Origin of the sequence: Shewanella marina JCM 15074 (assembly GCF_000614975.1) — a bacterium.
In the GTDB taxonomy this organism is placed as follows: Bacteria; Pseudomonadota; Gammaproteobacteria; order Enterobacterales; family Shewanellaceae; genus Shewanella; species Shewanella marina.
In genome coordinates this window covers 57,672-173,014 of sequence record NZ_BALM01000004.1, presented here as the reverse complement: position 1 = coordinate 173,014, position 115,343 = coordinate 57,672, and the positions used below count along the sequence as shown (strand labels likewise).

Genomic DNA, 115,343 nt, shown 5'->3' with positions numbered 1-115,343 from the left:
TCCAGTAAAACTAAAAACAATATCTGTTGGTACATTGGCGCTCATCGCCAGTAATTCGCACATTTATCAATCCTAATGGCTAAATAACTTACCTAATGTAATTAAGTCATTGATCTTCAATCTTGTTAACATATCACAAGCATTTTTTTAAACAATTGTTTGAAAATAACTTGTATTAACGCACACAAGCAGTTAACGTTTTTGTTACAGAGGTCTGACCACAAACTATACTTAATAATAACCTATGACAGTTTATCAGTATTTGTTACTGAATAGCTGCTGAAATAACAGGAGAACACATCGTGACCACCTTTATTTGGCTGATTGCCTTAATTAGTGTACTAGGCGCTGCTGCATATTTACGCGTTTCATTGATGAGTGCGACCTTATCAGCAGCTTTAGTTATGATCGTCGGGACCAGTCTAGACATTACTGGTTTCTTTTCATGGTTACTTTTTTTAGTGATCGCGCTACCACTTAACATGTCGCAAATACGTCAAACATATTTAACTAAACCTATGTTAAAAATGTACCGCAGTATTATGCCAGAAATGTCTTCAACAGAAAAAGAAGCCATCGAAGCAGGTACAACATGGTGGGAGGCGGATCTGTTTGCAGGTAACCCTAATTGGAACAAATTACATAATTACCCACAACCTCGTTTAACCGCTGAAGAGCAAGCCTTTCTTAATGGCCCAGTTGAACAAGCTTGCCAAATGGCCAATACTCATCAAATCTCTCATGAGCTTGCCGATCTACCAGATGAACTGTGGCAATTCCTAAAAGATAATGGCTTTTTTGCCATGATTATCAAAAAGAAATATGGTGGCCTAGCGTTTTCAGCCTATGCGCAATCCCGTGTATTACAAAAACTGGCTGGTGTTAGTAGCGAGCTAGCGGTAAGTGTTGGCGTACCTAACTCGTTAGGCCCTGGTGAATTATTACAACACTATGGTACAGCGGAACAGCAAGATCATTATCTACCACGTTTAGCAAAAGGACTTGAAGTCCCATGTTTTGCCTTAACGAGCCCAGAAGCCGGTAGTGATGCTGGCGCAATTCCAGATTTCGGTGTGGTTTGTTATGGTCAATGGCAAGGTGAAGAAGTTCTCGGCATGAAGCTTACGTGGAATAAGCGTTATATCACCCTCGCCCCCATTGCTACCGTATTGGGACTGGCATTTAAACTGCAAGATCCAGATAAACTGTTAGGCGATAAAAAAGAATTAGGGATCACCTGTGCATTAATCCCAACCGATACTGATGGGGTTAAAATTGGTCGTCGTCACTTCCCACTTAATTGTATGTTCCAAAATGGCCCAACCCAAGGTGATGAAGTATTTGTGCCACTCGATTTCATTATTGGTGGAGCAAAAATGGCAGGCCAAGGCTGGCGTATGCTGGTTGAGTGTTTGTCAGTTGGTCGCGGTATTACACTCCCGTCAAACTCTGCAGGCGGCATCAAAACAGCAGCAATGGCTACAGGTGCTTACTCACGTATTCGACGCCAATTTAAATTACCAATTGGTAAGTTAGAAGGTATTGAAGAGCCAATGGCTCGTATTGGTGGTAATGCTTACTTGATGGATGCGGTAACAACCTTAACCACAACAGGTATCGATTTAGGTGAAAAACCCTCGGTTATTTCAGCCATTGTTAAATATCATCTAACTGACCGTATGCAAAAATCGATTATTGATGCGATGGATATTCATGGCGGCAAAGGCGTTTGTTTAGGTGAAAACAATTACTTAGGCCGTGGTTACCAAGCAGCACCTATTGCCATTACCGTTGAAGGTGCCAATATCTTAACCCGCTCAATGATCATTTATGGCCAAGGTGCAATTCGTTGCCATCCCTATATTTTAGCGGAAATGGACTCCGCTTTTGATGATGATAAACGCCGCGGTTTGGAAGATTTTGATAGTGCAATTTGGGGCCACATTGGTTTTACCACCAGCAACTTAATGCGTAGCTTATGGCTTGGTATTACAGGCGCTCATCTGTCTAAATCACCTTATCAAGATAAAACCAAGCGTTATTACCAACAGATGAATCGCTTCAGTGCTAACCTCGCGTTATTGTCTGATATTGCAATGGCAACCCTAGGAGGAGACTTAAAGCGTAAAGAGCGTATTTCAGCGCGTTTAGGCGACTTGCTTAGCCAGCTTTATTTGGCTTCTGCAACATTGAAGCGTTTCCAAGATGAAGGTCGTCAAGCAGCGGACTTACCATTATTACAATGGGCCGTTGAAGATTCGCTGCATAAGTTGCAAACATCACTAGATGAGTTACTTGATAACTTCCCAGCCAAGCTTGGATTACTATTACGTCCAGTCATATTCCCGTTAGGTCGTCCTGTGACTCGTCCAAGCGATGAACTTGATCATAAAGTAGCTAAGATAATGCAAACGCCTTGTGCAAGCCGTGATCGCTTAGGCCAAGGCCAGTTCTTAAGCCCATGTGAAAACAACCCTGTCGGCATTCAGGAGCAAACATTATTGGATATTCTGGCAGCAGAGCCTTTATATGAAAAAGTCTGTAAAGCTGCTGATAAGAAGTTACCATTTATGTGGCTTGATAAAATTGCCCAACAAGGCCAAGAGCTTGGCGTACTGACTGATGCCGAAGTTGACCTACTGAAACGGGCCGAGATTGGTCGCATGAAATCAATTAACGTTGATGATTTTGACCATCAACAATTGATGCTCAAGTTAAACCACAGCCGAGTTCAGAACGAGCAGCCTAACCGTGAAATATAATAAAAGCCGATCAAATGATCGGCTTTTTTTATTTAGTCGCTTCGAAAATTATTTCTCTATTACAGCTTCAGAAATTTTATTTTCAACCTCTTCTGGGATCAAACTGATCAATTCAATCCCCGCAGGTAAAGTATCAACACCTGCAGTAATAATTCGCACCTTACCCTCCTGAATATAAAGTAAAGGCATCACATTATTGCCATAACGCTGCTTGAAATCTTCAAAACTAAAGTTTTCAGTGATGTTAGTACTCTTAATCACGCCACCTTTAGCCATTAAGCTTGCAAGTTTGGCGTAAGACACATTCTCCCCAAACAGACATAAACGACGACGATAGCTTTCTGAAACTTGATGACGTGCACTCGTGGTTTCAACGTTATTTAACGCATACACCTTCTCTTCACCAAAAGTTGCTTGGTAATGGAACGTCACCATAGGATTAAACTTCCGATATGGCGAAATAACCAGTAAACGACCAATACCAGTAAAGTCGATATTATTCTCAGCGTGTTCTGATGCTGGGTTACCAAAATAGACAGGAATATTATCCATTCGCGCTAAACGAATGTTATCCCAGTTATTATCAGCCAAGAGCACTTTGATGTTCTTGCTTAGCAACACTTTTGCCAATTCACGCGAAAACTGCGCAGCACCAAATATCATCACCCCTTGTGCTGATGCACTGGTCACTTTTAAGTACTTAGCCCATGGGCTGGCGGTTAAACTCTGAATGACTACCGTACCGATAATAATTAAAAATACTAATGGCACAATTTTATCAGCGCCGGCAATATGCAATGCTTCAAGTTTAATCGCGAATAGTGAAGAAACCGCCGCAGCAACAATACCTCGAGGGGCAATCCAACTTAAAAACCACTTATCTTCACGTGTCATTGAAGTACCATAAGCACTTAACCAAACACTAATAGGTCTAGCAACTAACATAACGACAGCAAGTAAAGCCAAACCTTGCCAACCGATATCTATCATTGCACTAGAATCTAAACGTGCCGCCAAAATAATAAACAGTGCTGAAATCAACAATACTGTCAGCGTTTCTTTAAATTCAATAATATCGGCAATGTCCACATCTCGCATGTTTGCCAGCCAAATGCCGACAATTGTCACCGTTAATAAACCTGACTCTTCCTGCAGCATATTAGATGCAACATAAACACCAAGCATTACGGTAAGTACCGCTGTATTACGTAAATAATGAGGCAATAAATTACGGCGTAATACTTCACCTATAAGTTGGCCAAATAAAGCACCAAAGCCTAAGCCGACTGCTAACATATAACCTAATGCATGAATCACATGAGAGGTTGGGTCTGCTGCTGAAGTAATATATTCAAATACAAGTACTGCTAAAATAGCGCCAATTGGATCGATAACAATCCCTTCCCAACGTAAAATACTCGCTAATTGTGCTTTAGGACGAATACTACGGAGCATAGGCACAATTACCGTCGGTCCGGTCACTACAACTAAAGCACCAAATAATAACGCCATAGACCAATCAAAACCGATAATATAATGACAAGCGCAACTAATAATGCCCCATGTCACAATGCAGCCTAAGCTGACAAGATGTGTCACCATTCGGCCGTGATCTTTAATCTCTTTGAAGTTAAGCGTTAATGCGCCTTCAAACAAAATGATCGCTACACCTAACGAAATAATAGGAAACAGTAAGTCACCAAAGATTTCATCTGGTTTTAAAACGCCGAATCCAGGACCTAGTAATAAACCACAAACTAGTAATGGTAAAATTGCAGGTGTTCTCAAACGCCAGCCTATCCATTGGCATACAAGAGACAAGACTCCGATTAATGCCAATGTTGCGGTGATCCGCTCAACCATAAACCCTATCCTTTTTAAAATATCTAAACTGTGTTTTTAAATTAGCCGATTATAATAAAGCTATTATTGATAACGCTGCTAATTAAATACTGACAAGTGATTAAAAATAGTCCGTCGCCATCATTTTAATTTCAAATTAAAAACTTACCAGTAAATTTATTTACTTAATAAAAACATACGCAACAACTAATACCTAACGCTAGGAAATTACTGTTAAATAAACTGGAGTTATAAAACTAAAGGTTTAAACTAAAATAAAATACATTAATAGTTATCTAGCAATGAAATCAATTATTGTAGCTTCTCATACCCAAGCAAAAATCGATGCCGCGTATGATGCATTTATTCGGGTATTCCCAGATCAACAATTTATGGTTAATGGCGTTGCCGTTAATACTGGAATAAGCGTGCAACCCATGTCGAGTGATGAAACACTAACAGGTGCATGTAATCGAGTTAATCAAGCCAGATTGCTCTTTCCAGATGCTGATTATTTTATTGGTGAAGAAGCTGGCCAAGATGGTGAGTTTACGTTTGCTTGGATAGTCATTGAAGATAAGCTTGGGCGTCAAGGCCAAGCAAAATCAGCCGCATTCAAACTGCCAGCTGCAGCCTTAATCGAATTGATAGCGGTCATGAGCTTGGTGATATATTAGACGATTTATTTCATCGACCAGATGTCAAACAGCACGGCGGTGCAATTGGTCAATTAACCCATCAACTACTGAATAGGGCTAAGGTGTATCAACAAGCCGTTGAACTCGCATTAATCCCAATTATTAATACCGAATTGTATTAATAATGATAACAACCGCGAACAAGTCAATGCCGCATTAATATAAGATAATGCGGCACAATTAATAGGGGGAATAACCTTAATCTAATGTACAACTTGGCCGTAATAGGTCATACATGGCGCTAAAACCATCTAGTGATACTTGTAAATGTTCCAACTGCTTACCAGATATTGCACCGTCACCTTGTAGTGTAACTTGCAATTGTTTTCCTGATTTCACGGCATCAATCTGATTTTCAGGTAATGTGGCCCAATGACTGGCCCCCTTAACCCAAACATCCATATCAAAGTTTTCTGCACTATCAATGGATGCTTGCGCACTATAGCCCTCTTCATACTGTAGTAATGACTTTAAAAATAGTAAATTAACCCCTTCAGTGGTACATCTAAGCACCACGGTATTTACTGCACCATCACTTACAACGTCGCTTACGCCTAAAATGACATTTTCATGAGTAATAGCATTAACCGTCTGGTAATATTGCCAATCGCCAAAAGTTTGTTTTAATTCGAGCGAGGCGTAGACATAATTAGAAATAAGTAGCAGAGCCAATAAGATAATTTTCTTCATAACAACCGTAAATGATAACAACAATCATTTATAATACTTGCTCGGCTATTCATTCTAGAAATGAAAAGATAACCAATGTAACATTTTGTGACAACTGTCACGCGCTACGACAAATAGCCATCAAATATACATCGGCAAACCGACCGTTCTTAAAGGCATAGTTTTGGGCGGTGCTTCAATAACAAAACCGTGTTTTTGATAGAGATGAATAGCTGCTTTATTATCGGTATAAACTTCAAGTTCTATTCTAGCAATAGCCAACCAGTTAAATGCTAAATCAAACATCGCTTCAATTAATGCAGAGCCTATACCCTGCCCTTGTGCAGCTGCAGTCACAGCCATGCCAAAGTTAATAACATGCTGTCTCCTCGGACTCTCAAAACGTTCAAACCCGAGTTGTCCTAATAATGTTCCACTCACATCAACAGCCACTAAACTATAGAAGTTCGTCCTGTTCGTTAACCGTTGTTGCCACTGAGACAAACTCGAATAAGGTAACTGCAAGGTATTACTGTAACTATTAGGTTCACAGTATAAATGCCATATTGCTTCAATATCATGTATTTCGCTTGCGCGGATCGTTATTTCATCCATGTAATTTGCCTTCCTTTAATGAATCACTCCATTGATATTCACCAAAATAATGACTCTGACTATTATCAATCACTACTGCACTATTATCTGAAGCTAATAATATATTGCTATCGATTTGGGTTATCTGATCCCATAAGTCCACTGAAATATTCTTTAAATCAATATGTGGGACATATAATAATCGCGCGAGTCCTAAACCAGTATCATCGGTAAGGCCAATGCTATTAATGTCACCACATAATGGCGCAGTCATTATTGATGGCGACAGAATCATAGCCCCAGCACTCACTCCAACAATATGACCCCCTTGTATTGCATAAGCGCGAAGTGCTGGGAGTAAATGTCGTTGTTTTAACCAGTATAAAAACCGAAAGGTATCACCACCACTTAAATGGATAATATCGGCTTCAAGCAGCTGTTTTACCATACCCACATCAAAGTTATCTTCCAATTCAAGATAACAATTAAGCTGCATATCCATCGCCGCATAATAAGCTTGCGTTTGTTGATAAAACTGACGTTTGGGATCTGGCGATGACGCAATATAAGCAACTTGTGGAGTATGTTTATTTTGACTTAATGCGCTAATCTGATTTACTGCATACTCGTTATCAGGCTGACTTAATAATATAATGGCCATAGCACCTCCATATGAACTGTTACTTTTATTAATTATATATTGCTACTAAGTTACAGTATTAATCCTTCACCTCAAGAAAAAATGGATATAAAAAAAGCATCTATCGTCAAATAGATGCTTCAATAAATAAGGTTATACCTACAAGATTGGCTTATTTACCCCAAGGGTTTTTAGGATCTTGTGAAGGCTTAGCACGATTAGTTCGTGCTTGATTATCACGAGCAAAAGGCTGATGAGCACTAGAACGGTCTTTGTTAAAGCCACCACGTTTAGTATTTTGCTTCATTGCTTCATAATCAGCAGTCGCTTTAGCACGCATCTCAGCAATAATCTCAACCGTCAGTTCTTGTGGCTGACGTGGAGCAATGCCATCTACAAATGCACGTTCACGTGGTTTTAACTGAAACTGCACTGAATTTGCTTTTGGCATACGCTTAAAACGATACAGATAGAAATTCTCTACTCGCTCTCGTGCCCACTCAGTTTTCTTAAGGAAAGTCACACAAGATGTAACGGTTGGCTTGTTATTAAAACAATCCAAACGTAATGCTGCATATAAAATATTCCAGTTATAAAAACCCACAAGTTCTTCAATCATGGTCTCTAATTTTAAGCCATGTAATGGGTTATTTTGTTGCTTTTCAGTCATAAATCCAACTATCACATTAAATTAACGGTTTGAGCATGGCTCAATGATCGCATCATATCAATAATTTAAGAAAATCACCGCTTATTTACCACAAATAACATTAATTAATTATAGAGCAGTATGCGCTGCTCGACATTTTACCTACAAACTCTGTATAATCCGCGGCTGTTTTATTCTGGTTCAATAATTGCTTATTGATTCCGATAATTAATCTACTCTTAAGTTAACTGCTGGGACACTCCTTTGATTTCTACCGCAAATATCACAATGCAATTCGGCCCTGAGCCATTGTTTGAAAACATTTCTGCAAAATTTGGCAATGGTAACCGTTACGGTTTAATTGGTGCAAATGGTTGCGGTAAATCCACTTTTATGAAGATCCTTAGCGGTGAGCTAGCACCAACATCGGGTAACATTTCAATTACTCCCGGCCATAAAATAGGTACATTAAGCCAGAACCAATTTGCTTTTGAGCAATACAGTGTTATCGATACTGTGATTATGGGTGATACTCATTTATGGCAGGTCAAACAAGAGCGTGAACGTATCTATTCTTTGCCAGAGATGAGCGAAGAAGATGGCATGAAAGTCGCGGAGCTTGAAAGCGAATTTGCTGAAATGGATGGTTACAGTGCTGAAAGCCGCGCTGGTGAAATCCTACTAGAAGCTGGTATCGAAGAAGATATGCATTTTGGCCTAATGCAGCAAGTTGCACCCGGTAAAAAGTTACGCGTTCTATTAGCACAAGCACTTTTTTCAAACCCTGACATCTTATTGTTAGATGAGCCGACTAACAACTTGGACATCCACACCATTAACTGGTTGGCTGATGAATTAAATAAGCGTAAGTGTACTATGATCATTATCTCGCATGATCGCCACTTCCTAAATACAGTTTGTACCCATATGGCTGATATCGATTATGGCGAGCTACGTATCTATCCTGGTAACTATGAGTATTTCCTTGAAGCATCAGCCTTAATCCAAGAGCAGCTTTTATCGGGTAACGCTAAAAAAAGTGCTGAAATGGAAGAGCTACAAGACTTCGTTAATCGCTTTGGCGCTAACGCCTCAAAAGCAAAACAAGCAAGCTCACGCGCTAAAAAATTAGAAAAAATCCAACTTGATGACGTTAAATCATCGAGCCGTGTGAGCCCATCGTTACATTTTAAAGAATCAAAAAAAATGCACCGTCAAGCATTAGTACTTGAGAATATGGGTCATGGTTTTGAAGGTGAAATGTTGTTTGAAGGTGGGGAGTTAATCCTTGAAGCGGGTGCAAAACTTGCTGTTATTGGTGAGAATGGTGTAGGTAAGTCTACTTTCTTGCGCTGCCTAGTTAATGACTTACAAAATAACCAAGGCATCATCAAATGGTCTGAAAATGCGGCTATTGGTTATTGCCCACAAGACAGTAGCAGCGATTTTGATAACGATCTGAATTTATTTGACTGGATGTCACAGTGGCGCACACCTAAACATAACGACTTAATGGTTCGTGGCATGTTAGGCCGTCTACTATTCACTGAAGATGATATCAATAAAAAAGCAAAAAATTGCTCTGGTGGAGAGAAAAACCGCCTACTATTCGGCAAGCTTATGATGCTGGAAATTAACGTATTAGTGATGGATGAACCGACCAACCATATGGATATGGAAGCGATTCAAGCTTTAAATGATGCGCTTAAAGTGTTTGAAGGTACCTTAATTTTCGTTAGCCATGACCGTGAATTTGTTTCTTCATTAGCCACTCGAATTATTGATGTAAAAGATAAGAAATTGGTTAATTTCCAAGGCACATTTGACGAATATATGGCAAGCCAACAAGAACAAGCTGCTAGACAAGTTGCATAAGTACTAATAAAACAGCAGATACTTACGCAATCAATAAGGCTAATTTGATATATTCAAATTAGCCTTTTTTATCGCTTATATAGCCATAGCTTTAATTTGATAAGATTATTTAAGCGCGTTAATCATTTCAGTAATCGTGGTAAATGTTGTTTTAGCCACGCAACAAACCCCCTGACTTTGCCAATGTGTTTTAACCAAGCAAAGCATCTCATCAACGCTGATCAAACCAATAGCCTCTTCAATAAGTTTTCCATTAACTGAAGACGCTAACAAAAACTTTTGGCCTTGACTATCAATTAGCATATCACCCGGTTCATAGCCTAATGCATGTAAAGTACTATCTGATAGCCACTCGTCGCTATTGGCAACATAGAGCAACTCAGGATCACCACTATATTTGACTATTACAGGCCACATAATCATCGTCTTGTTCTCTATAGTTTTTGCCTCTTAATTATGAGACACAAAATTAAGAGACAAAAAAGCCAGTTAACAAGGTAACTGGCTTTATTAAAGGTGGTTAATATTATTTAATTTCTTGAGCAATATTCGCAGGCATATCAACACGTAGACGTTGCCACATAATACCAGAGCTAACGCCATAACTACGCATTAACTCAGGAACTGCCAGATAATTCTTCTCTTTCGCCAAAATATTAAGTTGGCTATAAAAATTAAGTGCTAATTCACGGGCTTCTTGACATGAGAAGTAATAACGTCCCACTCGGCTATATAAATCCTTAAAACCATTCAAAATTAACACGTATAAAGGATTACCTGACGAAAATGCCAATTGATGATGTAACTCATAATCATAAGCAGCAAAGCTAGCAGCATCATCAGATAAATGCTCAGCATCAACTAGCGCATTGACCACCACTTCAGGATTATAGCGTACAGCACCTCTAAAATAGATGGCACTGATATTGGTTCTTGCTGATAGTAGTTGATCGACTAGCTCTGGAAACCCTTCAGGGTTAAGTTCAGCTAACGTGCCTAAAATATTAAGACCCGAGGTCTCCCAAAAATCATTTACTTTAGTTGGTTTGCCGTGTTGAATCGTTAACCAACCATCACGAGCTAGACGTTGTAGCACTTCTCTTAAGGTGGTTCGAGTGACACCGATCAGTTCAGAAAGCTCTCGCTCAGCAGGCAAAATTGAGCCTGGTGGAAATTTCCCTTCCCAAATTGAACGAACAATATATTTTTCTGCGAAACTAGCAGGTCCCTTGGCATCGATTATCATCGGCCTAAACATCCAATTAATTAGCGTATTTATGGATGATGATGATACCAGAGCTATCAAAAATGGAAACTAAAACTGTTAGTTAGTATTGTATCTATTGTACTAAGCATGCATTGACTGGTCACTAATTATGCATTTAACCTTAATCTAATATACATTTTTGCAGACTGGATCAGTTTTTTGGAAACCTGTTATATCTTCTATCAAATAAAAAGGCTACTTTAGCGTGGACGGAATGTGATTCACGTTGTATAAAACTTTAATCACAAAATCTATAACCTTATATAGTGAGGAAGACATGCCTACGGCAATTAGTCAGGCGTTTATTGACAACTTCTTAGGGAACTCTCCTAAGTGGTACAAGATCGCGATTCTAGCTTTTTTAATCATTAACCCAATAGTGTTTCATTTCAGCCCTTTTGCAGCTGGCTGGTTATTGGTTCTTGAATTTATTTTTACACTTGCAATGGCACTTAAATGTTACCCGTTGCAACCTGGTGGTTTATTAGCCATCGAAGCAGTAATTATCGGTATGACGACACCAAGTATGGTGTTACACGAGATTGAAGCGAACCTTGAAGTATTACTACTACTAGTATTTATGGTAGCTGGTATTTACTTTATGAAACAACTTTTGCTATTCGTCTTTACTAAGATGATTACAAAAGTTCGTTCAAAGATCGCTGTATCGCTACTATTCTGTATCGCGTCAGCTTTCTTATCTGCTTTCCTTGATGCATTAACCGTAATTGCAGTAATCATTTCTGTTGCAGTGGGTTTCTACTCTATCTACCACAAGGTAGCATCAGGTACTAACTCTGGCGATAGCATGACCATACAACAGAAAACACTCAAATCAATGAGCAAGAGCTTGATGATTTCCGTGGTTTCTTACGTAACCTTTTAATGCATGCTGGTGTAGGTACTGCTTTAGGTGGTGTATGTACAATGGTAGGTGAACCTCAAAACCTTATCATTGCATCACAAGCTAACTGGCAGTTTGCTGAATTTGCTATCCGTATGTCACCTGTAACTGTACCGGTATTCTTTGCTGGTATCTTTACCTGTTTCTTAGTTGAGAAATTCAAAATCTTCTCATACGGCGCACAATTACCTGATTCAGTGCATAAGATTCTATCTGATTATGCAGATCAAGAAGATGCAAACCGTACTACTCGCGACAAAATGAAGCTGGTTATTCAACCTTCGTAGGCGTATGGTTAATTATCGGTTTAGCATTACACCTTGCATCAGTAGGCTTAATTGGTTTAACGGTTATCATTTTAACCACTGCGTTTAACGGTATTACTGATGAGCATTCATTAGGTAAAGCGTTTGAAGAAGCACTACCTTTCGCCTCTTTATTAGCAGTATTCTTTGCTATCGTTGGTGTAATTATTGACCAAAAGCTATTTGCACCAGTAATTCAATGGGCACTTGCTTTTGAAGGTAATACTCAGTTAGTTATTTTCTATATTGCTAACGGCTTATTATCGATGGTGAGCGATAACGTATTCGTTGGTACGGTTTATATTAACGAAGTTAAAGCGGCGCTATTAGATGGCCAAATTACACGTGACCAATTCGACTTACTTGCTGTTGCAATTAACACGGGTACCAACTTACCATCTGTTGCAACACCTAATGGTCAGGCCGCATTCTTGTTCTTGTTAACCTCTGCACTTGCTCCACTCATTAGACTGTCATATGGTCGAATGGTATGGATGGCACTGCCTTACACTATCGTATTATCGATTGTAGGTATCCTAGCGATTCAGCAAGGTCTATTAGAGCACATGACGCAAGTATTCTATAACAGTGGTATACTTGTACATCATACTGTTGCAGAAGCAATGACGGCAGTTTTGCCTGCACACTAGTTATTTATCGATTGACTGATTTCAATTAGTTAAGTAGATTTTAAAACGCCCTTTATAGGGCGTTTTTTTATGGGATTTCCCATCACTTTGTTATACAAAAGGCGCAACATGAATACATTGACTCAACTTGCACATTCAAGGAAGGCGTGGTTTATATTATTTGCCACGGCACTATTTCTTGAACTCACTGCCCTCTTCTTCCAACATGTAATGAAACTTAACCCATGTGTTATGTGTGTATATCAAAGAGTCGCGGTATTTGGGTTAATATTCGCAGGCTTACTGGGCATGTTACAGCCTAAAATTTGGCTGGTTCGTTTTATTGCTGTAATTGGCTGGGGGATCAGTGCTATTTGGGGCTTAAAACTCGCTATTGAGCTCTATAATATGCAAACCTACCCATCACCATTTGAAACTTGTGGTTTCTTACCTGAGTTCCCGCATTGGTTACCATTACATCAGTGGTTCCCCTCTATCTTTTTACCTACTGGACTTTGCAGTGAAATTCCCTGGTCTATGCTTGGCCTTACCATGGCACAATGGATGATCTTCGCTTTTAGCCTATATATCGTTGCACTCGTTATCTTTATCTGGCCAGTATTACGCCCAAACTCACATCCTAATAGCAAATAATCACCATAAAAAAACGCCCTATAAAGGGCGTTTTTTAGCAGTTTAAAAAGTTAATTAATCCATGTCTCGCAATGGCCAAATAACTATATGATCTTCTATATCAACAACTTTGGTTTCGCATACAATTTTATTTTGGACTGACATGCCATTTTCATGCATCGCTTGCTTTGAGCCAGTTAACAGCGGATGCCAACTCGGTAAATCACGTCCCATCGCTAAACGACGATAAGCACAAGAGTCAGGTAACCAAGTTAACTCAGCAACGTTATCAGCTGTAATTTGAGTACACTCAGGTACTATCGAGAAACGTTCATTATATTGAGTACAATGACACTCTTGACCATCAAGCAAACGGCATGCTGCATTACTGTAATATAGCTCTTCTGTTTCATCATCGATAAGCTTATTTAAGCAGCACTTACCACAACCATCACATAACAATTCCCACTCTTGGGTGCTCATTTCTGCAAGGCTCTTGCTATTCCAAAACGACATATCTTTTCTTCTATTTCAACTAAACCAAAATATCACTTTTACCAAAGTAACCACACTCTATAATCTGGCTTATACCAGAATGGTAATGTGAATTACTTAGACTCAAAACCAATTGATTGTTTATGGGCTTCCAATAAATTCTCAACCGGTGGTGGTAATTGCAAATAATAACCTTTATCAGTTAATTCGCTTTTTACCTTATCAATATCTGCGAACCCTAAGTGATCTCGTTTTTCAAGCGGCAACATCATCACTAATTGTCTTGACCCAAACATATTTAATAATGCTTCAGGTACATCAGCAAATGCTTCTCGCTTAGGCACAAATAAATAGGTTTCTGGACGACGCAGACTTTTATAAACAGCACAAATCATATGTTTCTCTTTATTCCAAGGACTCGACTTGCCAGTCAACGGCGCACACTATAACATGTCAGCACAATAATTAATGCATTAGCGTATACCCAAGTTACTTGAAAATGTAGAATTTAGTTCAGTTTATTGATGTTTGACAAGCACTAGACAATTATTCATCACGATTGCGCAGTTAACCTCAATCATTGATTGAGAAATACGTTAACATAAGGCCAATAGCACTGAGCATAAGCCAATATTTTAGCCGTATCAGTTCCAAGCAAAATATAACATTGCATATTATTAGATGGGGCTTGATTACTCTCGTTAACTTACTGAAAATACATGTTCAGGTATATTGGGTATAAACATAGTTAACTATTCTCGGGATCTAAACCAGAATGCAAAAACCTAGCATCGAATTAAAAGGGTCATCATTTACACTTTCCGTGCTTCATATTAATACCACGGACCTATCGACACTTACCTCAGACCTTGATAGGAAATTATCCCAAGCACCTCAATTCTTTATTGGTGCACCTTTAGTTTTAAATTTAGCTGCAATTGGCGAAGACTTTATTGACCTAGTTGAGTTAAAATCTTTATTATTAAGCAGAGAGTTAATCATTGTAGGGATTACAGGGGCTTGTAAAACCTTAGTTGAGCAAGCTAAACAACATGGATTTGCGGTATTAAAATCTGGTAAGCAATTAGAAGCTCTGCCACCTCCGCCAAGAGCAACAAGAATCGTGAAACAAAATATTCGCTCTGGCCAACAGATTTATGTTAAAGATGGTGATTTAATTGTAATTGGTGCTGTGGGCAATGGCGCAGAAGTGATTGCTGATGGAAGTATTCATATTTATGGTGCTTTACGCGGAAAGGCCATGGCTGGCGCCGCTGGTGATAAGCAAGCGTCATCCTCGCCCATTCAATGGATCCTGAACTTGTTTCCATTGCAGGACAATATTGGTTATCAGAAAACTTTCAACATGAACATACCGCAACGAGTGGTTGTATTCGACTTTTAGAAGAATCACTCATTTTTGAATCATTGCCAATATAGTAGGCAACTTAAAGGATACAGTAAACATGGCGCAAATTATTGTTGTCACGTCAGGTAAAGGCGGTGTCGGTAAAACTACTTCAAGTGCAGCGATTGCCACAGGCCTTGCACTAAAAGGAAAGAAAACGGTAGTCATCGATTTTGACATCGGCTTACGAAATTTAGATTTAATCATGGGCTGTGAACGCCGTGTAGTATATGACTTTGTCAATGTCATTAATGGCGAAGCGAACCTTAATCAGGCTCTGATTAAAGATAAGCGCTGTGATAATTTGTTTATTCTACCTGCATCGCAAACTCGAGATAAAGACGCTCTGACTAAAGAAGGCGTTGGCCAAGTACTCAGCGATTTAGCTAAAACATTCGAGTATATTGTTTGCGACTCACCTGCAGGTATTGAAGCCGGTGCAATGATGGCACTTTATTATGCTGATATGGCCATTGTAACCACCAACCCAGAAGTGAGCTCAGTTCGAGATTCTGATCGTATTTTAGGGATTTTACAAAGCAAATCTAAACGCGCTGAAGAAAATCTTGAGCCAATACAAGAATTGTTACTATTAACTCGTTATTCACCAAAACGAGTTAAAACTGGTGAAATGTTAAGTGTTGATGACGTTAATGAGATCCTTGCGATTCCATTAGTTGGTGTAATTCCTGAGTCTCAATCAGTTTTAAAAGCATCGAACTCTGGTGTACCAGTTATCTTAGATCAAGACAGCGACGCAGGACTAGCGTACAGTGATGCCGTTGATCGTATATTAGGTGAAAACGTACCACTCGCTTTACAGCTGAAGTGAAAAAAGGATTTTTACAAAGAATATTTGGAAGCTAATTATGTCTATATTGGATTACTTCAAAAGTAGCAAAAAGAGTAATACTGCAGCCACAGCCAAGGAAAGGTTACAGATTATTGTTGCCCACCAGCGTAGTGAACGTGGTGCGCCAGATTACTTACCGCAAATGAAGCAAGAAATTATCGAAGTTATTCGAAAATATGTACATATTTCTGCCGAACAAGTTTCAGTACAGTTCGATCAAAATGATGATGACTTCTCAGTATTAGAGCTCAATGTTACGTTACCTGAGAAATAAACAAAGCCCCTATGTAGGGGCTTTTTGTTATCTCGTTAAAATGTCAATGACAGCAAAGCTGGTGCAGCTAATTTGCCGCGCCAGCCATTTAGCAATAACGGGCTATCACCCTGTTTATTGTTCCAATGCCAATTCATATAATCATGAATATGGCGTTTGGCAGCCATTAACTCACTCGGTACTTGTTCCGCTTCACAAATCTCAAGTAAACGCGCTTTAATCTCTTTAAATCCAGCTTTATAACCAGGCTGTAGTGCTAAAACATCAATTAACTCTGGTAGATTATCCAAATCAGCCTTTTGCATCACAGCTAGCATATCACGGCCATTAATGCGTTTTTCTAACTCTGTCAAATCCGCAAGTTTGCCCAATTCCATCATATTCTTAGGCTGCTTCTTTGCAAGACCAATTAAACCATGATCTTTGACAACAAAACCTAATGCTAAATTACGATGAGTCGCCTTTTGTAAACGCCATGTGGACAACACTTTCAAGTAAGCAAGCTGTTGTTGATTTAATTGAAAGCCATTCTTTACTTTCAAATAGGCATTGTCAAAATCAATTTCAGCTAACCGACCTTCTGTCATTCGCTGACTTTCTTCTTCAGCCCAACTTAAGCGCTGCTGCTCAATCAATTTTTGTTTTAAAATTGGATATAACTGATATAAATAATATACATCATTAGCTGCATACTGAAGCTGAGCGTCAGACAGCGGTCGCTTTAACCAATCAGTACGCGACTCGCCCTTATCAAGGCTCACATCAAGACACATCTCAACTAATTTGGCATAACCTAACCCATGTCCAAGTCCGGCAACACTTGCAGCAAGCTGGCTATCAAATAATGGGGTTGGCTGACATTGTCCATAATGTGCAAACACTTCTAAATCTTCGCTGCACGAATGTACCAATTTAACAATGTTCGGATTTGATAAAAGCTGCCAAAAGCCACTTAAATCTGTGATTGAAACGGGATCAATTAATGCTAACCGTTTGCCATCATAAGCTTGAATTAATCCAAGGTTGGCGTAATAAGTACGGGTTCTTACAAATTCAGTGTCTAAAACTAAAATGTCACTCTGTTGATAATGAGCCACCAAATCAGCTAATGCGGCATCGTCACTAACATATTCAAACGCTATCAAGGTTCTCTCCGAAGTGCTTTGTGCTTATTCAACTGCACTTACTAGGTAATACCTATTGTATTAAAGATTTGACCGAGTCAAAGCGTATCAATTTCTTAATACAATGAGGATGAAACAAGCTGCTAGTATAACACGAGTTAAACTAAAGCTAATAAAAAGGCCGACTATGTCGGCCTCTTTAATCATTATGCTTTTTTCACTTCGTCGCGTAACTCTCGACGCAAAATCTTACCCACATTGCTCTTTGGTAATTCATCTCTAAACTCGACTAGCTTAGGAATTTTATAACCCGTTAAATGCATACGGCAGTGTTTAATGAGTTCTTTTTCATTTAATGATTTATCTTTAGCAACAACAAAGATTTTAACAATCTCACCACTGACATCGTGCGGAACCCCCACTGCAGCAGCTTCAAGTACTTTAGGATGCAATACCACAACATCTTCTACTTCATTAGGGAACACGTTAAAGCCAGACACTAAAATCATGTCTTTTTTGCGATCAACAATATAGAAGAAACCTTTTTCATCCATACGGCCAATATCGCCGGTCGATAACCAACCATCTTCGCCAATCACTTCCTTAGTGTCTTCAGGACGTTGCCAATAACCTTGCATCACTTGCGGGCCTTTAACATATAACTCACCCACTTCGCCCATAGGCAAGATTTGCCCCTCTTCGCTACGTACTTGAATTAACGTAGATGGTGCAGGAAAACCAATAGACCCGTTATAAGCCTCTAAGTCATATGGGCAACAAGTCACTAATGGTGAAGCTTCTGTTAATCCATAGCCTTCAAGCAACTTAGTTTTAGTAATCTGTTGCCATTCATCAGCAACAGCTCGCTGAACAGCCATACCACCACCCATAGCAAGCTTTAACTTTGAAAAATCAACATTTTTGAATTCTTCATTATGCACTAAGGCATTAAAAAGCGTATTAACACCGGTAATCGCAGTAAATGGATACTTCTTTAATTCAGCAATAAAACCAGGGATATCACGAGGGTTGGTAATTAATAAATTCTTACCGCCTTTATGAATAAATAACAAGCAGTTTACCGTCAATGCAAACACATGGTATAGCGGTAGTGCCGTCACCATAAACTCTTTGCCATTCGCTAATAATGGATTATAAGCACCATCGGCTTGAAGCACATTGGCAACCACGTTGGCATGTGACAACATGGCCCCTTTCGAAACACCTGTTGTACCACCCGTATATTGTAAAAACGCTAAGTCTTCAGGTTCAACTTCTGGCTTGATATACTGCATACGACGACCTTTTTGCAGCGCTAAGCGCATAGAAATCGCATGAGGTAAATCATATTTAGGAACCAACTTCTTGATGTACTTAACCACGAAGTTAACCAATGTCCGTTTAGGGGCACTTAATAAATCGCCTAAACCAGTAATAATCACACTTTCAACCGTTGTTTCATCAACAACTTTTTCTAAAGTACGAGCAAAATTAGATACAACTACAATCGCCTTTGCACCAGAGTCATTTAACTGATGCTTTAACTCTCTTGGGGTATAAAGAGGGTTAACATTAACAACCACCATGCCGGCACGTAAAATACCAAATAGCGCAATAGGATATTGCAACACATTTGGCATCATTAGTGCGACTCTATCGCCTTTTTCGAGCTTTAATTCATTTTGCAAATAAGCGGCAAATGCTCGGCTACGCTCTTCTAATTTACGATAGGTTAAGGTCGCGCCCATATTAATAAAAGCAGGCTTATCCGCATACTTGGCAACCGAAATCTCAAACATCTCAACCAATGAGGAATATTGCGCGGCATCTATATCTGCCAAAACACCATCTGGTAAATTATTAATCCAAGGCTGATCCACAAAACTCTCCTAACATTCCTCAACGATAAATGCAGTATCCTGCGAGCCCGAATTTTCAGGCGAATCCATTTATCTATTTATTCTTAACCGTAAATCATACAGTCGTTTGATTTTTAAACATCTTCACATAAAAAGATGATTTTGCATAGACATAAGCCATGTATCAATCACCATTTGCTATAAAACCACCCACTAATTTAGCGGTGTTGACTGCAGAGGTCATATGTAAGTGATGATCCCCCTCAATCACGTGATGAGCCAGAGAATTAAAACTTTGTCTCATTAATAAATCTTGTTGCTCTGATAACACTTTAGCGGTTATTACTAAAGTCGGCGTGTCAGTGACTTGCATAAGATTATCGACTTGCTCAGCCGTTAATCTTAATGGAGAATCCAACTTTAAACGTGGGTCGGTAGCCAAATAACTGCCAATATCATCATTTTTAATATTACGCGCTAATATTAATTCACAGAATGTCTCGTTGAGGCCAGTTAATTTATGACGAGCTTTAACCAGTGACTCTAAGCTTCTATAACGTCTTAATTGCTGCTGTTTTAATACATTTTTATAATGACCCAAAAAGCTTTTTTGCAGCCTAACTTTATTTAACTTAGCCTCTTCCTGTAATGGAAATAATCCATCAATCAATATCATTTTATTGAACTGTTTAGGATAGATAGCATTATAACTGCTCGCAATAATAGCGCCTAACGAATGCCCCATTATTGCAGTAGGTTGCTGCATACCAAACCATTGTAGTAAACAATGTAAATCAAATAAATAATCACTCCATTGCAATGGGTATTGCCCCGGACGATGTTGTGAATAACCATGACCAGGCCATTCCACAGCTAATATTTGATAATCTCGTTGTAACTGCTCTGCTAATGGCTTAAAGCTCATTGCGTTATCAAGCCAACCATGTAATGCAAGAATTAGCGGTTTATCTTCCATTCCCCAGCGAATAGCGGCTAATTCAATATGTGCCAAAATAATGGTTTCATTTTTCATAGGCGCGCAAGATTGCCACATATGTCTATCCTTGTCAGTTGACACATATCAAATTTTTATAAATTTCAATGTCATCGGAGCTGTTGTTGAATAAATAACACACAAGTTTATCTTATTTATTACGCTTAATATTATTCGGTCGAATTCTTAACCAACATAGATATAAAACAAATAAGCTGCTCACCCACCACAAGGCTACCCAAAAATAACTCGGGATCATGCTGTTAGCCGCTAAAATATCTGCATCACCTTGCCCAGTTATGCCTAATAATGCAGTGGGACTATTGATCGCATTAACCACCACAACCAAAGCAATCACACGTAATAAGCTCACTAATATAGTATTTTGATGAAACTTAAGCGGTAAACAAAAAAGGATGCATAACATGGATAAAATAATAATCGTTAACGGATCTCGAGCCCACAACAACATACTATAAAATACGAGACCAGCTATTAAGCCAAAATAGAGACGGATACCTTGCATCCAAGTAGCAAGATAAAACAATAAACCACCCCATAATGCCGCGCCAAGATAACCAGCTAAACCAATAAGGATGACATTTCCACCTTGACTAAAACAAAAACCAGCACCATTAAGAAACAATTGAATATTTGCTACTGAGCCACCACTTATTACCGTCGCTATCGCGTGTGATATTTCATGAAAATAGCTCTCAAGCCATTTAAATGGCACCCCAAACCAAGGTAACCTCGCAATTATCCACGCCAATAAAAGCTCTACCATAAAACGACTTTTACTGGGTAAGTTCGGAGAGATTATCGGTTTTTTGGGGTTATCAGACATAGACATCAACGCCTAGCATTTGCTTAATATAGGCTCTTTTATCAGCATACATAATGTCATTGTATGTCGTTAGTCCATGATGAGCGGCTTTAGTAAACTGATCATATTCCAGCTTTGCTTTTGCAGCTTGTTCAACGCTAGCTTGGCTTATCACCACAGGAGGAGATACAACAACTAATTGTGTTGTTGTATCTGATTTTTTACTCGATTGGGATTTTTGCGATTTAATCGTTTGATGGCTTAGTGCGCGAATGTGCATTTAACTAACTCCTACAACGGAACGCTGTTATTTACTCCCTACCAGGTAACTTCTTCCATGTAACGGTATCACGTAAATAAACCGGACTTAACTCATCAACCGATGTAGCCTCTCCATTCGCTATGGCTTTTTTCGCAATCGTAATCATTGCCGCCGCGGTAGGAAATTTTGCTGATGGTACCATCTCAATATTGGCTGTTAATGTGAGTAGTTCTGGGTAAGCATCAAAACCTGTACCACAACCACTGACCGTTTGTTGTTCACTTAACTGTAACACAACATCTTGCGGAACACTAACTTGCTCAGCTGCAACTAAAGTCGCAACACCTTGTTTTGAAACATATTGTCCACTATATACTTCACCCATTCTAGCATCGATGGCCGCTATAACCTGGCTTGAACCTGCATCAATCGCAATTTGTGCCATTGCCGCTAATGTCGAAATACCAACCACAGGAATATCCTGTCCCAGTGCTAAACCTTGAGTCATGCTGGTACAAATTCTGATGCCAGTAAAACTACCCGGTCCACGACCATATGCAATAACATCAACGTCTGCTAATGTGATATTTGCCTGCTGCAGTACAGTTTGTACCATAGGTAATAAACGCTGGCTGTGCTCACGAGGAGCATCAGCTTGCTGTGCATAAACTTGGCCATTAACTAATAATGCAGCCGAGCAAGATTCTGTACAGGTATCAAGCGCTAATATTATTGGGTTATTTTTTAACATTAGGTCCGAACTCATGAAAAGCCTATTGATTGAACGGTATATATTGGCGCACATCATACCATTAACGGCGATAAAAGTGATGCTAGAGTCATTTATTCCAGCATTTTTATGTCATGACAACTCAGTATAAAATATCTATAAAATTCAATTGCTGCTTTTTTGCGCTAGCGTTACTTTGTTTTATAAGTGAAACGAGTATGATTGCTGCAAAGTTTCCAATCTGTTAGTTCATGACTGAAGCCATCTCACCACTAAAACGCATTCAAAACGCATTTATTGCAAGTTTATGGGCAACTATACTCAGTATTGCTATTGGTTATAGTTTTAAAATTTGGTTAGCACAAATAGTTGATAAAGATTCGTTAGCCATTTACAACACCGTCATTGATGTTATTTCATTATCATTAATTCTTATGACGGGGTTTCGCTCCTCAATGGTTGTAAGCTACTCCCAAACTAAAAATGATAAAGATATCATCAATATTTTTAGGTACGCCCTCATCACGATGGTGCTGTTTACTTGGGGAGTGGTACTGCCCTATATCAAACATAAATTAGCCATTGATGTCGCCTATATTCAATTGGTTGGCATTATCGTCAGTATGGGATTAAAGGTATATTTTACTAATCTTATCGCCATGTATCGGCTTTATGACATTTCTAATCGTGTTATTTGGATAGAGCCATTATCACAAGTGATATTTTTTGTTATCTGCTTTTATCTATTTAAGTTTTCAGCTTTAGATGCGCTATTTTATAGCATGATTTTGTCATCATTATTGATTGCACATTTTATGTATATTCTGCGCCGTAAGGATATCGATACCAAGCCTCTGGCCAAAGTTGAATTAGATCAACACATAAAAGGTTACATCAAAAAAAGTATTACTTCATCACTTGAAGCCGGTGCCAGTATCTTAATGATTTATATGATGGTATTGCTCACCATCCGCTATTTTAGTCTGTCAGAGCTGGGCGACTTCCAAGTTGTAGTAAGACCAATGATCACCTATATGACACTGCTTTTTGTATTTCCTATTTATCGCTTTGTCTTACCTGAACTTGCTGTTTGTGTCCGAAACAAGGATATCCAACAGATAAAAGCCATTAAACATTGGCTCTACAAAATAGCCATTATTATCAGTATTATCTTCCTCTGCGTGAACTGGTTTGGGGGACATTTTATTGTAAGTACGCTTTACCCTGCAGATTACCTTGGTGCAGTGCCAGTACTTAGCCATTTTGCGCTGTTTTTTATCTTAATGATGCTGAATGCCTATCAACTTTCATTACTTAAAGCTTATGGGAAATTTACCACCAGCTTGGTTATCCGCTGTTTAGGTATTATCACATTACTCATTAGTTTTCATATCTACCGAGATTTTACTCATAATATTATCGCAGTCATTATGGCATTAGGCAGTGGCTACGTTGCCATGTTTATTGCAGCGGCTATTGCTGAACGTAAAATTGATAAGAATAATGCATTAGCATTAATGGATGACCATTAATGATGACGACCAATAAAAAAGCATGCGATAAACGCATGCTTTTTACTTCAAATAAACAATCTTAAATTATTTACGACGTTTCACTTTAATTGTTTTAGTTAAGCTTGTTTGAGCATCATGATTATCAGTTACGGTAAGAGTAACCGTGTAAGTACCAGGTTTTCTGTACTTATGCTTAATCTTTTTACCCCAACCTTGCTTACCATCACCAAAGTCCCAATGTTGTGATTTTATTGAACCATCAGGATCTGTACTTTGGCTCTTAAAGGTCACTTTGAGCTTTTTCTTCTTGGCAGTAAACTTAACAACTGGCAACTCGTTATCAGTTACTGTTAAGGTCACAGGGATCTTAACATTACCATATGGCGTGTTGTTAATTGCGAGTAAGGTCGCATCGTACTGACCTTGAGTTAGGCTAGAACCATCAACTGAAAGACGAAGAATATCATTACTTCCAGCGGCAATATATCCCATATCTTCATTAAGACTTAACCATGGAATATTATTCCAATTACATACACCAGTCTCTTCTGAAGTAAAGCTAATCACCATTTGTTGAGCCTGATCGACTGCCCATAAATTACCATTACAATCGATGTCTAAGCCCGCAGTAGATTCTAACTCTAAATCGAGTGTACCATCACCGTCACTATCTAAGCGAACATGATAACCTGCCACAATATCAAGCAATTCAGTATTAGTATCTAATACAAAGATATCGTACGCACCACCACTATCAGCAACAAATAGATGACCAGTTTCTGGATTAATAGCTAAACCAGAAATACCTAAGTCAACATTAATAGAACGGATAATTTCACCATCAGGCTTAAACTGATGAATAATACTGTCGTTCCAAGAACCTGCATAATAGGTATCAGATACAGGATCAAATGCTAGACCTCGTTGTGATGTACTGAAACTTGGACAAATCTTATCACCTGTAACACTCATCGTTGTGGCTGATATTTCATGCACACAGTTATCACCACCAACATTAATCTGCCAGTAAGACTCAGTAAATGGGTTATAAGTTAGATCAGCGCCAAAACCTCCAGTTTCAACATATGGCGTAGCAATAGTATTACCCGTTAAGGCACCAGCACTAGTATATTCTACGAGCTGATCAACTGCCGCACCGCCAGCTTTAGCATCAGAAACCCAAACAGCTTCTTTATCTTTATCAAATACAATTCCCCAACCAAAACCTTGGTTAAGTGGGAATGAACTAACAAATGAGCCTGCTAACATTTCAGGAGCATACACTTCAGGGAAGTAACGGATCTTATTGGTATTCAGATCATTTAAGTTCTTAGGACCAAAGTGACGGCCACTGGCATGGAATGGACCATATGGTAATGAGTCTGCTGCTCTAGGCAATGTTAATAAACGATAAGTTAAATCTGCTGAACCTGTATTGAATAGATCAAGATAAGCAATCGTGCTTTGCCCTGTAATAATATCGATGTCAACAGCATCAGCTTCTAAATAACCTGAACCAATCTCAACTGGTGTCGCTAATGTAAAGTCACCAACATTCACATCAACAGTTGGGTACTTATTCGCCATTACCGTTAAGTCAGCTGCAGCAGGAATGAAGCCGTATACAAAGCCATCGGCTAACATGTCATCAGCCTCAGTAACAACACTTGTCATTAAGACTTGTTCACCTGATTTAACATTAGCCCCTATGATTGCATTCATAGTATTTGCGTCACTAATGTAACCCGCAACCATTTGACCATCTTGCATCACACAGTCAGGTGTACCAATCACAACATCATCAACTGCAGCATACCACTCATAATTAGCATCATAGTAATGCCAGCGTAATGCAAACGCTGTCGCACCATCTAAGAACTCGGCTAAATCAACACTGTATTTCTTAGGTGTGTTGTTATTATCCAATGTCAATACACTTTGCCACTCACCACCATCAACCATGATTTCTAAATCAAGAGAATCTGCACCTGTATAGGTACGATGATTTGCAACAAATTCAACAACGGTATTTTCAAGCTCAGCCACATTTAATGTAGGTGTCATCAATACGGTGTCAACATCAACAAAACCAGCATCATCAGAATCAGCTAAAGCACTATACCCCTCTGTATTGGTTATGTTACCTCGCCCAGTTTCATCAGAGCGAACCCAAGTTGTTGTGGTGTCATTTAATGCTGTGGTAGACCAACCTGTTGGAGGGAAAGTACCTTCAAATTTCTCTTGGAAACTTGGAGTATTAAATGCGTAACCAGGTGCAGTACAGTTAGCATTTAAATCCAGCATCATGTCCGCATTAACTTCACCAGCAGGAATAAGCTCTAACTCTTGTGGTAGATAACCATCAGTCATTAATGCTTCAGCGGTAATCTTAACACTCGTCCCAGTCGCTAAATCTAAACTAAATGCCCCAGTTTCTGGTTGGTATATGTCACTAACACATCCCCAGGAACCTGAACTTTAACTCTACTGTACAATGGCCAGCCTGCACTACCACCATCGGTTACAGTGCCAGATACCATTACTCTTTCAGCACTAACAAGTGCTTGGTTAATCACCTCGTCTTCTTCATCTTCAATCACCACATCTGCAGATGTCACCGACTGCCAACCATAACGGCTGAATGTCACATCATAACTACCTACAGGTACTGTTATATTATATTGACCATTGATGTCAGAAACAGTTGCGGCATTACCTGCACTAACGGTTACATCGGCTAATGGTTCACCAGAACTGGCATCAGTTACTACACCAGAAATCGAACCAGAAGGTCCTGCGACACAAGTAGGGATTTTGAAACTAGAAATATTAGTTGACCAAGCCAAGGTATTGTTATCTTCGGCTTTATAATATTCAGTGGTATACCAGAAAGTACAGTCATCTACAGGGTCAACACTCATACTTGAGTAATCGCCCCAGCGACCACGGTTTATCTGCTGTTGTGAACCACCACCCGCTTTTAGTTCAATCTCACTGGTCATAGTCCCCAATGGATCACCCACTAAACGCGTAGCAGCAAAAGATGATGGATGCTTATCATCACTGGTTAACGAGTAACCTAACGCAATATTGCCTTGAACATCCATCGCACCACTGACCATCCAACGTGCTTGTTCATCAGGTGCAAATGTACCCTGTTGACGAACAGAAACATCGCCATTTGACTCATTTAAATCAAGTTCATACCAACGAACAGCAGGAGTACTGCCATCAGCGCCGGCAACGTTATGAGTAAATACAATTGCGCTACGGTTTTCTAATTTACGGTAAGCTGCACGGAACATCGAGCGGATACCTAAACTATCCAGTGACACACCATTTGGCTGCACAGCATTATCAGGTGCATTAAACTCTGCCACTTCTAACGCAACGACTGGTGAAAAAGTCGCGGCCGAAGCATTGTTCCAATCGACATCAAATTCCCATACATGTAATACACTATCACCTTCACCATCAGCCCAAACAAATAACTGATTTTGGTCTGGGTTTGGTAAAGCAATACCATCAATATCTAATGGCATAGGTGTAAACACTTCTGGAGAATTACCTTGCATACTAAAGATGACTTGTTGTGCTTCTGCACCTATAAGCATTTTATCACGCTCATAAGCGACTACACCGCCACCAGACCATGCAAAGTTATTATTCGGATCAAACTGGTTAACCCCCATATAATAACCATCAGTCCACACACCTAGATGTGGATAATCATTCATTAACTCACCATATGGGAAGTCATATAGGAAGTAAGCACCGGTAGGATCTGATGTTTGCGAAATAGCAATACACTCATGATTGTCAGTGCCATCTAAAGCAAATTGACTAATCATCCAACGATCAGCCATACCATCGTATAAAACTATCGGATCACCACTATTTCTTTCTTCACACTTACCACCAAAGCCATCCCATAATTCATTAATGGCAAAGGGTTCAACTAAGGTATTACCCAATTTATCAAATACCGCCATACTGACATTAACGGTTTGTACATAATGGTTAGGTCCTACGTCACCGTTAGTATCTGGTGGTGCAACACCTAAAACATTACCAACACCATCAAATGACACACCAACATCAGGTGTCATGGTAAATGATCTCGTTAATGGCATTGAAGACTGTAATGCTTTATCTACCACTTTTTTGGCATTTTTCCATCTATTTTCAAATGGAAAGTGATTCGGAACCATCGTATTTTGATTAATACCAGGAACTAAATCACCACTACTTGCTAGCTTAAATTTACGTTGAGGACTTAATTCTGGAATATTATTTTTTATATCGCGTATTGGCTTTGAAACACCAACTTTTGCAGAGGTTAAGACTCTAGTTTCAAACTTCTGAGGAGGTTGTAAATTTTTATCAATTCCTGCGATTGCAGAACCTGATACCCCCACTAATCCTAGAGACAAAACCATATAAGGTAAGCTTACTGACTTTCTCATAAATTAAATTTCCTATAAAATTCAGAATGTCAGCACTAAACTAATTAAATAATCAAAACAGCGACTTACAGAATAAGTAAATTGAAATAACCAAAATAAATAAACCAAAAGTTCAATTGATAACTACTACGTATAGTGTAAAAGTGCTACTTAAAATGATAATTCAGAAGTCAAAAAATGAAAGTAAAAATGTTAATTTTTGTAAACATTTAGTAAACATTTAGTAAACACCAAATTAAAACAAGCAGTTATAAAAATAAAAGATGATTATTTAAACTTTAGTCATTAACACTATTTATCATGTTAATTTTAGTTTTGTTTTACTTTCATCAAGTTAAATAAATTTGATGAAGTCAATCAATTTTAAGATTGTTCATTTTTAAGCATATATATGCTGTAAATACCTAAAGTTAAAAGAATTAATCCGCCACCAATAATATCATTAAAAGATGCTTGCTCATGTAAAATAATATATACATACAGTGGTCCAAATAGAATTTCAGCTAACAAAATTAAACTGGTTTGTGCGGCAGGAATATAAATTGGTGATTTTGATATAAACATATAAGCGGCAGGAATAACAATAAAACCTAACAAGAATAAATACGATATTTGCGTAAAACTGATTGAAAGCGGCTGTGCTCCTCTAAAATAAGAGAATGATGCGACAATAAGCCCTGCTAGAATCAAATAATTGGCAATTTGTTCACCTTTAGTTTTACGCATCACGATTAAGTATATTGCAGTCGATAATGCAGTCACAATTGCAAATAAATTACCTACCCATTGACCTGAACTAGGTGCAAAAAAGAAGATAATCCAGATACCCGCGGTAGCAATACAGATCGCAAAAATTGTGGCCTTATGTAATTTTTCTTTAAGTAAAATAGATCCCAATATTGCCGTAAACAATGGTGCTGTATTAACAATGACTATCGTACTTGCAACTTGGGTATAATGGAGTGATTCCACAAAACAGATAGTAGACGCTGCAAAAATAATACTCACACAAATTAACATGGCTGATGGTTTTATAAATGCCATTAACAGCTGTTTACGGTTAAATATCAACTGAAACATAATCAATGAAAGCGCTTGAAATAGCCCTCGCCAAAACAAAACATTCCAAGGATCTGTGGCTGCTAATCTCACGAGCAAACTATCAAAACTCAAAATCATAATACCAATGAACGCAAACAATAAACCTTTGTTTTTATCTGTCATAATATTTTACTGATTAAACGGTAATTAAGTTAATTATCGTTTAATCAAATGAATATTCAAATGCCAGATTAAACTCTCTACCAGGCATCATTGAAGCCAAGTCATCTGCAGTAGGATAATATTGTTGATCGGTCAAATTATTTATTGACAGTGACATGACCAAATTGTCATTTATCTCAAATGTGTTATTAATATTAATTATTTGAGTATGGGCAAGAGGTTCCTCTCCAGAACCATAATTACCTTTGGTAAATCGATATATATACTCCAACGCATGTTCAGAAAAATGTGTTTGATAATTTAGCTGAAATCTTGTTTCTGCCGCAGGAATATCAGAAAGATAATTCCCTTGTTGATCTTTTCCTTCTTGTATCTGTAATGACCAATCAAGTAACCAGCGTTGATTTAAATTCCAATTAGCTGCAATTTCAGCCCCTTTTATGGTGCCTGATGTAAGATTAATATAAGTCAGTAAATCATCACCATTAACCGTTCCCACGACGACTCGCTCAATATAGTCACTCACATCACTGGAAAATAAATTCAGCTTTAATTGCCAATTATCACTTGAATAAAACATCCCTAAATCAATATTGCTCGCCAACTCAGGTTGCAGTAACAAATTCCCCTCAACAACCCCTCTTCCCGTAGTGCCTTGATAAAATCGTTCAGTTAATGATGGAAAACGAAAACCGGTTCCCCATTGAGCTTGTAATAGTAAAGATTCATTAAATTGATAACTGATGTTGGCAAAGCCGGTAATATGATCCGCTCTAAATTGTTCGACAGCATCTGACTGCTGATACCAATCAGATCTTATACCTGTATTAAATATCCAGCTATCAATAATATAATTGCCATCAACAAATATAGAATAACTCTGTTCATCCGCCGTTAAATTCGATTGTTGTCTATTTATTTGACCTAACAAATCATATTCAACTTCCTTTATTTTTACATTGGTACGCTGGTGAGTTTCAATTCCAATATGTCCAACAAGCTCAGCATACTGCCATTGTTGTTGCCAATTGCCACCCCAATCTAACGCAGCATAATCAATATTATTCGTTCTCTTACCTATACGTAATACACTACTCTGCCAAGATTGTTGATGAGTATATAACATCAGTTGCCATTCACTTAACTGACTCAAACTGACTTTAGATAAAAGATGTTTTTCTTCAGGGTATATTGTGATTTTATTGGTTGGATAATCCCTGTTAGGTTTTCCGATATTTTTGCCATAGGTCGGAATCACTTGTAGCGCTAATTCCACCTCATTATTCAATAATGTACTGTAATTCAGTATCCCAGACCATTGTTCAAACATACTGTTCAACAATTGCTGATTAGCAGACTTACCATTATTTGACTTTCTATATGCTAAACCAGCACTGACGTCATTAATCGTCCCAGTAGTCGATACAGCAACTTCTTCACCAAAACTATTAAAACCTGAATTAATTTTAAATGGTTGATCAATAATAGGTTCAATATTAATGACACCGCCAATGCTACCAGAACCAAAAAAGGTAGATGCAGGGCCTTTAATTACATCGATTGTTGCAATTAAACTAGGATCGAAAAAAGAAAGACTATTACCCGCCCTTCTATCTGTAATGATAGGAATACCACTTAACAAGTTTTGCACTCGCCAACGGGAAAAACCACGAATACTGCAAGTCTGCCATAATCCTCCCTGTCCATTTAAGCTCAGCCCAGGTATCCGAGTGATTATCTCAGTAATCTTAGTCGCATTATGATGCTGGTTAACATCAATAAGATCTGAATTTATTAATCTATTTTGATTATTTGATATCAATTTTTGATTAGCGATTATTTTGATTCTTTCAATTTCATCGCTAGCAACTTCTGTTGACGAAAACAACAGTAATACAAGTCCCATAAATTTGTACAATCGCTCTCCTCCATTATTCTACATCTTTACTTTTACACTTACCGTGTTTTCCTTGTTCACTTTTAGCTAGCTTACCGTCAATCAGTGGAAATTGATTAGGTACAATATAGATATTTTTATTCTTATCTTCATATGTTAAAGATGGCATACTTTTTAATGATTTAGACTGTTTGGCTTTAGCTGTAGATACAACAACTTTTGCCTTATTTGGTACATCATTTTCTTCAGCATTAACCATAGTCGATGTCACTGCATATATCAGAGGTATAAACAGATAAATTGTTTGATTAGTTTTCATAAATAACTCCTAAAATAAAAGGAAGGATAAAATTATCCTTCCTTTTCATCATGTCATTAATCGTTAACTAACATATTTAAGTTTTCTTCTGATACCAAGTATAGACAATAGTAATAAACTAATGCCACCCAAAGCTCCGCCACTATCACGAGGATCTTGAGTCACTTTAACTACCGCCACATCAGCACCACCAATCGTTGCATTGCTAGGATTACTTAACAGTACAGAGAAAGAAACATCTTCATTAATAGGTAAATCCACAGTAGGCACAGAAATGGTTTTACTCGATGAATCCATATCTTCCCAAGTTAATGTTCCACCCGTTAAATTATAATGTTCACCATTTTTAGCGGTACCATCAACAAATTGATAATCAACTGAAATAGCGTAATCACTACCATCGGTACGTGTTACGGTAAGCTGGGCTGTCGCCCCATTGCGAACAGAGACATCTACAGGGCTAAATGCCACACTGCCATACTCAGGAGCAGTGACAGTTAACGTAACAGGCACAGAGACATTACCATAAGGGGTATTGTTTAATGCCAACACTGTTGCATTATGTTCACCTACTTCGGTTGTAGAGGTATCGATCATCAAACCGACTTTAGACTCAGTCTCCATCGCTAACGACCCAGTATCCTCATTGACTGTTAACCATGGAACCGTAGACCAGTCACACACTCCCGTTTCACCAGAACTGAAAGCTAATACAGTTTGACTAGTTTGATCAACAGCCCACAAATTACCTTTACAATCAATATCTAATCCGGCTGTCCCTTGTAGTTCAAGATCGTTTTCACCATCACCATCGCTATCAAGGTTGACATGGTAACCCCCGACTAAATCGAGTAACTCAGTGTTGGTATCGAGCACGAAAATATCATATGAGCCACCACTATCACTGACAAATAGATGACCAGTACCAGAATTAAATGCTAAACCAGCCACCCCTAGGTCAACATTGATTGAGCGAATAATCTCACTATCAGTTTTAAATTGGTGAATAACGCTGTCATTCCAAGAACCAGCATAGAAAGTATCAGTCAGAGGATCGTAGGCTAAACCACGTTGTGAAGTAGAGAAAGATGGACAAATTTTATTACCCGTAGCCACTTTATCGGCCAATGAAATTTCATGAATACAATTATCGCCGCCAACAGCAACTTGCCAATATGTTTGAGTAAATGGGTTATAAGCTAAATCAGCACCAAATCCACCCTCTGCAACGTAAGGCGTAGCAATCATTTCACCAGTAACAGTACCCTCTGCATCATATTCAACTAATTGATCAGCACTTGCACCGCCTAAAACTAAGTCGGCTACCCAAATATGATCATTTTCACGATCAAGGGTTATGCCCCAACCGAAGCCCTGTTCCAGTTCAAAATGAGTCACGTAATCACCAACCGCCATTTCTGCGGCTTGTACATCAGGGAAATAACGAATTTTATCCGTATTTATCTCATTTAAATTTTTAGGCCCAAAGTGACGAGCACTCGCATGGAATGGACCATTTGGAAGCGTATCGGTAGCAACTGGTAACGTTAATAAACGGTAATCCACATCTGCTTTACCCGTATTTCGAACCACAAGTTCATCCTCAACACTACGGCCCGCAGTCACACTAATAGCAACTGTATCAGCTTCAAATAAACCCGCATCAAGTACCACTGGTGTTGCTAATGTAAAGTGACCCGCATTAACCTCTTTATCACTGTAATTAGATGCTTTAACATTCAGCATTTGTGCATCGCTTGGAATAAAACCATACACAAAACCATGTTCTAATTGATCATCATGCTCAGTCGTTATTGATGTAATAACAGCCTGTTCATCGGCAACAACGTTCGCGCCGTGTACAGGAGTATCCAAATTAGCATCACGAATATAACCAGCAACTAAGTTACCGGCTAGCATATTACAACTCGGCGTACCAACAATCACATCATCAACTGCAGCATACCACTCATAATTAGCATCAAAATAATGCCAACGTAATTTAAACGCTGTTGCACCATCAATGTAACTACTGAGATCAATCTCATAATTAGTCAAACTGCCAAAACTAGAACCACTCTTATCCAATGTTTGAATAGTTTGCCAATCGCCATTATCGACTTGAATATCTAAATTAAGAGAATCTGCGCCAGTATAAGTACGATGGTTAGCAACGAAAGTAAGTGTATTGTTCACTAAACCATCAACAGCAATGGCCGGTGAAATCAATACCGAGTTAACATCAACAAAACCTGCATCATCAGAATCTATCAATGCAGTATGACCATCAGTCTTAGTCACATTACCTCGACCAGTTGAATCTGAACGTACCCAAGTAACGGTTGTTCCATCTAATGCCTCTGTTACCCAGCCTTCAGGGACAAAATCACCTTCAAATGACTCTTTAAAGCTAGGCTCATCAAATGCATAACCAGGCGCGGTACAATTGGGATTTAACGGCATGGCAAAATCGCTCGTTACACCTGCAGCTGGCGTGACTTCGGCGGATTGCTTAATATATCCTTCTGTCATCATTGCAGTTGCCGAAACTTCGACAGCAGTCCCTTCGACTAACTCAATAGAATACATGCCTGTTTCAGGGTTAGTATAGGTTTGTAAAACATCCCCCGGAACATTCACTTTCACATCAGCATACAAAGGCCAATTTGCCGTGCCACCATCTTTAACCGTACCTGTAACGGCTACGCGTGGCGCCAGTTGTAATGCTTGGTTAATCGTTAATTCAGCTTCATCTTCTACTGCAACTTCACTTGCAGATAGCGTAACCCAACCGTAACGTGAAAACTCAGGCGTATATGAACCAACGGGTACCGCGACTGTATAATTACCTTCTGTATCCGTAACCGCTGAAGCGTTGCCCAATGTCACGGTAACATTCGCTATCGCATCACCAGAATCAGCATCTGTGACGGTTCCCATAATCGTGCCAGATGGGCCAGCAACACAGGTTGGAATTTTAAAGCTAGAGATATTTGTTGACCAAGCTAAAGTATTATCATCTTCTGCTTTATAATATTCAGTGGTATACCAAAAAGTACAATCATCTGCTGGATCGACACTCATACTTGAATAATCGCCCCAACGGCCACGGTTAATGGCCTGCTGCGAGCCACCGCCAGCTTTTAATTCAATCTCACTACTCAGCTCGCCTAATGGATCATCGACTAATCGCGTTGCAGCAAAAACTGAAGGATGCTTAGTATCACTGGTTAAGCTATAACCTAATGCAATATTACCGACAGCGTCTATCGCACCGCTGACCATCCAACGAGCTTGGTCATCAGGTGCATAGGTACCTTGCTGACGAACAGTAACTTCATTAGCTGTCTCATTTAGATCTAACTCATACCAACGTACTGCGGGAGTATTACCATCTGCACCTGCTACATTATGGGTAAAGATAATAGATGAGCGGTTTGGTAATTTACGATATGCCGCTCTAAACATAGAACGAATACCTAAACTATCTAGCTCAACACCATTAGGTTGTACCGCATTTGCAGGACCATTAAACTCAGCAACCGTTAATTCAGTTACGGCAGTAAAACTAGCATCAGCAGTATTGTCCCAATCCACATCAAACTGCCAGACATGTAATTTACTTTCGCCTTCACCATCAGCCCAGACAAATAATTGCTTTTGAGTTGCATTGGGTAATAACACACCATCAATATCCAACGGCATAGGGGTAAATACTTCAGGATCATTTCCTTGCATACTAAAGATAACTTGTTGAGCTTCAGCCCCAATTAACATTTTATCTCGTTCATAGGCAACCACACCGCCCCCTGCCCAAGCAAAGTTATTACTCGGGTCAAACTGGTTTACCCCCATATAATAACCATCAGTCCAAACACCGAGATGTGGATAGTCATTCATTAGCTCGCCATAGGGGAAATCATATAAAAAATAAGCCCCAGTCGGATCACCAGTTTGTGATATCGCGATACATTCGTGATTGTCTGTCCCATCAAGTGCAAATTGGCTAATTAACCAACGATCGGCCATGCCGTCATAAAGTACAATCGGGTCACCGCTATTTTTTCTTCACACTTACCACCAAAGCCTGACCATAATTCATTAATAGCAAAAGGCTCAACTAGTGTGTTTCCCTGTTTATCAAACACCGCCATGCTCACATTCACGGTTTGAACATAGTGATTAGGGCCTACATCACCATTAGTATCTGGCGGAGCAACACCAAGTACGTTACCGACGCCATCAAATGAAACACCTATATTGGGGGCATAACTGCTTGTTTTTAGCGGTTTAGAAATTGAAGATTGTAATGCGGTATCGACCACTTTAGGCGCATTACTCCATTGACTTTCAAAGGGGAAATAATTTTTAACGACTCGATTTTGAGTGATACCAGGTATTGTTTCACCACTCGCTTGAAGTTTAGCCTTACGATGCTTACTTAATACTGGAATAGTATTATTAATATCGCTCAAACGTTTCGACACCCCAACTTTACTTGAGGTTATAACGCGTTTTTCAATATTAATATTGGATTTTTTTGCTGGTGCTGCGTAGGTATTTACACCGTAAAGACCCACTGCCACTGCAACGCAGGACAATGTAACTGATTTAATCATAAATAAATCCCTATTATTATTTTTAAATAGTCACACTTAGATACGAAACAACGATATAAAACTAAAATCCTAGCATTGCTACATCACGTAACACTAAAGTGCTATCAACCATCATATTAAATAATAACAATTCGGCAACATATTTTTCATAATAGGAACATATTTAGTATATCGACAGTAAACTAAAGGTTTATTCTTCCACTATTAATGAAAAAATTACCCATAAAACCAATAACAAACGAGTATTGCAGCACTGATACCTGCAATATCCGCAGTTAAACCACACGCTAAAGCATGTCTACCATTACGGATACCCACAGCCCCAAAATATACCGCTAATACATAAAATGTGGTTTCGGTACTACCTTGAAAAATGGCCGCTAAACGTCCAGCAAAAGAATCAACTCCATAATGACTCATCGTTTCAAGCATCATCGCCCGCGCACCACTGCCACTAAATGGTTTCATTAACGCAGTTGGCATTGCATCAACAAATCGCGTATCGCCACCAAACCAAGCAACACAACTCGCAATCACATGCAATAGATAATCCAGTGCACCTGAAGCACGTAATAACGCAATCGCCATTAACATTGCCAGTAAATAAGGAATAAGTTTTATCGATAACGCAAATCCCTCTTTGGCACCTTCAATGAATTCATCATAAACCGCCACTTTTCGCCAAGAAGCAACCAAAATAAAGCCAAAAATAAGCGCCAGTAATACACCATTACCCAATGCGGTAGATATTTGCCCCACAGCTTGTGCCGTTAATGTTGACAAATAAACAACCGTGCCCAGTAGTGATGCTAAAATTAACGCGCCATACCCCAACACAACAGTGTTTAACAGAGAAAGTCGTTGCACCAAGGCTACAACTAATAAACCTGCGATACTCGATGCACTCGTCGCTAATAAAATAGGCAGAAAAATATCTGCTGGCGCAGCGGCACCTTGTTGAGCACGATATAAAAATACCGTTACAGGAACTAACGTCACCGAAGAGGTATTGAGCACTAGGAATAAAATCTGTGCATTGGTTGCAACTGTTTTATTAGGATTCAAACTTTGTAAATCCGCCATCGCCTTGAGACCCAGAGGCGTTGCAGCGTTATCAAGCCCCAGCACATTAGCAGTTAAATTCATGGTGATGCTGCCGTATGCAGGGTGCCCCCTTGGAACCTCTGGCATTAATTTACTCAGTAATGGCTCTAAGATACAAGCAAAAACGGCAACTACACCTGCCTTTCTCCGACGCGCATTAACCCCATCCATAAAGCAAGTACGCCAACTAAACCCAACGCAATTTCAGCCGACAGTTTGGCGCTATTAAATAATGCGGCGACAGCGTCACTCACCACATTGATATTACCCATACTTAATTGGATAAGTATGGCCAGTAACGCACATACAAAAAATACAACCCAAACTCGATTTAACACCCTAACATCATCCTTAAACTGGTATAATTGCGAACAAAGACGCTTGTATAAATGCCATATGATTCAAATTAACCCAAATTTTATCCAATATATCGCCAACGACTTACCTGCACATCTTAGCATGGAAGATTTTATCCACTATAGTAGTCAGCCACTTAGAACATCAATTAGGGTTAATACCTTAAAAATTAGTAGCGCTGATTTTATTGAATTGATGTCTGCAAAGGGCTGGCAGTTTAGTCCGATACCTTGGTGTCAAGACGGGTTTTGGATAAGCATCCCCAGCGATATTCAACTCGGTAATGTGGTTGAACATTTACAAGGTTTATTCTATATCCAAGAAGCAAGCTCTATGCTGCCACCAACCGCACTGTTTGATCATGGTTTAATACCTGAATTAGTGTTAGACGTTGCCTCAGCTCCAGGCTCTAAAACCACTCAAATAGCCGCATTAATGAATAATAATGGCTTATTGATTGCTAATGAATATTCATCAAGCCGGGTAAAAGTACTGCACGCTAATGTACAGCGAATGGGCGTAACCAATTGCGCTCTAACCCATTTTGACGGCAGGGTTTTTGGTGAGTATTTATACGAAAGCTTCGATGCGATTTTACTCGATGCGCCATGTGGCGGTGAAGGCACCGTACGTAAAGACCCTGATGCACTAAAAAGCTGGGATATTGCAGATGTAGAAGCGATCGCAACGACTCAGCAAGCACTGATAGAGTCGGCTTTTGTTGCATTAAAACCTGGCGGGACTTTAGTCTATTCAACATGCACTTTAAATCGCCGTGAAAACCAAGATATCTGTCTGCATTTAATTAATAAATATGCAGATTTAGTCGAAGTAGTACCATTAAATAATCTATTTGAGGATGCTAATAAGGCTTGTACGGAAGAAGGATTCTTACACGTCTGGCCACAAATATATGACAGTGAAGGTTTCTTTGTTGCAAAATTCAAGAAATTAGGCAGTTGTGAACGTCAAGCTGCAGAACCTAGAAAACAAAAAAACTTCCCGTTTAATTTTGCTAGCCGTAAACAAGTAGATGCCATTAACGATTACTTTAGTCAACAGTTAGGACTGAATTTACCTGCTGGTGACATCATGACTCGTGATGAGGAATATTGGCTTTTCCCTAAACCATTTGCCGTACTCACTGGTAAAATGCGCTTCCAACGAATTGGTCTCAAGCTTGCTGATACCATTAAAAAGGGGTTTAAAGTGCGTTACGAGGCGATTATGGCATTTGGACAATCAAGCACTAAAACTATTGAACTCACTCCTGCGCAAGCCCAGCAATATTTAATGGGAAGAGATATTAGTTTAACTGAACCGACCCAAGCTCAAGGTGAAATAATCTTATGTTTGCATGGTGCCCCACTTGGCTTAGCAAAGCATTTAGGTCATAGATTAAAAAACAGTTTGCCACGTGAATTAGTGCATGATAATGCAATTAGTATCTAAAATTGCACTCACTTATGAATAAAAAATCGCCTTTATAAGGCGATTTTTTTTTTATTGACTACAATATAGCTAAGTTAACAACAAATTAAAGTTCCCCTAGGCCTAAGACAATTGGAATAGTTTTGGGCCTTTTTTTATGGAGAAATAAAACGAACTAACGGCCAACTAGCTTTGCTGCATCCTTGAATAAGGCAAAGAAGTTATTTGACGTAAATTCAGCTAACTCTTCATATTTCTCACCGCGTACTTCAGCAACAAATTCAGCGACATCACGTACAAATGCAGGTTGATTCTCTTTACCACGATAAGGGATCGGCGCTAAATAAGGCGAATCCGTTTCAACCAATAACCTATCTTTAGGAATTTTTCGTACAACAGTACGCAACTCTCCCGCATTTTTAAACGTCACGATACCAGAGATGGAAATGTAAAAACCTAAATCCATTGCGGCCTTAGCCATATCCCAGTCTTCAGTAAAGCAGTGCAGCACGCCACCAACCTTATCAGCATGTCCTTGCTTTAACATCGCAATGGTATCTTCACGGGCACCACGGGTATGGATAATAAGCGGTTTGCCCACCTCAACTGCAACATCAATTTGTTTCTCAAAACAATCTTGTTGTATTGCTTTTGTTTCAGGCGAATAAAAGTAATCAAGACCCGTTTCGCCGATAGCAACAACACGTTTATCGGTTGCATATTGGCTTAAGCCAGCGACTTCTAGCCCCTCTTTAACATCAAGCGGATGGACACCTGCAGATAAAAAAACATTTTCAAAGCTCGCCATACGGTCGCGCATTGCCTCAAAGCCCTGCTGACGTACGTTGACACACAACATATAATCAACACCACGGCGTTTCGCCTCTGCAATAACATCAACTAATGAGTCATGATCGGGGGCTATCTTTAAACGGTCTAAATGACAATGTGAATCAATTAACAAAACAAATCCTAACCTATCTATATTTGATAAACCAAAACGCCATTAAATTGCACGATATTGGCCTACAAATTGTTGACATAATCCTAAATAATTTACGCTCGACATAGTAAGCAACTTATCAACTTGTAACATCACTGAATTCGCTAATTCAGCTACCGCAAGTCGCTTAAAAGCATCCATGTCATTTTGTTTAATCATATGCTGACGCAATAATAAATAAAGCACCTGTAAGGCATTTATGATGGTGACCTCAGTTAATGTTTGTAAGCTACCTTCAATATGCCCGGATGATAAGCTTTTAGCCCAGTCACGTCTAAAATCAAGTAATTGTTGATATTGGCCAGATTGCAATAACCCTCTTAATATCAATGGCCCACCGACAACTGGCAAACACCATGTCACATCGCTCTGAGACTGATGAAAATTGGCTAACCATGCTTTTAATTCTAGTCGGCTTGGCGTTTGAAATGGCACTCGTTGGCAACGGCTACTGATTGTCGCTAATAATCGGCTTGCGATATCAGCCTGTAAAATAATCAGAGTTTGACTGCCCGGCTCTTCCAACGTTTTTAATAACGCATTAGCCGAAGCTTGATTTAAACGTTCACATTGATTAATCAAAGCCACACGATAACCGCCCTGCGATGATGTCGATGATAGCTGCTGACTTAAGCTTCTAATTTGTTCAACTTTGATCTGCTGTCCATCTGCTGAAATAGTATAAAAATCAGGATGGTTTTTGGCAGCGAATAGCTGACAACTTCTACAATGACCGCAGGCACCAATATCTGTTGCATTTTGGCACAACGCAGCTTGTGCCATATCTTGTGCAAGAATAGCGCCGCCAAAACCTTGCTCTACCGGTAATAAAATGGCATGAGGTAATTGTTGCAACTTCAATTGCCGCAAAAAATGTTTAAGCGGTAAATCAAGCCAAGGCAAGTGCTCCATTACGCCCAATCCTGAGCTTGTAGTTGACTGATAATGTCTTGATGAACTTTTGCCATCTCTTGGCTAGCATCAATCACGACAATGCTGTCATCTTCCGCCGCTAAGCTTAAGTAGGTTGCTCTTGCGCGTTCAAAAAACTCAATAGCTTGTTGTTCAATACGATCAAGTTCTCCGCGTGCAGCAGCACGAGTTAAGCCCAGTTTAGGATCAATATCCAAGTACAAGGTTAAGTCGGGTTTAAAGCCTTTTAAGGTCACATCGCTTACCGATTTCACTAATGGCATTAGACCACGGCCACCGCTTGATAAGCGAGTGATGATAGATTATGTCGATCACCTAGTACCCATGTACCTTGGCTTAACGCAGGTTTAATAACATTGGCAATCAGTTGTGCACGTGCAGCGTAAAGTAATAAACATTCGGCTTCATCACAAAGTGGGTCATTAGCCTCTGCAATTTTGACTAAGTCTCTAATTTTTTCAGCTAGCGGTGTACCACCAGGCTCACGGGTGCACACAGGCTCAATACCTGTATGTTCTAAAATAAATTGCTTAACCAAAGCAACTGCACTTGATTTGCCCGCACCTTCTAGGCCTTCTATTACGACAAACTTTGCTTTTTTATCAATCATTTTCTATTTCTCTGATACTTGTTTACCGCTCGATTATGCTCAGCTAATGTCTTTGAAAAAACATGACTGCCGTCATTCTTCGAGACAAAGTATAAATAATCCACATTAGCTGGGTGCGCTGCAGCCATTAATGAAGCGAGACCAGGCGCAGCGATAGGTGTTGGCGGTAAGCCTTTAATTCTGTAAGTGTTAAACGGTGTCGTCGTTAATAAATCTTGACGGCGGATATTGCCATCAAACTTATCTCCCATACCATAAATCACAGTAGGATCAGTTTGTAAGCGCATGCCTTTGCGTAACCGATTAATAAACACGGCCGAGATCACATCACGCTCACCAGCCTGTCCAGTTTCTTTTTCAATAATAGAAGCTAGGATCAGCAATTCATAAGGCGTTTTTAATGGTAAGTTTTTAGCACGGCCTTGCCATGCTTTAGCTAGGTTAGCTTGCATCTCTAGGTAACTTTGATTCAGCAGCACCTTAGCATTTTCTTCAGCTTGATAATGATAAGTATCAGGGAAAAACTTTCCTTCAGGTAAATTAGAATCGTCACCATGTTGCGCAAGTACATCATCAAACATCTGCTCTGTCACAACCAAATGCGGTAATTTATCTAATTGAGCACGCCACTCTTTAATCGTTTGCCCCTCAACTAAAGTGACTGAAAATATTTTAACTTTACCGTTAACTAAATTATTTAATAAATCATTTACCGTCATACTTGACGTAAGTTCATACAAACCACTTCTAATATGCGCTTTACTTGGGTCTAATTTAACAAAAACCTTTAATGGCCATGTTTCTTTAATGATGCCCTGTTCATGTAGTTTATTGCCCAATGCAATTAACGACATGCCACGTGTTACAGTAAGCTCTTGACCTTGTTCGTTAACATTAAGCTGACTATTGCCAAAGCCGAGTACTTGCTGATAGCCCCAATATGCACCGCCTAAAATCGCGACAAGACTGATACTAAGCAATACCACTAATATAATTAATACTTTTTTCATAACTGTACCGACAATCTCTGCCTTAATACTGCACTCAATAAAGAAATGGGTTTATGTTGTTGCTCAACTTGAATAACGTCGACAATGCCAAATAAGCTATTCGTTAACCATATATGCTCAGCAGCAAATAGTTCTGATATTGATAAATCGGCTATTTTAACGTTATAGCCTAACTCAAGTAGCGCAATAATCACTTGTTCACGCATGACACCGGCAACACCACTATAATGGATTGATGGGGTGATGACTTGCTTATCATTAATTATAAAAAGATTGGCAACTGATGATTCAATGACATTGTTATTACAATCTAAAACTAACCAATCTTGATAAAGTTGATGCAATACAGAGGATTTAATTAACACTTGCTCTAATCGATTCAGATGTTTTATACCAGCGAGTCTTGATTGCTGTCCTAACTGAATATCTGAACGGCACAATTTAATACCTTGCTGTTGCCATTGCTGGTAATGCTGCGGAAAATCTGAAACTGAAATGACTTCGGTGACATTGACAGACTCAGGCGCAGCATAACCGCGTCCTCCCTGTCCACGAGAGAGTTGTAACTTGATACAAGCGCGATTTAATTTGCTGGCAATATCCTCAAGTAACGTCATTAACTCACTTGACGCCTGCCAACAAAAGCCAAGACGCATCGCGCCTTGGCTTAATCTTGCTAAATGACAATTAAGTAATTGGATCCGACCACACTCGATTCGCATTGTCGCGAACAAACCATCGCCATAATTAAATCCACGGTCAGAAACACTGACAAAAGATTCAGGTATTCCATTTACCCAACGTGTCACCATTACTTGTCCTGACTAATCCGACTAGCAACAGCTTCTTGTTGATCCTTATACTTGGCATTTTTACGCTTGTTATAAGGTTTTGCCACAGGATGATTCAAACGTTCGAAGTTCAATGCACCAATTGTCATCATAGGGCGAAGAGCTAAAGGCAACTTACCGCTATTATAAAACTCAAGCACAATCTTACCTTGCCAACCTGGATCGATACGATGAGCGGTAACGTGCACCATTAACTAAACGGGCTAAAGATGAACGACCATCTAACCAACCAACGATATCCGCTGGTAAAGTGACACTTTCATAAGTAACAGCTAACGCTAATTCACCAGGATGTAGGAAAAAAGCGTCACCCTCGGCGATTTCGATTTTATCGCTCATCACTAAATCAAGTGCAGCTTGTACTTCAATACTCGGGCCACTTAAATCAATATAAGGGGCACTATGAGCTTTAAATACACGAAATTGGTCGCCTAAACGTACATCAACACTCACACCACTAATGGCATCAGCATCTGGACGTGGTGACATCACAATCGTGCCATCATCAAGACATTGCTCGATTTCAATATCAGTTAAACGCATTTAATACTTTAACTCCCTACTTACACTTATTTAGCTAATAAATGCTGAATACGTGTTTTTAATATATCAGTCGCAATGCGGTTTTTACCACCACGTGGAACAATAATATCGGCATACTGTTTTGATGGTTCAATAAACTGCAAGAACATAGGTCTAACCGTTTGTTGATACTGACTAATTACTGACTCCATGGTACGACCACGTTCAGCAACATCACGCGTTAAACGACGTAAAAAACAGATATCTAATGGTGTATCCATAAATACACTCGCATCCATTAATTCACGTAGCTTAGGATCAGTTAATAACAAAATACCTTCAAGAATAATCACCTTCTTTGGGGTCATATCAACGGTGGTATCCGTACGAGTATGTTCTTTATAACTGTAACATGGAATATGAACTTCTTGTCCTTGCTTTAATTGAGTTAAATGCTCAGCTAGCAAGGCATGATCTAACGCTTTAGGGTGATCATAATTAGTAAGAACCCGCTCATCCATTGACATGTGGCTTTGATCTTTGTAGTAAGCATCTTCATTGATCACACCAATTTGATCTGTGCCTAAGTCACGGCATAGTTCGTTATAAATGGTATTTGCAATTAAACTCTTACCTGATGCTGATGCCCCTGCGATGCCAATAATGACACATTGCTGCGAACTCATACTCATTTTACTTTACTCGTCATCTGATATACTGATAGAAACATTAGCTTGTTGACGGCTTAATGCCAACTCTGCACCCACTTTACGGGCAATACTACGATAAATATTTGCCACTTCTGATCCAGGTGAGTGAATCACGGTTGGCATACCATTATCCATATCTTCACGGATATTTAACTGCAACGGCAGTTCACCTAATAATGGCACGTTATAACGCTGTGCCATTTTGCTACCACCATGGGTACCAAATGGATGTTCTTTATGACCACACTCAGGGCATAAATGGAAGCTCATATTCTCAACAATACCTAGCACAGGAATGTTCACTTTTTGGAACATAGATACGCCTTTTTGCGCATCAGCAAGTGCGATATCTTGCGGCGTTGTCACGATTACGGCACCACTTACAGGCACTTTTTGAGACAACGTTAACTGGATATCACCAGTTCCTGGTGGCATGTCGATCACGAGATAATCAAGTTCAGGCCATTGGGTTTCATTAAGTAATTGTACTAATGCACCCGCAGCCATCGGACCGCGCCATACTGCGGCTTCACCTTCACCAAGCATAAAACCAATAGACTGTGCGGTAATACCATGAGCCTGAGCAGCAGTCATCTGTTTTTCACCAGCAGCTACCGGTCTAAAACCTTCAACACCTAACATTAATGGAATTGATGGACCATAAATATCAGCATCAAGGATACCAACTTGCGCACCTTCAGCAGCTAAAGCTAACGCTAGGTTTACCGCTGTCGTTGATTTACCTACACCACCTTTGCCAGAAGCAACCGCAATAATCTGCTTAACATTGGCAATGGGTTCAACGCCGATGGCAGAAAAAGTTGTCGGCTGAAAATCAATTTCACATTCAACTTCATCAATCGCATCAATAACGGCTAATTGATTAGTTAACGCCATCACCGTATCACGATATTGAGTCATGCAAGGATATGGATAAACCAAACCTAACTGCAAACGTTTATCGGTAATCGCCAATTTAGTTACACAACCAGCGCTAACTAAACCTTTTGCTAAATAAGGATCAATAAATGCGTCTAAAATAGCCAACACAGGACCAAGAAGCTCATCATTTAATTGAAAATCTGGGGATGATTCAGACAATGCAGGTACCCTTCTGGATGAATTTGTGCAAGTGTACCAGAAAAAGTAGAAAACATTAGTGTAGATTTAGCACAGTTAGCACTACTTTTGATGAAACATAGACTATTTTCGGTTAGTATCTATGCCATTGTACAAAGCCCAAGGCGATTTTGAGAAAAAATGGCAACTTCAAAACGTAAAATTCTAGTAACAAGCGCACTTCCTTATGCCAATGGCCCTATCCATTTAGGTCATATGCTGGAATATATTCAGACAGACATCTGGTCTCGCTATCAAAAACTCCGTGGTCATGAATGCCACTATATTTGTGCTGATGACGCTCATGGCACACCTATTATGTTAAAGGCGCAGCAACTAGGTATCACTCCTGAAGAGATGATTGCTAACGTAAATCGTGAACATCAACAAGATTTCGCTGATTTCCGTATTGGTTTTGATAACTACCACAGTACTCATAGTGATGAGAACCGTGAATTAGCCAGCAATATTTATCTTAAATTACGTGATGGCGGCTACATCAAAACTAAAACAATTTCACAGTTGTTCGATCCTGAAAAAGAGATGTTCTTACCGGATCGCTTCGTAAAAGGCACCTGCCCTCGCTGTAAGTCAGAAGACCAATATGGCGATAACTGTGACAACTGTGGTGCAACTTATAGCACAACTGATTTAATCAACCCTAAATCAGCTGTTTCTGGTGCCACGCCTATCATGAAAGACTCTGAACATTTCTTTTTTGACTTACCTGCATTTGAAGGCATGTTAAAAGAGTGGACTCATTCAGGCGCTTTGCAACAAGAGATGGCAAATAAGCTTAACGAATGGTTTGAGCAAGGCCTACAGCAGTGGGATATCAGCCGTGATGCACCTTATTTCGGTTTCGAAATTCCTGATGCACCGGGTAAATATTTCTATGTATGGTTAGATGCCCCTATCGGTTACATGGGCTCGTTTAAAAACCTATGCAGTAAGCGTGATGATATCAACTTTGATGATTTCTGGGGTAAGGACTCTACAGCAGAGCTATACCACTTTATCGGTAAAGATATCGTTTATTTCCACAGTCTATTTTGGCCGGCTATGTTAGAAGGCGCAGGTTACCGTCAACCTAATAGTGTTTATGCACATGGTTATGTAACCGTAAATGGTGCCAAAATGTCTAAATCTAAAGGTACCTTCATTAAGGCTCGTACCTATTTAGATCATTTAGATCCAGAGTATTTACGTTATTACTATGCAGCTAAGTTAAGCAGTCGTATTGATGACTTAGATTTAAACCTTGAAGATTTTACCCAACGTGTAAACTCAGATCTTGTTGGTAAGCTAGTAAACCTTGCTTCACGTACTGCTGGTTTTATTACTAAACGCTTCGATGGCAAATTAGCCAAAGTAGCGGATAACTCACTTGCAGAAAGCTTTATTGCTAAGCAAGAACAAATTGCAGAGTTTTACGAGACCCGTGAATACGGTAAAGCAATGCGAGAAATAATGGCATTAGCTGATATCGCTAATGGCTATGTTGCAGATGCAGCGCCTTGGCAACTAGTTAAGCAAGAAGACAAACAAGAAGAAGCACATCAGGTTTGTTCAAATGCCCTAAACTTATTCCGCATTTTGGTCACTTACCTAAAGCCTGTGTTACCTCGCCTAGCGGCAGATGTTGAAGCATTTATGCAGCAACCATTAACATGGGATAATCTAGCGGCTGATATGTCAGGCCATGAAATTGCGCCTTTCAAAGCTTTAATGCAACGTATTGAGCTAGATAAAGTTGCAGCTATGGTTGACGCATCTAAGGACAACCTGCAAGCGATTGAAACTGCGCCTAAGGCTGAAACTGAATTAGATTTAGATCCAATCAGTGATGAAATTAGCTTCGATGACTTTGCTAAAATCGATCTACGTATTGCTAAAATCATCAAAGCTGAACATGTCCCAGAAGCCAATAAGCTATTAAAGCTACAGCTCGATCTTGGCGGCGTAACTAAGCAAGTTTTTGCCGGCATTAAATCAGCTTATAGCCTGAAGACTTGGAAGGTAAGCTAACAGTTATGGTGGCTAACCTTGCACCGCGTAAGATGCGCTTTGGTATATCTGAAGGTATGGTACTTGCAGCGGGTCCTGGTAAGAAAGATCTTTGGATCTTAGAGCCACACGAAGGCGCACAGCCTGGTATGCGAGTTAAGTAGTCGTTATTCTCTCATCAATAAAAAAGCCGCTTTTGCGGCTTTTTTATTGTAATAACCAAACGACCTAAAATTACAGGAATATGATCGTTTGGATATATAGCTGTTATACGGGATTAGTAATATCAATAAAGGTATGTTCTAAACCGAATTTATCCGCTAAATGCTCACCTAGCGCCTGTATACCATATAATTCAGTTGCATGATGACCAGCAGCGAAGTAATGAATGCCCTGTTCCATGGCGCAGTGGTAAGTACGTTCAGACACTTCACCACTAATAAATGCATCAACCCCATAACTGAGTGCAATATCTAAATAATCTTGAGCACCACCGGTACACCAAGCAACTGTACGAATTAATTCTGGCGCTAGCCCAAGATGTAAAGGTTGACGACCTAGCTGAGTATGAATTAATTGAGAAAACTCATTTGCTGTCATTGGGGTTGCTAATTCACCTCGCCAAATTAACCCATCAGCCACTTCAGTTATTGCACTGGCATTAAGTAACCCTAACTGATGAGCTAACTGCACATTGTTACCTACATCAGCGTGAGCATCTAATGGTAGGTGATAACCCAATAAGTTAATGTCGTGGGTTAATAGTGCTTTAATTCGGCGTTGTTTCATACCAACAATGATCTGTGGCTCATTTTTCCAAAAAAAACCATGATGTACTAGAATTGCATCAGCTTTTAATTCTATAGCTTGATCAATTAAAGGTTGGCATGCGGTCACACCTGTTACAATGCGTTTGATTTGTGATCTACCTTCAACCTGCAAGCCATTTGGCGCATAGTCTTTAAAGCGAGATAGCTGTAAAAAATCAGCCAAATAATGTTCTAATTCAATACGTTGCATATAATGCCCAAATTTTTATAGTTAAGATTACTATTCTAGCAAATTCATCTTCTAAAAATGTAGTCAATTGATTGATTTTGGCTTAAATAATGCTTAAACATTAGTTACTGCTAGTTTAAAAAAACAGCAAACAGATTTGTAGTGCAACTATTTTAGTGTAATTGCGTGTAAAATAGTCCCCTTTTGCAACATTTAACAATCAACCTTTTGGTACACACTAAAAAATAATAGGTTACTTATTATGTCAAAACTGACCAAAGAAGAAGTCATCAGCGAGCTTCAAGCGGCACTAGAAAAACAGCAAAATAAAGCCGTAGTTATTGAGCAAAATGGCAGCTGGTACAAAATCGATGGCGGTAAATCAGTTCGTTTTAGCGAGTTAGAGCAAATGCACAGTGAACTATGTTCTGTGGCAGCTACTAAAGTAGCGAGCAAAGCAGCTCCAACAGCAAAAATTAAAGCTGATAAACCTAAAACAGCAAGCAGCAATGCTACTGGTGGTAAAACACCTAAGCAGTTATGGCGTGAAAAAGTCGCTGCTACTGGCAATAAAAACCAATTACCACGCGGTTTTTAATGCCAAGAAAATGGAGCGCAATGCGCTCCATTTTTCTACCCTAAATCTAAACTTCAATTATTAACATCACATCGCTAAATCTACACGTACGCCAAAATCAAAATATACCACTCTAACTTCATCACCAGCATGGAAAGTCATTCCCGGATCGTAATCCTGTATTACCATCAATTGTTGACCATCATCGGTTTTCAACATTAACTCAACCAATTTAGTTCGAATTTGTTGAGGATTAGTTTGATAGTTATTTGCGACACCTGCACCAAGTAAACTGCCTAATACGGTAGCAACATCTTGACCGCTCCCCCCACCAAATTGGTGACCAATAACACCACCAAGCACTGCGCCACCAAAAGTACGCCAGCCTTGATGTTGATCTTCAATTAATTGCGTTTCAGTAATGTTTTTCATTGAGATCACTTGAGCATACTCTACTTTTTGTACAGGCATTGCTACATTCCGTTCATATGCTGCATTTGCAGTCAAAGGCAATATAAACAGTAAACTCAACCAACAAATAGAAATTAATTTATTCATAATTACTCCGGCTAAATGATTGCAAATCCACTAATACCAAAAGTATCACCTGTAGATCATTCTAGACATCTTATATCAGAATGAATAGTAATTAACTAAAGCCAATTAGACACAAGCAAACTCTACATATCTGACCTGCTTAGGTATAATATCAATTCATATAAATGATGACACAGGTCCACACGTGAACGGTCTTGCTTTTTTAAACCAAATCAATATGACGTTTCCAGATCCAGAGCGAGCCTTAGTAGATCCTAATGGTTTGTTAGCCGTTGGTGGAGATTTACAGCCACAAAGACTATTAACAGCCTATTACAATGGTATATTTCCTTGGTTTAATCAAGATGATCCAATCTTGTGGTGGTCACCCGATCCAAGAGCAATATTCGAACTGGATGATGTACATATTAGCCGTTCATTACGTAAAACCATTAAACGTCGGCAATTTTATGTCACTATCAATCAAGATTTTGAACACGTAATTAGGCAATGTGCAGTACCAAGAGCCAAACAAGCAGGAACTTGGATAACACAAGATATAATTAATGCTTATTGTCAGTTACATACCCTAGGTCGTGCCCATTCAATTGAAGTTCGCCACACATCAGACGACCAGCTTGTTGGTGGCTTATATGGTATTAATGTTGGCCAAATATTTTGTGGCGAGTCTATGTTTCATATACAAGCCGATGCCTCAAAGATCGCTTTTGTCGCCTTAATTAATCATCTAAAAAAATATCATTATAAGCTTATCGATGCGCAAATCGATAACCCCTACCTACAAAGTCTTGGCAGTAAACAGCTGACTAGAACTGAATTTCTATGCCGATTACGCCATAAGCGCGACATACTATTAGACAAAAATTGCTGGTTACCTCAGGAGATTGAGATTGGAATCTAATAATTTGAATATTACAGTGGGTGTCACCAATGAATTTACTTGTAGCTATTTACCTAATCAGCAAGAGCGATTGATGGTCACTATGGACCCTATCAACGCCGCGCAGTTCGAATTCCTATTATCGTTAGGCTTTAGACGCAGTGGTAATCAAATATATCGACCTCATTGCGCACATTGCCAAGCCTGTACACCAATAAGGATTATCGTAAACGATTTTGTCATCTCTAAAAGGCAAAAACGCACCTTAAAAAACAATCAAGATATTCGTGTGCAAATAACCACAGAGAACAGCCCTCAGCAATATCAACTTTACCATGATTATATTTGTGCACGTCATAGTGATGGCTCTATGTATCCGCCAACTAAACAGGCTTATTCCGACTTTATTAACAACACCATGTTTAAACCTCATTTTTTAGAATGCTATAAAGATGAGCAATTAATCGCTGTTGCAGTGATGGATGTGTTAGCTGATAGTATTTCAGCCGTATATAGTTACTTTAATACTAATTTTGATAAAAGATCACTTGGGAGCTTAATGATCCTTAAGCAATGTGAACTAGCCCAACAAACTGATAAAAAATACCTTTATTTAGGTTATCAAATAGATAACAATTCGAAGATGAATTACAAACGACTGTATCGTCCGCACCAAGTATTAACTAATTTAGGCTGGCAATAATCTGAGCATTCACTTTACACCAGCACTAATTTGCGGCATGATACGCCCGTTTTTATTATTTGAAAGCTAATGGGATATATAATTAATGGCGAAAGAAGATAACATTGAAATGCAAGGCACAATCCTTGAGACCTTGCCAAACACAATGTTTCGCGTAGAACTAGAAAACGGTCACGTTGTGACTGCACACATTTCTGGTAAAATGCGCAAGAATTACATCCGCATTCTAACGGGTGACAAGGTAACGGTACAGTTGACTCCTTACGATTTAACCAAAGGTCGTATCGTCTTCCGCGCTCGCTAATCTCGCCTCTCATTATGCGCCGCTCATTTTTTTGAGCATAAAAAAATAGCTGCCTAGGCAGCTATTTTTGTTTAGTGTAATGAGAGTTAAGCTTCAGCTGCTTCGGTATTGGTTTCAATCACCAATTCACCCGCTTTCACATCAACACGTGCGACACCGCCCTTCTCTAGGTCACCAAATAAGATTTGATCAGCTAATGGTCGCTTGATTAAGTTGGTTACAACACGAGCCATAGGTCGTGCCCCCATCGCCTTATCATAGCCTTTCTCTGCTAATAAAGTACGAGCTTCGTCAGAGACATCTAAGGTCACCCCTTTACTATCAAGTTGCGCCTGTAACTCAACCAAGAACTTATCAACCACTTTAGCGATAACCGTCATATCCAAATGGTTAAACCAAATAATTGAATCTAAACGATTACGGAATTCAGGCGAAAAGACTCGGTTAATCTCTTGCATTGCATCTTGAGTATGATCTTGCTGTGCAAAGCCAATCGACTTTTTAACCGTCTCTTGCACTCCAGCATTAGTGGTCATCACTAATGTAACATGCCTAAAGTCAGCCTTACGGCCATTATTATCAGTCAAAGTACCATGATCCATCACTTGCAATAGCAAGTTATAGACATCTGGGTGAGCTTTTTCTATTTCATCTAATAACACAATACAATGTGGATTCTTAATCACTGCATCGGTTAATAAGCCACCTTGGTCGTAACCAACATATCCTGGAGGTGCGCCAATTAAGCGTGAAACCGCATGGCTTTCCATATATTCAGACATATCAAAACGAACCAACTTAGTTCCTAGACATGTACCTAACTGATTAGTTACTTCTGTTTTACCTACACCAGTTGGGCCAGCAAATAAGAAGCTACCAACAGGCTTTGATTCCACACCTAAGCCACTGCGTGACAGTCTAATTGCAGCGCTAAGCGTCTCAATGGCATGATCTTGGCCAAATACTACCATCTTAAGGTTACGTTCTAGATTACGTAGCGTTTCCTTGTCAGATGCCGATACCGACTTCTCAGGAATACGTGCCATTTTAGCAATCACAGTTTCAATTTCAGATTGACCAATGGTTTTCTTACGCTTGCTCGAAGGCATCATTGCCATTCTCGCGCCCGCTTCGTCAATCACATCAATTGCTTTATCAGGTAAATGACGATCATTAATGTGTTTAGCCGACAAACTAGCAGCACTACTTAATGCGGCTAAGGTATAGCGCACACCATGATGCTCTTCATACTTACTCTTTAAACCTTGTAAAATTTTTGTGGTTTCAGCCACTGAAGGTTCATTAATATCAATTTTTTGGAATCGACGAGCCAATGCCCGATCCTTCTCGAAAATTGTTTGATATTCTTGGTAAGTCGTAGAACCCATACAACGTAATGAGCCATTCGATAATAAGGCTTTAATAGATTAGAGGCATCCATCACACCGCCAGAGGCCGCACCAGCACCAATAATGGTATGAATTTCATCAATAAACAAAATAGCTTGTTCATCTTCAATCAGCTCTTTAAGCAACGCTTTAAAACGCTTCTCAAAGTCACCACGATATTTAGTACCCGCCAATAGCGCACCTAAATCTAATGAATAAACTTTGACGTTTTCCATGACTTCAGGCACTTCTTGCTTAATAATTCGATAAGCAAGCCCTTCAGCAATCGCGGTTTTACCCACACCAGCCTCGCCGACTAATAATGGATTATTCTTACGACGGCGACATAACACTTGCACCGCTCGCTCGACTTCGTTTTCTCGTCCAATCAGAGGATCGATTTGGCCTTGGCTAGCTAATTCATTTAAATTAGTCGCAAATTGCGCCAACATCGTTTTTTCTTGTGGCTGCTCGCTGGTATCTTCAATCTGTTCTGGTTCTGGAATTTCGGCACTGTCTTCATTTTTACCAAAACCATGCGAAATATAATTCACAACATCGAGACGACTAATGTCACTTCGACGTAATAGATAAACGGCTTGAGATTCTTGTTCACTAAAAATAGCAACAAGTACATTGGCACCAGTGACTTCATTACGCCCTGATGACTGTACGTGAAAAACTGCACGCTGTAATACGCGCTGAAAACCTAATGTTGGTTGAGTTTCCCGCTCATCGTCAACATCAGCAATTAATGGTGTGGTCTGAGAAATAAATGTAGCAACGTCTTCCCTAAGCTTATCAAGGTTAGTCCCACAAGCGACTAATGCATCTTGAGCTGCTGGATTATCTATCAGGGCTAAAAGTAAATGTTCTACTGTCATGTACTCATGACGTGCATCTCTGGCTTGTTGAAACGCCAAATTCAAGGTCACTTCAAGATCTTTATTCAACATAAACGCCCCCTAATTTTAACAACGGAGATGGTAATTCTAGTCCTTCTCTAAAGTGCAGAGTAACGGGTGTTGGTTCTGTCTTGCAAACTGATTAACTTCGATTACCTTAGTTTCAGCAATACCAAAAGCAAAAACACCACAAACTGCTTTTCCCTGATGATGGATAGCTAACATTGTTTCAGTTGCATGCGCTTCATTCATATTAAAGTAACGCTGCAATACTTCGATAACAAAATCCATTGGCGTGTAATCATCGTTGTTCAACAACACTTTGAACATTGACGGCGGCACGGTTTTCGAATCTGCACGTTCAATGACGTGCTCTGTCTGTTCAGTTTTACCCATGTATCTATACTAGCCTCTTAAATCGTTTACGACTACCACTTGTTACAATTTAAACATATTTGTTAAATATTAGTTAAAATATACTTGACATCTAAAGTCAGTGCTTTCATTCTAACTCTTAAGCGGTTCAATACTGTCCGCTTGTTCTTTTTGAATAGCATACTGGGAAGTAGACAACAGAAGGAAGTAGAAGTATGGCAAACGGAACGGTGAAATGGTTCAATAATGCAAAAGGATTCGGATTTATTTGTCCGGATGAAGGGGGTGAAGATGTCTTTGCTCACTACTCTACAATCGAAATGGATGGCTACCGCACACTTAAAGCAGGCCAACCCGTTCAGTTTGAAGTAGAGCAAGGCCCAAAGGGCATGCATGCATCAGCCATATCTCCAACCAAATAAAATAAAAAAAATGCGTCTTCTGGCGTTAAAACCTAACGAAAAGCAGGATAACTATCCTGCTTTTTTTTGTCTGCTTATTACAACTAAATCAAGATAACCAAACCAATAAATACCCAGCATGTTCAGCTACCACTATTACTTCTGTAACTTTGATTAGATGTTAATTTAAAACCGCACTAAAACCAAGGCCTAGCGCGGTTTTAATGACTAAGCATTATCAATTAATTGATTCAGAGTTTGACTTGGACGCATCGCTTTAACGGCTAAATGATGATCAAGTCGATAATAGCCCCCTAACTCCACCTGATGACCTTGGGCTTCAACCAGCTCATTTATAATAGTTTGTTCATGCTTTATTAGGTTTTTAGCGAGTTCGCTGAATGTTTGTTGTAATGGTAATGAGCTTGTTTGAGCTGCAAGTTCCATTGCCCAGTATTGTGCTAAATAATAATGGCTACCGCGGTTATCAAGTTCACCAACCTTACGTGATGGTGACTTATTATTATCTAAGAATTGACCAATAGCAGCATCCAGCGTCGTCGCCAATATCTGTGCTTCGGCATTACCAGAAACTAAACTCAAATGTTCTAATGAAGCCGCTAAAGCTAAAAACTCACCAAGCGAGTCCCAACGCAAATGACCTTCGTGTTCCATTTGTTGTACGTGCTTTGGTGCACTGCCTCCAGCTCCCGTTTCAAACAATCCGCCACCATTCATCAATGGCACAATTGACAACATTTTAGCACTGGTACCTAACTCTAAAATAGGAAATAAATCAGTAAGATAATCACGTAACACATTGCCTGTAACAGAAATAGTATCTAACCCCAAACGTGTTCTTTCTAGCGAATATAACGTCGCATCAACCGGTGATTTAATGCTTATTTCAAGTCCTTGCAAATCATGTTCAGGTAGATATTGTTCAACCTTTTTGATCAACTGTGCATCATGGGCACGTTGTTGATCTAACCAAAATACGGCTGGTGTAGCGCTTAAACGTGCTCGATTCACGGCCAATTTAACCCAATCTTTAATCGGCTCGTCTTTAACTTGGCACATACGCCAGATATCACCATGCTCAACTACATGGCTAAATAGTTGATTACCTTGCGCATCGATAACTTTAACGGCACCCGCAGATTCAATTTCAAAGGTTTTATCATGACTACCATACTCTTCTGCTTTTTGCGCCATCAAGCCCACATTGGGTACACTGCCCATGGTACTAGGATCAAAAGCACCATGTTGTTTACAAAAATCAATAGTGGCCTGATAGACACCGGCATAGCAACGATCTGGAATCAATGCCTTAGTGTCTTTTAGTTTCCCCTGAGCGTCCCACATTTTACCTGATGAACGAATTGCCGCAGGCATCGACGCATCAATAATTATGTCGCTTGGCACATGTAAATTAGTGATGCCTTTATCTGAGTCGACCATAGCTAAAGGTGGTTGAGCCGCGTAAATTGCCGCAAATTCAGCTTCAATTTCAGACTTTTGACTGTCATCCAATGGTTGGATTTTTGCGTACACATCGCCAATACCATTGTTAACATCGACACCTAACTGGTCAAAAAGCGTTCCATATTTGTCAAACAAACTATGATAATAAGCTTTTACACAATGGCCAAATAAGATGGGATCGGACACCTTCATCATGGTCGCTTTTAAATGCAGCGAAAGAAGAATATCTTGTTTTTTCGCTTGTTCAATCTCTCTTGCATAAAATTCGGTCAATGCAGCTTTACTCATTACAGCTGCATCAATAATCTCACCTTCAAGCAGTACTAAATCAGACTTTAACACTTGTTTTGAACCATCTTCGCGCTCAAGTACTACCGAGACAGTTGTCGGTTTATCAAGCATCATAGACTGCTCGCTACCGTAGAAGTCGCCATAACTCATATGGCTTACATGAGTTAAAGAATCTTTGCTCCATGAGCCATAGAATGAGGATGCTTACGGGCGTATTGCTTTACTGATGCTGGTGCGCGGCGATCTGAATTACCTTCACGTAAAACAGGATTAACAGCGCTACCTTTGACCTTATCGTATTGTGCTTTAATGGCTTTTTGTTCATCAGAAACCGGCTCATCAGGATAATCAGGTACGCTGTAACCTTTAAGCTGTAACTCTTTAATACATGCTTTCAATTGCGGAATAGAAGCACTGATATTAGGCAATTTAATAATGTTAGTGTCAGGTAATTGCGCAAGCTCACCGAGCTCAACTAATGCATCTTTTATTTGTAGTTCAGGAGCAAGATATTCTGCAAAATTAGCAATAATACGACCAGATAATGAGATATCACGGGTTTCAACCTTTATTCCCGCCGCCTGAGTAAAAGCATTAATAATTGGAAGGAGCGAAACAGTTGCCAGTGCTGGCGCTTCATCAGTCTCAGTGTAGATAATGGTTGGAGTTTTATCGTTCATTTTATATCCTTTTTATATGATACCTATCTTCCTTATGGGCCCATTTTGAACGTTTTTGCGCATGCTAAAGCTATCTCTTAAATAAAACAGTATTAGCCTTAGCCGACAAACGGTAGACTATAATGAATCACTGTTTTTGAGATAAAGAAGTATTTGACGCGTGTCTAGTTCAAAACCACCTAAAAAACCTCACGGTTCCAAGCGCCCAACCTTTGGCATTAAAGCAAAAGGTAATTTTGGTCGACAAAAAATTAACACATTTAACAAACAATCAAAACACAATATAAAGCCAATTAGTGATCCTGTCATCGTATTATTTAACAAACCATTCGATGTTTTATGTCAATTTACTGATGAACAAGGACGTAAAACGCTAAAGGACTATATTGAAATTAAAGATATTTATGCCGCGGGTAGACTTGATCGTGACAGTGAAGGACTACTGCTCCTGACCAATGACGGTAAATTACAAGCTAAACTCACTCAGCCTAATAAAAAAACCTATAAAACCTATTGGGTGCAAGTTGAAGGTGCACCGACTCAACAAGATTTAGATAAACTAAGACAAGGCGTAGAGTTGAAAGATGGCATGACACTCCCTGCGATAATTGACATTATCGACAGTCCCAACGTTTGGCCACGCAACCCACCAATCAGAGAGCGAAAAAATATCCCGACCACTTGGTTAGCGATACAAATATGTGAAGGTCGTAATCGTCAAGTAAGAAGAATGACTGCTCATATAGGCTATCCTACTCTAAGATTGATTCGTTATAAGATCGGTAACTGGTCGTTAGATGATTTAGATAATGGTCAATACCGTGTCATGGACTGGAAATAAACTTATGAGCCATCGTTATCGTCCAAATGTTACTGTAGCCTGCATTATTCATCATCAACACCATTTTGTGATGGTAGAAGAACTCATTGATAACCAAATAAAATTCAATCAACCCGCTGGCCACTTAGAAGCAAATGAATCTATATTCATGGCTTGCCAACGAGAGATAAAAGAAGAAACAGGTTTAGATGTTGCGCCACAGCATTTGCTCGGTATCGATCAATATAGTGCGAGTAATGAACTCGCCTTCTTGCGTTTCACCTTTATTGTTGAGCTCGATGAGCTATTACCATTAAGGCCGCTAGACCCACAAATAAAGGCCGCCCATTGGCTTCATTTCGATGAAATTTTACATAAACAAAACCAGCTTCGTTCGCCTTTAGTACTTAAAACAATAGATGATTACTACCAAGGCAAACAATTTGACACCTCGATATTAAACAGTGATCTTCTGTTAATAGCCGATGCCAATAAAGCGTGATAGAATACGCACCCTCATAATTTAGTCGCTATCGCTAAGGCTACTTTAGTTAAGTAATGTCCTTTAGATAGCAGGAAATTGAATAATTTCAGGTTTTATATCCATGACAGCAATTGATTCTTCTCGCTCTGGCAAAAAAGTCATCGTCGGTATGTCCGGTGGTGTTGATTCATCTGTATCAGCCTATTTGCTTCTTCAACAAGGATACCAAGTTGAAGGCCTATTCATGAAGAATTGGGAAGAAGACGATACTCAAGAATATTGTGCTGCGGCGCAAGATTTAAAAGATGCCCAAGCAGTATGCGATAAACTTGGTATCAAGTTACATACCGTTAACTTTGCTGCTGAGTATTGGGATAACGTATTTGAGTATTTCTTAGCTGAATATAAAGCGGGTCGCACGCCTAATCCAGATATTATGTGCAACAAAGAAATTAAATTTAAAGCCTTTTTAGACTTTGCAGATGATATTTTAGATGCTGATTATATTGCAATGGGCCACTATGTGCGTCGACGTGACATCGACGGCACAACGCAAATGTTACGTGGCCTAGATAGCAATAAAGATCAAAGCTACTTTCTATATACATTGAGCCATGAACAAGTTGCACGCTCACTCTTCCCTGTCGGTGAACTTCAAAAATCTGAAGTACGCCATATTGCGAAAGAGATGGGACTTATCACTGCGGACAAGAAAGACAGTACCGGTATTTGCTTTATTGGTGAGCGTAAGTTTACCGAATTTTTAGGTCAATACTTACCTGCTCAACCAGGCAAAATTGAAACTGTTGACGGCGAAATTATTGGTGAGCACCAAGGCTTGATGTATCACACTTTAGGTCAACGTAAAGGCTTAGGTATTGGCGGCTTAAAAAATAGCAACGACAACCCATGGTATGTAGTTGATAAAGATTTAGAACGCAATATTCTAATTGTGGCTCAAGGTGGTCAACACCCTCGTCTAATGTCAACAGGTATGGTTGTTAACCAATTACATTGGGTCGACCGTAAAGGTCCTGCTGATGGTGCAACCATCACAGTTAAAACGAGATATCGTCAGCAGGATGTTGCCTGCAGTATTAAGATTGTTGAAGCTGATGTTATTGAAGTGACATTCGCACAACCGGTGGCAGCAGTAACACCAGGCCAATCGGCAGTATTTTATGATGGTGAAGTCTGCTTAGGTGGTGGTATTATCGATACATTAATTAAAGTATAAGAGTCTATCGGTGAACTCAAATATTAATGATAGAACAATGGCTTTAGCTGGAACGCTACAAGCCATTGCCCAGGTACAGCATCTTGCCCGGCACGGTGAAACAGACAGGTCACAACTGGCTGCCACCTTAAAAAGTATCATAATCACAGATCCGCAAAACATCACAGAAGTCTACCCAGAGCAAGCGCTATTGCAACAAGGGTACAATATGATTGTCGATCAGCTTGGTGATACTAAACAAAAAGATGTTGAAATCACTCGCTACTTAATCGGCATTTTGGCACTAGAGCGGAAGTTATCCCGTTCAAATAATGCCTTAGGCATGTTGGCTGAACGAATTAGCCAAGTGCATCGTCAATTACATCATTTTGACATTGCTGATGAACAAGTCATTAGCAACTTTGCCAGTATATATAGTGATGTTATCAGTGATTTAGGGCCAAAAATCCAAATTACGGGTAATCCCAATATTCTGCAGCGCCCATTAGTACAACATAAAATTCGCGCACTTTTACTCGCCGCTATGCGCAGCGCAGTATTATGGCGTCAATTAGGAGGCAAGCGTCGACAACTTGTCTTTACAAGAAAAAATATCGTCGAAACAGCTAAAAAGAATATTACCCTACAATAAAAAAGCCTAGTTCACCAAGGAGCTTCAAATGGATCTTTCCGCACTAACTGCTATCTCCCCTGTAGACGGTCGTTATGGTAGTAAAACCGCCTCACTTCGAGGGATTTTCAGCGAGTACGGCCTCACTAAATACCGTGTTCAAGTAGAAATTAATTGGTTAAAGTTACTTGCTAGCTGCCCTGCTATTACAGAAGTGCCAGCTTTTAGCGAAAACGCTATTATTTTACTTGATAACATTAAAGATAATTTTAGTGAAGAAGACGCTCTGCGCGTTAAAACAATCGAGCGCACCACGAATCACGATGTAAAAGCAGTTGAATATTTCATTAAAGAAAAGATTGCAGCAAATCCTGAATTAGTGGCAATCGAAGAATTTGTACATTTTGCTTGCACATCTGAAGACATCAATAACCTATCTCATGGTTTAATGTTAACTGAAGCGCGTTCACAAGTATTATTACCACAGTGCCAAGAAATTCTTGATGCGATTAAAACATTAGCGCATGAATATCGTTCGATTCCGCTTATGTCACGTACCCATGGTCAACCTGCTTCACCTTCAACATTAGGTAAAGAGATGGCTAACGTTGCTTACCGCTTAGAGCGTCAACTTAAGCAAATTGCAAATGTTGAAATCATGGGCAAAATTAATGGCGCAGTAGGCAATTACAATGCTCACATTAGTGCATATCCTGAAGTTGACTGGCATCAGCTAGCTGAGCAGTTTGTGACAAGCTAGGACTAACTTGGAACCCGTACACCACTCAAATTGAACCGCATGATTATATTGCTGAACTATTTGATGCAGTAGCTCGTTTCAATACCATTCTTATCGATTTTGATCGCGATATCTGGGGCTATATTGCACTTGGTCACTTTAAGCAAAGAACCATTGCTGGCGAAATCGGTTCATCAACAATGCCACATAAAGTTAACCCAATTGATTTTGAAAATTCAGAAGGTAACTTAGGTATTGCCAACGCATTAATGCAGCACCTAGCATCGAAATTACCGGTATCTCGCTGGCAGCGTGATTTAACCGACTCAACTGTATTACGTAATTTAGGTGTTGGTATTGCTCACTCGTTAATTGCTTACCAGTCAACGCTGAAAGGCATTAGCAAGCTTGAAGTCAATGAAACTCACTTACGTGATGAGTTAGACCATAACTGGGAAGTATTAGCTGAGCCAGTACAAACAGTTATGCGTCGTTATGGCATTGAAAAACCGTATGAAAAACTTAAAGAGTTAACTCGTGGTAAGCGTATTGATGCACAGCAACTTGCTGTATTTATCGATAACTTAGCATTACCAGACGATGTTAAAACTGAACTTAAAAAGCTGACACCAGCCAACTACATTGGCCGTGCTGAAGCTATGGTTGATGAGCTAAAGTAATATAGCCATCGTGACTCAAAGCGGCAACGAATTACGCCTGTAATCAGTTGCCGTTTTTTTTGGTATAAACACATGTATAAATTAAATTTCGATACAACTGAGTTTTTAGCAACTCAATGGCAAAAAAAGCCAATGGTGCTACGTCAAGCGTTTACCGATTTTGTTGATCCAATCAGTGCTGATGAATTAGCCGGTCTAGCAATGGAAGAAGAGCTCGCATCTCGTGTTGTGTTAACTCAAGATGAAGGTAAAAACTGGCAGGTTATCCAAGGCCCTTTTGAAGATTATGAGCAATATGGTGAAGATCATTGGCAACTGCTTGTTCAAGCCGTAAACCACTGGTGCCCAGAAACTCAACCTCTGGTTGAAGCTTTCCGTTTCCTTCCTGATTGGCGTTTTGATGATTTAATGGTGTCATTTGCTACCCCTGAAGGTGGCGTAGGCCCACATATCGATAATTATGATGTGTTTATTATTCAAGGTGAAGGTCGTCGTCGCTGGCGCGTGGGTGATTTAGGCGAGTATCGTCCGCGTGATGGAAACCCAGAAACACCGCTCATTGATGATTTTGAACCTATTATTGATACGATTCTTGAAACTGGCGATATCCTTTATATTCCGCCAGGATTTCCACATTGTGGCGTCACACTAACGCCAGCAATGAGCTATTCAATCGGTATGCGCGCACCAAGCCAACAAGAGTTATTTAGCCAAGTTGCGGATTATTTGTTGGATAATAATCAAGGTCAGCAGCGTTTTGAATCGACATCAGAACTAGTAAGCCCGGCGACTATTAGTGCAGATCAACAGCATGGTATCATGGCGTTATTAACTCAATTAGCGAATAACCCAGCTCAATATCAAACCATGCTAGGGTTAATGTTAAGTCAAAATCGCTTTGACCTTGATATTTGTGAACCTGACACACCTTACACACTAGAAGAACTGCATCAAGAACTCGCAGGCGGTACTTCATTAGTACGCATCGGTGGCTTAAAGGTATTACAGCTAGAATCTGATCAACAGCAGCGTCTATTTGTTAATGGTCAAATCTTTGAGCTAGCAGCAACAGATGCAGACACCATCTCAATGTTGAGCAATTTAACCTGTTTAGATAATACACAAGTGATGCAGTTACTGGCGCAACCAGAAGTCGCTCAGTTATTGGTAGACTGGGTTAACGCAGGCTTCTATTATTTGTTTGATTAGTCAATAACAGAAAAAATGGCAAACTCAGGTTTGCCATTTTTTATTGCTAATTTTAAATGCTAGCCCCAAAGATTTTCATCTTCTTGAATTTTATATAAGCTCTCTGCTCTTGCCACTAACAACTGAGCAAACTTAGCTTGCGTTGCATCTTTTGTTGCACCGCTTTTAATCAAGTTTTCAGCTTTAAGATGCCACATCATAGAAAAATGCCTTACCGCTTCACGAGCGGTTTCAGCCACACTCACATCAACATAATCTGTCGGTAAATCACCAGACATCACCCAATACGTTTTCTTTTGCGGTTGCTTTGATTCTAATTTCCAGATTGCCAAATAAGGTGCTAAATAACGACTATCTTGCTCTAACACTTTCGACGGTATAATTCCTTTCTCGGCCAAAAACTTATTTGCCTTCTGAAATTGCTCTCGCACCCATTCAGTTCTTCTCGCTTCTAATTCTTGTTCGCTGATTGCCTGCGTTGCTTGTTCCGTCATCTGTACTTCCTCATAATTATTGTCGTTATGATATTAAAATGTTAACGACATTGTCGGCAACACCAAGATTAGGTTTACATAAAATTGGAAAGCATTATTGCCACATAGCTCACATGTTTCCCGTCCAATCATTATGGTGAGTCCCATTACTAGATGCTATCGTGCCAATATAAATATCTCAAGCATTGTTGTTACTTATTTTAAACAAGTGCTTAACAGTGAATAGGAGAGCTTGTGACTGTATTCAACCACCCATCATTTGATGAGCATGAAAAAGTTGTATTTTGTCGTGATAAGCAAAGTGGACTAAAAGCTATTATTGCCGTTCATAACACAACACTAGGACCGGCCTTCGGCGGTTGTAGAGTATGGAATTACCAAACTGATGATGAAGCTCTCACCGATGTGCTCCGTTTATCGCAAGGAATGACTTATAAAACAGCACTTGCGGGTTTAGCGATGGGAGGTGGCAAAGCCGTCATTATTGGTGATACCCACTTGATGGATCGTGAACAAATCTTTAGTGCTTTTGGACGTGCAGTAAATCAACTCAATGGTAGCTATTACTCAGCAGAAGATGTAGGAACATCACCTAGCGATATTAAAATTGCTAGCCTACAAACTCCGTTTGTTGCTGGTTTAGAGGGGAAAAGTGGTGATCCCTCCCCTTTTACCGCCTTAGGTACATATTTAGGTATAAAAGCAGCTGTTAAACATAAATATAACCAAGATGATTTAAAAGACATGCGTGTTGCAGTACAAGGCGTTGGACATGTAGGTTATTACTTGTGTAAACATTTATATCAAAATGGGGCTAAATTAATTGTCACAGACATAGATCACAGAGCATTAGAAAGAGTGTCACAAGAGTTTGCTGCAACGGTCGTTGCACCACAAGATATCTACCATCAAGATGTTGATATTTACTCGCCGTGTGCGCTTGGCGCAACGGTAAATGACAGTACCTTACCTTTATTTAAAGCCGCTATTATTGCCGGCAGTGCTAATAATCAACTAGCAGAAACACGACATGCCACCGCCTTAAAAGATCTGGGAATTTTATATGCACCCGACTATGTCATTAATGCAGGAGGTATCATCAATATCTCTTTTGAAAGTAATTATAATCCCGAAAATGCACGTACGAAAGTTAACGAAATTTACCACACCTTAAGTAGGATATTTACACAATCTGAACAACAAAATCGTGCAACGGCGATCGTTGCAGATGAGATGGCGCGTCAACTAATCAAGAATAAAGCATAGTTATTACAGCAACTTGAAGTAAACAGAAAGCTAATTATTGAGTGTAGTTCAGTAATAATTAGCTTTCCGTATAATATTAGCTCTTTTTTCAAAAAATTATTTATTGATTTGTTGTCTGGCAAACTAACATATTATCTGCTTGAATTAGTTTACCGATGGGCGAAAGTCAGGAAGACTAAATGATCAATTTTAAATATGCTTTAAATCAAGATCTGCTCGAATGCAAAACAAGTCGATGGAATGGGCTGGAATGTATTTTTATTAATGGTCAAAAAGTTTCACAGAAACGTAATTTCAAAGGATATAGTGAACATCTAATTCAACTATCAGAAGGGAGTAGTTGTAAACTGCAATTGATCACTGATCCAAGTACTGAAACATTAGTTTGCCGTATTTATCTACAAAACCAACATATTATCAGTCTTAAACAAAGTAAAAATGATCATTTCTTAGGGTTAAGTCTACGTCATTTACAATCCAGTGCCATAGCCGGTACTGTCATAACTTCACTATTACTTGTTTTTGCACTTTAGTCTCTTATAAAAAACAACACACCTTAGTTAAAACAATGATAAGTAAACGACTGTTTACTTATCATTTTAACTATGGCTCTAATCGATTAACTTTATGCAATAAATGGATCAACTGATTTGCTTCTTCACTACTCAGTACACATAACCATTTCTGATTAACCCGCTCAGCTTCTCTGATAACATCTTGCTCTAACGCTTTAGCATTATCGGTTAGAAAAATCTGAAAAGCACGGCGATTATCAGCTTCTTGATGCCTATGAATAAAATCTAATTGCTGTAACTGATCGAGTAAGCGAGTCATGGTGTAATTTGCAACATCACAGCGCTTAGATAATTCTGTTTGCGTAATACCCTCTTCTTGCCATAAAGCAAACAAAACTGGCCATAACTTAATATCCAATTGATAGCGCTTCAGACGTGCATCCAATTCACTTTGCAGCGCTACATTTAAATGAGAAATCAAATAACCTAGACTATTATCTCTTTCCAAGCCACACCTCCTGTATACAAACTGGCCTTACCTAATAGTAACACCTAACAGGAAATTAACTAGTGATCACGATAAATATTAACAGGCCCGCTCATCATTTAATAACACTTCCTCAACAAAATGGTAGTAACAAGCACGGGTTAAGCCAGCGCGCATTTGCCGCTCAATATTAAAATAAATGACTTCATCATCAATCTTAAAATCAGTTGCTCTATGCCGTGTATCAATACTTGAAAATAACTCAAAAGAGCCATCCTCTAATCGTTGATAGTCGATAATCATAATAGGATACGTCGTCACGATAACGTCAATATCTTCTTTAGCCGTCTTTAAGCGATACTCATCATTCTTATATTGAAGCACTTCCCAAAATAACTGAGCGAACTTTGTTGGTAATACCTCATTTTGATAAAACCAACGACCTTGGGAATCAATATAAAACAATGCAGTATCGACTTCAGTTAGGCCAGTTTTAAGCTGTTCGAGTAGTTTTTTCGGTGAAATAGAATCCATATCAACCCCTTTTAATTAAGTCTAAAATAGCTTCTAGTGGGTGTTTAGCTCTAAACTTAGATAATCGCTTAACTTGACTACGACATGAATATCCCGAAATAAGAACTTGCGCTTGTGCATATTGATCAAGTGCTTGTTGCCAAGACATAGCATATAAATTTTTTGAATTATCAAGATTAACGGCCTCATGACCATAAGTACCAGCCATGCCACAACACCCAACATTGACACTATCAAGTTGTATACCAAATCGCTTAAATATCTGTTGCCATTCTGCGGCTGTAGAAGGTTTATTAGCTGACTCAGTGCAATGACTAAACCACACATAAGATTGACTGGTTGATAATGTTCTTTGAGGAAGTTTATCTTTAACCGACAATAACCACTCATTAACTAATAAAACCTCAAAATCACCCCGCTGTTGCTGCAGTACATGCTGATATTCATCGCGATAACACAGCACGATAGCAGTCGATGCCAACCATAGGTATCTCAGTTGCAGCAAGCTGATTAAATAAATCTGCACTAGACTGTGCTGTTTTAGCAAACTTATCCAAAAATCCCTTGATATGAGCAGGCTTACCATTGGGTTTAAATGGTAATAAAATAGGTTTAAAACCCAACAATTCAATTAATTCTACAAAATGAAATATTAACTCGGCATCATAAAAACTATTAAATGGATCCTGAATAATAATCACATGTTGATCGCGCTCTTGAGCCGAAATTTGCATTATCGACGCTAAATCGTAGCCCAAACAAGGATGACTATCTAAGCGTTGCCTTAACGTAGGAACACTCAGTGCAGGTGTATCAACATAACCAATTGATTTCTTTATGAGCCACTGACTTAATTTATTTTGAGTCAATGCATTGGCAACTTTAGGAGCTTTGGCCATTATCGTTACACTATCTTCAACGCCTGCAACAAGATAATCCTTAATTGGTCTTTGATAACGTTTATAATAGATATGATAAAAATCAGCTCTAAACTTAGGGACATCAACCTTAACAGGACATTGCCCAGAACAGGCCTTACAGGCCAAACACCCTTGCATTGACTGCATGACTTCATGTGAAAAATCATAATCCTGACTATAGCTATTCTTTAAACGCTGCAATAGACCGCTAGATTTCTCATTAACTAACTGTTCAACATCTATCCCTTTTTCCGACAATAACCGTAGCCATTCGCGCATTAAGCCTGCACGACCTTTCGGTGAGTGTGTACGATCACCACTGACTTTAAAAGAGGGACACATTGGAGATAAGTGGCTGTAATTAAAACATAAGCCATTACCATTGCAATTCATTACATCAGGAAATTGCTCTCTAACCATCACCGGAATTTGGCGGTCATAATAGCCACGTTTAATTGAATCCACATTAAACGCTAATGGCGTCAGGTTATTAGGCGTTACTAGCTTGCCAGGGTTAAGCTTATTTTGCGGATCAAATAAGGCTTTAATTTTGCCGAGCGTAGCAAATAGTTGTTCGCCAAATACTGCTGGACCATATTCGCCACGAACTCCTTTACCGTGTTCCCCCCACATTAGGCCGCCATACTTAAGCGTGAGTTGAGCCACTTGATCTGAAACCGTTTTTAATAATTGCTCATCATTAGGATCGCACATATCTAATGCAGGCCTAACATGTAATACGCCAGCATCAACATGGCCAAACATGCCATATTGCAACTGATGGGAATCCAGTAATGCCCTAAACTCCATAATAAAGTCAGCCAACTTTTCTGGCGGTACTGCTGTATCCTCAGCAAAAGCAATGGGTTTACGTTGCCCTTTAGTTGCACCTAACAAGCCAACGGCTTTTTTACGCATCGCATAAATTCGATTAATACTCGCCAACTCATCAGTGACCTGATAACCCAGCACACCAAACTCACCATTGGCAATTTGTTGATCTAATTTTTGTTGCAATAACTCAATTTTTTGTCGCTCATTAACTTGTTCACCTGCAAATTCAACCATATTTAAACCATCAATGGTTGCATTTTCGACATCTTCAATTAATGGTGCAACGGAGTGCCAAATAATATCTTGTTTAGCTAAGTTAAGTACTTTTGAATCAATCGTTTCAACTACAGTTGCTTTAGCTTCCACCAACGACGGTGCGTGACGTAATGCAGATTCAAATGAATCATATTTGATATTAATTAAAGTGCGATATTTAGGAATTGGCGTAATATTTAATTTTGCTTCGGATATGATTGCTAATGTGCCTTCAGATCCTGTTAACATGCGAGCTAAATTAAACTGACTCAGTTCATCATTCCACACATGCTTTAAATCATAGCCAGTTAAAAATCGATTTAATGGCGGAAATTGAGCTTCAATTAATGAGCGCTGCTCTAGACACATATGAGCAACTTGCTGGGTGATAATATCTGCTAGGTTTGTGGTAGGCATATCTAATGCTTGAGATTTAGAAATTGTTTCAGTTCTCAACACACTGCCATCAATTAATACACTGGTCAGAGTTAATACATGATCGGATGTTTTGCCGTAAACTAAAGAACCTGCTCCTGATGCATCAGTATTAATCATGCCACCAATCGTTGCTCGATTCGATGTAGATAAATCGGGGCTAAAGAAAAAACCATGTTCACGTAGAGCGTCATTAAGCGCATCTTTAACAACACCCGCCTCGACTCTGACCCAGCATTCATCAGGATTAATCTCAATAATATTGGTCATATATCGAGATAAGTCCATCACCAAACCATTCGTTAAAGATTGCCCATTTGTACCAGTACCACCACCACGAGCGCTAAAGGTGATATCAGAAAATTCTGGTTCATCAGCTAACGCAAGTGCGATTTGAATGTCCGCAGTAGATCGAGGAAACAACACACTCTGAGGTAAAAACTGATATACAGAATTATCAGTCGCCTGAACTAATCTTGCTTTATAGCTGCTGTCTATATCGCCACTAAAATCAGTTTGCTCTAACGCGTGTAAGTAATCTAAATAAACTTGCGGTAAATTATGTTGGTGGGTCAGCAAAGGTAACATGTGATCTTCTTGTTTATTATTAACATTATCTTTTCAACATTATACCCATCTGATTCACTTCTGCATTAGCTAGTTATACCAATTCCCAATATTTAAAAACAAAAAGGCCGCTAAAAAGCGGCCTTTAAAATCATAAACATATTGTTTAGCTGCGTTGACGGCCAGGCTTTTGACTGCCACCAGTCGTTTTATGCTTACGTACTGCACGGCGGATTTTAGCACTACGCACTTTGGCACGTGCAACGCTGTGTTTATCAGTACCTAACATACTACGAGTTTCAGCCTCTAAACCTGCAAGTTGGCGTAGATAGTTAACCTGTTCAATTGGTAACTCAATCCAACCACCACGTGGTAATGATTTAGGTAACTCAATCATGCCGTAACGAATACGGATTAGACGACTTACTTGGATCTCTTGAGATTCCCATAAGCGACGAACTTCGCGGTTACGTCCCTCTTTCAAACCAACATGCCACCACTGGTTGATACCTTCACCACCAGCAGATTTAATGTGGTCAAATTGCGCAGGGCCATCTTCTAACACCACACCAGAACGTAAACGTTGTACTGCAGTTTCGGTTACTTCACCAAAAGTACGTACCGCATATTCACGCTCAACTTCATTTGATGGATGCATCAAACGGTTAGCAAGTTCACCGTCAGAGGTAAACAGTAATAAACCTGAAGTGTTAATATCTAAACGACCAACAGCAACCCAGCGAGCATCACGCACTTTAGGCAAACGATCAAAAACTGTTGGACGACCTTCTGGATCTTTACGACTACAAATCTCGCCTTCAGGCTTATGATAAGCAATCACACGACAAACGATATCTTCAGCAGATTTTAATGAAACAGAACGGCCATCCAAACGCACTTTAGCGTCTGCCGCAATTCTGTCACCTAACTTGGCAATTTCACCGTCAATACTAACTCGGCCTGCAGCAATCCATGCCTCCATCTCACGACGGGAGCCATGGCCTGCACGGGCCAAGACTTTCTGCAATTTTTCACTCATTAGTAGACTCTTTATATAAAAACAACTTAGTTACAATAACTTAGTCTTGTAAGAAAATTTAGGTAGGTCATTATGTATGCAGTCACATACATAATCTAAAACTTATTACCGCGCATAATACCAGATCATCGCTAAATTACCTCATTGTTTATGAGCTATTTATTCAATTGCCTAATACAAGCACAACTTCCATAACGATGAATCACTCTGCAGCAGGATAAATATGCACATCTCGTTGCGGGAAAGGAATGCTAATACCTTCACGGTCGAAGCGTAATTTCACTTCTTTGGTAATATCCCAATATACATCCCAATAATCTTCAGGCTTCACCCAAGGACGTACAATAAAATCGACCGATGAATCGCCTAAATTGTGTAATTTGATCATAACCTCAGGCTCTTTTAATACCTTAGGGTGCGAAGTCACAATATCAGTCAGTAATTTTTCAGCCAGCTCAATATCATCACCATAGCCAATACCAAACTCCATATCGACACGACGTTGAAACTCAACCGTAATATTATTTATGGTATCGCGCCAGATTTTGTTATTGGGAATAATAAGTCGTTGATTATCGGTCGTTTTAATAATCGTTGATACCAAGCTCATATGGCTCACTTTCCCCGTTACCCCAGCAGCAGTAATTAAGTCACCAACATCATAGGGGCGATAGATTAAAATCATCATACCTGAAGCAAAATTAGATAAGGTATCTTTAAGCGCAAAACCAATCACGATACCGGCAATACTAAATCCAGCCAGTAAGGGTCCAATTTCCACGCCTAGCTGAGAAATGGCAATGAGTATACCGATACAAATGATAATTTTACTCGATAACGACACACAAAAATCTTGTAAAAGATGACTTAGATTCAAGCTAGAATGCACTACCGCAGTACGGATAATCCGTTTACCAACATTAGCTAATAACAGTGAAATCAAGATAATGCTGATGAAAATAAAAAACTTAAATAGATAAGTAGGACCGTGTAATACAATCTGTTTATTCATCACCACTAGCCATTGTTCAACCAAGCTTTGGGCTATTTTGAAATTCAAACCATCGTTAGCAATATCACCAGAGACTTTAAATAACACTTGTTTAAACGCATCGGTATTTTGTTTAAATGAATCTAATTGCTCAATTGTTTGCACCAAATTAGCACTTGCAATAGTCAATAAGTTTTGTAACTCAAGTACCCGTTGTGTCTCTGTTTTTGTCGCATGTTTACCCGCGAGTCTTAACGCCGAAGTAGCTGATTTCAATTGTGATTGCGTAAACAGTAATAAGCTTGATTGGCTATCTGCACGATCAGTTAGCTGTTTTAATATTTCTTTAGTTAATGGCTCGCTTGGTAATGACAGTTGTTGTAACCAACTTATATTTTGCTGTTGTTGCTGTAAATATCTGCCGAGTTGCTGTGAACGTTTCGCGATGAATATCATAATTTGATAATCGTTCTTCGTTCCTAGCTGACGCTGAAGATTTTCAATATCGAACTTCACCACCAATATGGATTGTTGCACATAACCAATCTGTAAATTAACTAAGTTAATTAATTTAGCATTTTTAGGCTCAACATGATGCATTAGCTGTTTAATCAGATTTCTTATTTGACTGTTTTTTTGGTTGATGCGGTATTCAGTTAAGACGCGTAACTCGCCTTTAGTACTGGGTAATTGATTGATGTAGTGTTGCATATGCTCAGTCAACTGTTGGATTTGTTGCTCAAGCACTTTCGAGGAGGGTTTTGCATGCGCGTTAACTGATAATGTTAGACAAAACAAAAACACTAAACAAAGCCAACGCAGCATAATCATATCGCCTGTATTGAAAAGACCCTACTAAAAACATAGCAGAATTTATGACCAATACAGGCGTAATCAGTTATTCATCATTAGAACTCTGAATACCACCAAGTAGCACTTCGACAGATTTAGGATCTGACAATGGCGGCAATTGGGTAATACTTTCAAGTCCAAAATAAGCTAAAAAATCGGCTGTGGTTGCATACAACGCTGGCCGGCCAGGCACCTCTCTATGACCAACAACTTTAATCCAACCACGATCTTGCAATGATTTTATAATTTGGCTGCTCACTGCAACGCCACGTACTTGTTCAATATCACCACGTGATACCGGCTGCTGATAAGCAATAACTGCTAGCGTTTCAAGGGTTGCACGAGAATATTTAGGCGCCTTTTCTTGCCATAAAAATTGCAAATAAGGACTCAACGAGGTTAATGACTGAAAGCGATAACCACCAGCCACTTTAACTAACTGCACACCACGTTCATGGTAATGTAACTGTAACTTTCTAATGCGGCTTTCACCGCAGCATTTGATACGTTTAAATTAACTAATGCAGTCTCTTGCAATGCCTTGATAGTCATGGGTTTTGCAACCACAAAAAGACACGCTTCAATTAATTGTTCGAGTTGTTTTTGACTAAAATCGGTCAATTAAAATGCCCTTACATAAATCGGCGCTAAAGGTTCAGTTTGCACTAGCTCTACTAGCCTTTCTTTTACCAGTTCCATTAATGCGAGAAAACTCACCACAACACCACTACGACCTTCTTCAACAGTAAATAACTCAATAAATGGTGTGAAAGTTTCACTATTTAACATGGCTAAAATTTGAGTCATACGCTCACGAGTAGACAGAACTTCACGTTTAACTTGATGATTCACATTAACTTCTATGCGCTTTAATACATCTGAAAACGCTCTAGCTAATTCAAACAAAGAAACATCTGGTGGCGTTACCACAGGTTTTATCGAGCCAGAAACTGCCACTTTTGCTTGAAAGTGATCACGTTCCATCCGCGGGAGAGTATCTAGCTCAAACGAGGCATTTTTGATGACTTCATAAGCTTGTAATTGCCTAATTAACTCAGCACGAGGGTCAACCTCTTCATCAGTTTCAATGATGAGCTTAGGTAAAAGGAGGCGTGATTTTATCTCTGCTAAGGTTGCCGCCATCACCAAATAATCAGCTGCAAGCTCCACCTTTGCGCCCTGCAACAAATCAATATATTGCAGGTATTGATGAGTAATTTGATTAATCGGTAAATCAACAACATCCATCTTCTGACGACGGATAAGGTATAAAAGTAGATCTAGAGGCCCTTCAAATGCCTCAAGAAAAACCTCGAGCGCCTCTGGCGGAATAAACAGATCAAGGGGAAGCTCGGTAAAAGGCTCGCCACGGATCATTGCCAGTGGCAATTGAACCTCAGAATTGGCCGAACTAGCCCCTTCAGTTAACTCTGATGACATAGACGATTATTCAAACGGGGTAATATCACCCGCACCTTCACGAATAATTTCAACGTCACCATCAGACATATCGATCACTGTTGTTGCTTCTCGCCTAAATAACCACCATGAATGATTAAATCGACTTGGCGCTCCAAAATGTCACGAATATGTTCTGGATCTGATTCTGTAAAATCTTCACCTGGCATAATCAAACTGGTCGACATCATAGGTTCATCAAGTTCTTCCAATAAAGCACGGGCAATAATATTGTCAGGAAGTCGAATACCAATGGTCTTTTTCTTCTCATTTTGTAAACGGCGCGGTACTTCTTTAGTCGCTTTAAAAATGAAGGTATAAGGGCCTGGTGTACAATGCTTTAATAATCTAAATGCTTGATTATCTACCTTGGCATAGGTTGATAATTCAGATAAATCTCTGCACATGAGTGAAAAGTTATGATCTGACTCAATTTGACGAATACGCGCAATCCGAGTCATCGCATCCTTATCACCAATTGCACAGCCTAATGCGTATCCAGAGTCAGTTGGATACACCACTACTCCACCACTTTTAAGCACACTGACCGCTTGCGACACTAGTCGTTTTTGCGGGTTCTCTTCATGCATATAAAAAAACTGACTCATTTAAGATTCCATCCATTTTTGTGATTGCCAGACCCAATTAACATGTTGAGGCTGAAACATATTTTTACCTAAATCAATCCAACTACCGGGGAAATGAAAGTCACTCCCTAAAGAAGCAAATAGTTGATGTTGATGCGATAACGATACGAGTAAAGCGCGGTCATCAATACTTTGTTGTCCTAATACCACTTCTAACGCATCGCCACCCGCTTCTTTAAATTCTCGCACTAACTTTTTGACCCATTTAGCTGATAATTTATAGCCACTGGGATGCGCTAATACCGCAATACCACCCGCTTGATGAATCATTTTAATGGCTGTTGCCATATCATGCCAATTATTCGGGACATAGCCTGTTTTACCTTTGGCTAAATAACGCTTAAACACGTTAGCCGAGGTGGTGGCATAGCCTTGTTCAACTAACCAACGCGCATAATGACCACGCTTAATGCCGCATCACCTGCAATGCTTTTTGCACCCGCATAAGCACCTTCAATACCCGCTTTTGCGAGTCGTTCACCAATCTCTTGTGCTCGCAGTTCTCGTAACTGCCGTTGTTGATTCAAAAAGTCCTGTAAAGGTTTAAAATGTCGATCTATTTTTAATGCCACAATATGGATATCAAAGTGATTCCAACATGTTGATATTTCAACACCGTCAACGAGGCTCAAAGGAGTTTCATGTTGTTGATTATATTGGTGTGCATCATCTAGACCAGCTAAGGTATCATGATCTGTTATCGCCAACATATGAACGCCATTAGTAATGGCTCTGGCAACCACTTCAGTTGGCGATAAATGGCCATCTGATGCGGTTGTATGGCAGTGTAGATCTATCAATAAACTTTCTGTATTCATAGCGCTATTCTACGCCAGTTTTAAATTAAGTTCAGAGATTAATTTAGGCATCCGCCAAATAAATATAAATAATCAATTGACAAAAATCACAGAGTAATGCTTTATATGTACCCATCAATAACAAAAGATTAGCATTCAATGAATATACTTAGCGTTTACAACAACATTAACTGGTGGTGGCACTTCCCAAACTCGCGGGTGGTGTAAACGCTATTGTTCCTTGAAACAATAGATTTAACAAAAAAGCCCGCATGATGCGGGCTTTTTTGTATCTAAACTGCACGCTCAAAATCGGCAAAATGGAAAGAGAGACCAAAATGAACAAAGTGCAAAATAATCAAGGTGGCCCAATATGAATGCCACTATTGCTCAGGTAAATACGAAAACAACGCCGATTTGTTACCATAAAGATCCATTAAGTTTATTTCAGCACCTGACCCAAAATAAGCCTCATAGCCTATTACTTGAGTCTGCTGAAATTGAATCTAAAGATCACTTAAAAAGCATTGTCATGACAGACGCAGCAATGATGATCAGCTGCCAAGCTTCTACCCTTTGTTTTACGGCATTGACTGAAAATGGCGCCAGTTTATTAGAACCCATTTCGACTTATTTCAAACAACACGACTGTCAAATTGAAGCAGCAACCCTCACCGTTACTCTACAAAGTGATTCACACCAGTTAGACGAGGACAGCCGCTTAAAAGCCATTTCACCATTAGATGGCTTACGTGTATTACTGCAACAAATTTCAATTAATACCCCGGCTGAATTTGCAGATTTATTTATGGCAGGCGTGCTGTCATACGATCTTATTGCTACAGCAGAAAAACTGCCTGAAGTTGCTACAGGGGTAAACGATTGTCCTGATTATCTCTTCTATTTAGCTGAAACACTTATTCTTATTGACCACCAGCAGCAGCAAGCTCAAATCGTCAGTCAACAATTCGATCAACGTCAGCAAACTGAACAACAACTTAAACAACGTGTAGAACAACTTAGCCAACAAGCTCAAGCACAACTGGCAACGCCATCTTTGCAGACGGTAACAGAAGAAGCACACGTCAATATTAGTGATGCTGATTTTGTTAATACTGTCATACAATTAAAACAGCACATATATGCTGGCGACATTTTCCAAGTTGTCCCCTCTCGAACTTTCAGCATTAGTTGTCCTAACCCACTTAATGCTTACCGCGCATTAAAGCTCACTAATCCAAGTCCGTATCTTTTCTATGTTAATGGCCCTGACTTTACTTTATTTGGTGCCTCACCGGAGAGCGCACTTAAATATGAAGCAGAGACTAATCAAGTCGAAGTGTATCCCATTGCGGGAACTCGCCCACGCGGTAAGCACGCCGATGGCAGCATTGATAATGACCTAGATAGCCGTATTGAGGTTGAATTACGTTTAGATAGCAAAGAACTGGCGGAACACCTAATGCTGGTTGATTTAGCACGTAATGATATTGCCCGTATTAGCCAAAGTGGTAGCCGCCAAGTGGCAGAGTTACTTAAAGTAGACCGTTATTCTCACGTTATGCATCTCGTCAGCCGTGTAACGGGTCAACTTCGCCAAGATTTAGACGCCTTACATGCCTACCAAGCGTGTATGAATATGGGCACATTAGTTGGCGCACCAAAAATTAAAGCGGCTGAACTGATTCGACAAGTCGAACAACAACGACGTGGCAGCTATGGCGGCGCAGTCGGCTATATCAATGCTCAAGGCGATATGGATACATGTATCGTGATCAGAAGTGCCTATGTCAAAAACGGTGTTGCTCATATTCAAGCTGGCGCAGGTGTCGTATTCGATTCAGATCCGCAAAGTGAAGCAGATGAAACCAGACAAAAAGCACAAGCAGTCATTAACGCCATTAAATTAGGAGGCGGTCTATGAAACTCTATTTATTAGACAATATAGATTCATTTACCTACAACTTGGTTGACCAATTCCGCTGCTTAGGTTTTGAGGTAATCATTTATCGCAATACTTTATCTGCTGATTATATCGCCAGCCGTTTACTGGCAGAATCTGAACCTTGTTTATTGGTGCTTTCACCTGGCCCCGGCGCACCTTCACAAGCGGGTTGTATGCCGGAGCTGATTAAGCTGCTAATCGGTAAAGTACCTATGCTGGGGATCTGTTTAGGCCATCAAGCGTTAATCGAACACTATGGCGGTATTGTCAGTTCAGCACCATCTATTGTGCATGGTAAAGCGAGTCCAACATTCCATAACGGCCAAGGTATTTTTAACGGATTACCCTCACCACTGCCGGTCGCCCGTTACCATTCTTTAGTGGCAACGCAAATGCCTGATGCCTTAGATGTGATTGCGACGACTGAAGAGATGCCAATGGCAATCATGCATGCACAAGATAAGGTGATCGGTTTTCAATTTCATCCTGAATCAATCTTAACCACCAAAGGTAGTCAACTGTTGACACAAACGGTCCACTACTTAACGAAACACAATCAGGGAGCTGCGTAATGGTACAACAACTATTAGAAAAAATTTACCAAGGCCATTCACTTAGCCGCGAGCAAAGTAAGCAATTATTTGAACAATTAATTGCGGGTAATATGCAAGATGTCACCATTAGTGCCCTACTTATTGCATTAAAACTCCGTGGTGAAACCATCGAAGAGATCTGCGGTGCAGCAGATGCTTTAAGAGATAATGCCAAACATTTTCCAAAATCATCAGTCACAGCTGAGCAAGGTATTGTTGATATTGTTGGTACAGGTGGAGATGGCTTTAATACCATCAATATTTCAACCACCGCCAGCTTTGTTGCCGCTGCCGCAGGTGCCAAAGTGGCAAAACATGGCAATAGAAGCGTTTCAAGTCAATCAGGCTCGTCAGATTTATTAGCGCAATGTGGTATAGGTTTAACACCAACGCCGGAACATGCAAGTGAGTGTCTTGACCAATTAGGCTTATGTTTTTTATTTGCGCCGCACTATCACAGCGGTGTTAAACATGCAGTCCCAGTAAGACAAGCGCTAAAAACGCGCACCCTATTTAATATTCTTGGACCGTTAATTAACCCTGCTCGCCCAGACTTTATGTTACTTGGTGTGTATGACGAAGCACTCGTATTACCAATAGCACAGGTACTACAAGGACTGGGTATCAAACGGGCAATGGTAGTACATGGTTCCGGTTTAGATGAAATAGCACTGCATGGTCATACAAGCGTTGCCGAATTAAATCACACTGAAATTAACTGTTATCAGCTTAATCCAAGCGATTTTGGGGTTGCACAAGCTGAAATTGAAAAGCTTAAAGGGGGTACTCCTGCTGACAACGCCATTATTAGTCAGGCTATCTTACAAGGTCAAAGCACTGCGCCGCAGCGAGATGCAGTTGCCATTAATGCCGCCGCAGCGCTCTATCTGTCAGGCATTAGCCCTGACTTAAAGAGTGCCACCCAATTAGCATTACAAGTGCTGGATTCAGGCAAAGCCTACCAATTAATGCAACGTTTAGCTCAAGCGACGCAAACAGAGGAAGCTGCATCATGATGACCGATATTGAACACAATATTTTAGGGAAAATTGTGCGTAGTAAGCTTGAGCATGTACAGATATTAAAACAACGATTCGGTCATGAGTTGACACCACAAGTGTCACAACTCAGTTTGCGAAACGCGCTGGCAGCACCAAAATCGAGTTATATTCTAGAATGCAAAAAAGCCAGTCCATCGAAAGGATTGATCCGTGAAGATTTCAATCCTATTGAAATTGCAGCCTGTTATCAGCATTATGCCGCCGCTATTTCGGTATTAACTGATGAAGCATTTTTCCAAGGCGACTTCAGCTATATCACTCAAGTAAAGTCTGTCACTAATGTACCCGTGCTGTGTAAAGACTTCTTTATTGATAGCTACCAAATCGATTTAGCCGCGCACCATGGCGCTGATGCGATTTTGTTGATGCTGTCTGTGCTTGAGGATCATGAATATAAAGCACTGGCAAAACATGCCGAGCAATATCAACTCGATATCCTCACTGAAGTGAGCAATCCACAAGAATTATCGCGTGCGCTAGCGCTTAACGCCCAAATTATCGGGATTAATAATCGTAACTTACGCGATCTATCCACGGATTTAGCGACCACAGAGCAACTAGCAGCAAGCATACCTAGCGATCGTATTATTATTAGTGAATCAGGTATTTATCAACATCAAGATATTCGCCGCTTAGCACCGCTAGTGGATGGCTTTTTAGTAGGGAGTTCCTTAATGGCACAAGCGAATATCGATCTTGCTTGCCGTGAACTCATCTTTGGCCGCAATAAAGTGTGTGGCATTACTCGCCAACAGGATGCAGCGGCCATTATTAATGCAGGCGCATTATTTGGTGGACTTATTTTTGCCGAAAAATCACCGCGCTATGTGACCCTGCAACAAGCTCAAGCCATTCAACAACAACAACAGCGACCATTGAATTGGATTGGTGTATTTGTCAATCACGATATTGAACTGCTACTTGAAATAGCCGTGCAGCTCAAGCTATTTGCTGTGCAGCTACATGGTCAAGAAGACCAACAGTATATTGATCGCCTAAAGCAACAATTAGCTCAAGCAGGCGTTAGCTGTCAAATATGGAAAGCCATTGCTGTAAGTACCGACAATGCGCAACAAGCATTAACGATCCCACAGCAGATCGACACACTGGTTTATGACAGCAAACATGCAGGGCAATTTGGCGGTACCGGTACACGCTTTGATTGGCAAATCGCATTACCACAAAAACAACAAGCTATGTTGGCCGGCGGTTTAGATCCAAGCAATGCCGAGCAAGCAAGCCAACAAGGGTTTGCAGGGCTCGATTTTAACTCAGGGCTTGAATCGAGTCCTGCAATTAAAGATAGCCAATTGATTAACGCAGCATTCTCAAATATTAGAATATAACGAAAATAACAAGGAATTTAGCCATGACACAACTTAACCCTTACTTTGGCGAATATGGCGGCATGTATGTGCCACAGATTTTAATGCCAGCGTTGAAAGAACTTGAGCAAGCTTTTATTGATGCGCAGCAGGATCCAGACTTTCAACAAGAGTTTACCGATCTATTAAAAAATTACGCTGGTCGCCCAACAGCATTAACCTTGACCCGTAATCTAAGCCCTAATCCATTGGTAAAAATTTACTTAAAGCGTGAAGATCTATTACACGGTGGCGCCCATAAAACTAACCAAGTACTTGGCCAAGCATTGCTGGCTAAACGCATGGGTAAAAAAGATATTATTGCTGAGACTGGTGCAGGCCAACATGGCGTAGCAACTGCATTAGCTTGTGCACTATTAGGCTTAAACTGCAAAGTGTACATGGGCGCAAAAGATGTCGCACGCCAATCACCAAACGTATTTAGAATGCGTCTAATGGGGGCTGAAGTAATCTCGGTCACATCGGGCTCTCAAACCCTAAAAGATGCGTGTAATGAAGCGATGCGAGACTGGTCTGCTCGCTATGACTCAGCCCACTATTTATTAGGTACTGCAGCGGGTCCACATCCATTCCCGACGATTGTTCGAGAATTCCAAAAGATGATTGGCGAAGAAACCAAAAAACAGATCCTTGAACGCGAAGGCCGTTTACCCGATGCGGTGATTGCATGTGTTGGCGGAGGCTCCAATGCGATTGGTATGTTTGCTGATTTTATCGATGAAAAAGAAGTACAGTTAATTGGTGTTGAGCCAGCAGGTAAAGGCTTAGATACAGCACTGCATGGTGCCCCGCTACATCATGGTAAAACCGGTATTTTCTTTGGTATGAAAGCACCATTAATGCAAGATGAGCATGGCCAAATTGAAGAATCTTATTCAATCTCTGCAGGGCTTGATTTTCCATCGGTTGGTCCGCAACATGCGCATTTACATGCAACAGGCCGTGCAACTTATGAGTCAGCAACCGATGATGAAGCATTAGCAGCGTTCCAATTACTGGCGAAAAGTGAAGGTATTATTCCCGCATTAGAGTCTGCACACGCACTGGCATATACACTAAAACTTGCAAAACAAGCGACCAAAGAAACCATCTTAGTGGTCAACCTTTCAGGCCGTGGTGACAAAGACATTTTTACTGTTTCAGATATTCTTGAAGGCAAGGAGAACGGCCATGACTAATCGTTATTCAGCGTTATTTGATCAACTATCACAACGTAATCAAGGTGCCTTTGTTCCTTTTGTTACCCTAGGCGATCCGGGTATTGAGCAATCATTACAAATTATTGATACGTTAGTTGAAAACGGCGCCGATGCATTAGAGTTAGGGTTTCCATTCTCTGATCCATTAGCCGATGGTCCTGTCATTCAAGCGGCCAATATTCGTGCTTTAGCTGCTGGTACAACTTCAGCTGATTGCTTCAATATGATTAAGCAAATACGAGCAAAATACCCTGACTTACCGATTGGTTTACTGCTATACGCTAACCTTGTTTATTGTGGCGGCATTGAACATTTTTATAGCCAAGCTCAAGCAGCGGGTGTCGATTCAGTATTGATTGCAGATGTTCCAGTAGAGTTTGCAGATGATTTTGTCGCCGCAGCTAAAAAATATAATGTTGCACCAATATTTATTGCACCACCGAATGCAGATACTGAAACATTAACTAAAGTCAGTAATATGGGACAAGGTTATACCTACTTATTATCACGAGCTGGTGTAACAGGCACAGAATCAGCAGCGGGTATGCCAATTGAAACGATTGTTGCTCAGTTAGCAAAGCTTAATGCCGCCCCGCCATTACTTGGCTTCGGTATTGCCGAACCTGCGCAAGTACAAGCAGCCATTGCTGCTGGTGCGGCAGGTGCCATTTCTGGTTCTGCGGTTGTAAAAATCATTGCTAATAATTACCAAAACCCGCAAGTCATGCAGACTTATTTAGCTGACTTCACCTTAAAAATGAAGGCTGCAACCCAAAAATAACCCTAAGCTAATAGATAGAGTTGAACAAGGGCAATGTGAATCTAACATTGCCCTTTTATTTATTAGCTTAAGGCGGTAAGTTGTAGCAACAATTTAAAATAACATTACGCCGCAAGGTGTCGTAAATAGTTAAGATATATCATTAGTAGAAACATTTACGGCGGCAATTATCATTGAGGAACTATGATGAAATTGTCTTTAACCATACTGCCCCTACTCGTCATATCTTGCAGCTCATTTGCTCAAGTTTCAGAATCAAGCTCATACTATCAAGTCACATTTAGTGATAAACATCAGTATAATAAAGCCGCTATCAGCCTGCATGGGCAGCTAATCAAAAGCGAACCTGACTTTTTACGTCATTTCGTCTTATTGTCAGCATCAGAAAAGCAACGACTATCCCTACACAGTCAGCAAATTGAATATATAAGCCAAACAGCACCCAAGATAAAGTTGCCAGCAGCAAAGGATAATCAACAAACATCAGGTATAAGCAACTACCCTTGTTACCCTACCGTGGAAGAGACATTCACGGCGGCGCATCAACTTAGGCAAAATTACCCACAACTGGCGACTATGGTTGATATTGGCAATTCATGGCAAAAATCTAAAGGCATTGGCGGTTATGACTTATGGGTCCTAAAGCTCACGAATCAACAAACTGCCGAACAACATCCTGACAAACCCATTTTATTTATACATGCAGCTATGCATGCCAGAGAATATACCACATCACCCTTAGCGCTCGCCTTTGCACAACAAATGGTAGAGCAATATCAAACAAATGCCGACTATCAATGGATTTTAGATCGCCATCAAATTCATATTTTATTGCATATGAACCCAGATGGTCGTAAACAAGCAGAGCAACAGCTCTATTGGCGTAAAAATGCTAATAGTGATTATTGCCAAGGTAATAACATTGGTGCCGATCTCAATCGCAATTTCAGCTGGAACTGGGGAAATGTGCCCGGCGGTTCGAGTGATAATCCTTGTAATGAACTTTATAGAGGCCCAGAGCCTGCGTCAGAACCTGAAACTCAAGCGGTAGAAAGCTATTTAAGACAAATATTCGATGACAATCGAGGACCATTGATTACCGATGCCGCACCTGACGATACTCAAGGCATGCATATTGATTTACATTCCTATAGCGAACTTATTTTATGGCCTTGGGGCGGCACAACTACACCAGCGCCCAATGGCAACGCATTACAAACTTTAGGTCGAAAATTGGCTGAATTTAACGATTATTATCCGCAGCAAAGTGTTGGACTCTATCCCACCGATGGCACCAGCGATAACATTAGTTACGGTGAACTTGGCATCCCTAATATTACCTTTGAATTAGGCACCGCGTTTTTCCAAAGCTGTAGTGTTTATCAAAACACGATTTTACCGAAGAATTTACCGGCTTTAGTTTATGCAGCCAAGGCGATTGAAGCGCCCTACCTCATCCCTTCGGGCCCAGACATTGATGAATTACATTTGAATGGCCAACAACGATTTAGTATTGCGATTAACCAAACCGCAACCCTTACGATTCAAGCATCAGATAACTTATTCAACGATATAAATGGCGAAGAAACAATACAAAACATTAGCGCAATCGCGCTATATATCAATCAATCGCCTTGGGATGATAATGCTGCAGCCATTAGTCTCTCACCCAGTGACGGTAGTTTGATCAAAACACGGAACAAGCTTCATATGAATTCAATTTAGCAGATCTAGGTGAAGGCCAGCATCGCATCTATATACGAGCACAAGACAGCTCTGGCCAATGGGGCACAGTGCGCAGTCAATTTATTACCATTACCCCTGAAAATAATCAGAATATTGAGCCAATAGCTGACTTTAGCGTAAGTTGTGAAGAGTTGACCTGCAAATTTGATGCTAATATCAGCCAAGATAAGGATGGCACAATTGTGCAATATCAATGGCAGTTAGGCGATAATATCACCCAAGACAGCGTAGCATTTGCGCATACTTATGCTGGCGCGGGCGATTATGAAGTCAAATTAACGGTTGTAGATGATATATCCGCTAGCAATACGAAAACTGACACCATCTCCGTCACGGTAACCTCTCCAGAACCTGAAGTGACCAGTGCTCCTGAACCACAATCTAGAACATCAGGCGGCGCAACACTTTGGTTGACGTTATTGAGCATGTTATTTATCAGACGTCGCCAACAATAATCAGATTAGGGCTGATATTCTCAGCCCTATTTCTTTGCCACTAAAAAACTCCATGGTACACTCCGGCATCATTTATTTTTGTCATCTAATATATGAAACAACTGTTAGATTTTTTACCGCTCGTTATCTTTTTTGCTGTTTATAAGCTCTATGACATCTATATTGCAAGTGGTGCTTTAATTGCAGCAACTGCACTACAGCTGATTGTGACTTACCTTATCTATAAAAAACTCGAAAAAGTCCACATTATCACCTTTGTTATGGTTGCGTTTTTCGGTTCATTAACACTCATTTTCCACGATGATGTATTCATCAAATGGAAAGTGACTGTTGTATATGCACTATTTGCAATTGTGCTTGGTATCAGTCAATTGATGAATAAGCCGCTACTAAAAGGCATGTTAGGCAAAGAGATTGAAGTTGCTGATCATGTATGGGCAAAAATCACATGGTATTGGGTCAGCTTCTTTATTGCTTGTGGCTTACTCAACATTTACGTGGCATTTAGCTTATCTGAAGATGTTTGGGTAAACTTTAAGGTATTTGGTTTAACTGCGGCGACATTAATCAATACAGTATTAACTGTGGTTTATTTGTTTAAGCATATTCCCGAAGATAAACGTAAGGAAATGAAATAATGTGGTATATGATTTCTTCACAAGACGTTGAAAATAGTCTTGAAAAGCGTATGTCAGTACGAGCAGACCATCTTGCGCGTTTACAAACATTAGCCGATGCAGGCCGTTTACTTGTCGCTGGCCCTCATCCTGCCATTGACAGTGATAATCCGGGCAGTGCAGGTTTTACTGGCTCACTGGTTGTTGCAGAATTTGACTCATTAGCAGACGCACAAGCATGGGCTGATGCCGATCCCTATATTGCAGCTGGCGTATATGCCCATGTTATTGTAAAACCATTTAAGCGTGTTTTACCTTAATTAGCATATGATTTGCGTAATAAAAAAGGCTCAACTGCATAAGCAATTGAGCCTTTTTTATCAATATAAGTAAGACTAGTCGATTAATGACCGATAAAATGCGTCACCTGTATCACAGCCGCAATAACAGCTAATACCACCAAACAACTCACGTATATTTTTTCTTTACCAACAAACACAGTCAAACCTTGCTCACGCTTGGCTTTAATAAAGAAGTACAACCCGAGTAGATAGAAAATACTCGAAAGCAATAAATAACTCAGTCCAGAAGCATAGAGTAACCATAATCCATAGCCTGTTGCACCAAGACCAATGGCTAATAACTTACCTCTATTTTTGCTCTCAATCGCTAATCTTAAGGTGTATACCGCCACTAAAAAGTAAGGCACCAAAATCATTTCAGAAACAATGGTGATTAGACTGTTATAAGTACTCCCTGCAAAAAATACAAAAACCAGTGCAACTTGAATACAAACACTGGTTAAGATTAATGGCTTAATCGGAGTACCAAAACGATTTACTTTGGCATAGGCTTTAGGGAATATTTTATTTTCAGCAGCAATAAATGGCGCTTCTATCGCCAATACAACCCAACTTAAAAATGCACCACAAACAGAAACTAGCAGTGCGCAACCAATCATAATACTGCCCCAAGGGCCGACAATATGTTCTAAAATTTCGGCCATAGAGGGGTTTTGTAACTTTGCAATCTCAGGCGTGGACATCACCCCCATCGATAATAACGTCACAAACACATAAATAAACAGTGCCGTTAATAAACCTAGAATAGTGGCACGACTCACATCACTTCGTAATTTTGCCCGTTCGGAAACAACAACAGCACCTTCGACACCGATAAACACCCATACCGTCACTAACATGGTATTTTTTACCTGTGTTAGCAGATCATTATTAGCACCAAAGCTATGACCAGAAAAATCGAAAGTAAAGGTATGCCACTTAAACGCTAACATGGTAAAAATCAAAAACAGTAACAGGGGAATGATTTTTGCGATAGTCGCAATCATATTGATAATGGCAGCAATTTTAACGCCTCGAGTCACTAATGCATGCATTAACCATAATACTAATGTAGAACCGACAAATGAGACCCAAGTATTGCCCTCACCAAAAATGATATGGCCAGGAGAATCAAAGAACATACCTAACGTACTGAAAACGATAACCAGATAAGTTACGTTTGACAGCATGGCACTCACCCAATAACCCCATGCTGAATTAAAACCAATAAAATCGCCAAAACCTGACTGAGCGTAGCCAAACATACCGGTTTTTATTTCTGGTTTTAAAATAGAAAGCGATTGGAATGATAATGCTAAAAAGATCATCCCAACACCAGTAATACACCAACCGATCATTACCGCTTCGGGGCCTGCAACTGCGGCCATATTTTGCGGTAAACTAAACACACCAGCGCCAATCATAGAGCCAATTACAAGTGCGGTAAGCGCACCTAACCCAAGCTTATTATCCATACAATGTCCCGTATTAACTATACAGATGCAGTATAGGACACTCTAATTAATGCTTGATACATATTTACACAAGTTAAATAAATATTTATCTTTATTCGGGCTTTTTTCAATCAATAAAAACAACAGCTTGAAATCACAGGTATAACTTATTTTACAAACAGCACCATTTAGCACAGAAATTAAAAAGTGTTTATTATCTTAATCAGCATAAAAATAAAAAACGCCCTATGTGATAACAAATCATTTGCAACAAAATTAGATAACGGGTAGCACCTCCGCAATCTCATCATCTAATAATTGTAATACACTTTTATAACCAAACCTTGGCTGCCATGCTAATTCGGCTTGTGCCAATGACGAGTCATAAACACGATCAAGCTTGGTTGGTAGCGACCAACCTCGTTGTTCAAAATCAGTTACTAATTCAGGGCAATATTGATGCAATTGCAGGCTTGCATCTTCAAATAAAGCTTGGCAATTCTCAGCTGTAAACGGTGTTTTTGCAGAAATGATATAACGATTAAATCCACTTGGTCGTTTTTCAATAGCACAGCGATGAGCACTGGCAACATCACGCGCATCAATCCCTCTTGTTAATCGATACACCGCCATCATATCGGCAGGCTCAGGAAAACAACGGGACATCTGCAATACACAAACGGGCAAATGAAATAAATCTGAAATTTGTTTTAATTTCTGTTCAGCAGCAATTTTGCTGTGATGATAAATAGTTTTTGGCTGAGGAAGTACAGTCTCATTAACCCAACCGGCTTGATCATTAGGTGTTGAGGCAAAACCGTATAAAGCCGTGGTACTGGTAAATACAAACTGCTTAATCCCCATTTTTACACCCAGCAAGGCTAAATTTTCAGTGGCAGTTATATTAATTCGTTGAAACTCCTGCTCACTAAACAAACCAACATGCGGAGCATGCAACGCAGCGGTATGAACAATGACATCAACCCCATCAAGTGCTGTAGCTAATAATGTTTGATCACCAATATCACCTACAAAATCAGCAGTTGAACATGGCGTTTTATCAAACCCCACAACGTCATAATGCTTCATTAAATGAATATAAATCGCTCTACCTACTCGTCCAGCAGATCCTGTCACCAATACTTTCAATGAACTTCCTTAACGAACAATAATTTAAATCTTAGCGCTATGGTATAGAAATGCTAATAGATAAAGATAGTGCTTTTTCAATTCATACCTGAGTAACAATACTTCTACCAATCTTTATACAAATACTTAAAACAATATTTATACAAATTCTTAAAGCAATATTTTAGCCAGATATAGGGTTAATTACTTTTTAATCTATTAGATGTTGCTATTGTCGATCTAGATCACAAATATTATGTTTAAAGCTGAATTTCATCCCTAAAATAAGTACATTTACGCCATCGAAACGTTTGCGCAAACGTTTGCGCACTCTAAAGTCCGTTAATTTGACTTATTTCAAAGCAACGGCCAATGCACAATGGCATGGTAATTATGAAAAAAAGTACCCTTCTAAATTCAGCAATTTCAACGCTTGTTGCTCAAGCAGGTCATTTAGATGAAATCACGATTTGTGATGCAGGCCTGCCGATTCCGGCAACAGTAGATCGTATCGATATGGCGCTCGTCGCTGGTACACCTGACCTACTCTCATGTATTGATGCTTTACTCTCCGAGTTGCAAATTGAGCAAGTCATAATGGCCAGTGAGTTAGCACAGATAAGCCCCGCAATGCACCAAGCCATCATTGACCGAATCGCTACTGAATCAGCATTGACGAATAAAACAATTCAAATCCATTACCTCAGCCACGATCAATTTAAACAGCAAACTCATCATAGCAAGGCCATTATCCGCTCTGGTGAATGTACGCCATTTGCCAATGTTATTTTCCGCTGCGGCGTTACCTTTTAATAAAGGATTCGAGGACTCAGTATGAAGCAAGCCATACTTGAATTAACCGATATCGTAAAGACCTTTCCTGGAGTCAAAGCTTTAGATGGCGCGAGTTTAAATGTCTATGCTGGCAAAGTAATGGCATTAATGGGCGAAAACGGCGCGGGTAAATCTACCTTAATGAAAGTCTTAAGCGGTGTTTATCAAGCAGACAGCGGCAGCATTCGTTTTAAAGACCAGCCTGTTCAATTTAGCAATCCACGTCAATCACAGCTGGCTGGAATTAGTATCATTCACCAAGAACTGAATCTGATTGAACATCTTACTATTGCAGAAAATATCTTCCTTGGACGAGAACCAACCACTCGAATGGGTCGAATTGACTGGCAAACCATGTTTAGCCAAGCAGATAAGTTATTAGCAAAACTCAAGGTCAAACACAGTGCTAAAACCTTGCTGTCGGAGTTAAGTCTTGGTGAACAGCAGATGGTTGAAATAGCAAAAGCATTATCCATGGATGCACAGGTCATCATTATGGATGAGCCAACCGATGCATTGACCGATAATGAAACTGAATCCCTGTTTAACATCATCAGAGAGCTATCTGCGCAAGGCTGCGGTATTGTTTATATTTCACATCGTTTAAAAGAAATTTTTACCATTTGTGATGATATTACCGTGTTACGTGACGGCAAATTTATCGCTCAAGCAGCAATTGCTGATATTGATGAAGATAAGATGATTGAGCTTATGGTGGGTCGTCAACTCGATGAACAATATCCTTATCAAAATAGCTGCCGCGAGCAAACTTGTTTATCCGTTAAAGGGCTAAGCGGTCACGGTATCGATAATATTAGTTTCGACTTAAAACAGGGAGAAATCCTTGGCTTTTCAGGGTTAATGGGCGCGGGTCGCACCGAGCTGATGAAACTCATTTTTGGCGCCTTAAACAAGCATCAAGGGCAAGTCCATCTTAATGGGGTTGAGCTAAAAATTAATAACTGTCGAGATGCACTTGATCAAGGCATTGTTTATATTTCTGAAGACCGTAAAGGTGATGGTTTACTGTTAAGCCAATCAGTCAAACATAATATGTCTGTTTGCAGCTTGCCACTATTATCTAAATTTGGTCATATCAATCAACAATTAGAGCAGCAACAAGTTGCACAGTTTATTGAACTCTTCAATATAAAAACGCCCCATCAAAACCAAACTATTGGCTTATTATCTGGTGGTAATCAACAAAAAGTCGCCATTGCAAAAGCATTAATGCTCACCCCAAAAGTGGTTATTTTAGATGAACCTACTCGCGGTGTAGATGTAGGTGCGCGTAAAGAGATCTACCAATTAATCAATCAATTTAAGCAACAAGGTCTAGCCATTATTATGGTGTCATCAGATATGCCTGAACTGCTTGGCTTAAGTGATCGAATTATGGTGATGCATCAAGGTCAAATCAGTGCCGAATTTAGTCGTCAGCAAGCGACTCAAGAGAAACTCCTTGCCGCAGCCGTCGGTAAAACTCAGTGTGAGGAATGTTAATGAACACACAAACACCTGTCGCTTCAACAACGACAAACAACAAGCGCATTAGCCAGTGGTTAATTGAACAAAAATCATTAATTGCATTACTACTGCTAATTGTAGTGGTGTCGCTCATCAACCCAAACTTTTTCTCTGTTGATAACCTATTAAACATACTCAGACAAACCTCAGTTAACGCCATTATTGCAGTGGGTATGACACTGGTCATTTTAACTGCGGGTATTGATTTAAGTGTGGGTTCGGTACTGGCACTTTGTGGTGCCCTAGCTGCCAGTTTAATTGGTATGGAAGTGCCTATTTTAGTGGCTATTCCAACGGCATTATTAGCAGGAGCCACACTTGGTGCCATCAGCGGTATTATTATCGCAAAAGGTAAAGTACAAGCCTTTATCGCCACTTTAGTAACCATGACGTTACTTAGAGGTGTCACCATGGTTTATACCGATGGTCGTCCAGTTTCAACAGGCTTTACCGATGTAGCAGATCAATTTGCATGGTTCGGTACAGGCAGCGCCTTAGGTATTCCCATTCCGGTTTGGTTAATGGTGATTGTATTTGCCGCAATCTGGTATCTATTAAACCATACCCGCTTTGGTCGCTACATTTATGCCATCGGTGGTAATGAATCAGCCGCCCGTCTTTCAGGTATTAATGTTGACCGCGTAAAAATTGGTGTTTATGCCCTTTGCGGTACATTGGCAGCATTAGCCGCCATTATTGTGACCTCACGTTTATCTTCTGCTCAACCTACAGCAGGTATGGGTTATGAGCTTGATGCGATTGCAGCGGTAGTATTGGGCGGCACCAGTCTGGCTGGCGGCCGTGGTCGAATTACCGGCACATTGATTGGTGCCCTGATTATTGGCTTCTTAAACAACGCTCTAAATTTATTAGATGTCTCTTCTTATTATCAAATGATTGTAAAGGCCAGTGTCATCTTGCTAGCCGTTATGATCGACAACAAACAAAAATAATCTGAATAACGAAGGTTTATGATGAAAACATTAAATAAAATTGTCTCTACAGCATTAGTATCATTAACTATCGGCTTTAGCCACAACGCCTTAGCTCAAGACACCATCGCCATGGTGGTTTCAACCTTAAACAACCCTTTTTTTGTGACCTTAAAAGAAGGTGCAGAACAAAAAGCAGATGAATTAGGCTACAAGCTTATTGTGCTTGATTCGCAGAATGATCCAAGCAAAGAACTGTCAAACGTTGAAGATTTAACCATTCGTGGTGCCAAAGTTATTCTAATCAACCCAACCGATTCAGATGCGGTATCAAATGCAGTAAGATTGGCTAATCGCAATAACATTCCAGTTATTACTCTAGACCGTCAAGCAAATCACGGTAAAGTGGCAAGTCATATCGCCTCAGATAACGTCCAAGGTGGTAAAATGGCCGCTGATTTTATCGCCAGCAAACTAGGTGATAATGCACAGGTTTTACAGCTTGAAGGTATTCCAGGTACCTCTGCAGCTCGCGAACGTGGTCAAGGATTTGCCGAAGGCGCAGCGCAACATAAATTGACGGTACTGGCTAGCCAACCTGCAGATTTTGATCGCACTAAAGGCCTTAACGTATTAGAAAATATGTTGACAGCAAACCCAACAGCACAAGCGGTATTCGCTCAAAATGATGAGATGGCACTAGGCGCTGTACGTGCAGCACAAGCTGCCAATAAGAAACTGTTAATTGTGGGCTTTGATGGCACAGAAGAAGGCATCGCGGTCGTTAAACGTGGCCGTTTAGGTGCAACAATTGCTCAGCAACCACAACTGATTGGTGCAACAGGCATTAAAGTTGCGGATAAACTATTAAAAAATCAAGCTGTTGAAGCATCTATTCCGGTACCATTACAGATCATCAGCAAATAAGAGATTAGTTCATGAACAAATTAATTGTATTAGGCAGTGTTAATGCTGACCACGTGGTACAAGTGCCACAATTTGCACGCCCTGGTGAAACTATTTCAGCTGCTGGCTATCAGGTTATTCCTGGTGGAAAAGGCGCAAACCAAGCTGTGGCTGCCGCAAGGTTAGGTGCTGATATTGGCTTTATTGCCTGTGTTGGTGATGATGATTTTGGCCAACGTATGATCAATGAATATCAAACGCTGGGGATGAATACCGAAGCCATTATGATTGCTGACAATATGGCGACTGGTGTAGCAATGATCCAAGTAACAGATGCTGGCGAAAATAGCATCTGTATCGCCGCAGCTGCGAATAATATGCTGACGGTTGAAAAGTTAGCCGCGCATCATCATCTCATTGCTGCTGCTGATATGTTATTAATGCAACTTGAGACACCTTTAGCCACAATTACTAAAGCTGCCGAAATTGCTAAGCAACACAAGACTAAAGTGATTTTAAATCCAGCACCAGCGACGGCACTACCTGAAGCCTTGCTCGCCAATGTGGATTTGATCACCCCCAATGAAACTGAAGCCGAGCTATTAACCGGTATTAAAGTGACTGACTTAACCAGTGCAGCACAAGCCGCTAATGTATTGCATGCAAAAGGCATTAGTCAGGTTATGATCACCTTAGGTAGTGAAGGCGTATGGTTAAGTGAACAAGGCCAAGGCCAGCAAATACAAGGCTTCAAGGTTGATGCGATTGATACCACTGCCGCAGGTGATACCTTTAATGGTGCGCTATTAACAGGCTTACAAAATGATTTAGCATTAACAGATGCAATCCGTTTTGCCCACGCTGCAGCAGCAATTAGTGTTACCCGTTTTGGCGCTCAAACCTCTATCCCAACATTGGCCGAAGTTGAGCAATTTTTAGCAGCACAAGCATAATTTTTTTCGGGGCTATTTATTGTAGCCCCCTTTTATAATATTGATATTTTAAATATGGCCACGATAAAAGATATAGCAAAACTTGCGGGCGTATCGACGTCGACAGTAAGCCACGTATTAAATAAAACTCGATTTGTGAGTGAAGAGATAAGTCTCAAAGTGCTACAAGCAGTATCAGAGCTGAACTATGCTCCATCTGCCCTTGCCCGTAGTTTAAAAACCAACCATACCAAAACATTTGGTATGCTAGTTACCACCTCTACTAACCCTTTTTTTGCCGAAGTGGTAAAAGGCGTAGAGCAAGCTTGTTATGAGCAAGGATATAGCCTGATTTTATGTAATACAGAGGGTGATCCGCTACGGATCAATCTCAACCTATCAACGCTACTGCAAAAGCGAGTCGATGGCCTTTTATTAATTTGCAGTGAAGTAGAAGCAAAAGCCTTTGGCCAATTAAATCATTACCCTGAATTACCTATGGTCATGATGGATTGGGGCCCGACCGATTTTAACTGCGACAAAATTCAAGATAATTCATTACTTGGTGGTTACTTAGCGACCCAGCATTTAATTGAGATGGGACATACTGAAATCGCCTGTATTTGTGGTCCGTTAGATAAAGTTCCTGCTGCGCAGCGTATTACAGGATTTAAGCAAGCAATGCAGGATGCTAACTTAACCATCAATCCAGATTGGATTATTACGGGTAACTTTGAGTGTGATGGTGGCGTTGCCGCTTATCAAGCTCTTAAACAATGTCAGCAGCAACCAACAGCGGCATTTATTTGCAACGATATGATGGCAATGGGCTTTATTCACGCCGCCAATAAGGATGGTATTAGCATCCCGCAGCAATTTTCCATTGTCGGTTATGATGATATAGAGTTAGCCAGATACCTCAGCCCTGCACTGACAACTATTAGTCAGCCCAAACGATTATTGGGACAAAAAGCAGTTGAGCTATTAATCGATAAAATATCCTCTAAACGAGCAGAAACACAAACCATCGCACTAGAGCCAAGCTTAGTGATAAGAGATAGTGTTATCGCTAAATAATACGAGTCAATATTGGGGGCTACCTAGCTCCATTCCACCATTTTGTTTCATTTTCGCCGCTACCGCCAATGCCCACCAACCGATAACAATACTCACCACTATTCGTATTGGGAAATACCATAATGCTGGTAGGTTAAATAACCAAACAACGACATCATTGGGCAACACGTAATAAGCCACTTGTTTAACCCAATAAATGAAATAGAGATGTTGTAATAATTGATTGATACTGAGACTAATCGGTTCTACTGCGGTTATCACTAACCACAAGCTAAAACTCAAAAGCAATCCATCCGCAATACTGCCGATTAATGACGTCCAACCGAAAATTAATAACACTTTTCTTAGCATCATAAAATACCAGTTACTGTTCTTTTTCAGCCTGAACTTTTTCAGCAAATTGTTTAAAATTATTCATCTCTTTTAAAGAGGTTTTACGAAACATATTCGGCGCAAATAACGCCATTAACTTTAATAAGCTACCAAAGCGAAACTCACAAGCAAATTGCCAACAAGTGCGATTCTTATCTAGTGCAATAAACTGACTATCAACTCGATTCCATGCCCCCATCAAGGTTGCTTTTGATTGATAAATACAAATCATTTGAGTTGGTAAGTTATTAAGCTCAACCTTTTCAGTCATCTGTGTTGGTTTACCGGCTATCATGTGCGTCAATATCGTTTCAGAGCCTGTTTTTCCTGCTTGCCCCACCACAGACTCATACTTAACAAACCCTTGTTGCCATTTAGCCCAATTATCGGGGTTATCATATAATTTAACTACATCCGCGATAGATAATCCTATTTCAATAGATAATGTATAATGCATAGCCCTGCCCGTTATATGATTTGTCATTAGCCAACTTAGCTTAAAAATCAATCAATACCAAGGCTCATTATTATTCCAAATAACAGTCATACGGTATTACTACAAATGTTATGATTACAATCCAAAACCTATTCTTATTAAGAGATGTCTCATGCTTCACGGCAACCTAAATGACCTAGCACAGTACCACCATATTCCAACGGCTATTTTATCTATCATTAGTAAAGTTAAAGCGTTATTAGCCGTCAATAATCAACCTGGACGCTATTCGCTAGAGCAGGATAACTTTTACTTTATTGTTAATGACCATACTCAAGAGTTAGCTCTTAGAAGATCTGAAATACACGCTAAATACATTGATGTACAAATCATACTGGAAGGTGGAGAACGGTTCGGTTATAGCCTAAATCCACTTGTTTCTATTACAGAAGACTTGTTAGACAGTAAAGATATTGCTTTTAGCAATGATGTCATCAACGAACAATTTATTAATTTAAATCAAAACGAATTTATCATTTTTGACGCGCTACAGCCGCATCGACCTTTAATTGCAGTCACACAACCTGCTCCAGTCAAAAAATTGGTGATCAAAATCGAGAAGTCATCTATAACCGCTGCTGCTTGACAAAATATGTCTGCTTAATGACTCAATTTTAATGAGTTAACACCTACGGCTCATGTTTTCTGACTATTATCGAGATATATCTCAATTTGATAATGCTTATAATTTATTCGAAAACTAATTTGATCCAGATCATAAAGCTCATTAGTAGATAACGTTATGTTGTCACAGTGTTGCTGGAAACATGATATATGGAGATAAAATGGAATTAAAACAAGATCCAAGATGTTACTCAGATGTATGTGTTAATGGTAAGTGGTTTCATTATGACCACTGCACAACTAATGCCTACATGCTTAAAGGCGGCGCGAGCCGCTATTTGAATTAGCTAAAATGCCAACCACTGAAAATGAGCTTATCGATTTACTTTCGGAAATCCCATTTGAATAATTTTCCCATTTGGCTCTAATGTATTTTAGCCGACTCTGACAGTCCGTCATCCCTTATATGATAACTGTCAGTGTTCCTCATCGAAACCGTTTATCAAAATCGTAATTCTTCATCGCCTAACTCCTACTAATCGCCCCTATTCATGTTATTATTTTGACATTAATGCCAATTGGCGCATGTTTTCCAAAAGGAATTTTTACTCAACATGAAAATTGTCTCATTTAATATCAACGGCCTAAGAGCTAGATTGCATCAACTTCAAGCATTAATCGACAGTCAACAGCCAGACATCATTGGCTTACAAGAAACGAAAGTGCATGATGAAGCCTTTCCTGTTGCAGATGTTGAAGCGATGGGCTATCAAGTGCATTATCACGGCGGTAAAGCTCATTATGGCGTTGCTATGCTTTCAAAAAAGACACCTTTAGCGGTTCAAAAAGGATTCCCAACTGACGCTGAAGACGCGCAACGTCGAATGATTATGGCGACATTTGAACAAGATAATGGCCGCCCATTAACAGTCTTAAATGGTTATTTCCCACAAGGGGAAAACATCAGTCATGAAACCAAATACCCTGCTAAGCGTAAATTCTATCAAGACCTAATGATCTACCTAAATGAGAATCATAACCCTGATGAAGATTTAGTGATCATGGGTGATATCAATATCTCTCCTATCGATTTAGATATTGGTATTGGTGACGTCAACGCCAAGCGTTGGTTAAAGACGGGTAAATGTAGTTTCCAACCAGAAGAAAGAGAATGGCTACAAACGCTCTTAAATTGGGGACTTATCGATACCTTCAGGCAGTTACACCCTACTCGCACAGAACGCTACTCATGGTTTGATTATCGTTCAAAAGGTTTTGTCGATAACCGCGGCTTACGTATTGACGTTATTTTAGCAACACCTAGCTTAGCGAAGCGCCTTATTGAGTCTGATGTAGATTACGATTTACGTGCCATAGAAAAACCATCTGATCATGCGCCAATCTGGAGCAGCTTTAGCGAATAACCACAACGACTAATATTCAATAAAATCAAAACGCCTGATAACAATTATCAGGCGTTTATTTTTATATAATGGTCATTACATCAAACAAACTAATTAACATGCTTAGCAGTCCACTTAGCCACAAATTGGCCACCTGCTCTTGCGATTTTCTCTAGCCGATCACAAGTTCCCCAAGCCATCTTGCTACCAATTTCTTTAGTTGCTGATTTAACTTCCTTACCATTTTCGACTAATGACACTTTTAACGTGGCGACGGACACAGGATGAAAGGACCAAATACTAAACTTTTGTGGCACGACTTCTACATAATCGACTTTAACAACCTTATTGTTTGCTTGGTCAGAAGTGACATCTTTACGTGCAGTAAATTGATATGGATAACGCTCACTTGTTGTCATAATTGACTCTGAAAGTGATTGCAACATCTTGCATTCAACTTTAATTTTATTTTCAACCATACCATCAGCAAATTGAATATCTTCTAAAATTAATGTACTGGCTAATAATGGTTTAGCTTCATTGACTGTTGATTTAACCGTGTCAGTCTCAACTTGATTCGTTAATTTATCTGCTTGTTGTTTTTTATTGGTACTGCCACAAGCCACGACCAAACTTGATAACAACAGAACCACAACAGTTTGCTTTAACATAAATACCCCAAATTAGTTTGTAATTGCTACGAAAACACAATCAACATATCGTTAACAATTCAAAATAACAAGCATTAGCGGGTTCTTATAGAAGTAATGACTCTATATATAGCGTAATTAATCATAATCATGGTCGTTTCATCATTAATAGTAATAAGCTTATAATGACAACTGCAATACAACTGGCAACTTCTCTCCTGCTGTATTCACAGCCTAAGACCAGACCAGCTGAAGTGAAACTCTAAATTCATGCCAATAATGGCTAATTTCATATGCTATTGACCCTGTACGGGTAAGATAGATCTTGGAGCTAAAAATGAGCAAAGAACAACACCACAGCAAAAACGTCAAGAAAAAAGCCCTACTATCCCCTAAAGAAAAAAAAGCCGCTAAAACAGCTAAAAAACTAGCAAAACTACAAGTAGGAACTGTCGATAAAATCAAATAGGTAATTAAATAAAATATTGTTTAGTAACAAAAAAAGGTACTCATTGAGTACCTTTTTTGTATTTGCTAGTAATTTCAGTAAAAGTAGCTTATTTAGCTAAAAACCCCAAAAATCCTTGCAGTACGAATAAGTTGGTAATGTCAATAAAGAAGGCACCAACAATGGGCACAATCATAAATGCCTGAGGTGATGGACCATTACGGGTCACTAACGCTCCCATATTCATTACTGCCGTAGCGTCGCCCCCATACCAAAGCCACAATGACCACCAGCAATAACTGCGGCATCGTAACTGCTGCCCATGACCCTAAATGTAATAAAGTATGCGTATAACCCCATCAGTACCGTTTGTGCAAATAAGATCACTAACATTGGCAAAGCTAAATCAAGTAATTCCCATAATTTAAGGCTCATCAGCGCCATAGCTAAGAACAACGATAACGAGATGGTACCAATAACGTCAACGGTTTCCTTCTTGATCTTATAGGCATGAGTTGTCTCACAAATATTGGTAATTAACACACCAACAAATAATGAATACACAAATAATGGAATACGGAGCGAGCTAATACCAAAACTATCAACAAACTCTTTTAAATGGCTTGCTCCAGCAACACAAAGCAGAAGAATGAATAGCACTTCAATGGTACTTTTAGCATTGATTCGATCTTCTTCGTGTTCGCTATAAGTCACTAAATCAGGATGCGCAATGTGATGGTTCGCACTCTCGCCAAATTCAGACTTCAATTTGTGTTTATTAATGAGACGCTGTGCAATCGGTCCACCAATAATACCGCCCATCACTAGGCCAAATGTCGCTGATGCCATTGCCAATTCAAGGGTATTACTTAGCCCATATTCGCTTGCAAACGTCTGAGACCACGCAGCACCTGTACCGTGTCCACCGGTTAGGGTAATAGAGCCAGTTAATAGACCAAGTAATGGATCAATCCCCAGCACTTTAGCTAAACTCACTCCCACTAGGTTTTGTAAAATAATAAAGACGGTTGCAACGCCTAAAAACAGAAAAACCCGAGCGCCACCTTTGATAAGCAATTTGAAACTAGCAGCAAGACCTACCGTTGCAAAAAACATTTGCATCAATACATCTTGTATATCCAGCTTAAATGTAAAGTTATAACCATATTGGTGACAAACGGTAATAATGGAAGCAACAACCAAGCCACCGACGATGGGTTCGGGAATGTTGTATTGTCGAAGTACCGTCACTTTATTATTAATTAAGCGACCAATAAATAGTACGAAAATCGCTATTAATAGCGACTCTAGAGCATCAATTTGAATTGTAGTGTTCATTATATATTTATATTTATTCTATTTTGTAATCATATTACTCTGCCAATCTCTTTCTGACTATATTGCATTTCACTCTAATTTAGGCTAGTCAATTACTTAAAATGTATACGCGATCAACCAAATTTGATACGAATAAAAATCACATGTTATAAAGACAGAGATTAAACAGTTAAAACAGTTGTGTATATCAGTAAAATGCAATACTTTAAATATGTTACCGCATCATTATTTAAATCAAATTACACGCTGATAATTAAAAATAATATCCTATTTTATCATACAGTTAATGCAATCTCACACAATGCAATTAAAGATACACATGTTAACAACAATAAATTTATACGTTAAATTTATATCAATTAAAAATATTTACGATACAAAATAAAACAATTAAATTTAGGCTGGAAATAAAATAAAAATATTTTAATAAAAATAACCAACTGTTTATATATTACCCATACCAGATTTCATAATGACCATTTATTAGGCATAAAATCTAATAAAACTTCATTCGATGTTTAAAAAACAAGCAAATGTAATCTCACCTATGCCTAACTGCCTAAAATACGTTCACTTTACTCTATTTATCTTTTACGGATAGCTCTATCACAGAATGAGCACTGTTCACGACTGATTAAGATTTAAGGCAAAGATTGATCATATTGAACCCACATGTAATGATTAAATATCAAGCAATGTATCAGAGGACATTTTTGGATGTTCAAAAAATCACTCTATTTTATATGGGCATGTATTTTATTGGCTTATTTTTCAAATATTCTAACCATCGCATATACACAGCAGTATATAGGCGGTAAAGGAGAGAAAATTTACCTTGACCAAGAGCCCATTCTTTTCTGGGTCACGGCTACATTGCTTGTTATCGCTAATGGCTTAGTTTTAGCCTATATACTAAAAACCATCAAAGACTATACTCAAGCGACTTAAGTTAACTTTAGCCATTAGCTAAGTCTAACGCTAACTCCCATAATGCTTGCGGTACATCGACTTCCGTCAGCTCATTGATAAACTGTCCCGGTAAACGTGTTCCTTCGTCTTGACTAACAAGCTCAATAACCTGCTGACATCTTTCATAAAAATATTCAGCATTGGCTGGATCAATCAATAAAAAATATTGACCTAAATCATGAGGTTCTCCTGTTGGTGCTTTTAATGGTTTAACAAACTGAGAGGCAATACCACCTGTAAGCCCTGCCGTAAGAAGTTCAGCCATGAGGCCAAAGCCCCAGCCTTTGTAACCACCTGCAGATACTAAAGATCCCGCTAATGCTTTATGTGGATCGGTAGTAGGTTGCCCATATTCATCAAGCGCCCACCCTTCAGGAATAGACTCGCCAGCATCCTTTGCCATTGTAATCCGGCCTAGTGCAACTACAGTCGTTGATTGGTCAAACTGCATAGCAATCCCGCCTTTACCGTCAGGTACTGAAAATGCGATGGGATTCGTGCCTATAGTGCGGACTTTACCACCTGGTGGTGCCACAATCGGTGAAGAGTTGGTAAACCCGAGTGCTATAAAACCATGACGAGCAAGTTGTTCAGTAAAATACCCCAATGAGGTGCAGGTATGACTATGTCCAATCGCTAAAGATGCCGTGCCATTTTCTCTCGCGGCAGCAATTGCGCTAGGCAGTGCGCTTGCAAAAGCCGGCTGGGCAAAACCATACTTGGCATCAACATGTATAAAGCCCGGTTTTGGCACGCTAATAACCGGTTCGGCATCCTTTGCTACGCGACCAGTGCGCAATTGCTGGCAATAGCTTTGTAAGTAATATAAGCCGCAAATTCTATTACTTCTTGATTCATTTTTAGCGACAGCATCTGCAACAGCTCCTGCTATCCATGGCAAAGCCCCATGTTTTTCTAAAGCAATTTTGCAAATATCTTGAATTTCAGAAATGGTTACCGTTGGCATACATACTCCTTTCAAATGTGTCACTAAAATCAAATCGCTCAGTGTAATAGCATCTAAATGAGCCCTATTAGCCGTTTAAAATTATAATTGAAATTCTGCGGCGGCATCTTCAATTGCTTGCCATAAATATTGAGCACTCGAAATATCACTTAATATAATAAAACGTGTTGGCTGCTCATTATGCGTGACATTAACGACAACACTCGACACACGAGCAACCGATGTTTGTGCAATCACTCCAGACTCAAATGCGTCAGGGTGTAAATTAACGGCGCACACTTTTGCAAACATCTGCGGGCAATCATCCCCATTAATGATAAACATTGCCTGACTATGCTGAGTGTACAATCGAGTCACTTGTTTAGTAATATCGGCCAATGTTTCCAGTTCAATCATCAATTGACGATGCTGATTATCAATATCTAACAACCAAAACTCGGTTTGGCTCAAGCTTAATATTATCAAGCCATTATTCATTACCACGGCACGATTGGGTTGCTGTGGAATATCGAGTCCTTGCGCTTGTAAAAATGTTGCAACTTGCTGGCCTCTAAAACCAATCCGGTTTGAACAAGTCACATCTACAAGTGTAATAGCAGCATCAATAGTCTTTGCGTTAAAGCTATTATGTCGTAACTGTGGTTCAGCACTTATCATAAATGAAGCCATATTAATTGACCTCCTGACGTTCACCATTGGCATCATAGAAAGGCAAACTTACGACTTCAGACAAAACGGCTTTACCATCCACTCTGATGGGGAAATGACTGCCGACGGTTTGCTGTTCTATGCCGACATAGGCAAGACCAATATAGGCATCTAACGTGGTGGAATAATGACAAGAGGTCACATTACCCGTGATATTGGCATCAGCCCCCGCTTTATCTAACACTAAATGACCTTCCTCTGGCTTAGGATTTGACTTATCCAGCTTAAATCCCACCAATTTGCGGGTTTGTGGGCGACGCATAACAATATCAACCGAACGACAACCCACATAAAAAGGTTTAGATTTAGCAATCGCCCATGTTAAAGAAAGCTCGCCTGGATGAGACATGCCATCAGTGTCTTGCCCAATAATGATATGGCCTTTTTCTAACCGCAGTAGCCGCTGCGCTTCTACACCAAAGGGACGCATAGCAAACTCTTGCCCCGCCTGCATTAACCTATCCCATATATTGAGCGCAAACAACGTCGGCATATGAATCTCATACCCCAGTTCACCGACAAAACCAACGCGTAATAAACGCACTGGCATATCATCAATATGACCTTCACGATAGGCTAAATATGGAAAGGCTTGCTGACTAAAATCAACATCAATACAGACTTTTTCTAGCACTTTTCTCGCTAATGGCCCTGCCACGTTGACCGCAGCAAAAGCAGAAGTCACATTGGCAATATCAACATCTAGACGCCATTGCGCATTCCATTTTTTCATCTCACGATAAACGGCATCAACACCTGTGGTCGTTGCTGTTACGTAAAAATGCTCATCAGCAATGCGGCAAGCCACGCCATCGTCAACTACAACACCTTGTTCATTGGTTAATACCGCATAGCGGGTTTTACCTATAGGTTGTTTAATAAAAGCATAAGTATAGATTCGATTCAGGAATTCAGCGGCATCAGGCCCATTAACTTCTATCCCCCCAAGCGTACTCACATCAATGATGCCAACACCATTACGTACCGCTAATGCTTCTTGTTGGATCAACATTTCTTTTTGTTCAGGTACGCCATAATATGCAGGGCGTAGCCACGCCCCCGCAGGCATAAATTGCGCATCAAGTGATTGATGTCGATAGTGCATAGGCGTATGGCGAACAGGATTAAAAATTCGACCCGCTAAATAGGCGAGTTTTTCAGGAATAAAAGGCGGCCTCGCCGTAGTCACTCCGGTTTCACTGACCGTTCTACCCGTCGCATGTGCCACTAGCCTTGCCGTAGCAAGTGCTGAATGACGCCCTTGAGAAGGCCCCATTCCTACCGTAGAAAAGCGCTTAACTAATTGAATATCTCGATACCCAAGACGGGTTGAATTAATAATGTCTTTAACCTGTAAATCTTCATCAAAATCGACAAAGTCTTTACCTTGTGGATGCGGAAAAATAGGCCAAGCAAAATTAGTTTCTATATCACACTCAACTTGCTGGTTAACCACATCAGCCAAGCCCAGTTTAACTAAACACTGCTGCGCAGCATTGGCACCATCTTCAAGCACTTTATCAAGAGCATGAATTCCATTAACGGAACCTGCTATATGTAGGTTTTCGGGTAATCCATTTAAACTAAAACGTGCAGAGGCATCATCATAGGTTAACTGCGCCCCAGCTTGACATAACAATTGATACGTTGGCATGTAACCGGATGAAACACAAAGCAAATCACACTCTATACGGCTAATGTGTTGGCTTATTTTAACCTCTCTATCAAGTTCATAAATCTCTACTGCAGCAAGGTGATTCTGCTTAGCTTGTGCTTCGTATACAGTAGCGTTATATATAATCTCAATGCCAAGAGATTGCAGTGTCTTAATTAATTCTGAACCGAGTTGAGTATCAGCTTGAGCAGGTCTCATATCAACAATAGCAACCACATTGACGGCTTGCTTAGCGAGTTCAATCGCGGTCAAGTAGCCATCGTCATTGCCAGTTAATATCACCGCCCTATTACCGGGCTTAACCGCATAATGCTTCATCAATCTCATTGCCGCGCTGCATAGCACTATGCCGGGCAAATCGTTATTTCGAAACACGACATGTTGCTCAAACTCTCCCGCAGCGACTATGCATTGCTTTGCCCGCACCTTATACATGCGCTGACCCGTGATCACAGGTAAATAATTATCAGCAAACCAGCCATTACATATGGCATCGGTTAATACACGGATATTAGCCATGCCATCAACTTGCGCTTTTAATGCGTCAAGTAGGTTATCCGCAACCTCACCCGCAGTGTCAAATCGATGATAAGTTAACGCTCCGCCAACTTGTTTGTTTTCATCCACTAACAACACTTCAGCGCCTTGTCTAGCGGCAGTCAGTGCCGCACTTAATCCAGCAGGGCCCGCGCCAACGACAATAAGATCACAAAACAGATAGGCTTTATCATAATATTCAGGTTTGAATTTAAGGTTAGCTTGCCCTAAACCCGCTTTGTTACGAATAATGGGTTCCCACTTATCCCATATTCCTTTGGGTTTATAAAATGCCCGATAATAAAAGCCAACAGGCATAAATCGCCCAACTTTCTCTAATAACGCATCTTTATCGTTAGCAAGTGTGCCACTGTAGTTTTGCCCCATCACCCTAATGGCTTGCTCGATATCAACCTTATCTGCTAACACATTGGCTTCATCAGGTAATTGCACCAAGGTATTGGCGTCTTGCCCCGCCATGGTTAATGGTCCTCGAGGGCGATGATATTTAAATGAACGGGATAGCAACCATTGTTGATTAGCAATTAACGCACTCACCACTGTATCACCAGCAAAACCTGTGTAACTTTTCCCCTCAAACTCAAATGTAATTGGGTTATCACGCGCAATTAACGATCCCATCGGCGCGGCTAATCGATTGCTATCAACCATTGTCACGCTCCTTTACCCCATCATGATTAAGCCCATGATCAAAATTAACGCTATCACTAAAAATTTCACTGGGATCATAACTGCGAATAATCTCATCAGATGCAGTATTTCGTTCGGCAATAAACCAATAACTTGATGCACTGTGAAACCACCATTCGCGCACGACTTTTATGGTGTTATCACTGTAAAACACATATTCAGCCCATTGTTTGTCGCTACACGTTTGATGATTGGGCATGGCTTTAACTTCACCACCATAAACAAATTCATTAATATTTCTTGCGCCATTTAATGGACATAACATTATTTTCATTATTCTTCCTAATGGCTCGCAGCCGTTGCACCCATTTCATTTACTTGCCTAAATGCATCGAATCGTTCCATCGCAAACGGGGCAATTAACTCAGGTACCTTACCACCACTAGCTACCAGCTGAGCCATCGTCTTGCCACAAATAGGCGTGGCTTTAAATCCCCAAGTGCCCCAACCTGCATCTAAGTAATAACCATCCACAGGACTTAGCCCCATAATCGGACTATAATCACTGGTCATATCCGTGGTGCCCGCCCATTGACGCAGTAATTTAAAATTCGCCATAAAAGGGAACATCTCAATCGCACTTGCAATCAAGCTTTCTTTAAGTTCTAGCGTAGAACGAGTGTTATATAGAGGATAAGGATCTGAGCCGCCGCCAAACACTATTTCGCCACGCCCTGTTTGTTGCACATAACAATGTAATGCTGAAGAGCTCACTAATGGATCTAAAAAAGGTTTTACTGGCGTGGTGACCATCGCTTGTAACGGGTAACTCGTCAGCGGCATCCGAAAACCTGCCATAGCGGCCACAATTGAGCTATGTCCAGCAACCGCTTGTACCACGCAACCACAACCGACGGTGCCTCGATTAGTTTCAACTGATACGACTTTGCCTTTAACCGTATTAATATTTGTCACTTCAGTTAATTGGTGAAGTTCAACTCCGCGCTGCGTCGCACCTTTGGCATAGCCCCAAGCCACTGCATCGTGCCTTGCGGTGGCGCCATCAATATGCCATAAACCCGCAAGAATCGGCATATTGGCAGGATTCATATTAAGTGTCGGGACTAATTCTTGAATTTGCTGCGGATCAATCAGCTCGGTTCGACCACCAAAATGTTTATTCACTTCAGTACGCTGCCTAAATGAGCGAACCGCGCCATCCGTATGGGCTAGCGTCAGCTGTCCACGAGAGGAATACATAATGTTAAAATCAAATTCATTAGATAAGTTTTGGAATAACTTGACCGATTCACTGTAAAATTTAACCCCCTCAGAAGTTAAATAATTAGAGCGGATAACAGCGGTATTTCTCGCCGTATTACCACCACCCAGATAGCCTTTCTCTAAAATAGCGACATTAGTAATACCATGATATTTAGCAAGATAATAAGCAGTTGCGACACCATGTCCACCGCCACCAATAATCACCACGTCATAATTATCTTTAAGCTCCATGGGCAGCGGTAAATCCATGTTATCTTCAAAAGGATAGTCATTCGTCAGACCATATTTTAACAGTGAAAACGGCACAGTATATCCCCCTTATTACGCTATCCAGTTCTCTATGATTTACGCTCATTATGTTAGGCAACTTACTGTTTTACAGTTACATCTACCTTTGACTAAATTAAAGCCAATTTCAAGCTATTTTAATTACTGGCACAACAATTTCTGACACATTTGCGCCTCAAACTGTCGTCATTTGTCTAACAAGGGGATAAATATATTTTTGAATGGTTCTGGTGCTAATAATAAATACAGCAGCGCTGACATATTATTCAAATAAGCTAATTACAGCTGACGACTAAAGATATATAGCAAGGTTTGTTTAAAAGAATATTTATCTTTATCCCAACATTTTTTGACATATCTTTGCGCCATGTCGCCGTCGTTTTTCTAAATGTTCACAATATTGAGAGAGTTGCTGTAATGTCCCTACAGGGCCTTTGAACAAATCATGGAATTCAGACGTGATTTTAAGCCAGTTCTCCAATGGGATATTAAGCCTTGCAAGAATATCAAGGGTACTTGCAGCAATAGCACCACGTTTATCATCTCGAAATTGTCTGCTCGTATCATCAACTAATTGTAGATAGTCTTTAACACTGAACATTAAGCTGCTTGGCATATTTGCGCGTTCATTGCCAATAAAGGGTAATAATTCTGATGGTTGCTCGCCTTTCATGGCAGCTTTGATGCGGCGTTTGATACTGGTGTAATCTGAAGTTTCAGGGGTGTCAGCAATCTTTGCTCGAACAGGATTTAAATCCACATAAGCCATGCAGGCAAGTACAGCAGCTTCATCAAGTAAGGCTTGAGATTTAAAGCGTCCTTCCCAAAATCTACCGGTGCATTTATCTTCTTTATTGGCTTGACGAGCAATAGGCTCATTTAGACTGCGCATAAACCAACTGATATCCATTAAGCGTTGACGGTATGCTGTAATGGTTTGATTTAAGGTTTCAAGCTCATAGGCTTCTATCTTGTCACCTTTTAATCGTTTTTGAGTGAGTAACGTACCTTTAAATAACTTTTGCCATTGCACTATCACTTCTTCATCAGTCCAAGCCTCTGCACGTTCAACATCAACTTTTAATACCACATGTAAATGATTACTCATTACTGCATAAGCACAAATATCGATGCTAAACACTTGCGATAACAGCAATAACCGTTCTTCTATCCAATCACGTCTGTACTCATAAGACTGGCCACTATAGCTGTCAACTCCACATAAAAATGCACGTCTAACACAACGGCTTACGCAGTGATAAAACGGTGTATCTTCTAAACTCACTAATCGCTCTCTCGGTACCGCCATTATTGACCTCCCACTCCAGATTAATTAAGTCTAGTTCAACTTGCATAAACCGCCACTATTATGAGTGGCTTGATAAATCTAGCCACTATTATGGGTGGCTTGATAAATCTATGGGTGGCTTGATAAATCTTCTATGGGTGGCTTGATAAATCTTCTATGGGTGGCTTGATAAATCTTCTATGGGTGGCTTGATAAATCTTCCTATGGGTGGCTTGATAAATCTTCTTGATAAATCGTTAGCTAATTTACGATCCACGAAATGACCTTATTTCGAATATATGAATCTAGTTTTTGTTGGAATGGTAGGTTCTCCAATGAGAAAGAGTAATTTACCAACAACTTATCTTGCACCAATATCTGTCGGTTACAGCTTACATTTTTATGTTCGCTTACGCTTGAACTAGAGCATATTGCCACTAAAAAATCCCATTTGTTATGTGGGAGTTTTTTCTCTTTGTCTGGGAAGCTGGAAAATATGTAAAACATTCCGCGATATCCTTTACTGGCATAAACAAAGTATATTTCTAATTCTTCGTATTTAATTATTTCCCTATCTTCAAAATCTAGTTGTGCATACCAAAGAGTCTCGTAATCAGAACTATCTGAAAATTTGATAAGGTTTTCATTGCTAAAATCAGAAACTGAACCAACAATTTTTAATTGAGGATATTTTAATGTTTCACCATCAATACACTTTGGATCTAATTCAAATATAAATCCATCTACATTAGCATCTAACCCAGAAAAAGATTTAAGCCAAAGCCATGGAGAGATATCAACAAGCTCTGTTAGTGGGACTTTCATGGGTATACTCCCTACAATATAATTTGCTTTTGACTCTGCATTTACTTCCATAGAGAACATGTTAAGCATTATTAAAATAATAACTATTTCCATTACACTCCCCTTACACCGTATTGCACCCCATTTATCTACAACCTATCATGAACCATAGTAATTTTATTGCAATATCAGAGCATGCAGACATGTCTTGATAAATATTTTAATTATTCATCCCACACATCTTAAATTTATTATATTTATCCATAAAATCTGAGCTATTAACAAAAAGACTGAGCACCTCATTATTACCAACTACAACATCAAATGATAATTCATCACGTTCAATTAATAGAGAAATAAAATCATTCTCACTATTATTTTCAATTAAGAATATTCCATTATACTTAGACGCAACATAATCAATATTATAAGAACCATAAAAACTATTAATATCAATTCTTTCTCCATACTCATCTGCCACAAGTACAAAAATTGAAATCAAGACTTCGTCACCATCCATAAGTACACTTGGTTTTTTTTCGGCACTATAGTCAATTATTTCAATAGCATAATTAACAGTCACGTTATCAATTTCAAATCCATCTTTAATATATAATTTACATTTATCATCATTAACAATTACCCACCAACCGCCAATATTTTTAAGTAATAAGTTAGCACTCAAATTACTAGAAAAAATAAAAAATAATAACATTAACAACATACTCATAATTAAAGCTCTTATTTAGTTATTTCACCATCACCAAACAAAATATACTTATTTGCAACACCACGATTTTTTTGGATAAATTGGTAAACTTTATTATTATTATTTATTCAATTTTATATTATTTAGGTAGACTAATTATCACTACTTTCTCTCCATTTCATTAAATAATAGATAAGTGTTATAGAACAAGTCAACAACCAAGCCACACTCAAATTAAAACTTAGAGCAGAATAAAATACTGATAGAATGATAACCATCATACTATAAAATATAGACAAATTCGGCTTGAATTTATTTAAAATCAACATTCCCAATACAAAATACAAAATACAAAATCATACACAATAAATTTTTCAACCAATACTTGAAATAATTTATCCTTCTAACATCTCTATTTTCAACCCACTCTTCAGATTTTTTCTTTAGAACCTCAAATTCATCTAAAGTTAAACTCCCTTTTTTAGCCTGACTCTTATAATAATCACGATATTCTGTATCACTATAAACATCATAATTAGCAGCCGATATATAATTAGACATCATAACAAAAGTAATAGTAAACAAAAACTGCAAGAACAATATTAAAATATCACTAACTTTCATTACAACCTCCGAAAAAAACATACTATATAGTCAGTCTCTCGTCATAAAATCACTTACTTCTTAAATCTATTTATACACTCTTTTATTAAGAAAAAAGACTCTTTACCACCAAACTCTCTTGCCATTCTCAAAGGTGTATAGCCAGAATTATTTTCAAATTTATCAGAATTCTTAAAACAAAAAATATCTTTGACTAAATTAATTTTATTCCTGCCAGCTAGAAAATGTAAGACTATACTACCATTTACCCCTTTAGCATAAATTAATTCAGGATTATTATTTAATACCTTTTTTAATTCAGAATACATACTCCATTCAGCTAGGGTAATTACACCATTAGCAGTATTCGTATCTATCTCGGCTAATTTAGGTATAAACTCTGTCGGTAACTTTCTATCATTGTACGTTAATCTTATCTTTCCATCTTCCAATACGTGATTAAGTTTAATTAAGTTATAACCATTGTGTAAATTTTCACCATCAAACCGGTATTGTGAACCAGTACAGGCATCATAAAAATAATCTTCATAATCAGTAACCATACAACCACTCATAGGATTCATCGCTAAAATAACTACTACATCTGTCGAAATGGTACTATCAGCTAGTTTATATAGTTGATCAGCAAACTCTGGTCCATAGATTCTATAAATTCTAGCAAATAATGAAATTGGATAATATTCTTCAAAATTATACTCAACCTCACTTATCATAAATATACTTCTATTTACAATATATATAGGATAACCTAAAAAAACAGTCTGATATGTATCACTTCCGTCATACTCTAGTAGTAAGTTATCAGAGCCTCTTTCTATTGAGAAACTCACTCGACTAAACACTAGTAAACAACAAATAAGAAAGGCAATTTTAATATCCATTATATTTCCTTATAAGCGTTGATAATTAACCCTCATTATTGATAAGTTTGAAAACAATTTTAGTTAAAATCATACAGTATATCGTAGCAACCTCACTAAACCTACTACAACTATCATTAGTACTCAAGAGAGTTTCCATCTAAATAAAAACAATAAACTCAATTAATTTAAAACAGCTTCCTATATAAACAACCTTATATATATGGTTTTTATTACAACTTACAATCATTAACCATGAAATAATATTTTTATAAGCAGTATATATATAAAGACCAACATACACCTGCAATGAATAATATCAAAATTATAAGCCTCTACAGGTAAAAATCAGTTAAATGCTATAGCCTCTTTAACCACTCTACCGCTTTATCAAGATCGCGCGTGCGCTGCATATCAGGAATTGAATTTAAAAAGACTTGACCATATTGACGATTAACAATGCGGTTATCACATAAGATAAGGACACCACGATCTTTTTCATCACGTATTAAACGACCCATGCCCTGTTTTAAGGTAATGATGGCTTGTGGCAGCGACACCGTCATAAACGGATCTTTGCCTTGCCGCTCTGCGGCTTCACTGCGTGCTTTAATAAGCGGATCATCAGGTGATGCAAAAGGTAATTTATCGATAATGACACAGCTAAGTAATTTACCGCGGACATCAATACCCTCCCAAAAACTGCCTGTTCCCAGTAATACGGCATTACCTAATTGGCGGTATTTATTTAATAAGGTTTGTTTACTGGCTTGGCCCTGTACTAACAAGGGTAAATGCAAGCGGCCATGCATCTGGCTGGCCACCAGCTTGAGCATGCGATGACTCGTAAACAAAATAAATGTCCGCCCTTCTGCCGCAGTTGCTGCCTTAATGCATATCTGCACTAATTTATTGACTGTGGCTTGTTCATTATAAAGACTGGGTAACTCGCGTGGCACACATAGTAGTGCCTGTTTGGCATAATCAAATGGGCTATCTAAAATCAGTTGTGGGCAATCACTTAACCCCATTTCACTGGCAAAAAGTTGTAAACTTTTATCCATCTGTAATGTGGCTGAAGTAAAAATCCAACTGGTTGTCGCTTCAAACAATTGCTGACATTGCTGCGCGACATTAATCGGCGACATCCGTAATTGGATATGTTGTTGGCCAAACTCAATGCTGTAAGCAGCTTGTCGGTCTTCACAATGGAAAAAATTTTCTAATTTGCTGATCGCAGTATCCAATTTCTCAACACTGTCATCCAGCAACTCACTGCGACCTAAATGACCTTGAATAAGTGTCATTAACGCTTTAGTTTCACTGACCAAGCCCCACGCTTCTGCGGCAATCTGTTTATTGCCCATTAAACTGCGCCAATCGGTCAACTCACTTGAACGCAGTAATTGTTCTAAATTAGATAATTTAATCTGACATCTGGCTGCGAACTGTTTTAACTGACCCGTATCTCTCAATTCTGTTTGATAGATATTAATGACCGATTGATAAAGCTGATTTAATTGTTTAGTACTGGAGAAGTCACCAAAGTAACTAATGGCAATGTCAGCTAATTGATGCGCTTCATCAAAAATAACCACATCTGCATCTGGTAATAACTCAGCAAAACCACCATCTTTTAAGATTCTATCGGCAAAAAATAGATGATGATTCACCACAATAATACGGGCTTGCATGGCGCGTTGCCTTGCTTTACGCACAAAACAACTGTCATAACTGTCACAACGTTTACCTAAACAGTTATCTTTAGTACTGACCACCAGCGACAACACTGGCGCATCTTCAGTCACGCTGGTTATGCCTGATAAATCGCCATCTTTGGTCACGCCCGCCCACTGATTTACTTTTAGCAGATCATCAAGAATATCAGCATCCACTTTGCTGGCTTCAAGTAATTGTTTATCGAGTTGATGTTGACATAAATAGTTATTACGACCTTTCAGTAGTGCAACTTGTAACTTAAGGTCAAACATCTTCATTAACGCGGGAATATCTTTGTAGAATAGCTGTTCTTGCAGATTTTTACTGCCGGTACTGATAATCACCTGTTTACCGCTTTGCATGGCTGGCAGCAGATAAGCAAAGGTTTTGCCCACGCCCGTCCCTGCTTCAACAATTAATTTATCAGAATGACTCATGGTGTCACTGATTGCCGTCGCCATCTCAATTTGTGCTTGCCTTGGTTGATAGCCTTTAATATGACGCGCAAAAGTGCCATCAATCGCAAAGGCAGCAATCACTTCTTTGGCCAGTCTAGAATGCAACAGAAAAACTCCAATCAGTAGGGAGTTAGAATTATCCTGATTTTAGTTTTACGACACAAGCAAACTTGAAAGCAATTGCATATTAAATACTAGTCAGTAGTAAAAATTAGCAATCCCTTAAATAATTAACCTTTTATCTCGGTTAAAATGACAAATCTTAAATTTACTGTATTTATTTTAAACAGTTTAAAAAATATGCTTGCATAAATATACAAAAGCTTTTAGTTTAAAAATTAATAAGAGAGTCACTTTTGTACTCAAATTTTAGGAATTTATTTATGTATCAGCTCTGCATTATCAATCGTCGCCATCATCATAAGCGGTAGCCTTCGGAGCTGACTGCCGGAGGTATTTATTCCTCCCGGTGGTGAACAGATTCAATCAACCCCTGGCAGGAATGTCAGGGGTTTTTTATTGGTTCTAATTTAGGTTTTACGCACAATAGGGATAGTTAATTATGACAACAGGTACTCGCTTACGCATCGCCGTCCAAAAATCTGGTCGTTTGGCTAGATCATCACAACAATTACTCAAAAAATGTGGCCTTAAATTTAACGTCAACGAACAAAGATTAATCGCTCACTGCGATAATCTACCTATCGATTTATTGCGAGTGCGTGATGACGATATTCCTGGTTTGGTGATGGATGGCGTTGTCGATTTAGGTATTATTGGTGAGAACGTATTAGAAGAGGAACAAATTGAACGTGAGTCGCTGCAAATCCCGGCTCAATATACTAAGTTAAAACAACTCGACTTTGGTGAATGTCGTCTATCTTTAGCGGTCCCTAACGAATTTAATTACCAAGGCGCCAGTTCGCTAAATAATCTGCGTATCGCCACCTCTTATCCCAACCTATTACGCAAATTTATGCTGAATCAACAAGTCAGCTACCGAGATTGTAAGCTCAAAGGATCGGTAGAAGTGGCTCCGCGTGCTGGGTTAGCTGATGGTATATGTGACTTAGTCTCCACCGGCGCTACGCTTGAAGCCAACGGTTTAAAGGAAACTGAAATCATTTATCGCTCTAAAGCCTGCATCATCCAATCTAACGAAAACCAACCTGACTCAAAACAACAATTAATAAACCGAATACTGACTCGTATCCGTAGCGTGATTAAAGCCAGAGAAAGTAAATATATTTTACTGCACGCACCGAAAGCACAGCTACAGCAAATCATCGAATTATTACCGGGTGCTGAAAACCCAACCATTTTGCCCTTGGGTAATGATGACAGCCAAGTGGCACTGCATGCCGTCAGTAGTGAAGAGTTGTTTTGGGACACTATGGAGCAACTGACTGAATTAGGCGCTAGCTCAATCTTAGTGATGCCAATTGAAAAAATGATGGGATAGTTATCATGCAAATATTCAATACAGAATCACTCGATCAAACAACACTGAATTTGTTAGCCAGAGCGCCACTGGTCAATGACACCGAGTTGCCAGAACAAGTGCGCCAAATTATTGATAAGGTCAAACAAAATGGCGACCAAGCCTTATTTGAATTCGCTCAACAATATGATCAAACTAGATTAACTGATCTCAAGCTATCGCCATCCCAAATAACACAAGCATGCGCCAATGTCAGTCGTGAATTGCAACAAGCCATTATTGTCGCTAAAACCAATATTGAGCGATTTCATCAGCAACAAATTACTCCTGATATTAGTCTTGAGACCCAAGCGGGTGTCCGTTGCGAATTAAAAACTGAAGCGATTGAGCGGGTTGGCTTATATATCCCCGGTGGCAGTGCCCCCTTAATTTCAACCGTACTCATGCTGGCTATTCCAGCTCAAATAGCCGGATGCAAACAAAAAATACTGATCAGCCCACCACCGATTAATGATGCTATCGTCTATGCAGCAACCTTATGCGGTATTGAGACCATTATTCAAGCTGGCGGCGCGCAAGCTATAGCCGCATTAGCTTTTGGCACACAGTCCGTTGCCAAAGTCGATAAAATTTTTGGCCCCGGTAATCGCTTTGTCACGGAAGCAAAAAAACAGGTCAGTCAAGCCAGTAGCGCGACCGTCACCATTGATATGCCTGCAGGCCCTTCAGAAGTATTGGTGTTAGCTGATGCCAGCGCCAATCCCGCTTTTGTT

At 39.6% G+C, this 115,343-nt stretch carries 96 protein-coding genes, 15 pseudogenes and 1 other annotated feature (2 of these 112 cut by a window edge); of the genes and pseudogenes, 46 read left to right on the top strand and 65 right to left on the bottom strand.

The features are described 5' to 3' along the window. Positions 1 to 63, bottom strand: partial view of a class II glutamine amidotransferase gene (locus JCM15074_RS05215; RefSeq protein WP_025820268.1) — the beginning only. 708 nt of this gene lie to the left of the window's left edge; only the first 63 of its 771 coding nucleotides appear in the window; it begins with the start codon at positions 61 to 63; its stop codon lies beyond the left edge, outside the window. 239 nt (positions 64 to 302) lie between these two features. Here JCM15074_RS05215 and fadE point away from each other — a divergent pair, with 239 nt between their 5' ends. Beyond that, on the top strand, positions 303 to 2,762 hold the full coding sequence (gene fadE, locus JCM15074_RS05210; RefSeq protein WP_025820267.1) for an acyl-CoA dehydrogenase FadE: 2,460 nt from the start codon (positions 303 to 305) through the stop codon (positions 2,760 to 2,762). Between the two features lie 48 nt (positions 2,763 to 2,810). On the opposite strand, the gene JCM15074_RS05205 is transcribed toward fadE, so the two are convergent. Further along, the gene (locus JCM15074_RS05205; protein ID WP_025820266.1) at positions 2,811 to 4,625 is read right to left on the bottom strand and encodes a cation:proton antiporter; all 1,815 of its coding nucleotides are present in this window, start codon (positions 4,623 to 4,625) and stop codon (positions 2,811 to 2,813) included. Between the two features lie 281 nt (positions 4,626 to 4,906). On the opposite strand from JCM15074_RS05205, the pseudogene yjjX reads away from it, so the two are divergent. Continuing rightward, a pseudogene (gene yjjX / locus JCM15074_RS21050) lies at positions 4,907 to 5,424 on the top strand (inosine/xanthosine triphosphatase). Positions 5,425 to 5,500: 76 nt separating this feature from the next. Here yjjX and JCM15074_RS05195 read toward each other — a convergent pair. The 4 genes from JCM15074_RS05195 to JCM15074_RS05180 all read right to left on the bottom strand — a co-directional run bounded on the left by JCM15074_RS05195 (position 5,501) and on the right by JCM15074_RS05180 (position 7,875). Then, complete coding sequence (locus tag JCM15074_RS05195; protein WP_025820265.1) at positions 5,501 to 5,992, bottom strand: hypothetical protein; 492 nt, start codon at positions 5,990 to 5,992, stop codon at positions 5,501 to 5,503. A 120-nt stretch (positions 5,993 to 6,112) separates the two neighbouring features. Beyond that, positions 6,113 to 6,586 carry a GNAT family N-acetyltransferase gene (locus tag JCM15074_RS21045; RefSeq protein ID WP_306302214.1) on the bottom strand — a complete coding sequence of 158 codons (474 nt, stop codon included), beginning with the start codon at positions 6,584 to 6,586 and terminating at the stop codon, positions 6,113 to 6,115. After that, positions 6,579 to 7,226, bottom strand: coding sequence for a Type 1 glutamine amidotransferase-like domain-containing protein (locus tag JCM15074_RS05185; RefSeq protein ID WP_025820264.1), 648 nt, complete (start codon positions 7,224 to 7,226; stop codon positions 6,579 to 6,581). Before JCM15074_RS05185 ends, JCM15074_RS21045 begins: the two co-directional genes overlap by 8 nt. 151 nt (positions 7,227 to 7,377) lie before the next feature. Beyond that, the gene (locus JCM15074_RS05180; RefSeq protein ID WP_025820263.1) at positions 7,378 to 7,875 is read right to left on the bottom strand and encodes a VF530 family protein; all 498 of its coding nucleotides are present in this window, start codon (positions 7,873 to 7,875) and stop codon (positions 7,378 to 7,380) included. Positions 7,876 to 8,118: 243 nt separating this feature from the next. On the opposite strand from JCM15074_RS05180, the gene JCM15074_RS05175 reads away from it, so the two are divergent. Further along, positions 8,119 to 9,729, top strand: a complete 1,611-nt coding sequence (locus JCM15074_RS05175) for an ABC-F family ATPase (RefSeq protein ID WP_025820262.1) — start codon at positions 8,119 to 8,121, stop codon at positions 9,727 to 9,729. 105 nt (positions 9,730 to 9,834) lie between these two features. On the opposite strand, the gene JCM15074_RS05170 is transcribed toward JCM15074_RS05175, so the two are convergent. Together JCM15074_RS05170 and fadR are read right to left on the bottom strand one after the other, a co-directional pair. Then, complete coding sequence (locus JCM15074_RS05170) at positions 9,835 to 10,146, bottom strand: DUF4144 family protein (protein ID WP_159105271.1); 312 nt, start codon at positions 10,144 to 10,146, stop codon at positions 9,835 to 9,837. A gap of 109 nt (positions 10,147 to 10,255) precedes the next feature. Next, on the bottom strand, positions 10,256 to 10,975 hold the full coding sequence (fadR, locus tag JCM15074_RS05165) for a fatty acid metabolism transcriptional regulator FadR (protein WP_025820260.1): 720 nt from the start codon (positions 10,973 to 10,975) through the stop codon (positions 10,256 to 10,258). 298 nt (positions 10,976 to 11,273) lie between these two features. On the opposite strand from fadR, the pseudogene nhaB reads away from it, so the two are divergent. Further along, a pseudogene (gene nhaB / locus JCM15074_RS21040) lies at positions 11,274 to 12,855 on the top strand (sodium/proton antiporter NhaB). Positions 12,856 to 12,963: 108 nt separating this feature from the next. Beyond that, positions 12,964 to 13,488, top strand: coding sequence for a disulfide bond formation protein DsbB (gene dsbB, locus JCM15074_RS05145; RefSeq protein ID WP_025820256.1), 525 nt, complete (start codon positions 12,964 to 12,966; stop codon positions 13,486 to 13,488). A 54-nt stretch (positions 13,489 to 13,542) separates the two neighbouring features. On the opposite strand, the gene JCM15074_RS05140 is transcribed toward dsbB, so the two are convergent. Continuing rightward, complete coding sequence (locus tag JCM15074_RS05140) at positions 13,543 to 13,983, bottom strand: YcgN family cysteine cluster protein (protein ID WP_025820255.1); 441 nt, start codon at positions 13,981 to 13,983, stop codon at positions 13,543 to 13,545. Positions 13,984 to 14,075: 92 nt separating this feature from the next. Further along, positions 14,076 to 14,357: a YcgL domain-containing protein gene (locus JCM15074_RS05135; RefSeq protein WP_025820254.1), complete on the bottom strand. Its 282-nt coding sequence runs from the start codon at positions 14,355 to 14,357 to the stop codon at positions 14,076 to 14,078. Between the two features lie 380 nt (positions 14,358 to 14,737). Here JCM15074_RS05135 and minC point away from each other — a divergent pair. The 3 genes and pseudogenes from minC to minE all read left to right on the top strand — a co-directional run bounded on the left by minC (position 14,738) and on the right by minE (position 16,497). After that, positions 14,738 to 15,402: pseudogene (minC, locus tag JCM15074_RS21035) on the top strand (septum site-determining protein MinC). A 26-nt stretch (positions 15,403 to 15,428) separates the two neighbouring features. Then, positions 15,429 to 16,237: pseudogene (gene minD / locus JCM15074_RS21030) on the top strand (septum site-determining protein MinD). A gap of 2 nt (positions 16,238 to 16,239) precedes the next feature. Next, on the top strand, positions 16,240 to 16,497 hold the full coding sequence (minE, locus tag JCM15074_RS05120; RefSeq protein WP_025820253.1) for a cell division topological specificity factor MinE: 258 nt from the start codon (positions 16,240 to 16,242) through the stop codon (positions 16,495 to 16,497). Positions 16,498 to 16,532: 35 nt separating this feature from the next. Here minE and rnd read toward each other — a convergent pair whose 3' ends face one another. From rnd to tsaB, 6 genes are all read right to left on the bottom strand, one after another. Next, positions 16,533 to 17,642: a ribonuclease D gene (gene rnd / locus JCM15074_RS05115; protein WP_025820252.1), complete on the bottom strand. Its 1,110-nt coding sequence runs from the start codon at positions 17,640 to 17,642 to the stop codon at positions 16,533 to 16,535. 185 nt (positions 17,643 to 17,827) lie between these two features. Next, positions 17,828 to 19,501 (bottom strand): long-chain-fatty-acid--CoA ligase FadD, encoded by a 1,674-nt coding sequence (gene fadD / locus JCM15074_RS05110; protein ID WP_025820251.1) that lies wholly within the window; start codon positions 19,499 to 19,501, stop codon positions 17,828 to 17,830. A 163-nt stretch (positions 19,502 to 19,664) separates the two neighbouring features. Further along, entirely contained in the window at positions 19,665 to 20,534 is an 870-nt protein-coding gene (locus JCM15074_RS05105; RefSeq protein WP_025820250.1) for an alpha/beta hydrolase, read from the bottom strand. A gap of 91 nt (positions 20,535 to 20,625) precedes the next feature. After that, positions 20,626 to 21,321 carry a M50 family metallopeptidase gene (locus JCM15074_RS05100; protein ID WP_025820249.1) on the bottom strand — a complete coding sequence of 232 codons (696 nt, stop codon included), beginning with the start codon at positions 21,319 to 21,321 and terminating at the stop codon, positions 20,626 to 20,628. Next, the gene (locus JCM15074_RS05095; RefSeq protein WP_025820248.1) at positions 21,314 to 21,580 is read right to left on the bottom strand and encodes a hypothetical protein; all 267 of its coding nucleotides are present in this window, start codon (positions 21,578 to 21,580) and stop codon (positions 21,314 to 21,316) included. Before JCM15074_RS05095 ends, JCM15074_RS05100 begins: the two co-directional genes overlap by 8 nt. Before the next feature lie 31 nt (positions 21,581 to 21,611). After that, positions 21,612 to 22,328, bottom strand: coding sequence for a tRNA (adenosine(37)-N6)-threonylcarbamoyltransferase complex dimerization subunit type 1 TsaB (gene tsaB / locus JCM15074_RS05090; RefSeq protein ID WP_025820247.1), 717 nt, complete (start codon positions 22,326 to 22,328; stop codon positions 21,612 to 21,614). A gap of 215 nt (positions 22,329 to 22,543) precedes the next feature. On the opposite strand from tsaB, the gene JCM15074_RS05085 reads away from it, so the two are divergent. Further along, positions 22,544 to 23,824 carry an MATE family efflux transporter gene (locus JCM15074_RS05085; protein WP_025820246.1) on the top strand — a complete coding sequence of 427 codons (1,281 nt, stop codon included), beginning with the start codon at positions 22,544 to 22,546 and terminating at the stop codon, positions 23,822 to 23,824. A 66-nt stretch (positions 23,825 to 23,890) separates the two neighbouring features. On the opposite strand, the gene JCM15074_RS24165 is transcribed toward JCM15074_RS05085, so the two are convergent. The 8 genes and pseudogenes from JCM15074_RS24165 to JCM15074_RS21015 all read right to left on the bottom strand — a co-directional run bounded on the left by JCM15074_RS24165 (position 23,891) and on the right by JCM15074_RS21015 (position 37,773). After that, the gene (locus JCM15074_RS24165; protein WP_025820245.1) at positions 23,891 to 26,176 is read right to left on the bottom strand and encodes a PKD domain-containing protein; all 2,286 of its coding nucleotides are present in this window, start codon (positions 26,174 to 26,176) and stop codon (positions 23,891 to 23,893) included. Positions 26,177 to 26,220: 44 nt separating this feature from the next. Continuing rightward, a complete protein-coding gene (locus tag JCM15074_RS21025; protein WP_025820244.1) occupies positions 26,221 to 28,272 on the bottom strand; it encodes a carboxypeptidase-like regulatory domain-containing protein in 2,052 nt (683 codons plus the stop codon). Between the two features lie 363 nt (positions 28,273 to 28,635). Continuing rightward, complete coding sequence (locus JCM15074_RS05070; protein WP_025820243.1) at positions 28,636 to 29,496, bottom strand: DMT family transporter; 861 nt, start codon at positions 29,494 to 29,496, stop codon at positions 28,636 to 28,638. Positions 29,497 to 29,536: 40 nt separating this feature from the next. After that, entirely contained in the window at positions 29,537 to 31,414 is a 1,878-nt protein-coding gene (locus JCM15074_RS05065; RefSeq protein ID WP_148300729.1) for a TonB-dependent receptor, read from the bottom strand. A gap of 13 nt (positions 31,415 to 31,427) precedes the next feature. After that, positions 31,428 to 31,712 (bottom strand): hypothetical protein, encoded by a 285-nt coding sequence (locus tag JCM15074_RS05060; protein WP_025820241.1) that lies wholly within the window; start codon positions 31,710 to 31,712, stop codon positions 31,428 to 31,430. A 63-nt stretch (positions 31,713 to 31,775) separates the two neighbouring features. Further along, the gene (locus tag JCM15074_RS21020; RefSeq protein ID WP_051536821.1) at positions 31,776 to 35,741 is read right to left on the bottom strand and encodes a carboxypeptidase regulatory-like domain-containing protein; all 3,966 of its coding nucleotides are present in this window, start codon (positions 35,739 to 35,741) and stop codon (positions 31,776 to 31,778) included. Further along, positions 35,723 to 36,331, bottom strand: coding sequence for a hypothetical protein (locus JCM15074_RS23440; protein WP_051536820.1), 609 nt, complete (start codon positions 36,329 to 36,331; stop codon positions 35,723 to 35,725). The genes JCM15074_RS21020 and JCM15074_RS23440 overlap by 19 nt, the downstream gene beginning before the upstream one ends. A gap of 216 nt (positions 36,332 to 36,547) precedes the next feature. Next, positions 36,548 to 37,773 (bottom strand): annotated as a pseudogene (locus JCM15074_RS21015) (spore maturation protein). 58 nt (positions 37,774 to 37,831) lie between these two features. On the opposite strand from JCM15074_RS21015, the gene rsmF reads away from it, so the two are divergent. Next, positions 37,832 to 39,244: a 16S rRNA (cytosine(1407)-C(5))-methyltransferase RsmF gene (gene rsmF, locus JCM15074_RS05045; RefSeq protein WP_025820240.1), complete on the top strand. Its 1,413-nt coding sequence runs from the start codon at positions 37,832 to 37,834 to the stop codon at positions 39,242 to 39,244. 154 nt (positions 39,245 to 39,398) lie between these two features. Here rsmF and JCM15074_RS05040 read toward each other — a convergent pair whose 3' ends face one another. The 8 genes and pseudogenes from JCM15074_RS05040 to apbC form a co-directional block, all read right to left on the bottom strand. Beyond that, positions 39,399 to 40,187, bottom strand: coding sequence for a TatD family hydrolase (locus tag JCM15074_RS05040; RefSeq protein WP_025820239.1), 789 nt, complete (start codon positions 40,185 to 40,187; stop codon positions 39,399 to 39,401). A 42-nt stretch (positions 40,188 to 40,229) separates the two neighbouring features. Further along, positions 40,230 to 41,138, bottom strand: coding sequence for a DNA polymerase III subunit delta' (gene holB, locus JCM15074_RS05035; RefSeq protein ID WP_025820238.1), 909 nt, complete (start codon positions 41,136 to 41,138; stop codon positions 40,230 to 40,232). Further along, positions 41,138 to 41,769 (bottom strand): annotated as a pseudogene (tmk, locus tag JCM15074_RS21010) (dTMP kinase). The gene holB and the pseudogene tmk overlap by 1 nt, the downstream one beginning before the upstream one ends. Further along, positions 41,766 to 42,779 (bottom strand): endolytic transglycosylase MltG, encoded by a 1,014-nt coding sequence (gene mltG / locus JCM15074_RS05025; RefSeq protein ID WP_025820237.1) that lies wholly within the window; start codon positions 42,777 to 42,779, stop codon positions 41,766 to 41,768. Before mltG ends, tmk begins: the two are co-directional and overlap by 4 nt. Then, positions 42,776 to 43,591, bottom strand: coding sequence for an aminodeoxychorismate lyase (gene pabC / locus JCM15074_RS05020; RefSeq protein ID WP_025820236.1), 816 nt, complete (start codon positions 43,589 to 43,591; stop codon positions 42,776 to 42,778). The genes mltG and pabC overlap by 4 nt, the downstream gene beginning before the upstream one ends. Beyond that, positions 43,591 to 44,173: pseudogene (gene dcd, locus JCM15074_RS21005) on the bottom strand (dCTP deaminase). Before dcd ends, pabC begins: the two are co-directional and overlap by 1 nt. Before the next feature lie 26 nt (positions 44,174 to 44,199). Beyond that, on the bottom strand, positions 44,200 to 44,838 hold the full coding sequence (udk, locus tag JCM15074_RS05010; RefSeq protein ID WP_025820235.1) for a uridine kinase: 639 nt from the start codon (positions 44,836 to 44,838) through the stop codon (positions 44,200 to 44,202). 12 nt (positions 44,839 to 44,850) lie between these two features. After that, on the bottom strand, positions 44,851 to 45,963 hold the full coding sequence (apbC, locus tag JCM15074_RS05005) for an iron-sulfur cluster carrier protein ApbC (RefSeq protein ID WP_025820234.1): 1,113 nt from the start codon (positions 45,961 to 45,963) through the stop codon (positions 44,851 to 44,853). A gap of 159 nt (positions 45,964 to 46,122) precedes the next feature. Between apbC and metG the strand changes: the two are divergent. Further along, a pseudogene (gene metG / locus JCM15074_RS21000) lies at positions 46,123 to 48,152 on the top strand (methionine--tRNA ligase). A 103-nt stretch (positions 48,153 to 48,255) separates the two neighbouring features. Here metG and JCM15074_RS04995 read toward each other — a convergent pair. Beyond that, positions 48,256 to 49,008: a Nif3-like dinuclear metal center hexameric protein gene (locus tag JCM15074_RS04995; protein WP_025820233.1), complete on the bottom strand. Its 753-nt coding sequence runs from the start codon at positions 49,006 to 49,008 to the stop codon at positions 48,256 to 48,258. Positions 49,009 to 49,249: 241 nt separating this feature from the next. Between JCM15074_RS04995 and JCM15074_RS04990 the strand changes: the two genes are divergently transcribed. Continuing rightward, positions 49,250 to 49,585: a hypothetical protein gene (locus JCM15074_RS04990; protein ID WP_025820231.1), complete on the top strand. Its 336-nt coding sequence runs from the start codon at positions 49,250 to 49,252 to the stop codon at positions 49,583 to 49,585. Positions 49,586 to 49,651: 66 nt separating this feature from the next. Here JCM15074_RS04990 and JCM15074_RS04985 read toward each other — a convergent pair whose 3' ends face one another. Continuing rightward, on the bottom strand, positions 49,652 to 50,122 hold the full coding sequence (locus JCM15074_RS04985) for an outer membrane lipoprotein (RefSeq protein WP_025820230.1): 471 nt from the start codon (positions 50,120 to 50,122) through the stop codon (positions 49,652 to 49,654). Positions 50,123 to 50,306: 184 nt separating this feature from the next. On the opposite strand from JCM15074_RS04985, the gene aat reads away from it, so the two are divergent. The 3 genes from aat to infA all read left to right on the top strand — a co-directional run bounded on the left by aat (position 50,307) and on the right by infA (position 52,009). Next, on the top strand, positions 50,307 to 51,023 hold the full coding sequence (gene aat / locus JCM15074_RS04980; RefSeq protein WP_025820229.1) for a leucyl/phenylalanyl-tRNA--protein transferase: 717 nt from the start codon (positions 50,307 to 50,309) through the stop codon (positions 51,021 to 51,023). Further along, positions 51,013 to 51,705, top strand: coding sequence for an arginyltransferase (locus JCM15074_RS20995; RefSeq protein WP_037469111.1), 693 nt, complete (start codon positions 51,013 to 51,015; stop codon positions 51,703 to 51,705). The genes aat and JCM15074_RS20995 overlap by 11 nt, the downstream gene beginning before the upstream one ends. 85 nt (positions 51,706 to 51,790) lie before the next feature. Then, positions 51,791 to 52,009: a translation initiation factor IF-1 gene (gene infA, locus JCM15074_RS04970; protein WP_025820228.1), complete on the top strand. Its 219-nt coding sequence runs from the start codon at positions 51,791 to 51,793 to the stop codon at positions 52,007 to 52,009. A gap of 86 nt (positions 52,010 to 52,095) precedes the next feature. On the opposite strand, the gene JCM15074_RS25770 is transcribed toward infA, so the two are convergent. The 3 genes from JCM15074_RS25770 to clpS are packed head-to-tail and all read right to left on the bottom strand — an operon-like array spanning position 52,096 to position 54,698. Further along, complete coding sequence (locus tag JCM15074_RS25770; protein ID WP_506344837.1) at positions 52,096 to 53,343, bottom strand: AAA family ATPase; 1,248 nt, start codon at positions 53,341 to 53,343, stop codon at positions 52,096 to 52,098. Continuing rightward, positions 53,268 to 54,353, bottom strand: a complete 1,086-nt coding sequence (locus JCM15074_RS25765; protein WP_506344836.1) for a Clp protease N-terminal domain-containing protein — start codon at positions 54,351 to 54,353, stop codon at positions 53,268 to 53,270. The genes JCM15074_RS25770 and JCM15074_RS25765 overlap by 76 nt, the downstream gene beginning before the upstream one ends. A 36-nt stretch (positions 54,354 to 54,389) precedes the next feature. Next, entirely contained in the window at positions 54,390 to 54,698 is a 309-nt protein-coding gene (clpS, locus tag JCM15074_RS04960; protein WP_025820227.1) for an ATP-dependent Clp protease adapter ClpS, read from the bottom strand. A 194-nt stretch (positions 54,699 to 54,892) separates the two neighbouring features. Here clpS and cspD point away from each other — a divergent pair, with 194 nt between their 5' ends. Beyond that, positions 54,893 to 55,099, top strand: a complete 207-nt coding sequence (gene cspD, locus JCM15074_RS04955; RefSeq protein WP_025820226.1) for a cold shock domain-containing protein CspD — start codon at positions 54,893 to 54,895, stop codon at positions 55,097 to 55,099. Positions 55,100 to 55,306: 207 nt separating this feature from the next. Here the strand turns inward: cspD and JCM15074_RS20985 are convergent. After that, positions 55,307 to 57,534 (bottom strand): annotated as a pseudogene (locus tag JCM15074_RS20985) (NADP-dependent isocitrate dehydrogenase). Positions 57,535 to 57,694: 160 nt separating this feature from the next. Here JCM15074_RS20985 and rluE point away from each other — a divergent pair. The 6 genes and pseudogenes from rluE (at position 57,695) to JCM15074_RS04920 (ending at position 63,313) form a co-directional block, all read left to right on the top strand. Further along, on the top strand, positions 57,695 to 58,375 hold the full coding sequence (rluE, locus tag JCM15074_RS04945) for a 23S rRNA pseudouridine(2457) synthase RluE (RefSeq protein WP_025820224.1): 681 nt from the start codon (positions 57,695 to 57,697) through the stop codon (positions 58,373 to 58,375). A 4-nt stretch (positions 58,376 to 58,379) separates the two neighbouring features. After that, positions 58,380 to 58,856, top strand: coding sequence for an NUDIX hydrolase (locus tag JCM15074_RS04940; RefSeq protein ID WP_025820222.1), 477 nt, complete (start codon positions 58,380 to 58,382; stop codon positions 58,854 to 58,856). Positions 58,857 to 58,959: 103 nt separating this feature from the next. Then, positions 58,960 to 60,075: a tRNA 2-thiouridine(34) synthase MnmA gene (gene mnmA, locus JCM15074_RS04935; RefSeq protein WP_025820221.1), complete on the top strand. Its 1,116-nt coding sequence runs from the start codon at positions 58,960 to 58,962 to the stop codon at positions 60,073 to 60,075. Between the two features lie 10 nt (positions 60,076 to 60,085). Then, positions 60,086 to 60,706 (top strand): high frequency lysogenization protein HflD, encoded by a 621-nt coding sequence (hflD, locus tag JCM15074_RS04930; protein ID WP_025820220.1) that lies wholly within the window; start codon positions 60,086 to 60,088, stop codon positions 60,704 to 60,706. Positions 60,707 to 60,734: 28 nt separating this feature from the next. After that, positions 60,735 to 62,104: pseudogene (gene purB, locus JCM15074_RS20980) on the top strand (adenylosuccinate lyase). Between the two features lie 72 nt (positions 62,105 to 62,176). After that, positions 62,177 to 63,313 (top strand): ribosomal protein uL16 3-hydroxylase, encoded by a 1,137-nt coding sequence (locus JCM15074_RS04920; RefSeq protein WP_025820218.1) that lies wholly within the window; start codon positions 62,177 to 62,179, stop codon positions 63,311 to 63,313. 59 nt (positions 63,314 to 63,372) lie between these two features. On the opposite strand, the gene JCM15074_RS04915 is transcribed toward JCM15074_RS04920, so the two are convergent. Further along, positions 63,373 to 63,807: a DUF4826 family protein gene (locus JCM15074_RS04915; RefSeq protein ID WP_025820217.1), complete on the bottom strand. Its 435-nt coding sequence runs from the start codon at positions 63,805 to 63,807 to the stop codon at positions 63,373 to 63,375. 234 nt (positions 63,808 to 64,041) lie between these two features. Here JCM15074_RS04915 and JCM15074_RS04910 point away from each other — a divergent pair, with 234 nt between their 5' ends. Next, a complete protein-coding gene (locus tag JCM15074_RS04910; protein WP_025820216.1) occupies positions 64,042 to 65,073 on the top strand; it encodes a Leu/Phe/Val dehydrogenase in 1,032 nt (343 codons plus the stop codon). A 603-nt stretch (positions 65,074 to 65,676) separates the two neighbouring features. Here JCM15074_RS04910 and JCM15074_RS04900 read toward each other — a convergent pair. The 9 genes and pseudogenes from JCM15074_RS04900 to rnm all read right to left on the bottom strand — a co-directional run bounded on the left by JCM15074_RS04900 (position 65,677) and on the right by rnm (position 75,425). Further along, positions 65,677 to 66,096: a MarR family winged helix-turn-helix transcriptional regulator gene (locus JCM15074_RS04900; protein ID WP_025820212.1), complete on the bottom strand. Its 420-nt coding sequence runs from the start codon at positions 66,094 to 66,096 to the stop codon at positions 65,677 to 65,679. Between the two features lie 78 nt (positions 66,097 to 66,174). Continuing rightward, positions 66,175 to 66,609 (bottom strand): DUF1285 domain-containing protein, encoded by a 435-nt coding sequence (locus JCM15074_RS04895; protein ID WP_025820210.1) that lies wholly within the window; start codon positions 66,607 to 66,609, stop codon positions 66,175 to 66,177. A 1-nt stretch (position 66,610) separates the two neighbouring features. Next, positions 66,611 to 69,641 (bottom strand): annotated as a pseudogene (ydiJ, locus tag JCM15074_RS20975) (D-2-hydroxyglutarate dehydrogenase YdiJ). A 145-nt stretch (positions 69,642 to 69,786) separates the two neighbouring features. After that, entirely contained in the window at positions 69,787 to 70,659 is an 873-nt protein-coding gene (gene rluB, locus JCM15074_RS04885) for a 23S rRNA pseudouridine(2605) synthase RluB (protein WP_025820209.1), read from the bottom strand. Positions 70,660 to 70,861: 202 nt separating this feature from the next. Continuing rightward, positions 70,862 to 72,475, bottom strand: coding sequence for a mechanosensitive ion channel family protein (locus JCM15074_RS04880; protein WP_025820208.1), 1,614 nt, complete (start codon positions 72,473 to 72,475; stop codon positions 70,862 to 70,864). Between the two features lie 73 nt (positions 72,476 to 72,548). Further along, positions 72,549 to 73,123, bottom strand: a pseudogene (gene scpB / locus JCM15074_RS20970) (SMC-Scp complex subunit ScpB). Beyond that, positions 73,124 to 73,942 carry a segregation and condensation protein A gene (locus JCM15074_RS04870; protein ID WP_025820207.1) on the bottom strand — a complete coding sequence of 273 codons (819 nt, stop codon included), beginning with the start codon at positions 73,940 to 73,942 and terminating at the stop codon, positions 73,124 to 73,126. It abuts the pseudogene before it with no gap. A gap of 6 nt (positions 73,943 to 73,948) precedes the next feature. Beyond that, a pseudogene (locus JCM15074_RS20965) lies at positions 73,949 to 74,568 on the bottom strand (L-threonylcarbamoyladenylate synthase). Then, positions 74,569 to 75,425 (bottom strand): annotated as a pseudogene (gene rnm / locus JCM15074_RS20960) (RNase RNM). It lies immediately after the preceding pseudogene. A 165-nt stretch (positions 75,426 to 75,590) separates the two neighbouring features. Then, positions 75,591 to 75,695: a sequence feature (Trp leader region), on the top strand. A gap of 82 nt (positions 75,696 to 75,777) precedes the next feature. Between rnm and JCM15074_RS04855 the strand changes: the two are divergent. The 10 genes from JCM15074_RS04855 to JCM15074_RS04815 all read left to right on the top strand — a co-directional run bounded on the left by JCM15074_RS04855 (position 75,778) and on the right by JCM15074_RS04815 (position 85,506). Next, on the top strand, positions 75,778 to 77,328 hold the full coding sequence (locus JCM15074_RS04855) for an anthranilate synthase component 1 (protein ID WP_025820206.1): 1,551 nt from the start codon (positions 75,778 to 75,780) through the stop codon (positions 77,326 to 77,328). Continuing rightward, positions 77,325 to 77,921, top strand: a complete 597-nt coding sequence (locus tag JCM15074_RS04850; protein WP_025820205.1) for an aminodeoxychorismate/anthranilate synthase component II — start codon at positions 77,325 to 77,327, stop codon at positions 77,919 to 77,921. The genes JCM15074_RS04855 and JCM15074_RS04850 overlap by 4 nt, the downstream gene beginning before the upstream one ends. Continuing rightward, positions 77,921 to 78,958, top strand: a complete 1,038-nt coding sequence (gene trpD, locus JCM15074_RS04845; protein WP_025820203.1) for an anthranilate phosphoribosyltransferase — start codon at positions 77,921 to 77,923, stop codon at positions 78,956 to 78,958. The genes JCM15074_RS04850 and trpD overlap by 1 nt, the downstream gene beginning before the upstream one ends. Further along, complete coding sequence (gene trpCF / locus JCM15074_RS04840; RefSeq protein WP_025820201.1) at positions 78,955 to 80,349, top strand: bifunctional indole-3-glycerol-phosphate synthase TrpC/phosphoribosylanthranilate isomerase TrpF; 1,395 nt, start codon at positions 78,955 to 78,957, stop codon at positions 80,347 to 80,349. The genes trpD and trpCF overlap by 4 nt, the downstream gene beginning before the upstream one ends. Before the next feature lie 23 nt (positions 80,350 to 80,372). Beyond that, positions 80,373 to 81,566, top strand: coding sequence for a tryptophan synthase subunit beta (gene trpB / locus JCM15074_RS04835; RefSeq protein ID WP_025820200.1), 1,194 nt, complete (start codon positions 80,373 to 80,375; stop codon positions 81,564 to 81,566). Then, entirely contained in the window at positions 81,559 to 82,368 is an 810-nt protein-coding gene (gene trpA / locus JCM15074_RS04830) for a tryptophan synthase subunit alpha (RefSeq protein ID WP_025820199.1), read from the top strand. The genes trpB and trpA overlap by 8 nt, the downstream gene beginning before the upstream one ends. Positions 82,369 to 82,551: 183 nt before the next feature. Beyond that, on the top strand, positions 82,552 to 84,093 hold the full coding sequence (locus JCM15074_RS20955; RefSeq protein ID WP_084266957.1) for a M14 family zinc carboxypeptidase: 1,542 nt from the start codon (positions 82,552 to 82,554) through the stop codon (positions 84,091 to 84,093). 68 nt (positions 84,094 to 84,161) lie between these two features. After that, entirely contained in the window at positions 84,162 to 84,569 is a 408-nt protein-coding gene (locus tag JCM15074_RS23435) for a PKD domain-containing protein (protein WP_051536818.1), read from the top strand. Positions 84,570 to 84,661: 92 nt separating this feature from the next. Next, entirely contained in the window at positions 84,662 to 85,207 is a 546-nt protein-coding gene (locus JCM15074_RS04820) for a septation protein A (protein WP_025820197.1), read from the top strand. Then, entirely contained in the window at positions 85,207 to 85,506 is a 300-nt protein-coding gene (locus JCM15074_RS04815) for a YciI family protein (protein WP_025820195.1), read from the top strand. Before JCM15074_RS04820 ends, JCM15074_RS04815 begins: the two co-directional genes overlap by 1 nt. 83 nt (positions 85,507 to 85,589) lie before the next feature. Here the strand turns inward: JCM15074_RS04815 and JCM15074_RS04810 are convergent, their stop codons facing one another. Together JCM15074_RS04810 and JCM15074_RS04805 are read right to left on the bottom strand one after the other, a co-directional pair. Further along, positions 85,590 to 87,002: a basic amino acid/polyamine antiporter gene (locus tag JCM15074_RS04810; RefSeq protein WP_025820194.1), complete on the bottom strand. Its 1,413-nt coding sequence runs from the start codon at positions 87,000 to 87,002 to the stop codon at positions 85,590 to 85,592. A gap of 255 nt (positions 87,003 to 87,257) precedes the next feature. Then, positions 87,258 to 88,130 (bottom strand): NAD-dependent epimerase/dehydratase family protein, encoded by an 873-nt coding sequence (locus tag JCM15074_RS04805; RefSeq protein ID WP_025820193.1) that lies wholly within the window; start codon positions 88,128 to 88,130, stop codon positions 87,258 to 87,260. Between the two features lie 372 nt (positions 88,131 to 88,502). On the opposite strand from JCM15074_RS04805, the gene rbsD reads away from it, so the two are divergent. From rbsD to JCM15074_RS04775, 6 genes are read left to right on the top strand one after another with little or no spacing between them, the layout of a single operon-like run. Next, positions 88,503 to 88,922: a D-ribose pyranase gene (gene rbsD, locus JCM15074_RS04800; protein WP_025820191.1), complete on the top strand. Its 420-nt coding sequence runs from the start codon at positions 88,503 to 88,505 to the stop codon at positions 88,920 to 88,922. Between the two features lie 21 nt (positions 88,923 to 88,943). Further along, positions 88,944 to 90,446 (top strand): ribose ABC transporter ATP-binding protein RbsA, encoded by a 1,503-nt coding sequence (rbsA, locus tag JCM15074_RS04795; RefSeq protein WP_025820190.1) that lies wholly within the window; start codon positions 88,944 to 88,946, stop codon positions 90,444 to 90,446. Next, positions 90,446 to 91,423 carry a ribose ABC transporter permease gene (rbsC, locus tag JCM15074_RS04790; protein ID WP_025820189.1) on the top strand — a complete coding sequence of 326 codons (978 nt, stop codon included), beginning with the start codon at positions 90,446 to 90,448 and terminating at the stop codon, positions 91,421 to 91,423. The genes rbsA and rbsC overlap by 1 nt, the downstream gene beginning before the upstream one ends. Positions 91,424 to 91,444: 21 nt before the next feature. Continuing rightward, entirely contained in the window at positions 91,445 to 92,329 is an 885-nt protein-coding gene (gene rbsB / locus JCM15074_RS04785; protein WP_025820188.1) for a ribose ABC transporter substrate-binding protein RbsB, read from the top strand. Positions 92,330 to 92,340: 11 nt separating this feature from the next. Then, positions 92,341 to 93,261: a ribokinase gene (gene rbsK / locus JCM15074_RS04780; protein WP_025820186.1), complete on the top strand. Its 921-nt coding sequence runs from the start codon at positions 92,341 to 92,343 to the stop codon at positions 93,259 to 93,261. 54 nt (positions 93,262 to 93,315) lie between these two features. Beyond that, entirely contained in the window at positions 93,316 to 94,317 is a 1,002-nt protein-coding gene (locus tag JCM15074_RS04775; RefSeq protein ID WP_025820185.1) for a substrate-binding domain-containing protein, read from the top strand. 6 nt (positions 94,318 to 94,323) lie between these two features. Here JCM15074_RS04775 and JCM15074_RS04770 read toward each other — a convergent pair whose 3' ends face one another. Next, positions 94,324 to 94,671 (bottom strand): hypothetical protein, encoded by a 348-nt coding sequence (locus JCM15074_RS04770; protein WP_025820184.1) that lies wholly within the window; start codon positions 94,669 to 94,671, stop codon positions 94,324 to 94,326. Positions 94,672 to 94,681: 10 nt separating this feature from the next. Continuing rightward, positions 94,682 to 95,146: an SRPBCC family protein gene (locus JCM15074_RS04765; RefSeq protein WP_025820183.1), complete on the bottom strand. Its 465-nt coding sequence runs from the start codon at positions 95,144 to 95,146 to the stop codon at positions 94,682 to 94,684. 151 nt (positions 95,147 to 95,297) lie between these two features. Between JCM15074_RS04765 and JCM15074_RS04760 the strand changes: the two genes are divergently transcribed. From JCM15074_RS04760 to xthA, 3 genes are all read left to right on the top strand, one after another. Further along, positions 95,298 to 95,771, top strand: coding sequence for a NanQ anomerase/TabA/YiaL family protein (locus JCM15074_RS04760; RefSeq protein WP_025820182.1), 474 nt, complete (start codon positions 95,298 to 95,300; stop codon positions 95,769 to 95,771). Positions 95,772 to 95,970: 199 nt separating this feature from the next. Continuing rightward, on the top strand, positions 95,971 to 96,096 hold the full coding sequence (locus JCM15074_RS20950; RefSeq protein ID WP_306302213.1) for a hypothetical protein: 126 nt from the start codon (positions 95,971 to 95,973) through the stop codon (positions 96,094 to 96,096). Positions 96,097 to 96,363: 267 nt separating this feature from the next. Beyond that, complete coding sequence (gene xthA, locus JCM15074_RS04750) at positions 96,364 to 97,173, top strand: exodeoxyribonuclease III (protein WP_025820180.1); 810 nt, start codon at positions 96,364 to 96,366, stop codon at positions 97,171 to 97,173. An 89-nt stretch (positions 97,174 to 97,262) separates the two neighbouring features. Here the strand turns inward: xthA and JCM15074_RS04745 are convergent, their stop codons facing one another. Further along, a complete protein-coding gene (locus tag JCM15074_RS04745) occupies positions 97,263 to 97,823 on the bottom strand; it encodes a hypothetical protein (RefSeq protein ID WP_025820178.1) in 561 nt (186 codons plus the stop codon). A 316-nt stretch (positions 97,824 to 98,139) separates the two neighbouring features. Here JCM15074_RS04745 and JCM15074_RS25230 point away from each other — a divergent pair, with 316 nt between their 5' ends. Beyond that, on the top strand, positions 98,140 to 98,271 hold the full coding sequence (locus JCM15074_RS25230; protein WP_267880169.1) for a hypothetical protein: 132 nt from the start codon (positions 98,140 to 98,142) through the stop codon (positions 98,269 to 98,271). 88 nt (positions 98,272 to 98,359) lie between these two features. Here the strand turns inward: JCM15074_RS25230 and gltS are convergent. Next, a pseudogene (gltS, locus tag JCM15074_RS20945) lies at positions 98,360 to 99,588 on the bottom strand (sodium/glutamate symporter). Positions 99,589 to 100,305: 717 nt separating this feature from the next. On the opposite strand from gltS, the gene JCM15074_RS04730 reads away from it, so the two are divergent. Next, positions 100,306 to 100,536 carry a hypothetical protein gene (locus JCM15074_RS04730; RefSeq protein ID WP_025820177.1) on the top strand — a complete coding sequence of 77 codons (231 nt, stop codon included), beginning with the start codon at positions 100,306 to 100,308 and terminating at the stop codon, positions 100,534 to 100,536. Between the two features lie 7 nt (positions 100,537 to 100,543). Here the strand turns inward: JCM15074_RS04730 and JCM15074_RS04725 are convergent, their stop codons facing one another. From JCM15074_RS04725 to yoaA, 11 genes are all read right to left on the bottom strand, one after another. Further along, entirely contained in the window at positions 100,544 to 101,524 is a 981-nt protein-coding gene (locus JCM15074_RS04725) for an Ldh family oxidoreductase (RefSeq protein WP_025820176.1), read from the bottom strand. Positions 101,525 to 101,605: 81 nt separating this feature from the next. Then, complete coding sequence (locus JCM15074_RS04720) at positions 101,606 to 102,193, bottom strand: aminomethyltransferase family protein (protein ID WP_025820175.1); 588 nt, start codon at positions 102,191 to 102,193, stop codon at positions 101,606 to 101,608. A gap of 1 nt (position 102,194) precedes the next feature. After that, positions 102,195 to 105,116, bottom strand: coding sequence for an FAD-dependent oxidoreductase (locus tag JCM15074_RS25385; RefSeq protein ID WP_025820174.1), 2,922 nt, complete (start codon positions 105,114 to 105,116; stop codon positions 102,195 to 102,197). After that, positions 105,109 to 105,429, bottom strand: coding sequence for a sarcosine oxidase subunit delta (locus JCM15074_RS04710; RefSeq protein ID WP_025820173.1), 321 nt, complete (start codon positions 105,427 to 105,429; stop codon positions 105,109 to 105,111). Before JCM15074_RS04710 ends, JCM15074_RS25385 begins: the two co-directional genes overlap by 8 nt. 8 nt (positions 105,430 to 105,437) lie before the next feature. Continuing rightward, the gene (locus JCM15074_RS04705; RefSeq protein WP_025820172.1) at positions 105,438 to 106,685 is read right to left on the bottom strand and encodes an FAD-dependent oxidoreductase; all 1,248 of its coding nucleotides are present in this window, start codon (positions 106,683 to 106,685) and stop codon (positions 105,438 to 105,440) included. 316 nt (positions 106,686 to 107,001) lie between these two features. Further along, a complete protein-coding gene (locus tag JCM15074_RS04700; protein WP_025820171.1) occupies positions 107,002 to 107,976 on the bottom strand; it encodes a hypothetical protein in 975 nt (324 codons plus the stop codon). Positions 107,977 to 108,216: 240 nt separating this feature from the next. Beyond that, positions 108,217 to 108,873, bottom strand: coding sequence for a hypothetical protein (locus JCM15074_RS04695; RefSeq protein ID WP_025820170.1), 657 nt, complete (start codon positions 108,871 to 108,873; stop codon positions 108,217 to 108,219). Between the two features lie 106 nt (positions 108,874 to 108,979). Then, the gene (locus tag JCM15074_RS04690; RefSeq protein WP_025820168.1) at positions 108,980 to 109,489 is read right to left on the bottom strand and encodes a hypothetical protein; all 510 of its coding nucleotides are present in this window, start codon (positions 109,487 to 109,489) and stop codon (positions 108,980 to 108,982) included. A 291-nt stretch (positions 109,490 to 109,780) separates the two neighbouring features. Next, the gene (locus tag JCM15074_RS04685) at positions 109,781 to 110,092 is read right to left on the bottom strand and encodes a hypothetical protein (protein WP_025820167.1); all 312 of its coding nucleotides are present in this window, start codon (positions 110,090 to 110,092) and stop codon (positions 109,781 to 109,783) included. Positions 110,093 to 110,145: 53 nt separating this feature from the next. Beyond that, on the bottom strand, positions 110,146 to 110,973 hold the full coding sequence (locus tag JCM15074_RS04680) for a hypothetical protein (RefSeq protein WP_025820166.1): 828 nt from the start codon (positions 110,971 to 110,973) through the stop codon (positions 110,146 to 110,148). A 338-nt stretch (positions 110,974 to 111,311) separates the two neighbouring features. Further along, positions 111,312 to 113,234, bottom strand: a complete 1,923-nt coding sequence (yoaA, locus tag JCM15074_RS04675) for a DNA repair helicase YoaA (protein ID WP_025820165.1) — start codon at positions 113,232 to 113,234, stop codon at positions 111,312 to 111,314. Between the two features lie 457 nt (positions 113,235 to 113,691). Here yoaA and hisG point away from each other — a divergent pair, with 457 nt between their 5' ends. Continuing rightward, positions 113,692 to 114,591, top strand: coding sequence for an ATP phosphoribosyltransferase (gene hisG / locus JCM15074_RS04670; RefSeq protein ID WP_025820164.1), 900 nt, complete (start codon positions 113,692 to 113,694; stop codon positions 114,589 to 114,591). 5 nt (positions 114,592 to 114,596) lie between these two features. Next, positions 114,597 to 115,343 carry the start of a histidinol dehydrogenase gene (hisD, locus tag JCM15074_RS25465; RefSeq protein WP_025820163.1) on the top strand. It continues 1,605 nt past the right edge of the window, so the window shows 747 of its 2,352 coding nt (coding positions 1-747); its start codon is at positions 114,597 to 114,599; its stop codon lies beyond the right edge, outside the window.

Coding starts and splice junctions, on each gene's coding strand:
- JCM15074_RS04700 (WP_025820171.1), bottom strand. CDS start 107,976: ATGGCGGTACCGAGAGAGCGATTAGTGAGTTTAGAAGATACACCGTTT.
- JCM15074_RS05135 (WP_025820254.1), bottom strand. CDS start 14,357: ATGATTTGTGCTGTTTATAAAAGTCTGCGTCGTCCAGAAACCTATTTA.
- trpD (WP_025820203.1), top strand. CDS start 77,921: ATGGTACAACAACTATTAGAAAAAATTTACCAAGGCCATTCACTTAGC.
- JCM15074_RS04685 (WP_025820167.1), bottom strand. CDS start 110,092: ATGAAAGTTAGTGATATTTTAATATTGTTCTTGCAGTTTTTGTTTACT.
- JCM15074_RS04680 (WP_025820166.1), bottom strand. CDS start 110,973: ATGGATATTAAAATTGCCTTTCTTATTTGTTGTTTACTAGTGTTTAGT.
- fadR (WP_025820260.1), bottom strand. CDS start 10,975: ATGATAATCGATGCCAAGGGACCTGCTAGTTTCGCAGAAAAATATATT.
- JCM15074_RS05170 (WP_159105271.1), bottom strand. CDS start 10,146: ATGTGGCCTGTAATAGTCAAATATAGTGGTGATCCTGAGTTGCTCTAT.
- JCM15074_RS05060 (WP_025820241.1), bottom strand. CDS start 31,712: ATGAAAACTAATCAAACAATTTATCTGTTTATACCTCTGATATATGCA.
- mltG (WP_025820237.1), bottom strand. CDS start 42,779: ATGAAAAAAGTATTAATTATATTAGTGGTATTGCTTAGTATCAGTCTT.
- pabC (WP_025820236.1), bottom strand. CDS start 43,591: ATGGTGACACGTTGGGTAAATGGAATACCTGAATCTTTTGTCAGTGTT.
- JCM15074_RS04990 (WP_025820231.1), top strand. CDS start 49,250: ATGTCAAAACTGACCAAAGAAGAAGTCATCAGCGAGCTTCAAGCGGCA.
- JCM15074_RS04725 (WP_025820176.1), bottom strand. CDS start 101,524: ATGCCAACGGTAACCATTTCTGAAATTCAAGATATTTGCAAAATTGCT.
- JCM15074_RS05205 (WP_025820266.1), bottom strand. CDS start 4,625: ATGGTTGAGCGGATCACCGCAACATTGGCATTAATCGGAGTCTTGTCT.
- rsmF (WP_025820240.1), top strand. CDS start 37,832: ATGATTCAAATTAACCCAAATTTTATCCAATATATCGCCAACGACTTA.
- rbsB (WP_025820188.1), top strand. CDS start 91,445: ATGAAAACATTAAATAAAATTGTCTCTACAGCATTAGTATCATTAACT.
- rbsK (WP_025820186.1), top strand. CDS start 92,341: ATGAACAAATTAATTGTATTAGGCAGTGTTAATGCTGACCACGTGGTA.
- JCM15074_RS23440 (WP_051536820.1), bottom strand. CDS start 36,331: ATGATTAAATCAGTTACATTGTCCTGCGTTGCAGTGGCAGTGGGTCTT.
- infA (WP_025820228.1), top strand. CDS start 51,791: ATGGCGAAAGAAGATAACATTGAAATGCAAGGCACAATCCTTGAGACC.
- JCM15074_RS04775 (WP_025820185.1), top strand. CDS start 93,316: ATGGCCACGATAAAAGATATAGCAAAACTTGCGGGCGTATCGACGTCG.
- JCM15074_RS04985 (WP_025820230.1), bottom strand. CDS start 50,122: ATGAATAAATTAATTTCTATTTGTTGGTTGAGTTTACTGTTTATATTG.
- JCM15074_RS04995 (WP_025820233.1), bottom strand. CDS start 49,008: ATGCAACGTATTGAATTAGAACATTATTTGGCTGATTTTTTACAGCTA.
- JCM15074_RS04940 (WP_025820222.1), top strand. CDS start 58,380: ATGAGCCATCGTTATCGTCCAAATGTTACTGTAGCCTGCATTATTCAT.
- JCM15074_RS05095 (WP_025820248.1), bottom strand. CDS start 21,580: ATGCACATTCGCGCACTAAGCCATCAAACGATTAAATCGCAAAAATCC.
- JCM15074_RS04760 (WP_025820182.1), top strand. CDS start 95,298: ATGCTTCACGGCAACCTAAATGACCTAGCACAGTACCACCATATTCCA.
- tsaB (WP_025820247.1), bottom strand. CDS start 22,328: ATGAGTTCGGACCTAATGTTAAAAAATAACCCAATAATATTAGCGCTT.
- JCM15074_RS25385 (WP_025820174.1), bottom strand. CDS start 105,116: ATGGTTGATAGCAATCGATTAGCCGCGCCGATGGGATCGTTAATTGCG.
- JCM15074_RS04920 (WP_025820218.1), top strand. CDS start 62,177: ATGTATAAATTAAATTTCGATACAACTGAGTTTTTAGCAACTCAATGG.
- JCM15074_RS04820 (WP_025820197.1), top strand. CDS start 84,662: ATGAAACAACTGTTAGATTTTTTACCGCTCGTTATCTTTTTTGCTGTT.
- JCM15074_RS25230 (WP_267880169.1), top strand. CDS start 98,140: ATGAGCAAAGAACAACACCACAGCAAAAACGTCAAGAAAAAAGCCCTA.
- JCM15074_RS21020 (WP_051536821.1), bottom strand. CDS start 35,741: ATGGCCGATCGTTGGTTAATTAGCCAATTTGCACTTGATGGGACAGAC.
- JCM15074_RS20950 (WP_306302213.1), top strand. CDS start 95,971: ATGGAATTAAAACAAGATCCAAGATGTTACTCAGATGTATGTGTTAAT.
- rbsC (WP_025820189.1), top strand. CDS start 90,446: ATGAACACACAAACACCTGTCGCTTCAACAACGACAAACAACAAGCGC.
- JCM15074_RS05100 (WP_025820249.1), bottom strand. CDS start 21,321: ATGTCTGATAACCCCAAAAAACCGATAATCTCTCCGAACTTACCCAGT.
- udk (WP_025820235.1), bottom strand. CDS start 44,838: ATGAGTTCGCAGCAATGTGTCATTATTGGCATCGCAGGGGCATCAGCA.
- JCM15074_RS05195 (WP_025820265.1), bottom strand. CDS start 5,992: ATGAAGAAAATTATCTTATTGGCTCTGCTACTTATTTCTAATTATGTC.
- trpA (WP_025820199.1), top strand. CDS start 81,559: ATGACTAATCGTTATTCAGCGTTATTTGATCAACTATCACAACGTAAT.
- xthA (WP_025820180.1), top strand. CDS start 96,364: ATGAAAATTGTCTCATTTAATATCAACGGCCTAAGAGCTAGATTGCAT.
- JCM15074_RS04855 (WP_025820206.1), top strand. CDS start 75,778: ATGAATGCCACTATTGCTCAGGTAAATACGAAAACAACGCCGATTTGT.
- JCM15074_RS21025 (WP_025820244.1), bottom strand. CDS start 28,272: ATGAGAAAGTCAGTAAGCTTACCTTATATGGTTTTGTCTCTAGGATTA.
- JCM15074_RS24165 (WP_025820245.1), bottom strand. CDS start 26,176: ATGACTGATGGTTATCTACCACAAGAGTTAGAGCTTATTCCTGCTGGT.
- rbsD (WP_025820191.1), top strand. CDS start 88,503: ATGAAAAAAAGTACCCTTCTAAATTCAGCAATTTCAACGCTTGTTGCT.
- JCM15074_RS04770 (WP_025820184.1), bottom strand. CDS start 94,671: ATGATGCTAAGAAAAGTGTTATTAATTTTCGGTTGGACGTCATTAATC.
- cspD (WP_025820226.1), top strand. CDS start 54,893: ATGGCAAACGGAACGGTGAAATGGTTCAATAATGCAAAAGGATTCGGA.
- hisG (WP_025820164.1), top strand. CDS start 113,692: ATGACAACAGGTACTCGCTTACGCATCGCCGTCCAAAAATCTGGTCGT.
- JCM15074_RS04720 (WP_025820175.1), bottom strand. CDS start 102,193: ATGGCTTCATTTATGATAAGTGCTGAACCACAGTTACGACATAATAGC.
- JCM15074_RS04880 (WP_025820208.1), bottom strand. CDS start 72,475: ATGCTGCGTTGGCTTTGTTTAGTGTTTTTGTTTTGTCTAACATTATCA.
- JCM15074_RS05180 (WP_025820263.1), bottom strand. CDS start 7,875: ATGACTGAAAAGCAACAAAATAACCCATTACATGGCTTAAAATTAGAG.
- clpS (WP_025820227.1), bottom strand. CDS start 54,698: ATGGGTAAAACTGAACAGACAGAGCACGTCATTGAACGTGCAGATTCG.
- JCM15074_RS05085 (WP_025820246.1), top strand. CDS start 22,544: ATGACTGAAGCCATCTCACCACTAAAACGCATTCAAAACGCATTTATT.
- JCM15074_RS04810 (WP_025820194.1), bottom strand. CDS start 87,002: ATGGATAATAAGCTTGGGTTAGGTGCGCTTACCGCACTTGTAATTGGC.
- JCM15074_RS05070 (WP_025820243.1), bottom strand. CDS start 29,496: ATGACAGATAAAAACAAAGGTTTATTGTTTGCGTTCATTGGTATTATG.
- JCM15074_RS04695 (WP_025820170.1), bottom strand. CDS start 108,873: ATGGAAATAGTTATTATTTTAATAATGCTTAACATGTTCTCTATGGAA.
- JCM15074_RS04850 (WP_025820205.1), top strand. CDS start 77,325: ATGAAACTCTATTTATTAGACAATATAGATTCATTTACCTACAACTTG.
- mnmA (WP_025820221.1), top strand. CDS start 58,960: ATGACAGCAATTGATTCTTCTCGCTCTGGCAAAAAAGTCATCGTCGGT.
- trpB (WP_025820200.1), top strand. CDS start 80,373: ATGACACAACTTAACCCTTACTTTGGCGAATATGGCGGCATGTATGTG.
- JCM15074_RS05105 (WP_025820250.1), bottom strand. CDS start 20,534: ATGTGGCAATCTTGCGCGCCTATGAAAAATGAAACCATTATTTTGGCA.
- holB (WP_025820238.1), bottom strand. CDS start 41,138: ATGGAGCACTTGCCTTGGCTTGATTTACCGCTTAAACATTTTTTGCGG.
- JCM15074_RS04765 (WP_025820183.1), bottom strand. CDS start 95,146: ATGCATTATACATTATCTATTGAAATAGGATTATCTATCGCGGATGTA.
- JCM15074_RS04745 (WP_025820178.1), bottom strand. CDS start 97,823: ATGTTAAAGCAAACTGTTGTGGTTCTGTTGTTATCAAGTTTGGTCGTG.
- JCM15074_RS05185 (WP_025820264.1), bottom strand. CDS start 7,226: ATGGCCATTATATTATTAAGTCAGCCTGATAACGAGTATGCAGTAAAT.
- JCM15074_RS04915 (WP_025820217.1), bottom strand. CDS start 63,807: ATGACGGAACAAGCAACGCAGGCAATCAGCGAACAAGAATTAGAAGCG.
- rbsA (WP_025820190.1), top strand. CDS start 88,944: ATGAAGCAAGCCATACTTGAATTAACCGATATCGTAAAGACCTTTCCT.
- JCM15074_RS04870 (WP_025820207.1), bottom strand. CDS start 73,942: ATGTCATCAGAGTTAACTGAAGGGGCTAGTTCGGCCAATTCTGAGGTT.
- trpCF (WP_025820201.1), top strand. CDS start 78,955: ATGATGACCGATATTGAACACAATATTTTAGGGAAAATTGTGCGTAGT.
- JCM15074_RS25765 (WP_506344836.1), bottom strand. CDS start 54,353: ATGTTGAATAAAGATCTTGAAGTGACCTTGAATTTGGCGTTTCAACAA.
- JCM15074_RS04710 (WP_025820173.1), bottom strand. CDS start 105,429: ATGAAAATAATGTTATGTCCATTAAATGGCGCAAGAAATATTAATGAA.
- JCM15074_RS05140 (WP_025820255.1), bottom strand. CDS start 13,983: ATGTCGTTTTGGAATAGCAAGAGCCTTGCAGAAATGAGCACCCAAGAG.
- JCM15074_RS04730 (WP_025820177.1), top strand. CDS start 100,306: ATGTTCAAAAAATCACTCTATTTTATATGGGCATGTATTTTATTGGCT.
- JCM15074_RS04690 (WP_025820168.1), bottom strand. CDS start 109,489: ATGAGTATGTTGTTAATGTTATTATTTTTTATTTTTTCTAGTAATTTG.
- rluB (WP_025820209.1), bottom strand. CDS start 70,659: ATGAGTGAAAAATTGCAGAAAGTCTTGGCCCGTGCAGGCCATGGCTCC.
- dsbB (WP_025820256.1), top strand. CDS start 12,964: ATGAATACATTGACTCAACTTGCACATTCAAGGAAGGCGTGGTTTATA.
- JCM15074_RS04815 (WP_025820195.1), top strand. CDS start 85,207: ATGTGGTATATGATTTCTTCACAAGACGTTGAAAATAGTCTTGAAAAG.
- JCM15074_RS21045 (WP_306302214.1), bottom strand. CDS start 6,586: ATGGATGAAATAACGATCCGCGCAAGCGAAATACATGATATTGAAGCA.
- JCM15074_RS20955 (WP_084266957.1), top strand. CDS start 82,552: ATGATGAAATTGTCTTTAACCATACTGCCCCTACTCGTCATATCTTGC.
- JCM15074_RS04895 (WP_025820210.1), bottom strand. CDS start 66,609: ATGGATTCTATTTCACCGAAAAAACTACTCGAACAGCTTAAAACTGGC.
- minE (WP_025820253.1), top strand. CDS start 16,240: ATGTCTATATTGGATTACTTCAAAAGTAGCAAAAAGAGTAATACTGCA.